The sequence below is a fragment of the Psychrobacter sp. CMS30 genome (assembly GCF_904846565.1).
Lineage (GTDB): Bacteria > Pseudomonadota > Gammaproteobacteria > Pseudomonadales > Moraxellaceae > Psychrobacter > Psychrobacter maritimus.
This window is the reverse complement of the sequence record NZ_CAJHBF010000007.1, coordinates 57,672-140,421: the sequence shown is the minus strand read 5'-3', so window position 1 is coordinate 140,421 and position 82,750 is coordinate 57,672. Positions and strand designations below refer to the sequence as shown.

Sequence of the window (82,750 nt, the reverse complement as noted above, 5' to 3'; positions counted from 1 at the left end):
GTTTTTAAAAACGGCTATCAAGACTGTATAAGTCCTTGGGAATATTGATAGAATGCAAGGTAAAGGCGCTCTATAAACTATAGATATTTGAAGCTATCACAAGGATGTATTGGCTATGTTTGGTATTGAGAATTATCTAGGGTTTGTCATGGCGGCCATTTTGCTAAACCTAACCCCTGGCAGTGATAGCATGTATATCATCACTCGTAGCATTTCACAGGGTAGCCAAGCAGGGTTTTATTCTGTGTTAGGTATCATCTCAGGCATTTTAGTCCATACGTTGTTAGCAGCGCTGGGCTTGTCCATCATTTTGGCAAACTCCCCACTGGCATTTATGATCGTCAAATATATCGGTGCTAGCTACTTATGTTATTTGGGCGTAAAAATGCTTATGAGCAAGCAGCAGCCTTTGATAGCCGAGAGTTTACAAGAAAACGAAAAATCTTCGTCCGCTAAGACTCTAGATCATTGGCAAATATATAAACAAGGTGTACTCACCAATACCTTTAATCCAAAAGTCGCATTATTCTTTTTGGCATTCTTCCCTCAATTTATCGATGCCAGTTATGCTTATAGCATGGTGTCGTTTATCATTTTAGGATTGACCTTTGCTGTTACTGGCTTTATATGGTGCTTGTGCTTAGCATTGTTGGCGTCGAAGTTTAGTGAAAACCTGAGAAAAAACCCCTCTATCGAAGTGATTTTAAATAAAATAAGCGGTGTGGTATTTATTGGCTTGGGGATTAAACTGTTGACTGATAAGGGTTGAAGGTAAAAAGCAACGTATAAAAAAGCATTCTGTACAAAAAAGCCCAATCCCTACTTTAACTGGGACTGGGCTTTTTTATTATAAATAGAGCTAGCTATTAAGCAGCATTTTTACTCTCAGCTGCCAGTTGACGTAGCACATAGTGCAATACACCGCCGTGACGCACGTATTCGCGCTCTTTTGGCGTCTGTAGCATGACATTGACATCAAAGCTCTCAGTTGAACCATCGGCACGTGTGGCCGTAACCTTGGCGGTTTTGCTTTCGCCATTATTCAGGCCTGTAATGCTAAGCACCTCAGAACCGTCTAAATTATAGGTCGCAGCATTTTCACCGTCTTTAAAGGTTAATGGCAACACACCCATACCGACTAGGTTTGAGCGGTGAATACGCTCAAATGAGCTGGTCAATACCGCTTTTACGCCAAGCAAAATCGTACCCTTCGCGGCCCAGTCACGACTAGAGCCAGAGCCATATTCTGCCCCGCCAAGTACCACGAGCGGACGCTTGTCTTCTTTATACTTCATCGCCGCATCATAGATGGCCATCTCTTGACCGTCTTGTAGCGTCGCGCTATCGCCATTGAAGTAATAAGTGTAGCCGCCCTCTTTACCGCCCATCATAGTGTTTTTGATGCGGATATTGGCAAAAGTACCGCGCGTCATGACCGCATCATTACCACGGCGTGAGCCATAGCTGTTGAAGTCGGCTTCCATTACACCGCGCTCTTGCAAGTACTTACCCGCAGGAGAATTGGCATCGATATTACCGGCTGGTGAGATATGGTCAGTGGTGATTGAATCACCGAATAGACCCAAGATACGCGCGCCTTCGATATCGAGGATACCTTCCGGCTCCATGGTCATACCATCAAAGAACGGTGGGTTCTTAATGTAAGTAGACTCTTCACTCCATGGGTACAGCTGGCTATCAGCTGAGCTAATGGCGTTCCATGCGGCACTACCGTCAAACACTTCGCCATAGTTTTTACGGAACATATCGGCGTCGATATTATTGGCAATCAGCTCATTAATTTCTTCTGACGTTGGCCAGATGTCTTTTAGGAATACATCATTACCGTCGTTATCCTGACCTAGTGGATGCGTGGTTAAGTCAATATCGACAGTACCTGCCAGCGCATACGCAACAACGAGCGGTGGTGACGCCAAATAACTGGCTTTGACGTGTGAGTGAATACGACCTTCAAAGTTACGGTTACCTGAGAGTACAGCTGCGGCAACCAAATCGCCTTCTTCGATAGCCTCTTCAATCGCCCCTAATAGCGGACCTGAGTTACCGATACAAGTGGTACAGCCATAACCAACTAGGTAGAAGCCAATTTTCTCCAGCTCATCCATTAGCTGAGACTTTTCAAGATAATCAGTTACCACTTTTGAGCCGGGAGCCAGTGAAGTCTTAACCCATGGCTTAGCCGTTAGACCTTTTGCAGCGGCTTTCTTCGCAACCAGACCTGCACCTATCATCACTGCTGGGTTTGAGGTATTGGTACAAGAAGTAATCGCCGCGATAACGACAGAGCCATCACGCAATCTATACTCTTCATCTTCGATTTTGACCGTGCAATAAGTACTGCCTTCCGCGCAGAAAGGATTGGGTTTTGCCGCCAGAGTTTTTGCTTGATCTTGCTTACCGCCTTCTTCATCAAAGCGTACCTTAGCTTCAACTTCTTTTTTACGGTCTTTGGTCATCGCCGTTAAGGTTTCACCAAATTTTTCATGCATATCAGATAGATTGATACGCTGCTGCGGCAAGTTCGGACCGGCAAGTGCTGGCTGTACGGATGATAAATCCAACTCTAACTTACTTGAGTAAGTCGCTGCTGGCGTATCGGCATCGTGCCATAAGCCTTGCGCTTTGGCATATTTTTCAACCAGCTCAATCTGGCTTTCTTCACGACCTGACAGACGTAGATAATCAATCGCCATTTGGTCAATCGGGAAAATACCACAAGTCGCGCCATACTCTGGTGCCATGTTGGCAATGGTTGCACGATCAGCAAGTGGCATACTGTGTAGACCTTCGCCGTAAAATTCGACGAACTTACCAACCACGCCATGCGCACGCAGCATTTCAACCACACGTAATACCAAATCCGTCGCGGTGACGCCTTCGGTTAATTTACCCGTCAGCTCAAAGCCAACGACTTGTGGAATCAGCATCGATGATGGTTGACCAAGCATTGCGGCTTCCGCTTCAATACCGCCAACACCCCAACCAAGGACGCCAATACCATTAATCATCGTGGTGTGACTGTCCGTACCAAACACCGTATCAGGATACGCAGTCAACTCACCGTCGACATCAGCAGCCATGACCACGCGGGCTAGATATTCAAGGTTAACCTGATGCACAATACCCGTTGCTGGTGGTACAACGACAAAGTTTTTAAAGGCATTTTTGCCCCAATGTAAAAACTCATAACGCTCATTATTACGTTTAAATTCAATCTTTTCGTTTAAATCCAGTGCATCTTCGCGGCCATAGGCATCGACCTGTACAGAGTGGTCAACGACCAATTCACTTGGGATAAACGGGTTAATTTGCTCAGCGTTACCGCCAAGCTCAACGACTGCATCACGCATCGCTGCCAAATCGACCACCGATGGTACACCGGTAAAATCTTGCAGGACAACACGCGCTGGCATAAAGGCAATTTCTTTTGACGCTTCTGCACCTGCGTCCCAATTGGCAACCGCTTCGATGTGATTTTTACCGACAGATTGGCCATCATCTTCATTACGTAATAGGTTTTCTAAGACGATTTTCATACAAAATGGCAGCTTACTGATGTTCTCGTAAGTGTTGGTCAGCTTTGGCAGGCTGTAATAAGCATGCTCCTTGCCATCGACCGAAATGGTGTCTTTTACATTAAAAATATCACTCATGGTAGCTTCCTTATCGTTGTTATAGATCCTGAACATAAATGACTCTTGAACTAATATGACTATCAATCAATAAGCATTTATGCTGATAACTGGTGGCTAAATAGATGGTAGTTTAGTTGTTCTTAAATTAAATGAATTTGTTAAGTTGAATGGCTATTTTAGTTACTAACAATAGGTAAATGTTTAACAATAGCCAACTGTGCTTTTTCTTTAACAAATCCTGTGTTAATAACGGTTTTATTAATACAGCGACGTTAACAAAAGCTATAAGCATCTGTTTAGCGTTTAACAGTAACGCCCTTTTACCATAACAAATAACCCGCCCTTTGTTAACGTCTAGATGGTGTTGAATCGTGGCACAATCGTAAACGCGGCAATGCTTTAGCGGATAAGCTTTAACGATTAACTGGCGGGGTGCTTCATTGTATTCTACGTTTGACGGCGACGACCGCTCCGAAAGACTTGGCTGTCATCATAAAAGCTCGAATGGGCATTTTCTGCCCAATAGTGCGGCACCCCCAAAATGGGTAATGGAGACAGTTTGCGCGGTGTCACATCCAGCTGTGATAATAACGCCTCCATATAATCAGCTACTCTTTTATCCAAGTGACTAATGCGCTCAGATAGCGATAAGGCAAAAAAATCTGGCGTGACATTTATCACGATACTATGGGCGCATATTGCCTTGCGTGGCTGAAGTAGCTTCTCTAATAATGCATGACCAAAGATATAAACTGCCGCCTGAGAGTCGCTATTTAGCGCTTGTGGCTTATCCCACTTGTCACGCGATGCAACCAAACTTGCCTGCCAATCAAAATCAATCAATGCCTTACCGATACTTGCATTAGCGGTGACTAATATTGCGCCATTTTCATCAAATACGGTAATGATATCGCGGACACGCCCGCGACTGGCACCGATACCTTGTTGATTGATTTCGAGCATATGATAATAATTCAGCAATGCTTTGGTCTTGGGAAAGGTTAGCCAAATACTACCGTTAAATAAATCATGCAAGTTATCGCGGGTTGGAATATTACCGGTCGTGCCGATAAAACTCTCGTACGCCTCGCCTGCTGGCAAGGCATTTTGCGAGACAAATTGTAAGGTTTGGGCTTGATTGTTTAGTGCAGGTTTGGTTTGCGGTAATGGCTGTTGTAAATCATCAGCCTGCTGCTGCAACGCTGTATTTAAAACTTTAGCAATAATATCAGGTGTATTTTCGAGTTTATCTGTCTGAGCAGGCTCATTTTTTAAGCCACTTAGCTTTGTGATGGCTTTACTTATATAGCCTAACTGATTTAAGTGACAGAGCCATGGCGCTTGCCAGTCAATAGCAGCAAAGCTGTCATCAAGCGTGCTGGCGCATACAGACGGGTTATTAATAGAAGCGTCAGAAGAAGCAGTTGGATAAGGCTTAGCAGGTAAATCAGTAGCGATCATGTTCACTATCTCTATTAGACGACTGGCTTTGCTATGGTATCATGGAGCGCTTTTTTACGGCTAGACAAGCCGCTCGAAATAACGTTTTCGCGCGCTATTTATTGATGAGTTTTTATGGCAAATTTTAACACCCACTTAAATGTTGCATTCATGGTCAGTGGTACGATGAGTCTAACGGTTTATAAAGCCGGATTGATTGATGATTCAGGGTTCTTGATGTGCGTGGCACTCGGTACCATCGGGGGATTGTTACCTGATTTGGATTCCGATAATTCAACGCCGATTAAGCTTGGTTTTAATATTACCTCGTTTATTTTTGCCTTTGGTCTGGTGATGCATTGGCGCAGTGAGCTGAGTTTACTGGCGCTGATAGCGTTATGGCTGGCCGGCTACGGCTTTATGCGTTATGTGGTATTTTCGATTTTTACCAATATGACCGTGCATCGTGGTGTCATTCATTCGGTGCCCTATATGGCGATAATGGGGCTTGGAATGACCTATGTCAGCTATGATATTTTAAACTTATCGTTAACGGTTAGCTGGTTTTACGGCTTGTTTTTATTTGGCGGCGCGATGGTACATTTGGCATTGGATGAGCTATATAGTGTGAATTTGTCCAATATGAAAATGAAGCGCTCATCGGGTACAGCGATGAAGTTCTATCAGCATAAAGATAAATGGTGGTATCTGCTACTGTACGTTATCCTTGCGCTCTTGGTATATTTTGCGCCGCCATTTGATGAGTTTTGGCAGCAGCTACGTGACCCCACGCCTTGGGCAAAGCTTAAACTCGGCCTATGGCCAGAATTGATAAAAAACTGGCTCAATTGAAACTTATAAATCGCTAATAATATAAATAACAACTTGAGTAAATAATGTCAATTTCCCTACCAATCTGCCCTTGCCAAATTAATCCGTCATCGGATGACATTCACGCGCCGCTACTTTATCAAGATTGCTGCCAGCCTTATCATGACGGACTTTTAAATAACGAAGCTGATAAAGATAATGGCGTAAAGCCAGACTCTGCTGAACGTCTTATGCGGTCGCGTTATAGCGCCTTTGTCTTGATTAAACCAGAATACATCGTCAAGACGACGCTACCCGGGCAGCAAAAATTGCTAGATATTCAGGCAATTGAGAATTGGGCAAAAGAGACGGACTGGGCAGGATTGGAAATCATTACGCATACGCCAAAGCTAGGTAAACGCCATGCGCAGGTTGAGTTTAAGGCTTACTTTAAGACGTCTAATGAGTTACAGGCGCATCATGAGTTGTCTGCCTTTGTAAAAGTAACAGACAAAGCGAACAATGATGCGCGTTGGTACTTCCTCGACCCAACAGTAGAAATGACTGTCACCCAAAAACAGCCATGTATTTGTGGCTCAGGTGAGAAGTTTAAGCGTTGTTGTGGCGCTTATATCTAACTGACATTTAACCAATATTAATTATTGCTCGACCCTAAACACTCGCTCCAACCGCGCGTGCTACCGCAATTCCTTCCTCAACGGTCAAAAATTTGCGCTGACTTGGGCTGTCTTTATAAATGACATCACCATCTTGGAATATTAAGCATTCATTGACCGCCAACTGTTGCCATTTTTCATTTTCAGTCAATGGCACCGTCACTAGAATCGTCACTTTATCGGTGTCTGTGGTCACATCGCTAAAGTTAATGGCCAAATCATCATCAGCAAGCTTTGCTTCACCAAATGGCGCTTTACGCGTGAGATAAAACAATAAGCTACCAGCATAAGCCAGCTGCCACCGACCGTTTGAGATTAGGCAATTAAACAAACCGTTTGCGGATAGATAACGACATTGGGTGGTTAAAAAATTAAACAGCGTCTGATCATCTGGGCGGGTTTTAAAGCTGCTTTTTAAGCGATTAACAAGGTAACAAAACGCCATTTCAGAATCGGTATTACCGACTGGTTGGCAATGTGAGGCATTACCGTTGTCTTGCAGGCGCTGACAGCGTTTAATAAACTCGCTATTCATCTGCCCGTTATGGGCAAACACCCACTGCTCGCCCCACACTTCGCGGACAAAGGGATGGGTATTCGCCAAGCAATTCTGCCCTTGGGTCGCCTTACGGATATGGGCAATCACGTTCATCGCTTTAATTGGATAATTATTAACCAAATCAGCAACGGGCGACAAATGGCTTGGTCGATTGTCATGAAATAGACGCAGACCAGTCGAGGCATTGTCTGTTTTATCATTATTAGCGCATTCGCTGCGCTCGAAAAACGCAATACCAAAGCCATCTTCATGACTGTCAGTCATGCCGCCGCGACGCCGGAACCCTGCAAAGCTAAAACCTATATCGGTTGGGGTATTACAGTTCATTCCTAAGAGTTGACACATTTATACTTCACCGCCGTTGTTGTCGTCTTGTGCAGGATTTAAAGTAGGGTTTAGAGTAGCTTCTGACACTTCATCAAACATCTCATAAGGCGTGGCCCCATCGGTGTCAATATTCGCCAAGATACGCTGCGCATGCGCCAAATCAGTATCCTGTATCCACAGCACAATCCCAGAATTCATACCGGGCATGGCACTCAGCGGTTGCAGAGACACCGTAATACCGTTATTACGCAGCAAATTGGCATGCAGCTCGCCTTGCATATTGGTATCGTAGCGTGCCAGTTTGTGCCAGTTATCAACTTGATCGGTCATGGAATCCGCCTTTATGGTTTTGATACAGGAATGGTCGAACAATAACAATCTATGCTAATTGGTCGAGCGTATATTCTTTGATTGCAAAATCACTGCTATTACTTAATTTATCACGTGCTTGCTCAGCTTGGGTGATATTGCTAAAAATACCGATTATCTGAGTGTTTTTTTGCGCCGCTGATTCATTATCTAACAATACAAAGACCGTATTTTGCGCTTTTTCAACATGTGACCAATGATAAGCAGCTAAGCGTTTCATCAGGTCAGGGTTTTTGACCATGATATTATCGCCAGTCCGACCTTCGGTACGGTTATAGTGGATAACGTTTAAACGCAATAGCCAAAAAATCACCGCCGCTTTGGCGAGCATTACTGGTAAGGCGCGTTTTTCATCTTCGCCAAGCGCACGTTTGGATTCATAGCCTTGCAAAAAAGCCGCCATTTTACTGCGGTCAAAATTGACGGTTTCGCCCTGCTCGGCATCGCCCCAGGTGGTACAAAAATCATTAATGGTAATGGCAATATCCATCACATAATGCTCAACGCTGACTTCGGTAAAGTCCAGCAATCCCGTTAAGCGCTCTGCGCCTTTTTGGCTATTATTTAACGATAAGTCCCATAAGGTATTATCAGCGAACATGTCTAAATGACATAAGCCTTTTGGCAAAGTCGCAAGCGGCAAATCTGAGTAAGCGCGCCAAATATCGCTCATGAGCTTGGCTTCGTCACCGGGCATAAACTGCATTTCACGGTCGCGCACATCCGCCCATGGATATAAAGGTACGCCATATTCTTCCGCAGGCTGTAATGCTTGTAAGGTCTCATGCAGCATGGCTAAAGCGGCACCAATCTCATGGCACATCGCTTGTGTGGTTTGCTGTGGATGCGCGCCTGCCAAACAAGGCACTAGCGTAATCGCTTTATTGTCATAATGAATGACATAGCATTTTTCTGCGCTATCAGCGCCTAAATCAAGCAATGCTAACGGCGCGGCGACCGGTAATTTACCATCCAATTGATTGAGGATAACCGCCATTTTTTCGATGTCTTCTGGTGGACGCTCTTCAAATAAGGTAAATACATAAGAGTGCGCGCCATCTACATCGTCAGTCGTCTGAATAAACCAGTTAGAGTTTTTGATACCTTGGGTAATCGGAATGGCACGCGCGAAAGACACGCCAAAACGCTGGCAAAAAGCGGCAAACTGATCATCGGTTAACTGGGTATAGACGGACATGACATCTCACTTATGGCAATGGAATAAGAAGGTAAATGGCTACGGTAATGACAGTGATTGTACCGCGCATGAGCAAACTTTGGTTAAAAGCATAATAATCTTACGAAAAGCTGCCTGATATGGCGGCGATTTTGCTAGACTAGCGCTTACGGATAAATTGATTATAAGGTGAAAGACCCTATGTTAGCAAAGCGTATCATTCCTTGTTTGGATGTTGATAATGGCCGTGTGGTCAAAGGCGTGCAGTTTGTCGATATCAAAGACGCAGGTGACCCCGTTGAAGTCGCTAAGCGCTACAACGAGCAAGGCGCGGACGAGATTACTTTTTTAGACATTACGGCGACCAATGATGAGCGCGATACCACTTATCATACCGTTGAGCGTATGGCTGAAACCGTGTTTGTACCGCTCACAGTTGGCGGCGGTGTGCGTAAAATCGCTGATATTCGTAACTTGCTCAATGCAGGCGCGGATAAAGTGGCGATTAATTCTGCGGCGGTATTTACCCCTGAATTTGTTGGGGAAGCGGCGCAGAAATTTGGCAATCAATGTATCGTTGTGGCTATCGATGCCAAACGCGTTGCAGATATCACGGTTGATGGTGTTATTGTGCCGCGTTGGGAAATCTTTACCCACGGTGGTCGTAAGCCAACCGGTATCGATGCCGTCGCTTGGGCCATCAAAATGGCGGAGCTTGGCGCTGGTGAATTATTGGTCACCTCAATGGATGGTGACGGCACCAAAAAAGGCTATGATTTAGCTTTAATGAAGCAGATTACCAGCCGCGTTAATGTACCGGTTATTGCTTCAGGTGGCGTTGGCAATTTAGAACATTTAGCAGAAGGCGTATTAGAAGGCGGCGTTGATGCGGTACTTGCGGCCAGTATTTTCCACTTTGGTGAATATACGGTGCAAGAAGCCAAAGAATATATGGCAGCACAAGGCATAGCAATGCGCTTATAACGCCTTGGTAAAATACAAATACAGCGGTAAAAAATGTTATCATAGCGCTAACTACTTCTTATCATTTGATTTTCGTTCATTTAATGGCTTATTTAACGGATAATTAACCGCTTAAATAAACGATTTGAACCCAGCGTTATATTTAGATTCCTATATTTTATTAAAAGCCCATTCAGCAAAGGATATTTTTATGTCGAATTTACAACAGCAGCGCAATGATGTGACCCATATCGATGGTAATTTACATCAAAATGAAGATGCGCGTATCGGTATCGTCGTTGGTCGTTTTAACGGTTTTGTCGTTGAATCATTGGTAGATGGCGCAATCGATGCGCTACTACGTCATGGCGTTTTGGGTAGCAATATTACCGTGATTCGCGTACCGGGTGCCTTTGAGTTGCCATTGGTTGCCCAGCGCGCTGCTGAATCTGACCGCTTTGACGCTATCATTGCGTTAGGCGCGATTATCCGTGGTAGCACGCCGCATTTTGATTTTGTCGCCAGCGAATCTGCCAAAGGTTTAAGCAGTGTTGCTATCGATTATAATATCCCTGTTGCCAATGGCGTATTGACCACTGACAGCATCGAGCAAGCGATTGAGCGCTCTGGCACCAAAGCCGGTAATAAAGGCTCAGAAGCGGCGATGGTGGTGTTAGAGATGATTGCGGTACTATCACAGTTAGATATTGATGATGATTATGATAGTAGCGACAATGCTTAGATAATAGCGACGATGCTTAAGGGTGACGCTTAATTAAACCGTCATTTTATTGAGTGTTTTTGCTTATTTAAGCAGCTTAATGGGCACTGTGGTTTTTATAAGCTATTGTTTGTTATAAATAGCCACAGTGTCACTGCCATAAAGAATAATGCTACAAAGAACAGTGCTCTAAAAAACATTGTAAACGGCGCTAACAAGCGCCGCTGCAACACTCGACTGTCATAGCTGTCAGCCGATTACTATTTAACATATTTTATGCTATTGCTTATCCCATAATTGCTTATCACATATTTGTTTAAAACCTAGGTACAAACCCCTTATGACTGACCAACTCAAGCGCGCTATTAGCGCTGCGCAAACCGCACAACTCACTGATGGACAAGCTGAAGCGACGCGTATCGCAAGCAGTAGTGCGGGCGATCAAACCTTCGATATGAGTGAAACCACTTATAAGACCAGCCACACCGCGGTGCGCAAGGCTCGTCGCTTTGCCATGCAAGGTCTATACGAATGGCTCGTTACTGACCGCCGTTTTGATATCGATGGCAAGCTTGGCTGGAAAGCCAATGCCCCGCATGATATCGCTGCCCGTACCCGTGCGACCAATGCCATGCATACCGTACATATCGGCTATTACCATGAAATGATGCGCGATATTCCAGAGCAAATTGACGCCCTCGATGCGTTAATCAGTCAACATCTTGATCGTGAAATCGATAAGCTTGATACCGTCGAGCACGCCATTTTATTAATTGGTACCTATGAGCTACAAAACCGCTTAGAGATTCCGTATAAAGTCGTGCTTGATGAGGCGATGAAGCTGAATAATCATTTTGGCGCTACAGATGCGCATAAATTGATTAATGCTGTCCTTGATAAAATGGCGGTTGAATTGCGCGTGCTTGAAGTAGACGCAGATAGCAAAGCCAATCTACGCACGTCACAAAAAGCGACGACTCAATCTAAGACTAAGCAGGCTGAAGCTCAATCTCCTAATATTGAAGAAGCTAGTGAAAGCACTGCTGAATCTGAACTCGACAGCACGTCAACTGCTTCAAACAAACCGCGTATCAGTGCCAATAATGCCAGTGTTAAACGTAATAGCGCGAGTAAAGCATTAGCAAATATCATTGATTATAAGATAAGTAAGCAAAACGAAGCGGCTAAAGATGTCGTTGTTGCCGATCCTATTGTTAATGAACAGCTTGTCGAAGAAAATCCTGTCGCAGAAAGCACGTCGGCTGATAATGTCAATGTCAGTGACGAGGGCAGTAATGCAGATAGTAGCGCAGATGGCAATGACACCAGCAACGAGAACAGTAGTGCCGCCGATATTGCCCTACACGACTCTAATATCGTTAGCGCTGACTCAGATTCAGATAGCAGCTCGTTAGACAATACTGAGTTAAACGATACTGAGTTAAACGATACTGAGCTAGATAATACTACGTCAGACAACTTAGATAACATTGCGTCAGATGATGCTGATACAAAAAGTAAAGACTAGTCATGAATGAGTTTGAGCTGATTGAGCGCATATTTTCCCAAATGCAAGCGGCGCCGTCATCGTCTAGCACTGTCGATAAAGTCAATGTTGATAAAGGCGGTGTCGAAAAGGGCATTGGTGATGATGCTGCGGTAATGAGCTTGCCTGCAGGCGCGCGCTTGGTCAGCTGTATTGATACGCTCGTTCAAGGGCGTCACTTTAGTGCTGATTGGGAGCAAGTGAATAAGCTCGCTTTTGCCATCGGTTATAAAGCTGTCGCAGTCAACGTCTCCGATATTGCCGCGATGGGCGCAACCCCGCATAGTATTTTATTGGCATTAGCCTTACCTGAGCGTTTGGCGAATGAGCAATGGCTGACTGAATTTGCCAAAGGCTTATTTCACGCCTGCCAGCTATTTGGTGTGACGCTTATTGGCGGTGATACCACGCGCAGTGATAACTTGATACTCAGTGTCAGCGCGCAAGGATTACTTGCTGCAAGCACGCCAGCTGTGTACCGATCAGGCGCGCAAGTCGGCGATAAAATCTATGTCTCAGGTACGCTTGGCGACGCCGCTTATGCGCTACAGCATCCTGATAATGCTCAGGGCGTAGAGCTTGCCCATCGTCTACATATGCCAACGCCGCGTATTCAACTAGGTTCAACACTAGCAAAACTTGGTGCAACTTCAATGATAGATATCTCTGACGGTCTATATCAAGACCTTGGTCATATCTGCCAGCAAAGTAACGTTGGTATGCGCATACATCTTGAGCAGCTGCCTACCAGTAAAGCGTTGGCAAGCAGCGAGTTAACTGAGCGCTTATTATGTCAGCTGGCGGGCGGCGATGATTATGAGCTGGCTTTTACCTTGCCTGCCCATATCGCGCCACCGATTGATAATAGTAGCAACACGCCTGTCACCTGTATCGGTGAAGTGATAGCCGCAGCAAGCACAACAGATGCTGCTAAAAATGTACAACCAGAGATTTTTTATCAAGGACAGCCAGTCACAGCGGCTCATCCTGCCCCCTTTTCTACTTGGCCCAATCTGACGGGTTATCAACATTTTGCAGGTTAGCCCATGATTGATCACAACCTATCTAAGCCTGATATCCGTAAAGCCAATGATTGCCCGCCGCTACCCGCCAATGCGAGTCTGCCTGACCGTTTGGTTTATTGGCTTGGTATTGGCTTAGGAAGTGGTCTGCCGCGCCGTGCACCCGGCACTTGGGGCACGGTTGGCGGTTTAATCGTCGCCATCCCACTGATGAGCTTAGGCTTTGTGCCATTTCTGATTATTACCATTTTAGCTTGTTTGCTTGGTAATTCGATATGCGGTCGTACCTCAGAGCTGATGGGCGGTCATGATAACCCGCACATTGTTTGGGATGAATGGGCCGGTATGTGGCTTACCCTACTGCCGCTGTCTTATATGGGTATCGCCAACGGAAATTTCTGGCAAAATATCGCCCAACCCTCTTCTATTGTTGCCATTATTATCGCCTTTATATTATTCCGCTTTTTTGACATTATTAAACCACCACCGATTGGCTGGGCAGATAAAAAAGTCGCAGGCGGTCTAGGTATTATGCTCGATGATATTATCGCTGGCATCATGGCGGCAGCCGTTTGGGTGATTATTTATACCACTATTCTTCAATTAGCCAATTAGCCACGCTGTTATATTTTATAACCTATTGTCTTTGATAATCCATCGTTGTTTATGGCTCATGGTCTTTTGTTACTTGCCCGCTTTTTTAGTGCGGCATTTTTGACGCTAGCCAATTGCTAAGTACTTTATAAGCCAATCACAAGCAATCGAGGTTACAAAGATGTCACGACATAGCATTTTGGTTAAATGACGATTTACGCTATAATTCACTCTTATATTTTGTTACATTTGTAGGCTATTATGACATCTCCTCTTTCGGTAATTATCCTCGCGGCGGGCAAAGGCACGCGTATGCAGTCGGCCAAGCCAAAAGTGCTGCAGACACTGGCTGGCAAGTCGTTACTGGGTCATGTCCTTGATACCTGTCATCAATTAACCGTTGATGACACCATCATCGTTCATGGTTTTGGTGGCGAGCAAGTCCAAGCAGATATTAATGAGCAATATGCGCACCTGCCTATTACTTGGGTCGCCCAAACTGAACAATTAGGAACAGGACATGCGGTAAAAGTGACGCTGTCTGATTTACCAAAAGAAGGCCAAAGTCTGATTCTCTATGGCGATGTGCCATTGGTCAGCTGCCAGACGTTAACGGCCTTAAAATCTGCCAATACTGACGGTATGTCGATGTTGACGCTGACAGTAGACAATCCTTTTGGCCTCGGTCGTATCAAACGTGATAAAGACGGCAATATCGCAGCCATCGTCGAGCAAAAAGATGCCAGCGCCGATGAGCAAAAAATTCAAGAGATTAATAGCGGTATTTACTGCGTTGATAACGCGTTATTGCATAAATATCTGCCAAAGCTGTCTAATGACAATGCGCAGCAAGAATACTATCTGACGGATATCGTTAAAATGGCGGTCGCTGAAGGCATTAATATCGTTGCGATTGAGCCTGAGCATACCTTTGAGATTGAAGGCGTCAATAACCGCCAACAGCTTGCCAGCTTAGAGCGCACGTGGCAGGGTAAACTGGTTGCAGACTTGCAAGAAGCCGGTGTGCAATTTGCTGACCCGAGTCGCGTTGATATTCGTGGCACCTTAACTGCCGGTCAAGATGTGTTTGTTGATGTTGGCGTGGTGTTTGAGGGCGATTGTGTCTTAGGCGATAACGTTTATATCGAAGCAGGCTGTGTGATTAAAAACTCCCGTATTGGCAACGCCTGTCATATCAAACCTTACTGCGTGATTGATCGCGCTGAGATTGGTGCTGGCGTTGATATTGGTCCTTTTGCCCATCTGCGTCCTGAAACGGTATTGGCTGACAATAGTAAAGTTGGTAATTTTGTCGAAATTAAAAAATCGACTATCGGTCATGGCAGTAAGGTTAATCACTTAAGCTACGTTGGTGATGCAACGGTCGGCACCGATGTCAATATCGGCGCGGGTGTCATTACCTGTAATTACGACGGCGTAAATAAATCACAAACCATTATCGAAGACAATGCGTTTATCGGCTCTAATGCCAGTTTGGTTGCGCCCGTAACCATTGGTGATACCGCTACGGTTGCCGCAGGCTCCGTGATTACTAAAAATGTCGATAGTAAAGCGTTAGCCTTTGGGCGAGCACGCCAAACCCAGAAAGATGACTTTCAGCGTCCGACTAAAAAATCAAAATAGTAATGGTCAGTCAAAAGCACGTTGAAAACTGTTCATTTAAACACTATTTAATTTAGACACCATTTAATTTAAACAATAATAAGCAGCATGACAATCTTTGTGATGCTGCTTCCTTATATTTATAGCGTCAGGATTGTTAGCGCAAAAGTCGCGCACTGACCTAATATAAAGTTCTATTATTTAATAACTGAATATAATCGTAAAACATCTAAGCATTGAAAAACCAAAACATGAAATATCGAATTTAAGGAATAGTTATGTGTGGAATCGTTGGAGCAGTGGCTGAGCGTAATATCGCCAATATCTTACTTGAGGGTCTCAAACGCCTAGAATACCGTGGTTATGATTCCGCTGGCTTGGTTGTCATTCGTAATAGCGAGCTCCATCGCGAGCGTCAAGTGGGTAAAGTGCAAGAGCTGGTCGATGCTGTCGCAGTCAACCCTGAATTTTTCGATGGTCATATCGGTATTGCTCATACCCGCTGGGCGACTCACGGCGAACCTGCACAACGTAACGCCCACCCGCACGTATCAGGTAAAATCGCTGTCGTCCACAACGGTATCGTTGAAAACTATGCCGAGCTAAAAGAAGAGCTGGTTGCCAAAGGCTACGAGTTTACCTCGCAAACGGATACCGAAGTTGTCGCCCATTTAATCAATGACATCTACAAAACAACGCCTGATTTACTAGAAGCGGTGCGCGCCGTTATTCCTTTATTACATGGCGCTTTTGCCCTTGGTATTGTACATATCGACTGCCCAGAAGAGCTGATTACCGTCCGTCTAGGCTCGCCTTTGGTCATCGGTGTGGGTATCGGCGAGAACTTTATCGCCTCTGACCAATTAGCCCTATTACCGGTCACCAATCGCTTTATGTATCTAGAAGAAGGCGATATCGCCAAATTGACGCGTAGTAGCATTCAGGTTTACGCCGATGGTGTCGAAGTAAAGCGTGAGATACATGAAATTGATGCCGCGCAGCATAATGCCGATAAAGGCGAGTTTAAGCATTACATGCTCAAAGAAATCTACGAGCAGCCAGATGCTGTCAGAAGAACCGTGGAGATGGCAGTTGATAACGGTACAACCGCTAAATTACGCGATGATTTTTTACAGCGTCATGAAGCGCAATTAAAAGGCATTAAACACGTCCAAGTCATCGCTTGTGGTACCAGTTATCACTCAGGTTTGGTGGCTAAATATTGGTTTGAGAGCCTGATTCGTGTGCCGTGTTCGGTTGAGGTTGCTAGTGAATTCCGCTACCGCAATCCGGTTGTCGTCGATAACACACTAGTGATTTGTATTTCGCAATCTGGTGAAACCGCAGACACCTTATCGGCGCTACGTGATATTCAAAAGCACACACCAACAGGCCTAGTCAGTTTAGCCTTATGTAATGTACCAACATCGTCTTTGGTACGTGAGACGGATATCTTTTTACCCACGCTTGCAGGCCCCGAGATTGGCGTTGCTTCTACCAAAGCCTTTACGACTCAGCTTGCCGCTTTGATGTTACTCGTCTTAAAAGTGGGTGTCGTACAAGAGCGTATGACTGGCGAAAACCTGACGACCTTACTTGGTCAATTGCAACAGTTACCCGGTCAACTACATGCCAGCTTGAACCTTGATGCGCCTATCAAAGTCATGAGTGAGCATTTTGAATATAAGAAAAGCTGCTTGTTTTTAGGTCGTGGCTTACAGTTCCCAATCGCCTTAGAAGGGGCGCTAAAGCTCAAAGAAATCTCGTACATTCACGCCGAAGGCTACGCAGCAGGCGAGCTAAAACACGGTCCATTGGCATTGGTCGATAAAGACATGCCTATCGTGGTGTTGGCACCCAAAGACAGTATGTTTGATAAGCTAAAAGCCAACATGCAAGAGGTACACGCGCGCCACGGTGAGCTGTTTGTATTTGCCAGTGAAGAAAGCAAGATGGTTGCAGAAGATAGAATGCACGTGGTCTATGTGCCTGATGTGTGCGAGACGCTTGCCCCTATCGTCTATAGCGTGCCGGTGCAGCTGTTGTCATACCATGTAGCCGTGATGCGCGGTACAGATGTCGATCAGCCACGCAACCTTGCAAAATCAGTAACAGTCGAATAATGTTTACTAATTAGCTGGTATCTATTGTGAGCGAGTAATAAAGTATCATACTAAGTAATAAAGTATCATACTGAGTAATAAAGTATCATACTGAGTAATAAAGTATCATACTGAGTAATTACCTATCATACTATTGACTCAACTATTAGCCCTTGCTGCTGTTTAACACCGCAGTGAGGGCTTTTTTTATGCTCAAACTAATCCTTTAAAAAGGAAATAACATCCCACCACGGTTAATAATACAGCAAAGCATTTCTTTAAAAGCTCTGGTGATAGTATATGGGCGACTTTCGCGCCTAGCTTCGCAGTGAAAAAGCTCATGATACTAATCCCTAAAAAGGCATAAATGTGCACAAAGCCAATGGTATTGGGCACATCAACTTGTTGCTGCATCCCAAAGAACATAAAGCCTAACGCTCCAGCAATGGCAATGGGCAAGCCACACGCTGCTGACGTGCCAACGGCTTTTTGCATGACCACACCGTAACGCGTTAAATAAGGTACGGTTAAGCTACCGCCGCCAATACCAAAAATGGCAGAAGCAATACCAATCACCCCGCCTGCTGCTAGTTGCTTAGGTTTTGAAGGCAGTTCTGTATTAACGCCAGCGACATCATTAGCATGACTAACGACCTGTTTTTGACCACCGAAAAACATCTTATAAGCGACCCACAGCAAAAACACGCCAACGATAAGCTGAAGATATAGCCCAGATATCTGTCCTGCAATGCCTGCCCCTAAAAAACAGCCAATCGCTAAACCGGGTGCTAGGTTTTTAAAGACCGGCCACATGACCGCGCCCTTTTTATTGTGCGCCATAAGCGAGCTGATAGAGGTAACAATGATGGTCGCCAGCGACGTACCTAAGGCCAAATGCATGATACTGTCAGGACTGTAATCCATTTGGGTAAAGACGATAAATAACAGTGGTACGATAATCGTGCCGCCGCCCACACCAAAAAGCCCCGCAGCAAATCCCGCTAGAGCGCCTATTATTAAGAAAATGATTAGTTCCACAGGATAGTTACTTCTCGGTTAAATGATAGTTTTATAGTCGATACAAAATAAAATGAATACGTTATCTGACAAGGTGAAACTGGTACAAATTTTTCTAGCTTGCTGTGCCTACGCCGACAGAGGCTACAAAAAATTCATTCCAGTTTCACTGTATCTTCTTGATATTGAGCTGACTATAGTTAAATGACCATTAGATAATCAATGTCAGAAAGTCAGCTTAAATGATTTCTACCTGACCTACTTGATGGTAAGCACGGTTAAAATACACCAAACTTTCATCGCTCTCACCTTGTTTGATGGCGACAACTCTGCACATAAAGACACTATGCGTGCCAACTTGCTGAATGTCCTCAATCTCACAGTCAAAACTGACCAATGCATCTGCTAAAATAGGCGCACCTGTAGCTAATGTCGTCCAAGCACCGTGCCCAAAGCGCTCTTCTGAGCATAATTTAGAAGTAAAAGCATTGGATATAGATTCATGCTGTGCGCCCAACACATTAACACTCAAGGTTTTGTTTTCAAGAAAATGGGCATGTGAGCGAGCCGTTTGATTCATACAGACCAGCAAGGTTGGCGGTGTATCGGTGACGCTGCATACCGCCGAGGCGGTAAACCCATGAGCACCTGAGCTGCCTTTGGTGGTGATCACATTGACGGCTGTCGTCAACAAAGACATGGCATCTCTAAAGTCGGTTGCTTCAATCACATCTTTACTCATTGCTGCAATCCTAAATGTTAAGTCAGTATGTACATTGATAACTGAGGTCACTCATGAGTTTAAACAAGCTTTTATAGGCGGAGTTAAAGACCCAACCTATAAAAGCTAAATTTTGCATCAGTTTAGTTAATAAATCCTAAGCCGTTAGCTCTTGACGCACGATTGCCGCGCCTGTGCTTAACGCGTTCAATTTACCGCGTGCCACTTGGCGCGATAACGGTGCCATGCCGCAGTTGGTCGAAGGATAGAGCTTGTCCGCATCAACAAATTGCAGCGCTTTGCGTAGTGTATCGGCCACTTCTTCAGGGGTTTCAATGGTATTGCTTGCAACGTCAATGGCACCAATCATCACTTTTTTACCGCGAATGAGTTCTATCAAATCCATCGGTACATGTGAGTTTTGACACTCTAACGAGACAATATCGATATTCGACTGCTGCAACTTAGGAAAGGCTTGCTCATATTGACGCCACTCTGAACCCAGTGTCTTTTTCCAATCGGTATTGGCTTTGATGCCGTAGCCGTAGCATATATGCACTGCTGTTTCACATTTCAGCCCTTCAATCGCACGCTCTAAAGTAGCGATGCCCCAGTCGTTGACGTCGTCGAAGAACACGTTAAACGCAGGTTCATCAAATTGAATGATATCTACACCCGCCGCTTCTAATTCTCGCGCTTCTTGATTGAGGATTTTAGCAAATTCCCAAGCCAATTTTTCACGGCTTTTATAATGACCATCATATAAGGTATCAATCATCGTCATCGGACCGGGCAGCGCCCATTTGATCGGCTGATCAGTTTGCTGACGTAAAAACTTCGCATCATCAACAAATACAGGCTTTTGACGACTTACCGCGCCAACCACTGACGGCACACTGGCCTCATAACGATCACGAATTTTAACGGTTTTACGATTCTCAAAATCGATGCCATCAAGATGTTCAATAAAGGTGGTGACAAAATGCTGACGCGTCTGCTCGCCATCACTGACAATATCAATCCCTGCATGTCGCTGTTCTTGCAATGTTAAACGTAGCGCATCTTGTTTGGCTTCAAGCAATTGCTCGCCTTCTAATGCCCAAGGTGACCAGATTTTCTCAGGTTCGGCAAGCCAAGAAGGTTTTGGCAAGCTGCCCGCTGTTGATGTCGGTAATAATATTGTCATGGGATTCATCTTCTTATTCATTCGTATTTTATATTTTGGCTAGAATTAGATTGCTTAGGCTGCCTGTTTTTTAGCCGCATATTTTTCTACAGTATGCTCATTCACATCATAGTTTGCTGCCCATTCCTCAAGAATGTCTTGGTAGGGCTTAATAAATTGCGCTTCTGTGAACTTACCTTGCGTCACCGCCATTTGACTGCGTTCTGCGCGGTCATAGACAATTTGCGTCAGTGAATAATCTTGGTAGTTTAAACTCGGCTGATAGACTTGACCTGCGCTTGAGTTGGCATTGTAAATTTCAGGGCGATAGATTTTCTGGAAAGTCTCCATGGTACTGATCGCACTAATCAGCTCAAAATTGCTGTAATCCGTCAGTAAGTCACCGGCAAAATAAAATGCCAAAGGCGCCACACTACCTGCAGGCATAAAGTAGCGTACGGTTAAGCCCATTTTGGAAAAGTACTCATCGGTCAATGACCCCTTGTTCAAAGAGCAGCCATCTAATCTGTACTCAACCCCTAATACCGGATGCTGATTGGTCGTACGCTGATAGGTCTTACTGGTAGACACACTGAGACAAATGACCGGTTTTTTAGTAAAGTTGGCTTGGTAAGCCTCTGAGTTCAATAAATATTGAAACAATTTGCCATGTAAATCGCCAAAATCTTCTGGCGGTTGCGATGCAGGATGTTTATCGAAATGCTCTGGCAGCACCACACTAAAGTCATAATCGCGCACGTAAGAGGAGAAGCTGTTGCCAATCATCCCGTCAATACGGCTGTTGTCTTTATGGTCAATAATCGTTGTTTTTAGCGTTTCGATGACAGGAAATGCATCACCATTACCTGCGACATCCATATCGACAGAAATGATATCAACCTCAACAGAATAACGGTCTGCGGTCGGGTTATCCCAATGCGCCAAGGCGTTAAAACGATTGTTAATCATGGTTAATGTTTTGCGTAAATTCTCTTGGCGATGCTCACCGCGCGCCAAATTTGCAAAGTTAGTGGTCAGACGCGTGCTGTCGGCAGGATGATAGTTTTCATCAAAACGAATGCGCTTAATTGAACAGGTAAATTGTTTACTCATGATAATCCGCTACCCTAATCTATTCTCATTGTCGAGATAAAACCAAATTTGTGTATGAGATGAATCATACCTGAACCCAATCATGAATAAAAATGATACTATTTAAATTAAAGATGAGTAAAATTCATGTTGGTAAAATAGGTTATGAGAAAAGGACTGGAAAGTGGGGATTTTGAAGGATTGCTTTGAGAGGAATCATCTTTACGACGAGCGAAGATACTCTTAGAGAGTTAGGGAGTAACTCAGAAATTGATGAAAATTTAAATATATATATAAGGTAAAATTTAAAGTGTAATAATTTAAGAAACCATCCCAGATTCTGTGTAACTGCCATTTAGATTAAATGCTTACTAATACGGTCATCAAACATAATCATAAAGCGATTCAAAGCAGACGTCCAGTTACGAATCGGCATCGACCATTTTTTGGATGCCTGCTGGGTGGCTAAGTACACCACCTTGAAAGCTGCCTGATCAGATGGGAACACCTTACGCTTATTCACCGCTGTCCGAATCACACTGTTTAGCGACTCTATCGCATTGGTGGTATAAACCGCTTTTCTGATGTCTTTAGGATACTCAAAGAACACCGTTAAGCCCTCCCAGTTATTGCGCCAAGACTTGATGACATGCGGATACTTATCACCCCACACCTCATCAAAGTGCTCGAGATTGGCCTCTGCTATCTCAAGCGTATCAGCGCCGTAGATGGCTTTTAAATCAGCTGCTACGGCCTTCTTATCCGTCCATGGCACAAACTTCATTGAATAGCGCAGCATATGCACGATACACAGCTGAACCTGAGCGTTGGGATAAACGGTGTTGATGGCATCAGGGAAGCCCTTTAAACCATCGACACAGGCAATGAGGATATCTTGTACCCCGCGGTTTTGTAGTTCAGTGAGAACGCCTAGCCAGAACTTAGCGCCTTCATTCTCTGATAACCACATACCAAGCAGCTCTTTTTTACCATCAAGTCCCACGCCTAAGGCCAGATAGATCGCCTTGTTGATGATCTGCTTGTCTTGACGTACCTTGACCACAATGCAGTCCAGATAGACGATAGGATAAACACTGCTTAACGGCCGGTTCTGCCAAGCGGTGATGTCCTCTAATATGTTATCGGTGACTCTTGAGACAAGAGAGCTTGAGATGTCGACATCGTAGAGCTCTTTAATGCTCTCTACGATCTCGGTGGTGGTTTGACCCTTGGCGTAAAGGAATATGATCTTGTCATCAAGGCCACTAATACGGGTTTGATGCTTGCGCACGAGTGTAGGTTCAAAGTCACCATGACGGTCTCTTGGGGTGGATATCTCAAGCTCGCCTGTGTCACTGCGGACGGTCTTTTTAGTGTGACCGTTGCGTTTGTTTGGCTTGTCTGATTTCTCATGCTTAGGATAGCCGAGATGGTCTTCCATCTCAGCTTCTAGTGCAGTGTCGATAAACGACTGCATGAGCTGCTTTTGAAAGTCTTTGATGTCATCAAAGCTGTTCATGCTACCAGCCATTTGCTCGGCCAGTTTCTTAATGTCAGATTGGGTAGTCATTGCTTATTCTCCGGTTAGTGGATTATATAGTAAGTTCTTTTTAAATAAGATACAATTGTTTTAAAACAAACGAAATGGCAGAATAACAAATGACCTATTCAGCAGATTTTCGAGCACAAGTGATTAAAAGTGTCAAAAGCAAAGATATGAGTATCCGTCAGGCTTGTACTTTTTATAATATTAGCAAAACCGCATTACAGCGCTGGCTCAAAGATTCAAGTATCAAACAAACCCGGAATAAACCACCGACTAAAATACCGAATGAAGCACTCTTAAAAGACGTTGAACAACATCCAGATGACTATTTGTATGAGCGAGCTAGGCGATTCAACTGTAGTAAGAGCGGCATGCACAACGCTTTAAAACGCCTAGGTATCAGTCAAAAAAGACCTTAGAGCATCCAAAAGCCTGCCTGATAAAAAGAGCGTCGTATCAGAGTAAGCTTGATAGCTTTACACAGCAAGGCTATCCCATTGTGTATATGGATGAGAGCGGCTTTGAGGCTGAAACTATAAGACCTTACGGATACTCACCGATAGGCAAACCCTGTATCGACAGCTTCAACTGGCAAGCAAAAAGCGCACTAATGTCATCGGTGCTTTGTATAAAAGATGCTGTTTGCGCTTGATTACTTTGAACAAAACATCAACAGCCATATATTTTATGACTGGTGCAAATATACGCTTATTCCAAGTCTCAAGACTAAATGCGTGATCGTTATGGATAATGCCCGCTTTCATAAGAGCAAGCGTATTAAAAAATTACTGAACAGGCACGGCCATCGTATTCTATGGCTGCCACCCTACAGTCCTGATCTAAACCCCATTGAAAAGAAATGGGCTCAAGCTAAGTTTCTACGCCAAGGGTGGATGGAGAATAATCTGCCTAAGCTATTTCAGGATATGGGCTGTATTTATTTTATTGTGAACTGACTATAAGCAGTTACACAGTTTTTAGGAAACTCCCTAATTTAAACCTCAATGAATATTACATTAAATCCTTCGCCTTCTTATTATTAATATGAGCGAATTTTTTTAAAACTTAAAACCAATGTTTAATCACCAATCAACGGAAAATTTAATTAAAATAAGTAGCTATTAAGTTCAGAATATTACTGAATTAAGTTTATATCAACGGGTTTTATATTCTTAATTAGCTATCCTTAAAGTATAAGACAATAAGTAACATCACGCTCCCTACCAACAATTCTCATCATATACTTATTACGTAGTCACCTTAGCGCCCCGCTTAGAATTACACTACTTACCATTTTTCTGAAACATATTCCCTATAAAAAACTACTTATCTTCGCCCCTCAAAACTTTACGAAATACTCCCTATTCTAAAGCTATTCAAGATACTTAATAGCTTACATAGCCTATTAACATATAGACCCAGTAAGTTACAAATATTAAATGGATAAATAAAATAAATATTCTTTTGCAATCTTATATAACAATAGAGTAATATATTATAAAGTAAACATATTTTCAGAAATAAGAATCAATCTCATTTTTCTAAAAATTATAAGAACCTTATATCTTTTAGTTTTAAGAAAACTGAGATTGTAAAATCAAAATGACCTTAGGTTAAACGGAGCAACAATAAAGTGTCCTTAATTCATTTCTCAAAAGTAAGCGTTCTTACTATTCTAGCAGTAACTATTGTCGCATGTAGCAGTGGCGGCAATCACACAAAACTATCTCCAAACACCCCACCATTATCAGAGCAGGATGCTGCCGAGAAAGCTGCTGCTGAGAAAGCTGCTGCTGAGAAAGCCGCCGCTGCAAAAGCCGCCGCTGCAAAAGCCGCCGCTGAGAAAGCTGCTGCTGAGAAAGCTGCTGCTGATAAAGCTGCTGCTGAAAAAGCCGCCGCTGAAAAAGCCGCCGCTGAAAAAGCCGCCGCTGAAAAAGCTGCTGCCGAGAAAGCTGCTGCCGAGAAAGCCGCCGCTGAGAAAGCTGCTGCTGAGAAAGCCGCCGCTGCAAAAGCCGCCGCTGCAAAAGCTGCTGCCGAGAAAGCCGCCGCTGAGAAAGCTGCTGCTGATAAAGCTGCTGCTGATAAAGCTGCTGCTGAAAAAGCCGCCGCTGAAAAAGCCGCCGCTGAAAAAGCCGCCGCTGAAAAAGCCGCCGCTGAAAAAGCTGCTGCTGAGAAAGCTGCTGCTGAAAAAGCGGCTGCTGAGAAAGCCGCTGCTGAGAAAGCCGCTGCTGAGAAAGCTGCTGCTGAGAAAGCTGCTGCTGAGAAAGCTGCTGCTGAGAAAGCCGCTGCTGAGAAAGCCGCTGCCGATAAAGCTGAGAAAGAACGCTTACAAAAAATCGAAGCCAATCGTCTAGTCTTACTCGATAAAGCTAAGAAAGCAGGCTTAAGTGCTGCACAAGCAGCTGCTTATGCAGAAGCCAATAAGCAAGCTACTGATAAAGTGGCGCAAACTGCATTAGAAACTTTAGTTGCCGATAAAGCCGCTGCCGATAAAGCTGCTGCTGACAAAGCCGCTGCTGATAAAGCCGCTGCCGAGAAAGCCGCTGCCGAGAAAGCCGCTGCTGATAAAGCCGCTGCCGAGAAAGCCGCTGCTGATAAAGCTGCTGCCGAGAAAGCCGCTGCCGAGAAAGCTGCCGCTGAGAAAGAACGCTTACAAAAGATCGAAGCCAATCGTCTAGCATTAAATAAAAAAGCTAAAGATGCAGGATTAAGTGATGAGGATGCAGCCATTTATGCTGAGGCTATGAAAGAATCTAATGCAGCACAGGCACAAAATGTATTAGATTCTATCGTTGCTCATTACGCACAAACAAAACTAGAACAGGAGATAGCTCAAGCTAAGGGTATCTCAGATAATATATATCCAGTTGGTGCTATTACTGCCAATACAAGAGCGTCTAGTAGTAGTACAAGAAACGCATTTACACAAGAATCGAGAATTCAAACTGTAGTTTATAATCAACCATATTCTGTTGTTTTAGGTAATTATTCGGGAGACCTATCTTATAACAATCAGACAGGCGCTATTTTCACTGATGAAAGAGACTCAAATATTGCTATTAGAGGCTTGAAAACTACGACTGATGCCATTCCAATGCTAGGCAATGCGACTTATAAAGGTAAAGCATTCAATGGAACCTATAATACTAGCTTTTATGGAGGTGGTTTAATTGAAGGCGTATTATCTTATGACGTGAATTTTACTGACCGTACTGGTTCTGGTTCAATTACTGGCTTAGGCGATACTGTTAATTTACAACAAGGTACCATATCAGGAACGGGTATCAGCTCAACCGCTCAACAAGGCTTTAGAAACGGAAATTACTTGTTAGACTTCTATGGCAAAAAGGCTGAAGAGATTGCTGGTAAGGTTATATTCGATGGTAAAGATACGATTGGCTTTGGCGGTACTCGTGGTGAAATTTCTAAATAAGAGAAACCTCATCCTTAAATAACTCTATAAATTAAACCGTTTGAAGTATTTACTCTATATTTCAAACGGTTTTTTCGTCATATTGGTAAAAGTTAATGAAAATAAAGCTCTATACAGCCTGTTGTATTGCATTATCTGCCCCAGCCATCGCTCAAGAAACACCCCCTACTCAAACCGTATTTTTTGAAAAGACGCCGCAAATACAACCAGACCTATTACTCAACCAGCCTAGCCTTAATACGCCAAGTGTTGCACCACTAGCAGAAGGTAGCGGTCTAGAAGAAAGCATCAGTTTCGCGATTGTTAATAAGGACTGGCAAAAGCTAGAAGGACTATTGGCTCAATATCGTACGACTGCGAACTTTGATCCAATTTTATATGATTATGGACTAGGGGCACTATATCGACATCAGGGTCGCCAAAAAGAAGCTATTGTGTTATATCAGCAACTCTTAGAGCGTCAACCAAATCTACATTATCCAAGATTTGATTTGGCAATGATGTTATATGAAGACAAGCGTTATACCGAAGCAAAAGTGCAACTTGAGACAGCTGAGCCCTATCTTGCACCAGCATTACAAGTTTTGGTTGGCCAGCTTTTAGGCACCATCAAAAAATCTCAAGAATGGCAGCCTACACTAAACTTTAGTTATGAATCCACTGATAACGTCAATCAGGCATCTGATTTAAAAGAGTTAGTGCTTGGTGAAGCCACGTTTATTCGTAGTGATGATTCATTACCGCAAGATGCACACGGCATACGTTATAACGTCGGTGCTACCCAAGAAAAAAATCTCAAAGGCAATCATTATATTTATAAAAGTGTAGACTTAGGGGGCGTAAATTATTGGGATAATAGTGATTATAGTGAATTAACACTGCAAGCAAATTTAGGCTACCGTTATAAAGACATCAAGCAATCATGGGGTGTCATAACGATGGTTGAGCAAAACTTGCTAGGTGGAAGTCGATATAATCAGAACTATGCAGCGACGTTAGAATACAACCGACAAGTATCAGATCAATGGCAAGTTTCTGGGAGTGTCTCACATTTACAGAAGCGTTATGAGGACGATGACTTAGCTAATTACTACGATGGTCATGCCAACAGTACTGCGTGGATTTTACTTTACCAACCAAAGCCTAAATGGCTGGTTTATGCCGGTGCTGATTTTATGCGTGATGACTTAGCGGATCAGGCTGAATCATCAGATCGTCAAGGCATTCGCGGCGGAATGGTATTCTCTGGAAATAAAATTAGTTTAAGAAGCAGTGTTCGTTACGCTCAGCGAGATTTTAAAGCAGACAATTTCTTTTATGGCGAAAAGCGTAAAGACGATGAATATCAATTTAGTACCACTCTAGGACATAAAAAACTGAGTTGGCACGGTTTTACACCTAAGTTAAACTACGAGTATCAGAAAATTGACAGTAACTTGCCACTTTATGAGCGTAGCAACAGCACATTTTTCGTAAAAGTAGATAAATATTTTTAACGTTTACTGCTGAATATGAAATACTATTTTTTGAAACTCATAAAAAAATATTGAATAAATAAAGCGTAATTAATATGAAATAAACAATATTTATGGAGCTATCCTAGATTATTTTACTTATCTAAGATAGCTCCATATTCATAGCTAGACTACCGTATAATTTACCCTGTGAGAATAAATTGGCACTTCACAACAAACTAACCTTTAGCCAACATTTAACGTAAGAATCAACCACTTTACCAGCACTGACTACTTTTCGATAACTGTGCTTTCCTTATCTTTACCATGCGGTATCAACCATTTACCAAACCATCCTGATAAGTCATCCATCAAGGTATAAACCACGGGAATGACGACGAGACTTAATAAGGTTGAAGTCACCAAACCACCCAATACTGCGGCGGCCATCGGACGACGGAAGGTGGGATCGGCATCGCCCCAACCAAAAACTAAAGGCAGCATGCCAGCGCCCATCGCAATGGTGGTCATAATAATTGGCCGCGCACGCTTACGACAAGAATCGATAATGGCATCAAAACGCGCCAAACCTCGGCGCTGGGCAATCAGGGCATAATCGACCAATAAGATAGAGTTTTTGGTGGCGATACCCATTAGCATAATAAAACCAATCATCGATGGCATCGACAGACTGCTATTGGTAATCACCAAGCCGACAAAAGCGCCACCAATAGATAACGGTAACGCCATCAAAATGGTAAAGGGCTGCAAGATACGACCAAATAATAAAATCAGCACGCCTAAAATACAGACCACACCGACCGACATTGCAATTACAAAGCCACTAAATAGCTCAGCCATGTTTTCGGCTTGCCCTTGGTCAATAATGGTAATAGAGGCTGGCATCTGTTGCATACTGGGTATGCTTTTAACCGCTTGTACCAAGTCGCCAAGCTCGCCATTGGCAGGCTGGACGGTGATACTAATCGCCCGCTCACGATCGAGGCGGCTGATTTGCGCAGGTCCAGTACCAAAGTCTAACGACGCCACTTCACCCACTCGTACGCCTTGTCCCGCAGGTAAGGCACTCGGCACATATAAGCCCTCTAATTGACTGACATTTTGCTTGGCAATATCTGGCAAACGCACCACTATCGGTATCTGCCGCGTATCGAGATTGAGCTTAGATAAACGCTGCTCATAATCGCCCACGGTCGCCACCCGTAAGGTCGTAGCAATATCTTGCGTGGTCACGCCTTTATCAGCCATCGCCAGTCTGTTTGGTGTCACTGTCAGCTCTTGGCGCGGCAGACTGCGATCACTGGTGACAGCACCAGCACTTGGTAACGCCCGAATCTCTGCCATCATTTGCTGCGCTGTTTGCTCAAGCAGGCGCGGATCGGTACTGGTTAAAGAAAAATTATAACCAGTTTCACCGCCACTCGATAAACCAACGGAAAAGCGCGCGCCCGGCACTTCTGCCAACATGGTGCTTATTTGGCGCTCAATTTCTTGCTTAGAGCCGCGCTCTGCTCTTGGAGCAAGCACAATATCCAAGCCTGCGATATTTTCAGCTTTGCCGCCTGAGCTGGCTTCCATTGCTGCTTGCGCTTCTCCTACTGAGGTAAAAATATTGGTCACTTCAGGCATCGCCAATATACGTTCACTGGCCATCGCGGCAACACGCTCAGTATCTTCAAGCGCCACATCTGGGGTCAGCTCAATCTCGACCCGCGTCTGGTCAATATCATTATCAGGGATAAAGGACGTCGGTAGTAATTTCACCAAAGCCAACGACGCCACAAATAATATTAACGTCGCCCCCATCGTAATCCAGCGATGATGCAGCGTCCATGAGACCACTTTTAAATACCAATCCATCAGCGCGCTTTGTTTTTCGACATGCTTTTTTTCTGGGCGCAATATATAAGCGGCCATCATCGGGGTGATTAGGCGCGCGACCATTAACGATGCAAATATGGATAAGGCCGCTGTCCAACCAAATTGCCGGAAAAACTGCCCGACAATACCGCCCATAAATGCCGTCGGTAAAAACACCGCAATTAGGGTAAAGGTGGTCGCGACGACTGCCAAGCCAATCTCGTCAGCCGCTTCCATCGCGGCTTCATAAGGGGTTTTGCCCATACGCAAATGGCGGATGATGTTTTCGACTTCTACAATCGCATCATCGACCAGTACACCGATGACCAATGACAGTGCTAATAACGAGATAATATTAAGACTAAAGCCAAATAAGTACATGCCCAAAAACGTCGGGATAACGGACAATGGCAACGCCACTGCAGCCACAAAGGTCGCGCGGATATTGCGTAAAAATAAGAACACCACGACTACGGCAAGCAAACCGCCTTCTATCAGCATGCGTAAAGATGCTTGATAATCCTCGGCAATTGGCGTGGCTCTATCGTAGACTTTTTCAATATCGATATTGCCGACATCGGCTGACAGCTTGGCAAGCTCGGCATCAACCAGCTCCATCACCTCGACTTCACTAGCACCACGCGAGCGGGTAATATTAAAGGCGACTACCGTTTGTCCGTCAAGCTTGGCAATCGAGCTTGGGTCAGCCGCGCCATCAGTGATGGTTGCCATACGACCAAGCGCTTGCGTGCCACCTGTCGGTACCGCCACTTGCAAGTCTTTTAGCTCACTGGCGCGCTCGACGGCACCTAGTACCCGAATGGTCTGCGTGGTTTTACCGACTTCTGCTTCACCGCCCGAGCTGTCTTGTTGGATTCCTGCGATTTGATTGGATAATTGCGAGATAGAGAGTTTTAAGCCACTGAGGGCGATAGGATCAGCGGCAACGGTAATCTCACGTTGTAGACCACCGATACGGCTAACGCTACTGACGCCTGGTATGTCAGATAGGCGTTTGGTCACCGTGTCATCAACGAACCAAGACAAATCCTCTACATTCATATTTTCAGAGGCAACAGAGTAGGTAACGACGGGGAAACCTGACGTTGAAACCTTGGTAATAATAGGATCATTGGCAGCGGCTGGTAAATCGCCCCGTACCTCACCGACTGCCGAACGCACATCGTCGACCGCTTCTTGAATGTCTTTTTCTAAGACAAACTCGGTGGCGATGGTCGCTACGCCCGTCTGTAATGTGGTGCGAATATGTTTGACACCCTCAATACTGGTAAGCTTATTTTCCACCTTTTTTGCAATATCGTTTTCGAGCTGCGATGGCGCAGCACCCGGTAAAGTGACCGTAACCACCACCGCTGGCAGGTCAATATCAGGAAACTGCTGCACCTTCATTTGCATAAAGCCGTAGATGCCACCCAAGGTCAGCAGCACAAATAGCAAAATGGCAACTAAGGGATTTCTAATCGAGTAAGCGGAAACATTTAAACTCATGAGCGCGCCTGCGTGGCTGTGCCAGTGCTTGCGGCGGTTGCCGTTTTACCAGCTTGGCTACCCGATTTATCATTGGCTGTATTTAAACCATCAACAACTCGCACCAAGTCGCCATCGTTTAAGAAGCTACCGCCTTGCTTTACCAGTCGGCTTTCTGCAGGTAATGGCTCTGTCAGCGCCACACTATCACCAAAGCGCTCACCTAAGGTCACGCGTTGTTGTTTGATACGGCCAATGTTTTGACCGTTTTGACTATTAACATTAGTCACTAGCATCACATAATCATAACCATCATTACTGACAATGGCGCTATTTGGCACGGTTTGGGCGCTGGTGCTACCTAATAAAAACTCGCCCGTTTGGTACATGCCTGCTCGTACTTTTGAGTTCGCAGCAAGGCTAGCATAAATAGTAATTTGGCGGTTATCATCAGCAGTTGGTGCAATACGGCTGACTTGCCCCATGACTGAATCGCCGGCTGGCAAGCTGACGCGTACTGGCGTGCCGACACTGACTTCACCAAGGAGTTTAGGATCGATATCCGCGCGCCACTCCAAAACACCGCCTTTAATAATGGTAAATAATGGCTCACCGCCAGCGACCATGCCAACCTCAGCCATTTTTTCACTGATGACACCGCTGACCGGTGCGACCACATTGGCATTATTGACACTTAAACGCTGGGTACTTAGGCGCGCTTTAGACGCTTGTAATGCCGCCTGTGCTTGCAGTTTAGAGGTGCGATAGCGATCCGCTTCTTGTCTACTGATGGCATCAATCTCAATCAGCGGCAGGACGCGGGCGGCATCGGCAGTCGCATTGGCAAGCGTTGCTTCGGCTTCAGCAACATCGGCTTCAGCTTGCAAGACTTGCTGCTCCATGGCATCGGTATCAAATATCGCCAGGACTTGCCCCGCTTTGACCCGATCGCCTTCTTCAACCAACACCTGCTCGATAGCCACACCATTTACTTTAGGGCTGACATTAGCGACATCTTTAGCGTTGATGGTGCCATCGGCACTGAGTGTGTTACCAATACTGTCTTGGCTTGGCGACACCGTTTCGACCGACAACACCGCTTGCGCGCTGCTAGCACCGTCTGGGTTTGCGCTAGCGTTTTGCACACTGTTAGCAGCTGGCGACTCATTGCTCACCGCTTTATCACCGCCCCAGTACTTGCCGACCAATACCCCAATGACAAGCACGATAGCCAATACCGGCAACAACCATAAGGGAAATTTCGATGATGATTTGGGCGCTCGCCCATCCGCTTGGCGGTAAGGTGGTAGCTCAGATTCAACTGGCAGCTTGTGGTCTTCAACATCGCTCATGATAACTCTCTGTCAATACAGGCAATTAGAAATGATATAAGAAATATAATGTTAGAAACATAATAGGAAAAAAAACAGACTAGCGTCAATCAAAGCCGCCTAATAAAGCAATACAATAAACAATAGGGTTATGCGTTTTAAGCTTAAAAAATAGCAGCTTATAAATACTCTACCCATGCTCACCGTCAACCTTTAACCCGCGCAGCAATATTTGTGATTACATTAGTCTATGAACTACCCACTACCTTAGAGGTAGGGGTTTCTTAGGTAATACCCATACTTGATACGGTATTCTGTATCAGCGGTTAGGCAAATTGACTAAGCTAACTCCGTCGAACCGACGGTTTTGAGTGTGGCCAGTTTCAAACCCTCATTGAGAATGTTGATACTGGCGTTAATGTCCCGATCATTGGTTTGCAAACAACTAGGGCAATCCCATGATCGCAATGACAAGGGTAATTCAGCCTTGGTCAGTAAGTGGTTGCAGCCTGAGCAGGTTTTAGAGGATGGATACCATCGGTCTATTTTAACAAGCGTTTTGCCATACCATTGCGCTTTATAAGCAAGCATGGTGGTGAATGTTGACCATGAACTGTCTGATATGGCTTTGGCGAGTTTATGGTTCTTAACCATACCCTTGACGTTTAAATCCTCTATGGCAATCACATCGTGGTTTTTGATGAGATTAAATGAGAGTTTGTGTAGAAAGTCAGTGCGGCTATTGGTTATTTGCTCATAAACTTTAGCGACTTTAAATTTTTGCTTTTGATAATTGCGACTGTCACTAAGTTTGCGATTAGCAAGTTCGGCAACTGCTCTACGTTTGGCTAAAATCTTTTGTGCGCGAGCTAACTTGTCTTGCAACTTCGATAAAAACTTAGGATTAGCTACTTTAGTGCCGTCCGATAAGACGATGAAGTCAGTTAATCCTAAATCAATACCGATGTTAGAGTGTGTTTTTGGTAGTGGTGTGGCAATGGTTTTAACCAATAAGCTGACATAGTATTTGCCTGATGGGGTTCTACTGATGGTAGCGCTCTTAATCAAACCGTTTATTTTATTCGGGAATTTAGCGGGGATATGGCCAATCTTAGGCAGTTTAACGGTGCTCTCTGTGATCGCCACTGTGCCCTTTTGGTTGTTGGTGGTGTAGCTATCGCGTTGCCCTTTTTTCTTGAACTTGGGGAAGCCTGTGCCGTTTTTAAAGAACGACTGATAGGCTTTTTGCAAATGACGTTCAACTTTAGACAATGCCAGACTATCGACCTCTTGTAGCCACTCAAACTCTTTTTTATACTGAGCAGGGTAGTTTTTGAGGGTTGTTTTAGTTTCTTTATAGTGCTCAATCTTATCGCTAAGCATCTTATTCCAAATAAAGCGCACACAGCCGAATGACTTGGCAAAGAATACTTGCTGGACAATGGTCGGATATAGTCTGACTTTATAGGCTTTTAGGATTTGCTTTGGCATCGCTGCTTGTTGTTAATAAGTGGTATGATTATTAATTATAATACCACAGGTAGTAAGGACTGCTACCAATAACGCCTTCATCCCGATACTTTAGAAGTAGGGGCTTTCTGCGCGGTTTTTGGTAAATTTATTGAGGATAGCATATATCAAGTCATCATCTTATTTTTATATATAGTGTCTTAGGTTCGTAAGTTTAGCGTCTACTAAGAATAGGCTAATGTAAAAACTCTCAAAGCGAATACGATAAAAGTAATAAACCAGCAGAAATACGCGTCCATGAAATTGAATAGATAGAGATTCTCTTTATAACTTATAACCAAAAAAACACAACGCACACCCCTAAGAATGTGCGCTATGTTTATTAAGTCCTGAATTTTTTATAAAGTGTTTATTAGAAACGATAGCCGACACCAAGGAAGGTAATATAAGGGTCAATATCGAGGTTAGACTTTGCTCGAATCAACTCTTCATTCTTATCGTTTTTGACTGTAATCGTCGTATCACTGTCCAGCTTTGCATAGGACACAGAGCCTACCCCAAACCATTTGTCATTAAAGTCATAGGTAGCACCAAGCGTAACGATAGGCGCAAAGGCACTGTCAGCCTCAACATCCACGCTCATCCCTTGACTGGATTTCACATTTTCTAACGCAGCGCCCGCTTTGCCATCTTTAATATTTTGAATTTGGTGTCCCGCCCTTTCTAAATCTTTACGAATACCATCATTTAGCTCAATGTCATCAAAATAGGCATACATAACCCCAGCACCGACATAAGGGCGAAATTTATTGACCCCAGATTTGCCAAATTGATATTGCACCCCTGCGGCCGGTAGCCATGCACGAGCACTAGAGGCCACGCCATTACCTTGTTCTAAATCAGTAATCGGCATATCCTTTGAAATTTCAAAATCACCCAATAAAGTACCTGCGATACCGTCCGGACTGACCGTGCCCTTTAATGGTGCATATACCTGCCCTTGACCTAGGATATCTACTTTGGGCGGTATGCCAGCTTTGACCTCAACTGACCAATGATCATTCAGATAATAATTAAACAACAAGCCAAACGTATCGACGTCATCGGACTCAAGCCCTGTACCAGCACTGGTCCAGCTTTCTAAGCCGTTAATTTTGCTCGTACCAGAGACGTCGCCTAATACAGGAACTTTGGATAAATCCGTTTTAGCACCTAAACCCTTTAATGTGCCATCTATAAATCCAAAACGATCTTGATCTTTAACCAAAACCTCTCTGACCGTTTCGACCTTTACGCTGCCATTATTAGCAACTGTGCCGTCTTTGATGGCAGTGGTGTTTTCTAGGGGGTTGGCTTTGCCTTGCGGAGAGGCATGTAACCAGCCAGCAGAGACAGAAAAGCGTTTGAAGCTACCATCGGTTTTAAAATAATCAAACTCAGCAACAGCGGATTGGCTAAATAATAATGGCGTTGCAATGGCGCAAGCGAGGGTTAACATCTTTTTCATGAAACATCCTTGTTAATAAATTCAGGCCGTGAATTAGAAGCATGAATGGCACAGCAATCACTAAACAGATTAGATAATGTTGGCAGTATTAAGCCGTCACGCTCTCATTCTAACGTCCTGTTAGAATCGGTAAAACAACTAGAAATGCGCGAATTTTAAAGACTTATCGTGATAAAAATCGCCACATTCTAGTAAACGCATGGAAGACACTTTGGCAATCCACTGCCGTAAACTGCCACACTCTAATTGTCATATCAAGGATGATTCCAGAACAACCAAGTCAATATTCGTTGACAAAAATTAAACACAGCATTCGTTTTTTTCAAAAGACTACTTATAAAAACCATAAAGAAAAGCCATTATTCCTAGAAGGATAATGGCTTTTCTTATGTCAATCAGTAATAGAAGACTTCTTGCGTCAATCAGTATTAAGCATTGGTATAGCGACTGGCCTCTGGCATCCAGCGGTGTATCAATTGGCTTACGTCGGCTTTACGTGTCGGATCGCTAATAAGATGTTTTGCTAAGCGCTGCGCAATGGCAAATAATTGCTCATCACGAATAAGGTCGGCCAAATAATAACCGACGTTACCGGTTTGACGTTTGCCTAACAGCTCACCAGGACCACGTAGTTCTAAGTCTTTTTGCGCAATAACAAAACCGTCGGTACTTTCTCGCAGGACGTTTAAGCGCTCCGTGCCCGTCTCTGATAACGGCTTTTGGTATAATAGTACGCAGAAGCTTTTGGTCGAGCCGCGCCCAACGCGTCCACGTAATTGATGTAATTGCGATAAACCCAGCCGTTCGGCATTTTCGATGACCATTAACGACGCATTAGGAACATCAACACCCACTTCGATAACGGTAGTGGCAATCAATAAATCAAGATTGCCCGCTTTAAACTCTTGCATAATGGCTTGCTTGTCAGCAGACTTCATTTTGCCGTGTACCAAGCCAATGCGAATATCCAAGCGCTCATTTAAGTCTTCATAAGTCGCTTCTGCTGCTTGCGCATCAAGCACGCTAGATTCTTCTACCAATGAGCAGACCCAATACGCCTGCCTGCCTGCTTCACAATTGACCGCAATACGCTCAATGACTTCATCGCGGCGGTTACGGTCAATCGTCACTGTGGTAATTGGCGTACGCCCCGGAGGTAGCTCATCGATGATGGAAGTATCCATATCACCATAAACGCTCATCGCGAGCGTACGCGGAATCGGGGTTGCTGTCATAATTAGCTGATGCGGCGTGCTATTCGCCACGCCTTTATTGGTCAAGGCCATACGCTGCTCAACGCCAAAGCGGTGCTGCTCATCAATAATAACCAAGCCCAATTTGGCAAACTGTACCTGCTCTTGAAATAATGCATGGGTGCCAACGACCACTTGTACCGTATTTTCCGCCACTGCCGCTAAGGCTTCGCGGCGCTGCTTTGCCGTTTGTTTACCAGCGAGCCAGCCAACGCCGACCCCTAACGGCTCAAACCAGTTTTTAAAATTCACCAGATGCTGCTCTGCTAAAATTTCTGTTGGTGCCATGACCGCCACCTGCCAGCCACTATCGAGTGCATAACCTGCTGCGCCTGCCGCAACCAAGGTTTTACCTGCACCCACATCGCCTTGTACCAGTCGTAGCATCGGAATAGAAGTCGCCATATCTGCCGTGATATCTTTCATGACTCTTTTTTGTGCGCCGGTTAAGTCAAACGGCAATGCCGCAAACAGCTTATCCGTCAGTGGGCTATTCATAGTACATTTAGGCGCTTTATACTGATGTAATTGCTGACGGCGATACAATAAGCTAAGCTGATGGGCGGTCAACTCTTCAATGATTAGACGCTGACAAGCCGCATGGGTACGGGCACTTAATTGCGTCAGCAGCTGATATTGTCGCTCGGCATCGGTATAAGTCGGCGGCGTATGCAGCAATACTAAGGCTTCAAATATGGTTAAGTTATAGACGTTATTATTAGCAATATCATTAGCAGTGGCTGTATTAGAGTCATTATTTACGTTATAAATAGAGGACTCAGCTCTATTTACACTATTGTTAATAGAATTGTCAGGCACACTACGCGCGAGGGTTGAAAATATATCGTCTGGAAAATCATGTTCCGCAATTGCTAATTTAGCAGGCTCAAAAGGTACTAACGGTAAATCAGCGACCACTGCAAAGTCAGCCGGCGTAAACAAGGTCATCGGTAAACCTTGAGTACGAACCGTTTGCAGCGCAAGCTTAATTAGCGTGCGCAGCTTATTTTGATGTAAGCCTTTCACACTAGGATAAATCGGCTGTAAGCCTGTATTAATGACGGCTTCATTGCTACTAATAACCTGATACTCAGGATGATGTATCTGCTTACCGTAACGACTGACCTTTACTTCACCAAATAATTGCAGCTGCGTACCAAGACTCATCGTTTGCGCAAGACCTTGATATACCTTAAAAAAACGCAGCGATATGGTGCCAGTCTCATCATCGACCACCACCGTCATACCACTGCGCTTGGTATCAACATGCACCACTCGCCCTGTAATCAAGGCAGCTTGCCCATGCGCCACATCGGCTATCGATACCAGTCGGCTACGGTCTTCGTAATCACGTGGCAGATGCAGCAGTAAATCAAAAATGCGCTCAATGCCTAATTGGGCTAGTTGCTCGGCAACTTTTGGTCCCACACCCGCCAGCGCCGTCACCGGCATATCAAGCGCCGAAACGGGCATATCAGACCTAATATGGTCTGATGGATTCACTGTCGCGTGCTTAACCGATATGGGCATCAATAATCCTAATGATGTTAAGGTAAATATTATTTAATCAACTGTACTTTTTAACGTCTATTTTTTAAAGTCTGAGCCGTCTTATAAAAGCTATAATCATCAACCTGCTATAAAATACTCAGTCATTATGATTATAACTGACAAGCGACTTGCTTATGCTAAGCTATTTAGCGATACGGCGTCTAGCTGATTTCTGAGTAAGCTATTGATGAATGGCTTATCGTATAACCATTTATTCCTCTATGACGATTTTTGCTAAGGTTTTTTATGTTTTTACTTACTACCTATTATTCATATCGTCATTTATCACGATTACTGCGATTCAGTATGCTTGGCATATTGGGATTGTCTATGAGTGCTTGTCAGAGCCTGACGCCAGCTAGTGAGACAGTCACGCCTATAAACAATCAACCAAAAGTCGCCTTAGTATTAGGCGGCGGCGGTGCCAAAGGTTTTGCTCATATTGGGGTGATTAAGGCGTTAGAAGAAAACGGTATCACGCCAACGCTAGTGGTCGGTACCAGTGTCGGTAGCTTGGTTGGCAGCTTATATGCCAGTGGTTATAACGCCAAACAGCTCGAGCGCTTAGCGTTAAATACTTCTGATAGTGAATTGACAGATTTCACTTTATCCAATCAAGGTTTTATTGAAGGTATTAAGCTTAAAAACTTTATCAATACAAAAGTAAGCGGACGCGCTATAGAGGACTTTCCTATCAGCTTTGCCGCGGTTGCTGCCGAAAAGCACACGCTAAAAAAGGCAGTTTTTAGCAGTGGCAATGCTGGACTTGCGGTACAAGCATCCTGTAGTGTGCCCAATATCTTTATTGCCCCGCGCATTCCCGAACAAGTCGGTAAAAAATATATCGATGGCGGTGTGGTCAGCTTAGTACCGGTTGATACCGCACGTGACTTGGGTGCCGATATTATCATCGCTATTGATGTGACTGCTGCTAATGTTAATACTTCTGCCAGCAATAAAAAACCGACCATCAACTCATTAACCAGTTTCTGGGGCTTTCTTGAGAGCAGCGTTATCGCAAATGCCGCCGCAACTGGCACTGATTCCAGTCAAGCAAGTAGCAGTCGTACTACATCGATGCGCCGTGAGCGCGATCGCGCTGATATTATCATCATGCCAAATGTTGCTCATATCAGCTCAATCGATACCAGCCAGCGCAGCACTTTGATGACAGCTGGCGCGCAAGCAACTACCCCACAAATCAATGCAATTAAACAACTCATTAAAGACAAAGCACAGAGTAAATATGCAACGCTTTAGCAGCTCCTTAATCGATAAATGAACAGCAAATATGATCAGAACAACTTAAAGGCTACAGTACTGACGAAGCTCAAAAAACGACAATAAAAAAGCACCGCAGTATTCACTGTGGTGCTTTTTCGATTCGGCAAGTATTAAATAAATATTAAAAAAGGAATTTATTTAACACGCGCACGATATTTAACCACGACGGTGTCATTAAGACCAACGCCTTCTAAGTCCCAACGTACCGCTTTATAGAATTTTAATGGGATTTCTTGCAATTGATTATCAACCTTGCCACGTAACGGCATACGAGCAAAATTACTGCCGTCAGCACTGCCATATGGGAAATCAGGAGATACGGCACGTAGCAATTCTACTTGCTCAGGAATACTCATGGTAACCGTCATTTTACGGACGCGATCGGCATTGGTATTGGTAAAGTAGCCTTGATACTCCAAGACGTTACCTGACTGCAAGCGTGTATTGGCATTCACCGGTACGAGCAGTTCCTGACCATTGGTATCGACACTAATGAGTGACGCAGTAATTTTGCTATTAACCGCTTGCGCATTGGAGCTACTACCTTGGTTGGCATTTGCCTGCATTGCTACTGAATTATCAATGGCTTGTTCTGGCGTTGGCAACATCGCTGATGCCTGCGTCACTGCCATCACCCCAACGAGCGTACCGGCGACAACATGAAATAAGCGGTGTCCGCTCCACGCACTGAACGGGTTTGCAAAATGGTTACTTTTCTTCATGACATTCATTATCCCTAGTTAATGTATCGATAAAACAATCTTGTAATAAAAATTCGCTAATACAACAATGTGTAGATAAAACCATATAGTTATAAAACGCGTCAATAAAACACGTAAATACAACACGTCAATAAAATAATACGGCTAAGCAACCATCTGATTGCACACACTACTATTTTATTGCTTAATTTTTTAGCTTAGCCATCATCATATATCGTCATCGTGATGAATGTTAACTTTTTACCATGACTATTTTTAGCGATGGTTATTTTTATCAATTATCTGTGTAAGCTATGACTAAAGCAATAGCGCTTAGCATAACAAAAAGCGTTTGGCGGTACACTAATCCCGTGTTGAGGTTGTGTATATCATCTATTTACTACCAAGACTTCTTAATACCACTGAAATAAAAGATAGCTCATAACGGCGTTTTTTGCTATGGTAATTCATTAGCGACAGGCTTTTGCTGTCACGCTCCTTTTCTTATTCTAACGACTATTGCTCCCATTATGACTACTAGCGCCATGCCACAGATTAACCCTGAATACGTTCACTGGTTCCGTAACTCTGCCCCTTACATTAATACCCATCGCGGTAAGACTTTCGTGATTATGTTTGGCGGTGAGGCGGTCAATCATCCAAATTTCAGTACCTTGATTCATGACTTTGCTTTATTGCACAGCTTGGGTATCAAGCTGGTATTGGTACACGGGGCGCGACCGCAAATCGAAAAAAACCTCAAAGACGCAGACATTGCCTCGCCATTGCATCAAGATATTCGCGTGACCCCGCGCGTCGCCATGCCGTCTATTTTACAAGCCGTTGGCGCGATTCGTTTGCAAATCGAAGCCCAGCTATCGATGGGCTTGGCAAACTCACCCATGTACGGCTCGCGTATCGACGCGGTTTCGGGTAATTTTGTCACCGCCCGTCCTTATGGTATCCGTGATGGCGTTGATTATCAGATGACCGGTGAAGTACGCTCTATCGATGTTGAAGCCATTAAAAACAACCTTTTACATGACCATATCGTAATTTTAGGTTCTATGGGTTATTCAGCGACTGGTGAAGTCTTTAACTTATTGGCTGAAGACGTTGCTCTTAGTGCCGCTGTGGCACTCGGTGCCGATAAGCTGATATTCTTAGGCGAAGAAGCGGGTATCAATCACGATAATCGCTTACTACGTGAAATGATTCCAAATGAAGTCGACCGCTTCTTACGTGACCGTGATTTAAATTGTGAGATTAATTATTTCTTAAGCTGCGCCAGTAATGCGTGCCGCCAAGGGGTTCATCGCACCCATATTATCTCTTATGCCAAAAATGGCGCGCTCCTCGAAGAGCTATTTACCCGTGATGGTTCTGGCACCTTGATTAGCCATGACCCTTATGAAGAGATTCGCCGTGCCAATATTGACGATGTGGTCGGACTGATTGAGCTATTATCACCGCTAGAAGAACAAGGCATCTTGGTCAGCCGCTCACGCGAGCGCTTAGAACAAGAGATTGATAACTATAGCGTCATTGAACGTGACGGCATGATTTTAGGCTGTGCCGCGCTTTATCCGTTGGATGCAGATTCAGCAGAAGTCGCTTGTGTGGCGGTACATCCTGAATACCGTAGCGGCAGCCGCGGTGCTGACTTGCTGGCATTTTTAGAGCAGCAAGCACGCAGCCATGGTCTGCATAAGCTATTTGTGCTGACCACTCGTACCGCCCATTGGTTTGTCGAGCAAGGGTTTGCGGAAGTTGAAGCAAGCGCCCTACCGGAAGCGCGCCGTGAGAAATATAATAACGGTCGTAACTCTAAAGTGTTCCAAAAGACTTTATAATTAAAAAACTCTATAAGCCGCGAGTTAATTGGTTAGTTAGCCCTTCATTCATTAATCAATTGATAATTAACCTTTAACTGCCGCGCACGAAAAAGCCCTCATAATGTATGAGGGCTTTTTATTTTTTATAAGCGCTTTCTTATAACCATTTTTTTTATAACCACTTTGGGTTAAAACAGTTAAAAGTCTAATAACGCCTTATTTTACTTTTAATAGCTCAACGGTAAAGATAAGCGTGCTGTTTGGCTCGATACCGGCGTTACCCGCTTCGCCATAAGCGATATCAGATGGGATATAGAACTCGTATTTGCCGCCCTCTTTCATCAACTGTAAACCTTCCGTCCAGCCAGCGATGACTTGATTTAGTGGGAATTCGATTGGCTCACCGCGCTCATAAGAGCTATCAAATACCGTACCGTCAATCAATTTACCTTCGTAGTTTACTTCAACCACGTCAGTCGCTTTTGGTGATTTACCAGTACCAGCGGTCAATACTTTATATTGTAAGCCAGAAGCGGTGGTTTTCACGCCAGCTTTCTTGCCGTTCTCTGCTAAGAATGCCGCACCTTTGGTTTTATTTTCGCCTGCTTTGGTTTCCATATCTTTAACAAACTTTTCTTCTTGTTCTTTTTGATAGGTCATCAATACTTCTTGCATTTGCTCTTGCGTCAATGCTGACTCTTTACCTTCATAGCCGTCACGGAAGCCTTTTTCAAAAGTATCAAGATTAAGATCGCCGACCGCTTCTTTATTACCTTCTGCCATCATATAACCCAAACTGTAACCCACTTTTTCATTGGCTGGGCTTTTTTCAGTTACTGAAACGCTTTTGCTGGCGGTTTCTTGATTACCATTGCTGGCGTTACAGCCGGTGATTAATAACATCGCACTAGCAAGGGCGCTAATGCTTAAGGTAGTAATTTTTTTCATAGAATACTCTCAAATTATAAGGATAGTGGCGAGATGTCACATTCTTCTATCATAACAAATCTTAGTTTTAGGAGCTATGATTCCCGTGAAATTATCGGTCAAATGTACAGTCTATGTTAATATTTGCCGCAAAAATAACAACTTATCACACAACTATAGTAAGCAGTTAAGCTTTCTGTCTTTAAATCCTTCATTACATCAGCTAAGCTAAATTAGTTAAGGTATGAAGTAACAGAACGTAGTTTTTGTTAACAATTGACATAAAGTGTTGATTGTTCTCTGTTTAGAACCGCTTTTTAAATAATTTAAATCAAAAATACTAATAATTAGGTATGTGTTTCCTGCAAATAATCCTGTTTCTATTCGATAGCATATATTTAATAGCGTGGATTATTTGACGGCTGATACATGAACATTCAAGGAGGACAGGATGAATCCAATGTATACATCGTTCAACGGTTATCTGGGTGGCCCTATTGGCTCCATCATCGGCGCTATTTTAATTTTTATCATTGGCTGGCTTGTGGCACTGGGTATCGCCGCCCTTGTACGCGGTGTATTATCGAAGATAAATCTCAACCAGCGTATGAATTCTTCTACGGGTAAAAGCTACGATTTAGAGGGTATTATCTCCAAAATCGTTTTCTGGTTTATTTTCATCATCGCCATCGCTGGCGCGTTAAGTCAATTAAATCTAAATTCTATCTCAACCCCATTTGCTAATATGGTCAACCAAGTCTTGACCTTTATACCGAATATCATTGCGGCGGTTGCCGTTGGTGTGGTTGGTTGGGTTATTGCCACCGTTGCTCGTACAGCGATTAACGCAGCGTTAGCAAAAACCTCGATGGATGAGCGTTTAAGTGCCAAGGCTGGCGTAAAGCCAATGAGCAGCACCATTGCTGATATGGTTTACTGGTTTATCCTGTTGATTGTATTGACCATGGTACTTGGTCAGTTAGAGCTTGATGGTTTATTTGCACCATTGACCAATATGGTTGATAAAATCTTCAGCTTTATTCCTAATATCCTTATCGCTGGTGTGGTCTTTGTGGTGGGTTATATCATCGCCAAAGTCGTACGCGGCATTGTAACCAACTTAGTTTCTACTTTTGATGTACAGAAGCTTGCAACTAAAGCAGGATTAAGCGAACAAAACAGCTTGCCTAATATCGCAGGTTCATTAGCATTTTTAGTGGTTATCATTCCAACGATTATTGCAGCTTTAAATGCCTTAAAAATCGATGTGATTGCTCGCCCTGCGACCAATATGCTTAATAAAATTATGGAAGCATTGCCAAATATCTTTATGGCAGCGGCGATTTTAATCGTCACCTTCTATGTGGTACGTATGGTTGCCAACATCATCAAAGGTTTACTTGAAAACACCCAAATTAATCAGTTGCCTGCGAAAGTTGGTTTAGAGCAGACGATGGGCGATAAGAAAATCTCTGACCTAGTGGGTTATGCGATTATCTTCTTTGCGATGTTGTTTGCTGCTATCGCTGCCGCTGATTTACTAGGTTTTGAGCCTATCTCGGCCATCATCACCATGTTTATCGCGTTTGGTGCCAACATCATCCTCGGCGCGGTCATTCTGTTTATTGGCTTTTGGCTTGCCAACATCATCGCTGGTGTCGTTGAGCGCTCTGAGCAAGGTTCACAGTTCTTAGCAAACATCGTACGTGTATTAATCATGGGCTTAGTATTGGCCATGGGTCTAAAAGCGATGGGTATTGCTGACTCTATTGTTAACCTCGCATTTGGTCTAACCTTAGGTGCAGTTGCAGTAGCGTTTGCTCTATCATTTGGTCTTGGCGGTCAAGAAGCGGCAGCTCGCTTCTTACGCAAGATGCAGGATAAGATGGATAGAGAGCGTGATGAAGCAAAAGCGAAATCTGCTTTGACACCGAACTCGTCAACTCAAGATAAGTTTGCCGCGTCAGTTCGTGAGAATACGCCAAATGCAGCGAGCAACATGACGCCTGCATCAACCGTATCTACGACGCCTGCTGCTGCCAGTACGCCAAATAACTTAAGCTCAAATACTGGTACGCCTAGCAACTTAGGCACAAGTAATGACTTAGATTCAAGAAGCGATTTGGGTTCTGAACCGGTTGATATTAACCACATTGAAACCGATGACAGTAATATCAACAATAATGGTTTCCCTACTGGCAACGACAATGATAATTTGAAATAACTTATCATTTAGTAATGGATAGTCGTTAACTTAAATAAAAAAGACAGCTTAGGCTGTCTTTTTTTATGCTTGCTAGTTAAGTTTTTTATTCAAGCTTCCTTTATTTAAACTCGTCATTGTATGCTGAAATAATAGTCTTTAAGCCTATTTCTATTTCTACTTCTACTATAGTAGAATTATTTTGAAATCGATACCAGTCGCACACAGCTATAACGTATCGTTTTTATTTTTGGCTTTGCTGCTGTAAGCGCTGAAGTTGCTTGCTCAATTGACGCTCACGCTGACTCATGGCGTCGACCGGCTGTATCCATAAGTCAATATCCATAAAGCTACCTTCCGCCTCTATGATAAAATCTATCCCAAGCACAATAACGTGATGCAGCTCAGCTATCGGTAAACGTGTGGCAACGTCTAAAGCAATTTTCGCCAAGTTCGGTTGAATAGCCTTTTTACTATGCTGTCCTTCTGCATCCTGTCCATAAAATATCAGCACATAATGCCGACCTAAACACTCATAGGAATGTTGATGAACGACATAACCTTGTTGTTGCAGACTTTGCTGCTGCTTTGGATGCCGATATAAAGTACGAACCAGCTCATGGCGCGAAAACAATGATTCATCTAGTATTTGCTGCTGCCAATGAGAAAGCTCTACTTGCTGCTCCCTGCCTTTTCTAGCAATAAACTTTTCACTAACCATCGTTATCATTTGGCTGCTAAGCTGTGACCATAAAATAGCCGCTTGCTGCATGTGCTGCTGATACATCTGGCTAGTAGGACTATGATTTTTTTGTGCAAGCGCCATAGCAATCAGGGCGGCATTGGGCTCATCCTGCATACCATATTTAATCAGCGCATTGTCTATGGCGATAGCTTGGGTAAATAACGTTGAACTGTTTACGAAGTTATTAATCAACGCCTCTTCAGACTCAAAGCTTGGCACATGACTAATAGCGCTCTGTTGCAACTGCTCTAAGCGATATCTTAAAAATCGCCACAATTCGCATGGGGTATGAAGCGCAGTGAGTATCGATTGCCAGTCGTGCCAGCCAAATATTTGTAACAACTGCCCGTTATCACTCATATCTATAATTAAATCTTCCATAAAATAGCGGGCAGTAAAATCATGTTTTAAACGTTTAGATTTGCCATGCTGACTATCTTTGTCTGCAACATGGCTTGATTCCTCAATATCACTTTTAAATTGAATATCAAAGACCAACACTTCTATCGCGTGCACCATATCGGCTTTTTGCCCAGATAAATAACCTTTATGCCATGCTAAGACTGATTTAATAGCGGTCTTACGCACACTTTCGATATCAGCGGCAAGCATACCCTCAGGCAAATAAACCACCAGTTCTGACAACTGCAATTCACCTAATGGTAAGTGGTAAGCCAGTTTTTGAGCCTTATATTGGATTTTATGTGTCGCTTCAAGTGCTTGTATAGCAGGCAATAGCATCTCTAACTTATCAGTCTGCACATAGCAGGCTAGCTCATTACCAAGATGAGGATTATCAGCAATCGCAGTAGTCGAATTTGACACAATTCCAACCTTTTAATATTAAATGTATATGGTGGCGTATGACTTGCAACGGATACAAAGCATGTTAGCCTAATAATCTTTGCCATTACTTTTAGCAAAAGATTAAACAACATAAGCACAATTATACACAGTCGCTTTCGTAGCAGTGAGTTGTTATGATGGCATAAAGGCAATCAAAGTTGCGCGAGCTAATCAAGCACCCTAGCGCAGGCTCAACGACTTTCTCTATATAATCACCATCATATAATAACAAGGACTGAACATCATGAAACGCTTTAAAGAAAAAACCGTTATCGTCACCGGTGCGGGCTCAGGTATTGGTCGTGCGACCGCCATTCGCTTTGCAAATGAAGGCGCAAACGTTGTTTTAGTTGGACGTACCGCTGAAACCTTGCAGGAAACCGCTGAAGCGTTTCCACAGGACCGGACTTGGATTCATACCGACAATTTTTTGACCGTCATCTGTGACATCAGCGTAGAAGCTCAAGTACAAGAAATGATGAAAAGAGTCATCGACAAGTTTGAGAGAATTGACGTTTTGGTGAATAATGCCGGTAAAGCCATACAAGGCAAAATCACCGAGCTGTCTTCTGAAGACTGGGAGTCGGCCATCGATGTGAATTTAAATGGCACGTTTTATGTTTGTCAGGCAGCGATGCCACATCTGATTGCCACCAAAGGCAATATTATCAATGTCTCGTCGCTGTCTGGCATCGGTGGTGACTGGAATATGGCCGCTTATAATGCCGCCAAAGCCGGTATCAGTAATTTAACGCGCACCCTAGCTTTAGATCACGGTGCAGATGGCGTGCGCGTCAATGCCGTCAATCCAAGCGTCACTAAAACCGATATGACCAGCGCCATTCAAGATGATAGCAGCAAAACCGATAAGTTTTTAGACCGCTGCCCACTTGGCCGTCTTGCCGCCCCAGAGGAAGTTGCCGCTGCCATTACTTTTTTGGCGAGCGATGATGCGTCTATGATTACTGGGGTGAACTTGCCCGTTGATGGCGGTGTCAGCGCATCTAATGGTCAGCCGCATTTCTAAGCAGCCATTTAATATATTCCAAATCTTATCACTTTAAGGTTAAAAAGAAGCCCCTGATATTTTGCTATCAGGGGCTTCTTTACTATAGATAATTAGTAATAAGACGATACTTAGTAATAAGAAAGGTAGATTTTAATCAATCTGCTTATTAATATCCTGTAAAGGCTGCGATAAACGCTCGGGATGTCTGGGTATTACACCCTGATACTGGGCATAGATTTTTGGTAAATCAGCGTCGATATCACCGCTAGGATAAACCAGCGACATAAAACGTATCTCTTTGGTCTTATAATCCATCGCCACGGGCAAAATAGGCACACCCGCACCTACTGCCAAATAATAAAAGCCCGATTTCCAGCTTTCGGTATATTGCCGCGTACCTTCTGGCGCTAAACCCAAAAATAGCGGCTTACCGGTTTTGAATTTATCGATTCTCGCTTGCAATACCGAGCCTTTATTACCGCGATCGATAGGAATAACCCCTATCCAATTTAATAGCTGCGCAAATAATGGCACTTTAAACAGCGTATGCTTGCCCATAATACTGATTTTTAAATCTAGGGCAAATAAGCTTGGTATCGCATAAATACCATCGACGTTAGAGGTATGCGGTAGCGCTAAAACCACGGCCTGCGGAATGTTTGGAATCTCACCAACCGTACGCCAACCAGCGGCCTTTAATAACGCTGATGCGATAATTGGCGCAGCTTTATTACCACGTCTTGGGACCAAATTACCCAAATGTTTTTTGCTTAATGTCGGTAATACTTTTGAGCGCGTAGGCTTAGAAGCAGTTGATTTAGAACGGTTAAATAGCTTTGATGTCATAACGGCACCATGTAATAAAAGATAGCTACATAATAACATTAAGCTTGTGCTGCTTAGCTGAATTTTGCAGGCTTTTATTACCTGATAGCTTACTCAATTATTTATATATATGAACATATATAAATAAAGCCTATGAAATCGACGCCTATTCCTGCTCTCTCATCACTCTTTAGGAAATATCGGCTAAGTTACCTTTGTTCTCAAGCCAAGACTTACGATCTGCCGCGCGCTTTTTAGCCAATAGCATATCCATCACACTATTGGTCAATACCATATCATCCATATCTAACTGCACTAAACGGCGGGTATCACGGTTCATGGTGGTCTCTCGTAGCTGCTCTGCGCTCATTTCACCCAAACCCTTAAAGCGCGTAATTTGCGCTTTCTTATTGCCAGGTACATTGGCCAAAATATGCGCAAGCTCAGGCTCATCGAGCGCATAATGCACCTCTTTACCGACATCGACACGATATAAAGGCGGCATCGCTACAAATAAATGACCGGCATCTACCAAGGCAGGGAAATGTTTGACGAACAATGCACAGATTAACGTAGCAATATGCAGACCATCAGAGTCTGCATCCGCTAAGATACATACTTTGTCATAACGCAGCTCAGATAAGTCATCTGACGCTGGATCGACGCCGATAGCAATCGCAATATCATGAATCTCTTGACTTGATAAAACCGTATCTGATGATACTTCCCACGTATTTAAAATCTTACCGCGCAGTGGCAATATAGCCTGATAATGACGATCGCGCGCTTGCTTGGCACTACCACCCGCAGAATCCCCTTCTACTAGAAACAGCTCTGCGCCATCACGCAAATCCCCACGACAATCCGCCAACTTACCCGGCAATGCTGGACCTTGCGTGATTTTCTTACGCGCGACTTTTTTCGCAGATTTTAAACGACGACCTGCTTTATTAATCGCCAACTCGGCAATTTGGGTACCCATATCAGCATGCTGGTTTAGCCACAAGCTAAAAGCATCCTTTGCCAACGTCTGCACCGCACCAGCCGCTTCACGACTTGATAAGCGCTCTTTGGTTTGACCCGAAAATTGTGGCTCAGAAAACTTAAGCGATAGGATATAGTTCACCCCATCCCAGATATCTTCTGCCGTCAGCTTGACACTACGAGGCAGTAAATTATGGATATCACAAAACTCGCGTAACGCTTCCAAGATACCGGTGCGTAGACCATTAACGTGCGTACCGCCTTGCGCAGTCGGGATAAGGTTTACATAGCTTTCTTGCACAGGCGTACCGCCATCAGGCAGCCAAGACAATGCAAAAGTAATACCCGCTCGTTCGCCTGCTTTGGCATCGTGATTATAATAAAACGGTGCTTCAGGTAAAGTCTCTAAACCATCTAGCTGCTCGTTTAAATACTCAACAACCCCATCAGTAAACTGCCAAACGACTTTTTCATTATTAATATCATCGACGAATTCAATCGTTAGACCAGCTGCTAGCACGGCTTTGGCTTTTAGATTGTGCTTAAGTTGTTTAACATTAAATTTAGGCGTATCAAAGAAGCTGCCATCGGCCCAAAAATGTACTTTGGTACCGCGCTTACGTTTATTTGAGCTGATGGTTTCGGTTAAAGGTGTGACTGCTGCGCCATTCTCGAACGCCATCTCAAACTGCGTACTATCACGCCATACCGTCACTTCTACTCGCGTCGATAGCGCATTGACGACAGAGATACCAACCCCGTGTAAGCCACCCGAAACTTCATAGTTAGATGTCGAGAATTTACCACCAGCATGCAGACGGGTTAAAATCAGCTCAATACCCGTTTGATTAAATTCGGGATGAATATCGGTTGGCATGCCGCGGCCATCATCTTCGACTGATAAAGAACCATCACTATGCAACTGCACTTTGATAACCTTCGCATAACCCGCCAATGCTTCATCGACTGAGTTATCGATAACTTCTTGCGCCAAATGATTGGGACGGGTGGTATCGGTATACATACCTGGGCGACGACGTACGGGCTCAAGCCCTTCTAAAACTTCTAATGATTGCGCATTATATTGACTCACAAATGCATCCTTAACTATTCATGTGCGATTAATTCTATTCAACCATTATAACGAAAAATAGCGACGGTAACGGTAATAGTCAGTCGCTCACGTCAGATAATGTCGTCTATTTAAGTTGCTTGATATACCAAGTTCTCTATGAGCCTCTATGTCAGTTTTATTTGAACTTAGAACAACTGCCTTAACATATCAATCACCATTGGCAATTGCATCCCAAAATCGCTAAACCTGTGATCACCCCCGGCTTGCATGGTTACTGTTACTCCCTGTTCTTTATAAAATTGTTTAGACAGTTTGGGATTTAACAGCTCATCGCCATCTTTGATTAATACAGAAATTTTATCAGGATAATTAATAGTGAATAGCTGATGCGCTGCAAACCATTGCAAATCTGCATGAGTAATATCCCACCCTCCTGCTGTCGAATGAATTATCTGACTGTCTAAATCCTCTTCTTCAACATTATTTTTTGCAGCCGAATCCTTAGCAAAGCGCTGTAATGTCACATGCGGCTGCGTGCTAGGATTTAATAGTAGTGCTGGGCAGCCGATATGATTGCTGACCAAGGTAGAAAAATAACCACCTAATGAGCTACCGACCAATATTGTATTTGAAGATTTAAACTTCCCATCTTCAGCATGATTACCATTGCTATTCAAATTTTCGATTAATAACAATATCTGATTGAAAACTTGATCAGGCGTCTTATTCAAATCAGGTCGCAATATATTGATATCAGAATGATACTGGCGGCAATAATCCTCTAACAACTTGCCTTTAGTAGAGTTCGCATCACTGTCAAGCCCATGAATATAAATAACGTTCACGTATAATCTCACTTAATAATTTTGTTATGATTGCTATATATGAATAATAAAAACTCAGCATAGCATTACGTTCATAAAAACAGTAACAATAAAACCGCACATTATTATTCACTATTTGCGACATAATAGTGTTTTAGAATGAGATTAGGCACATTAAAGGAATAACGAAAATAGCAATGGAGCCGCCATGAATCAGCAGTTTGAGCTGTTCGAGATTGCCAATCCATGCATTGGTGTCTGTCAAAGCAATAAAAAAGGCTATTGCTTTGGCTGCTTACGTAGTCGACCTGAGCGTCAGTTATGGCATGAGATGACGACTGAGCAGCGCCGTGAGGTGCTACGGCTGGTCTCTGGACGTAAGCTGCGTATAGAACAGATGAGACAGCGTAAAGGAGAGCAGTTAAAATTTGATTTTGAAGAAGTGGTTGAGACAAATGAGTTGTTTTAATACTTTGAAATAATTTTAGTTATTAGAGCAGGTCTACTTAGCTTATATGCATTATTTGCGTCGAAATAAATCATTGAATATTTCTATATGGTACTCAACTAACCATTCATAGAAGTCATCATATAAAAATCGAATAGACTCTATACCTGATGAATAGACCATGCACCCACGATCATCATACATATAAAAGACGATTTTCTTAGATTTATTAATGAAGTATACATTATCACTTATTGCTGGGGATAAACCCATTTCAAGATTAGCAGTACCTCTAAGAATATTGACATAGTTTACTGAGGAAAGATCTACTTTAAATATTTTCTGAATATGATGAGTAGTAATTGTCATTATCTCTGAAATTTCTTTTTCAATATTATAAAATTCGTCGGTTTCTGAAGTTATAACAGTATTCTCATCTTTAATTATTTCGTCAAAATATGAAAATTGTGCTTCTAGATATGCATTAGTTGATTTATAAAACTCTCCACCTCCGTCGTTTTCAAAGGAGTTAGTTAGAATGTAGACTTCATCCTCATCGTTAAATACAGATTCAAAAATCTTAACTGCTTTTTTTACACAATGATCAACTCTTTCGATAGTACCGTTTTCAAAGCCATCGCCTAGTTCAAATCTTAAATGGTTGGTATGAGTAATAAATGACTCTGCAGGATGTAAATTGCTATCAGGAAAATTAGCTTTGATAAAATCTTGAAAAGTATACCAGTTCGAATCTTTACTCATAATATTCCTTAACCGCAAACATTAAACTAAACAGTGTATAAGTTGACTACGAATAATTTGTAAAGCAAACAATACGCTGTTTTATGAAACACTTATGAAAAACCAGTGATTAACACTACTTTATTGATATCAAAATGGAACATTATCAGTAAAATTTTCTGTTGGCTTAGATATTTTAGGTTGAAGAACTTCTTCATTGTTCAAAAGCTCATCTACGCCTAACTCGGTGATTGAATATGCATAGACATCGTAACCGTCTTGGTGATCCGTTTCTATAGATTTACTTATTAGACCCATACGTTCTAGTTTAATAAGTGATATGTGTTGTGAATCTAACACTATTCTTATCTTGTTAGTAGTTATGAAGCATAGAATTATAATATTAAGCGTAATAGATAAACCCACACGCAAAGAAAAGCCCCTCAACAATTAAGTTGAGGGGCGATTCAGGAATAGAGAGCTGACGATGACCTACTCTCACATGGCCGGAGCCACACTACCATTGGCGCGATGATGTTTCACTTCTGAGTTCGGGAAGGGATCAGGTGGTGCCATCATGCTATTGTCGTCAGCAAAGGGGGTTAGATATGAGTCTGATGTTGTTATTTTGACTTTAAGTATTATCTTTTAGTCTCATCAGCATAAACCTAACTGAATCAAGGTTTAAGGTGATATCGAAATATTCTTTCTTTTATTCTAAAGCTTTCGCTTTACAAGATAGATTAATTAGAGCTTTGATACAAACCACTTGGGTGTTGTATGGTCAAGCCAAACGAGCAATTAGTACAGGTTAGCTACACACATCGCTGTGCTTCCACACCCTGCCTATCAACGTCGTAGTCTTCAACGGCTCTTTAGGGAAATCTTATCTTGAGGTGGGCTTCCCGCTTAGATGCTTTCAGCGGTTATCCCATCCGAACGTAGCTACCGGGCAATGCCACTGGCGTGACAACCCGAACACCAGAGGTTCGTCCACTCTGGTCCTCTCGTACTAGGAGCAGATCCTCTCAAATTTCCAACGCCCACGGTAGATAGGGACCGAACTGTCTCACGACGTTCTAAACCCAGCTCGCGTACCTCTTTAAATGGCGAACAGCCATACCCTTAGGACCTGCTTCAGCCCTAGGATGAGATGAGCCGACATCGAGGTGCCAAACACCGCCGTCGATATGAACTCTTGGGCGGTATCAGCCTGTTATCCCCAGAGTACCTTTTATCCGTTGAGCGATGGCCCTTCCATACAGAACCACCGGATCACTAAGACCTACTTTCGTACCTGCTCGACTTGTGGGTCTCGCAGTTAAGCGCGCTTTTGCCTTTATACTCTATGAACGATTTCCGACCGTTCTGAGCGCACCTTCGTACTCCTCCGTTACTCTTTAGGAGGAGACCGCCCCAGTCAAACTACCCACCATACATTGTCCTCGGTATTGTTATACCTGAGTTAGAACCCCGACATGACCAGGGTGGTATTTCAAGATTGGCTCCACAAACACTAGCGTGTCTGCTTCAAAGCCTCCCACCTATCCTGCACAAGTCAGGTCAAAGTTCAATGTAAAGCTGTAGTAAAGGTTCACGGGGTCTTTCCGTCTAGCCGCGGGTACACAGCATCTTCACTGCGATTTCGATTTCACTGAGTCTCTGCTGGAGACAGCGCTGCCATCATTATGCCATTCGTGCAGGTCGGAACTTACCCGACAAGGAATTTCGCTACCTTAGGACCGTTATAGTTACGGCCGCCGTTTACTGGGGCTTCGATCAAGAGCTTCGCTTACGCTAACCCCATCAATTAACCTTCCAGCACCGGGCAGGCATCACACCCTATACGTCCACTTTCGTGTTTGCAGAGTGCTGTGTTTTTAATAAACAGTTGCAGCAGCCTGGTATCTGCGACTGCCAACAGCTCAAGGAGCAAGTCCTATCACCATCGGCAGCGTACCTTCTCCCGAAGTTACGGTACCATTTTGCCTAGTTCCTTCAGCAGAGTTCTCTCAAGCGCCTTGGTATTCTCTACCTGATCACCTGTGTCGGTTTAGGGTACGATTCGTTTATAACTATTGCTTAGAAGCTTTTCCTGGAAGCATGGTATTTGCCACTTCGCTGTACAAGTACAGCTTGCTATCAGATCTCAGTATAATGACAGTCCGGATTTGCCTAAACTGTCTACCTACATCCTTTCACCTGGACAACCAACGCCAGGCTGACATAACCTACTCCGTCCCTCCATCGCATTATAAACAAGTATCGGAATATTAACCGATTTCCCATCGACTACGCCTTTCGGCCTCGCCTTAGGGGTCGACTCACCCAGCCCCGATTAACGTTGGACTGGAACCCTTGATCTTCCGGCGTGCGAGCTTTTCACTCGCATTATCGTTACTCACGTCAGCATTCGCTCTTGTGATACCTCCAGCATGCTTTACAACACACCTTCACAGGCTTACACAACGCTCCCCTACCACTTGAAAACAAATTCAAATCCGCAGCTTCGGCTCCTAGTTTGAGCCCCGTTACATCTTCCGCGCGGGCCGACTCGACTAGTGAGCTATTACGCTTTCTTTAAAGGATGGCTGCTTCTAAGCCAACCTCCTAGCTGTCTATGCCTTCCCACCTCGTTTCCCACTTAACTAGGAATTTGGGGCCTTAGCTGGCGGTCTGGGTTGTTTCCCTCTCCACAATGGACGTTAGCACCCACTGTGTGTCTCCCGGATATCACTCATCGGTATTCGGAGTTTGCATCGGTTTGGTAAGTCGGTATGACCCCCTAGCCGAAACAGTGCTCTACCCCCAATGGTGTTCGTCCGAGGCGCTACCTAAATAGCTTTCGGGGAGAACCAGCTATCACCGAGTTTGATTAGCCTTTCACCCCTATCCACAAGTCATCCCCTGGCTTTTCAACGACAGTGGGTTCGGTCCTCCGGTGCCTGTTACGGCACTTTCAACCTGCTCATGGATAGATCACTCGGTTTCGGGTCTATGCCCTGCAACTAATTCGCCCTATTAAGACTCGGTTTCCCTACGGCTCCCCTAAACGGTTAACCTTGCTACAGAACATAAGTCGCTGACCCATTATACAAAAGGTACGCGGTCACCCTAATAAATTAAGGCTCCCACTGCTTGTACGCACACGGTTTCAGGTTCTATTTCACTCCCCTCACAGGGGTTCTTTTCGCCTTTCCCTCACGGTACTGGTTCACTATCGGTCAGTCAGGAGTATTTAGCCTTGGAGGATGGTCCCCCCATCTTCAAACAGGATTTCTCGTGCCCCGCTCTACTTAATATGTTAACTCTAATGTTTCGAATACAGGACTATCACCTACTACGGTCAGCTTTCCCACGCTGTTCTTCTACATTAGAATTAATCGGCTTCTCCCCGTTCGCTCGCCGCTACTAGGGGAATCTCATTTGATGTCTATTCCTAAGGGTACTGAGATGTTTCACTTCCCCTCGTTCGCTTCTTGTACAAGTACAAGATACCTACCTTATGGTAAGTGGGTTTCCCCATTCAGAAATCTCCGGATCACAGGATATTGCCGCCTCCCCGAAGCTTATCGCAGGCTGTCACGTCTTTCATCGCCTCTGACTGCCAAGGCATCCACCATGTGCGCTTCATTACTTGACCATACAACCCCAAGTAGTCTCGACTTTAAATAAGTCTTAACTTCAAAGTGTTATAAAATCTAATTATGATAACGATATCACCTATGTTTATACGCTTGATTCAGTTCTCTTTACTTTTTTAATAACTCACTACTGGGATAACAACTGATGTCGTTAAGTAGTGAGTTATTAAGGTTAGGAACAACGCGTGAACACGTGTTCCTAACCCAGACTCATATCTATGTTTTTAAATAGTTCTTACGCTCTCGTCGAGTCATAAGTTCTGTATAAAACAGAAAGAAGTAATCTTAGACAAATCACTTGTTTCTGTTGAATACCTATTGTATTTATTGGCATCTAAAGCTTACTTGGCGTTTATAGTGGTGGAGCCAAACGGAGTCGAACCGTTGACCTCCTGCGTGCAAGGCAGGCGCTCTACCAACTGAGCTATGGCCCCATGTAAAATGGTGGGTCTAAGTGGACTTGAACCACTGACCCCCGCGTTATCAACACGGTGCTCTAACCAGCTGAGCTACAGACCCAATTACGCTTGTTATAAACGTAAGCTTAAACTAAAGAACAACTTGTTGTGAATTCTTGCTGACCGAATGCCATCTATAAGGAGGTGATCCAGCCGCAGGTTCCCCTACGGCTACCTTGTTACGACTTCACCCCAGTCATCAACCACACCGTGGTGAACGCCTTCCTTACGGTTAGGCTATCCACTTCTGGTGCAATCAACTCCCATGGTGTGACGGGCGGTGTGTACAAGGCCCGGGAACGTATTCACCGCGGCATTCTGATCCGCGATTACTAGCGATTCCTACTTCATGGAGTCGAGTTGCAGACTCCAATCTGGACTACGATAGGCTTTTTGAGATTCGCATCACATCGCTGTGTAGCTGCCCTCTGTACCTACCATTGTAGCACGTGTGTAGCCCTGGTCGTAAGGGCCATGATGACTTGACGTCGTCCCCGCCTTCCTCCAGTTTGTCACTGGCAGTATCCTTAGAGTTCCCGGCTTAACCCGCTGGTAACTAAGGACAAGGGTTGCGCTCGTTGCGGGACTTAACCCAACATCTCACGACACGAGCTGACGACAGCCATGCAGCACCTGTATTCTAATTCCCGAAGGCACTCCCGCATCTCTGCAGGATTCTAGATATGTCAAGACCAGGTAAGGTTCTTCGCGTTGCATCGAATTAAACCACATGCTCCACCGCTTGTGCGGGCCCCCGTCAATTCATTTGAGTTTTAACCTTGCGGCCGTACTCCCCAGGCGGTCTACTTATTGCGTTAGCTGCGTCACTAAGTCCTCAAGGGACCCAACGACTAGTAGACATCGTTTACGGCGTGGACTACCAGGGTATCTAATCCTGTTTGCTACCCACGCTTTCGAACCTCAGTGTCAATATGATGCCAGAAGGCTGCCTTCGCCATCGGTATTCCTCCAGATCTCTACGCATTTCACCGCTACACCTGGAATTCTACCTTCCTCTCACCTATTCTAGCCTAACAGTATCAGATGCAGTTCCCAGGTTAAGCCCGGGGATTTCACATCTGACTTATCAAGCCACCTACGCTCGCTTTACGCCCAGTAATTCCGATTAACGCTTGCACCCTCTGTATTACCGCGGCTGCTGGCACAGAGTTAGCCGGTGCTTATTCTGCAGCTAATGTCATCGTCCATGGGTATTAACCATGGAGTCTTCTTCACTGCTTAAAGTGCTTTACAACCAAAAGGCCTTCTTCACACACGCGGCATGGCTGGATCAGGGTTGCCCCCATTGTCCAATATTCCCCACTGCTGCCTCCCGTAGGAGTCCGGGCCGTGTCTCAGTCCCGGTGTGGCTGATCATCCTCTCAGACCAGCTACAGATCGTCGCCATGGTAGGCCTTTACCCCACCATCTAGCTAATCCGACTTAGGCTCATCTAATAGCGAGAGCAACAAGTTGCCCCCTTTCTCCCGTAGGTCGTATGCGGTATTAATTCGAGTTTCCCCGAGCTATCCCCCACTACTAGGTAGATTCCTAAGTATTACTCACCCGTCCGCCGCTCGACGCCTGATAGCAAGCTATCATCGTTTCCGCTCGACTTGCATGTGTTAAGCCTGCCGCCAGCGTTCAATCTGAGCCATGATCAAACTCTTCAGTTTAATCTTGCTATGAAGCTCTTTAAAGAAGCTTCTAAACTTGGCTCATCTAATCTGGCAAAATCGCTAAAAATTATGTTCGTAATGAATTAACTTTGAGTTTTTCTGCTGTCTTAAATGATAATTTTTATAGTTAATAATCTCTCCGAAAAGAAAAGATAGTCAACTTTATTTTTTAGCATTCTGAATCAGCAAAAATCCACACAAGTTGTTCTTTAGTTATGCTTTTAAATAGTGTCACGCTACTGTCGTCCAGTAGATGATATATAGGGTATTTCTCTTTGCTATCCAGTCTAAGTTAATAACTTATCCTATCTAGCGAGCCGACTATCATATCATAATGATTTGGTTTGTCAAGCTTTTTTATAAATTGTTTCAATAAGTTATCTGGGTTTGTTATATGTAATTCACATATAAGTCATTCCAGTTCGTCTTAATGAGGTGCGTATTATAGACGGTTAATTTGTTAAGTCAAGAGGTAAATTATTTTTATTTTAAACTAAATTAATCTAAAATGAATTTTCTGGACTGGATGATTAAGTAGTAGCTTGGTTAAAACCCGCTATTGTTAATCAGTGGTAATCCTCTCCAATCCGCCTTCCCTTCCGACTGGGTGGCATTATACGCGCTTTGATGTGGGGGTCAAGCTAATATCAGCCTTTATTTTATATATATTACAACTCATTGAAATACTTCGTTTTAAATGAGCAGAACAAAGCACTTCTATTTTAGGAATATACCATAAAGATATTATTTGATTAGGATGCAAAGCCATCAAGCTCGGTATATATGGAATAATGATAGCTACAACCAAGCCATCTTAAGGAAAAGACCCTTAATTGCCGGCTTAACACTTACTCAGTACTGAAATAGAAGGCGCTTCGTCTAGTAGCTTTCAAACCTAAAGAGACCTCGCCTACACATCCTTCTAACCCCAACCCTTGGACAAAGAAAAGCCCCTCAACAATTAAGTTGAGGGGCGATTCAGGAATAGAGAGCTGACGATGACCTACTCTCACATGGCCGGAGCCACACTACCATTGGCGCGATGATGTTTCACTTCTGAGTTCGGGAAGGGATCAGGTGGTGCCATCATGCTATTGTCGTCAGCAAAGGGGGTTAGATATGAGTCTGATGTTGTTATTTTGACTTTAAGTATTATCTTTTAGTCTCATCAACATAAACCTAACTGAATCAAGGTTTAAGGTGATATCGAAATATTCTTTCTTTTATTCTAAAGCTTTCGCTTTACAAGATAGATTAATTAGAGCTTTGATACAAACCACTTGGGTGTTGTATGGTCAAGCCAAACGAGCAATTAGTACAGGTTAGCTACACACATCGCTGTGCTTCCACACCCTGCCTATCAACGTCGTAGTCTTCAACGGCTCTTTAGGGAAATCTTATCTTGAGGTGGGCTTCCCGCTTAGATGCTTTCAGCGGTTATCCCATCCGAACGTAGCTACCGGGCAATGCCACTGGCGTGACAACCCGAACACCAGAGGTTCGTCCACTCTGGTCCTCTCGTACTAGGAGCAGATCCTCTCAAATTTCCAACGCCCACGGTAGATAGGGACCGAACTGTCTCACGACGTTCTAAACCCAGCTCGCGTACCTCTTTAAATGGCGAACAGCCATACCCTTAGGACCTGCTTCAGCCCTAGGATGAGATGAGCCGACATCGAGGTGCCAAACACCGCCGTCGATATGAACTCTTGGGCGGTATCAGCCTGTTATCCCCAGAGTACCTTTTATCCGTTGAGCGATGGCCCTTCCATACAGAACCACCGGATCACTAAGACCTACTTTCGTACCTGCTCGACTTGTGGGTCTCGCAGTTAAGCGCGCTTTTGCCTTTATACTCTATGAACGATTTCCGACCGTTCTGAGCGCACCTTCGTACTCCTCCGTTACTCTTTAGGAGGAGACCGCCCCAGTCAAACTACCCACCATACATTGTCCTCGGTATTGTTATACCTGAGTTAGAACCCCGACATGACCAGGGTGGTATTTCAAGATTGGCTCCACAAACACTAGCGTGTCTGCTTCAAAGCCTCCCACCTATCCTGCACAAGTCAGGTCAAAGTTCAATGTAAAGCTGTAGTAAAGGTTCACGGGGTCTTTCCGTCTAGCCGCGGGTACACAGCATCTTCACTGCGATTTCGATTTCACTGAGTCTCTGCTGGAGACAGCGCTGCCATCATTATGCCATTCGTGCAGGTCGGAACTTACCCGACAAGGAATTTCGCTACCTTAGGACCGTTATAGTTACGGCCGCCGTTTACTGGGGCTTCGATCAAGAGCTTCGCTTACGCTAACCCCATCAATTAACCTTCCAGCACCGGGCAGGCATCACACCCTATACGTCCACTTTCGTGTTTGCAGAGTGCTGTGTTTTTAATAAACAGTTGCAGCAGCCTGGTATCTGCGACTGCCAACAGCTCAAGGAGCAAGTCCTATCACCATCGGCAGCGTACCTTCTCCCGAAGTTACGGTACCATTTTGCCTAGTTCCTTCAGCAGAGTTCTCTCAAGCGCCTTGGTATTCTCTACCTGATCACCTGTGTCGGTTTAGGGTACGATTCGTTTATAACTATTGCTTAGAAGCTTTTCCTGGAAGCATGGTATTTGCCACTTCGCTGTACAAGTACAGCTTGCTATCAGATCTCAGTATAATGACAGTCCGGATTTGCCTAAACTGTCTACCTACATCCTTTCACCTGGACAACCAACGCCAGGCTGACATAACCTACTCCGTCCCTCCATCGCATTATAAACAAGTATCGGAATATTAACCGATTTCCCATCGACTACGCCTTTCGGCCTCGCCTTAGGGGTCGACTCACCCAGCCCCGATTAACGTTGGACTGGAACCCTTGATCTTCCGGCGTGCGAGCTTTTCACTCGCATTATCGTTACTCACGTCAGCATTCGCTCTTGTGATACCTCCAGCATGCTTTACAACACACCTTCACAGGCTTACACAACGCTCCCCTACCACTTGAAAACAAATTCAAATCCGCAGCTTCGGCTCCTAGTTTGAGCCCCGTTACATCTTCCGCGCGGGCCGACTCGACTAGTGAGCTATTACGCTTTCTTTAAAGGATGGCTGCTTCTAAGCCAACCTCCTAGCTGTCTATGCCTTCCCACCTCGTTTCCCACTTAACTAGGAATTTGGGGCCTTAGCTGGCGGTCTGGGTTGTTTCCCTCTCCACAATGGACGTTAGCACCCACTGTGTGTCTCCCGGATATCACTCATCGGTATTCGGAGTTTGCATCGGTTTGGTAAGTCGGTATGACCCCCTAGCCGAAACAGTGCTCTACCCCCAATGGTGTTCGTCCGAGGCGCTACCTAAATAGCTTTCGGGGAGAACCAGCTATCACCGAGTTTGATTAGCCTTTCACCCCTATCCACAAGTCATCCCCTGGCTTTTCAACGACAGTGGGTTCGGTCCTCCGGTGCCTGTTACGGCACTTTCAACCTGCTCATGGATAGATCACTCGGTTTCGGGTCTATGCCCTGCAACTAATTCGCCCTATTAAGACTCGGTTTCCCTACGGCTCCCCTAAACGGTTAACCTTGCTACAGAACATAAGTCGCTGACCCATTATACAAAAGGTACGCGGTCACCCTAATAAATTAAGGCTCCCACTGCTTGTACGCACACGGTTTCAGGTTCTATTTCACTCCCCTCACAGGGGTTCTTTTCGCCTTTCCCTCACGGTACTGGTTCACTATCGGTCAGTCAGGAGTATTTAGCCTTGGAGGATGGTCCCCCCATCTTCAAACAGGATTTCTCGTGCCCCGCTCTACTTAATATGTTAACTCTAATGTTTCGAATACAGGACTATCACCTACTACGGTCAGCTTTCCCACGCTGTTCTTCTACATTAGAATTAATCGGCTTCTCCCCGTTCGCTCGCCGCTACTAGGGGAATCTCATTTGATGTCTATTCCTAAGGGTACTGAGATGTTTCACTTCCCCTCGTTCGCTTCTTGTACAAGTACAAGATACCTACCTTATGGTAAGTGGGTTTCCCCATTCAGAAATCTCCGGATCACAGGATATTGCCGCCTCCCCGAAGCTTATCGCAGGCTGTCACGTCTTTCATCGCCTCTGACTGCCAAGGCATCCACCATGTGCGCTTCATTACTTGACCATACAACCCCAAGTAGTCTCGACTTTAAATAAGTCTTAACTTCAAAGTGTTATAAAATCTAATTATGATAACGATATCACCTATGTTTATACGCTTGATTCAGTTCTCTTTACTTTTTTAATAACTCACTACTGGGATAACAACTGATGTCGTTAAGTAGTGAGTTATTAAGGTTAGGAACAACGCGTGAACACGTGTTCCTAACCCAGACTCATATCTATGTTTTTAAATAGTTCTTACGCTCTCGTCGAGTCATAAGTTCTGTATAAAACAGAAAGAAGTAATCTTAGACAAATCACTTGTTTCTGTTGAATACCTATTGTATTTATTGGCATCTAAAGCTTACTTGGCGTTTATAGTGGTGGAGCCAAACGGAGTCGAACCGTTGACCTCCTGCGTGCAAGGCAGGCGCTCTACCAACTGAGCTATGGCCCCATGTAAAATGGTGGGTCTAAGTGGACTTGAACCACTGACCCCCGCGTTATCAACACGGTGCTCTAACCAGCTGAGCTACAGACCCAATTACGCTTGTTATAAACGTAAGCTTAAACTAAAGAACAACTTGTTGTGAATTCTTGCTGACCGAATGCCATCTATAAGGAGGTGATCCAGCCGCAGGTTCCCCTACGGCTACCTTGTTACGACTTCACCCCAGTCATCAACCACACCGTGGTGAACGCCTTCCTTACGGTTAGGCTATCCACTTCTGGTGCAATCAACTCCCATGGTGTGACGGGCGGTGTGTACAAGGCCCGGGAACGTATTCACCGCGGCATTCTGATCCGCGATTACTAGCGATTCCTACTTCATGGAGTCGAGTTGCAGACTCCAATCTGGACTACGATAGGCTTTTTGAGATTCGCATCACATCGCTGTGTAGCTGCCCTCTGTACCTACCATTGTAGCACGTGTGTAGCCCTGGTCGTAAGGGCCATGATGACTTGACGTCGTCCCCGCCTTCCTCCAGTTTGTCACTGGCAGTATCCTTAGAGTTCCCGGCTTAACCCGCTGGTAACTAAGGACAAGGGTTGCGCTCGTTGCGGGACTTAACCCAACATCTCACGACACGAGCTGACGACAGCCATGCAGCACCTGTATTCTAATTCCCGAAGGCACTCCCGCATCTCTGCAGGATTCTAGATATGTCAAGACCAGGTAAGGTTCTTCGCGTTGCATCGAATTAAACCACATGCTCCACCGCTTGTGCGGGCCCCCGTCAATTCATTTGAGTTTTAACCTTGCGGCCGTACTCCCCAGGCGGTCTACTTATTGCGTTAGCTGCGTCACTAAGTCCTCAAGGGACCCAACGACTAGTAGACATCGTTTACGGCGTGGACTACCAGGGTATCTAATCCTGTTTGCTACCCACGCTTTCGAACCTCAGTGTCAATATGATGCCAGAAGGCTGCCTTCGCCATCGGTATTCCTCCAGATCTCTACGCATTTCACCGCTACACCTGGAATTCTACCTTCCTCTCACCTATTCTAGCCTAACAGTATCAGATGCAGTTCCCAGGTTAAGCCCGGGGATTTCACATCTGACTTATCAAGCCACCTACGCTCGCTTTACGCCCAGTAATTCCGATTAACGCTTGCACCCTCTGTATTACCGCGGCTGCTGGCACAGAGTTAGCCGGTGCTTATTCTGCAGCTAATGTCATCGTCCATGGGTATTAACCATGGAGTCTTCTTCACTGCTTAAAGTGCTTTACAACCAAAAGGCCTTCTTCACACACGCGGCATGGCTGGATCAGGGTTGCCCCCATTGTCCAATATTCCCCACTGCTGCCTCCCGTAGGAGTCCGGGCCGTGTCTCAGTCCCGGTGTGGCTGATCATCCTCTCAGACCAGCTACAGATCGTCGCCATGGTAGGCCTTTACCCCACCATCTAGCTAATCCGACTTAGGCTCATCTAATAGCGAGAGCAACAAGTTGCCCCCTTTCTCCCGTAGGTCGTATGCGGTATTAATTCGAGTTTCCCCGAGCTATCCCCCACTACTAGGTAGATTCCTAAGTATTACTCACCCGTCCGCCGCTCGACGCCTGATAGCAAGCTATCATCGTTTCCGCTCGACTTGCATGTGTTAAGCCTGCCGCCAGCGTTCAATCTGAGCCATGATCAAACTCTTCAGTTTAATCTTGCTATGAAGCTCTTTAAAGAAGCTTCTAAACTTGGCTCATCTAATCTGGCAAAATCGCTAAAAATTATGTTCGTAATGAATTAACTTTGAGTTTTTCTGCTGTCTTAAATGATAATTTTTATAGTTAATAATCTCTCCGAAAAGAAAAGATAGTCAACTTTATTTTTTAGCATTCTGAATCAGCAAAAATCCACACAAGTTGTTCTTTAGTTATGCTTTTAAATAGTGTCACGCTACTGTCGTCCAGTAGATGATATATAGGGTATTTCTCTTTGCTATCCAGTCTAAGTTAATAACTTATCCTATCTAGCGAGCCGACTATCATATCATAATGATTTGGTTTGTCAAGCTTTTTTATAAATTGTTTCAATAAGTTATCTGGGTTTGTTATATGTAATTCACATATAAGTCATTCCAGTTCGTCTTAATGAGGTGCGTATTATAGACGGTTTGAGCTGGGTGTCAACCGCTTTTCGATAGATTTCTTAATTAATTTTGGAAGATAAATAACAAACCATATTTTTCAATAACTTAGAGTAAAACCATTTATCAAAACATTAGGATTTTATGCTATAAACCGTCCTTGGCGTCTGCTTTTTACTGCTTTTTCAATTCAATCTGCCATTTAAAAACTGCATATCAACTTATTATGCCTATAAATATAGGATTTAGTGCGATTATTAATCGATATTAATGATGTTTATATTCATCTCTATTGATATTAGTCCTAAGTGCACTTATATAACTCACTTATATGCATTTATATATAGCAACTGGATATAGAAGCTGAGCTAACCCCTACTATCTAGTGTTGATAGACAGTTTTTGCTATAATAGCTGCTTTTATGACATTACTGCATAGCATGTCTGCTTACCTTTATTAGAAGGGTGCTTATTTGACATCATAGTAAGTTAATTATCAGTTATCAGATGACTTAATAATTATCACACTATATATGATGCTATATAAGTCTAAGCACAGTGCTTGTAGTTAATGCCCATTTCTTACAACATATCCAGCGCTCTTACAACAGATCATAGCGGTTAGATATAATTGACGCAGTCTTGCGGTTATATGATTGATGGTTGCAATCATCACTGCCAACGGACGCAAAAAGGTGAATAGATTATGGTAGCGATTACTTTACCCGATGGTAGCGTAAAAAACTTCGAAGGCAATACCACCGTCATGGAAGTGGCGCAAAGTATTGGGGCAGGATTGGCGAAAGCGACGGTCGCTGGGCGCGTAGATGGTCAGTTAGTCGATGCGCACGACCCTATCGCCCATGATGCCAAAGTTGAAATCGTGACGCCAAAAGATGCTGATGGTGTCGATATCATTCGCCACTCGGCTGCCCACTTATTAGGTCATGCGGTTAAGCAGCTATATCCTGACGTAAAAATGGTGATTGGCCCTGTGATCGAAGATGGCTTTTATTATGACATCTATAGTGAGACGCCATTTACCCCTGAGCACATGGAAAAAATTGAAAAACGCATGATGGAGCTGATTAAGCAAGATTATGACGTTATCAAAAAAATCACGCCACGTGATGAAGTAATCAAGATATTCGAAGAGCGCGGCGAAGACTATAAGCTTAAGCTGATTAATGATATGCCGGGCGAAGAAGCCTTTGGTCTATATCATCATCAAGAGTATGTTGATATGTGCCGTGGCCCACACGTGCCAAACACCCGCTTCTTAAAAGTATTTAAACTGACCAAAATGTCAGGCGCTTATTGGCGCGGTGATGCTAAGAACGAACAGCTACAACGTATTTATGGTACAGCGTGGGCGGATAAAAAAGATTTAAAAGCCTATATTCAACGTATTGAAGAAGCCGAAAAGCGTGACCATCGTAAAATTGGTAAAGCGTTAAATCTGTTCCATATGCAAGAGCAAGCGCCGGGTATGGTGTTTTGGCATGCTAATGGTTGGACGATTTATCAGGTACTTGAGCAATATATGCGTAAAGTACAAAATGATAATGGCTATGAAGAGATTAAAACGCCGCAAATCGTCGATCGCAGCTTGTGGGAACGCTCAGGCCATTGGGGTAACTATGCGACCAATATGTTTACCACCTCGAGTGAAAACCGTGATTATGCGGTAAAACCGATGAACTGCCCGTGTCACGTGCAAGTCTTTAACCAAGGTTTAAAATCTTACCGTGAATTGCCGCTACGTATGGCAGAGTTTGGCTCATGCCATCGCAATGAGCCATCAGGCTCATTGCATGGTTTGATGCGCGTGCGCGGATTTACCCAAGATGATGCGCATATCTTTTGTACCCAAGCGCAAATTCAGCAAGAAGTGGCGGACTTTATTAAACTGACCCTTGCTGTTTATGAAGATTTTGGTTTTGATAATATTATTATGAAGCTCTCGACCCGTCCTGAAAAACGTGTTGGTAGCGATGAGTCTTGGGACTTTGCCGAAAAAGCCTTGGCAGATGCACTAGATAGTTCGGGTCTTGATTGGGAATATCTACCCGGTGAAGGCGCGTTCTATGGTCCGAAGATTGAATTTAGTCTGAAAGACAGTTTAGGTCGCGTCTGGCAGTGCGGTACGATTCAGGTTGATCCAAATATGCCTGAGCGCCTTGATGCTGAATTCGTCAACGAGCAAAATGAGCGCGAAACCCCTATTATGTTGCACCGTGCAATTCTAGGTTCGTTTGAGCGCTTTATCGGTATCTTGATCGAAAACTACGCCGGTTGGATGCCAGTATGGTTAGCACCGCAGCAAGTAGCGGTGATGAATATCACTGATAAACAGGCGGATGCTTGTGAAAATGTGGTCAGTCAGCTGAAAAATGCGGGTTTACGAGCCACTAGCGACTTGCGTAACGAAAAGATTGGATTTAAGATACGAGAGAAAACATTAGAACGCGTTCCCTATATGCTAGTATTAGGGGATAAAGAAGTCGAATCGGGCAGTGTCAATGTCCGTACTCGCGAAGGTGAAAACCTTGGCGTGATGAGCGTTGCAGAATTTATTACATTAGTACAGACTGCTGTTGGTAAAAAAGGCCGACAGACCCCAAAAACAGATGAGGAGTAATACCTATTAAACAGTCAAACCGTTTGAACATCAACGAAGATATCACAGCTAAAGAAGTCCGTCTCGTTAAAGAAGACGGCGAACAGATGGGCGTGGTAGATATCGAAACCGCGATGAAAGCGGCACGTGAGGACAGTCTAGATTTGGTCGAATTGGTTCCTGAAGCCAAACCGCCCGTATGCAAAATCATGGATTATAAGCATTTCCTCTATGATCAAAAGCAAAAGGCGAAAGAAGCTAAAAAGAACCAAAAGCAAACTCAGCTGAAAGAGATGAAGTTGCGTCCTAGTACTGAAGAAGCCGATTATCAGGTAAAACTGAAAAAAATCGTCAGCTTCTTAGAAGACCAAGACAAAGTTAAAATCAGTATCCGTTTCCGTGGTCGTGAAATGGCGCACCAAGAGATTGGTCGTAAACAGCTAGATCGCATCATCGAAGACACCGCTGAGATTGCAAACGTCGAGCAATATCCAAAGATGGAAGGTCGTCAAATGGGTATGCTGCTTGGGCCTACTAAGAAAAAGTAATCTGCTTACAGATTGCTGCTAGTGGTGGCTGTAAATCGATGTGCCTGTTAGTTAATATAAATAATTAACTGATATAGACAGATCGTTGATAGAGATAGTTATAATCTTAACCATCAATATGCTACGGGATATTGGTGGTTTTTTAATATTTAGACCCCTAAATGCTTATTCTTGCATATAATAAGTTGACTATAATCAGTGACGATTATTTATAAACCTTTTATAAACCTTTTATAAACCGCAGTTTACAAAATCCATCTTCTCAACCTTTTCATTACCAGTTAATCTAAAGGTCAGCGCTATCACTCTTAAATATAATTCGAATAAAACCATTAAGGGCATAAAAACAATCGATACCACGACTAACTATGAGTGTTATTAAAACCTAATGTCGTTGGTAACCAACAACGCCCTTTTCAGCTATTATAGGAAATTCCATGCAAGAATTAACCCCACCCGAAAATACCTCGACGCCAAGTATCACTTTGACCGCGCCTGAACCGGTGAAAGAAATACAAAAAAGCGAAGCCGATCAAATGGTGAAGTTGGATGAAAGCCAGATTCCAGAACTTGATGCCAAGGTCGACGCCTTTGTTGATCATGTGATTAATAACTCAGTACACAGCTCTGAGTTTCAGCAAAACGTACAATCTATCCATAATTTAGGTAATAAAGAGATTCGCGAATCGGCGCAAGTGTCTAATCGTATGCTCGATTTACCGGCGAAAAGTCTCAATAACAGCTTGTTTGATAACTCCCCTATTGCCAAGTCATTGACTGAGCTGCGCGGGATTGTCGAAGATTTAGATCCGAGCAAAAAAGAGCTGACCAGCTCACGTAAGTTGTTTGGTCTCATCCCATTTGGCAACAAAGTCCAAGATTATTTCCGTCAGTACGAGTCAGCGCAATCGCATATCAACGCGGTGGTGACGAGCCTTTATAATGGCAAAGACGAGCTGCTCAAAGACAATGCCATGATTGAGCAAGAAAAGGTCAATATGTGGGAGTTGATGCAATCGATTCGCCAATATATCTATGTCGGTAAAAAAATCGATGAGCAGCTTGAACAAAAAGTTTATGCCGTTGAAGCGACTGACCCTGAAAAAGCGCGTATCATTAAGGAAGAGATGCTGTTTTATGTGCGTCAAAAAAATACCGACTTCTTGACCCAATTGGCGGTAAATATCCAAGGCTACTTAGCCCTTGATACCATCCGTAAAAACAACTTAGAGTTGATTAAAGGCGTAGACCGCGCGACCACGACGACCATCTCGGCGCTACGTACGGCGGTTGTCGTTGCCCAAGCGATGACCAATCAAAAACTGGTACTCGACCAAATCACGGCGTTGAATAAAACGACTAGCAGCTTGATTGAATCAACCTCGGCGATGCTTAAGCGTCAGTCCTTGGAAATTCACGAGCAAGCAACTAGCAGCACAATTGAGCTTGATAAACTGCAAAATGCCTTTAATAATGTCTATGATACGATGGATATGATTAGCAATTATAAAATCGAAGCCTTAGAAAATATGAAGCAGACGGTCAACACCTTGACGACTGAAGTGGATAAAGCCCAGAAATATCTCGATAAGTCGAATCAAACGACGGTACTTGAGGTATCCAAAGAGTTAGACAGTAAAAAAATAACCAATCAATCAAATACCGTTGATATTGATATTTGATGTTTGATATTTGGTTTATCTCGAATGGCGAATGCTGCTAGCTATTAAAAGCTGACAGCTACTTGCTATCTGATACAGATAAGACAATTGACCTAAGATATTGCGACGTTGTTCGTGTTAAGATAGCTCTTATTAATAATTTTAAAAATAGATACGGTAATTTATGAGTTGGAACGATCCAAACGCCTCAACTGAGGCACAAAAATATGACAACCCTATTCCTAGTCGCGAACTGATACTCAGTACGATTAACGAACATGGCGAAGTCACCCATCAACAATTGGCAAAAGCCTTTAATATTGATGATCCTGACCAATTTGACGCTTTAGGCAATCGCCTAAAAGCAATGGCGCGCGATGGCCAAGTAAACCGTGATGGGCGTCCTTATCGCTATCGTACGGTGACCAAGCACGATATCGTCACAGGTACGGTGACTGCGCATCCAAAAGGTTTTGGCTTTGTATTACTAAGTGATATGCCTGACCTATTCTTGCATGAAAAGCAAATGCGCTGGGTCTTTAACGGCGATACGGTAGAAGCCGTTGGCACGTCAACAGATAACCGTGGGCGTACCGAAGGGCGTATTGTCGATGTCGTTGAACGCCGCCAAAGCAACTTTATTGGGACATTGGCGCATGATGAAGATGGTTATTGTGTTGAACTTGGTAGCCCAAACAACCATCAGCCGATTACCGTTACTGAAGAAAACGTGCAAGCGTTTAATGCAAAACAAGGTGCGCCGGTTAAAGTCGATATTATCGATTGGCCGAACCAGCATGAATTTGCCACCGGTAAAATCACTGAAGTGCTATCCGATGATAATGACCGTGAGTTGATTATTGAGACTACTTTACTCAACTATGATATCCCATCAGACTTTAGTGAAGCGGCACTTGAACAAGCCAATGCTTATCAAGAACCAACCGAAAAAGACTTAAAAGGTCGTAGAGACTTACGTGATTTACCGCTAATTACCATTGATGGTGAAGATGCGCGCGACTTTGATGATGCAGTATTCGCAGAAAAACGCTCGGGCGGTAACTATCGTGTGTTAGTGGCGATTGCTGATGTCAGTTATTATGTCACACCAAACTCGCCACTCGATAAAGATGCTTATGAGCGCGGCACGTCAGTCTACTTCCCGCATCGCGTGATTCCGATGTTGCCAGAAGTATTGTCTAACGGTCTTTGCTCATTGAACCCTGATCTCGACCGTCTCTGTATGGTTGCCGATATTAAGATATCGCGTGCAGGCAAGGTTACAGGCTATGAGTTCTATCCTGGGGTCATGCATTCACAAGCGCGTCTGACTTACAATCAAGTGAACGCTTATCTTGCTGATCCAAACGATAACAGCGTGCCTGAATCATTAACTGGTAATAAAGACGTCAAAAAATCGGTCGATACCTTACATCAATTATATGAGCTGCTGCTGAAAAAGCGTGAAGAGCGCCATGCAATGGAGTTTGAGACGGTTGAAACTTATATTAAGTTTAATGAAAAAGGTGGTATCGAAGCCATCTTACCGCGTACACGCGGTGATGCGCAAAAGCTTATCGAAGAGTGCATGCTGCTTGCCAATACTTGTGCGGCAAACTTTGCACTGAAAAATGAGCTGCCTGTTTTATATCGTAACCATGATAAGCCTGATGGCGAAAAGTCGATGCGTATCCATGAATATGCAAAAAACTTTGGTCTAAGCTTCCCAGAAGAAAGCCCAACGCAAGCGGATTACCAGCGGATTATTGAAGCCACTAAAGACCGTCCTGACGCGATTAGCATCCATAGCATGCTGCTACGCTCGATGATGCAAGCGAACTATGCGCCTGACAATATCGGGCACTTTGGTCTCGCTTATGACGAATATAGCCACTTTACCTCGCCGATTCGCCGCTATCCTGACTTAATGCTGCATCGCGCGATTAAAGCAAAAGTGACGAATAGTCAGCAGCCAGTAATGGACTTCTCGCTTGACGGTGCTGGCACGCAAACCTCAGATACTGAGCGCCGCGCCGAAAAAGCATCGCGCTATGTAGAATCTTGGCTCAAATGTCATTATATGAAAGATCATGTCGGCGAAGAGTTCGATGGCGTTGTGACTACCGTGACAAGCTTCGGTCTATTTGTAACCTTGACCGACTTATATATCGATGGTCTAGTGCATATCTCAAACGTTGGTGACGATTTCTTTGTCTATGATGAGCAGCAACAACAGCTTATCGGTAAAGACAGAGGCACAGTATTTGGTCTCGGTGATTCGGTCAAGGTAAAAGTAGCGGGCGTCAATATGGACCTGCTACAAATCGACTTTGACCTCAAAGCCAAGCTACAAGCGAGCCAAATGAATCAAACCAAAAGAGATCAGCCGAAGAAGAGCACTGCTAGCAAAACTCCGGCTAACAAAACGTCTGCTAAGAAAAGCAGCAGCCGTGGTAAAGGCGCTAGCAAGAAGAGCTAAGGCTTTCTAAAACTTAAGATTAAAAAAAGACTAACGTTATCGTTAGTCTTTTTTTATGTATATCAATTAATTGGCGCTTAATTGGCGCTTAATTAAACCGCTATATTGAAATGCAGCTTATTTAAACCCTAAAAAAATTAATCACTAAGAACTTTAGGCACTAAAAAAACTACTGTGTATCTGTCATTTGCTCGGCACGTTGTTGGCTCGTCTGCTCTGCTTGCGCTATCTGAGTGGTTGCCTTATCGATAATGGCTTTTGGCTGCTGTCCTAAGGGCTGGCTTGCGATATCTGCTGTATTGCTATTCACATTGCTAACCTGTTCTACTTCATTACTAGCAGTTATAGCTTCTCTATTTTTTTCACGTTGGCTGCCGTTAATCATATTAAACCCTAATAAAATAACAATACCTGCCAAAGCGAAAATAATCAGATGTTTGATTTGCATAAAAAATGTCTCGTCTATTTCAATAAAATGTAGATAGACGTTTCACTGCATTTTTTATGCCGACTTTTATAGTTAGTATTCACCTTTTAATAGGTAATCTTCAACGCTACTCTTGTGGGTTATTCTTGCGGGCTATTGTTACTTAATAAATCCGTCTCATCTGAATTTTCAGCAATTTCTTGCTCGACCTTTTCCATCAATTTTTCATCAGGACGCGCATCAAGTACTTCGTCGGCATTTCGACCTTTCAAGATATGCTTTGCCCGCGCTTTGGCTTGTTTTTTATCCTTATCTTCCATTGTGGTTTCAGGAGCTTGCGCTTCATTAGATATTTTAGAAGCGCTAGAAGTCTCAGAAGCTTTAGCAATATTTGGCGGTACTATTACTTGCGTTTGCGCCTTATCGCTCGTTTGACTGCTTTGGAACTGTTCAAACGCTTTTTCTAGCTTATGGTTAAAGCGCAGCTGATAAATAGGCTCGGGTAAGCTAAAGCCTTCATCTTCCAACGCATGCTTGGTTTCGCGAATGGCGATACTGCGGGCTTTGGAAAAATCAGCTTCCAATTGATTGACCCATACTTGAAACTGCAAAATAATATTTGAGTCACCCACTTCTTTAATGACCGCTGTGACCTTTGGTTTATCTAGAGCAAAACCTAACTGACATATGGCATCGATACCTACTTTGATGGCAGCAAGCGGATCATCATTGGCATCTACGCCTAATTCAAAAGTAAAACGGCGCTCGGGGTTTTTGGTGTAATTTAAAATCGTTGCTTTAAAGACTTCGGCATTGGGAATCCGTAACTGGTTACCATCTAAAGTCATCAAAATCGTCGCACGTGAGGTCAGGCGTACCACAATGCCTTCTTGATTATTAATCAAAATATGATCGCGGGCGCGAAACGGTTGACGAATACTAAGCATGAGCGAGGCAATATAGTTCTCAATCGTATCCTTGACCGCAAAACCAACAGCAATACCAATAACGCCTGCGCCGCCAAGTAGCGTGCCCAAGATAGTCTCAGCACCTATCAAACTTAACGCTAAAATAAGACCGAAAACGATAAATATGACTTTAACGGTCTGGGCAAGCAGCTCTGCAACAAAAGGATTGGGCGTAAGGCGTTGCCACATATTCTTGCGATTGGATAACCAGCTGCCAAACCACGTGACCAAGGCAAATAAAACAATCCCTACTAGCAACAGTGGCAAAGCTTTGACTAGGTTTTTGGTTTGTGCCTTGAGGCTTTGATAAACGGTCGAGACATTATCTTGCACATCAAGCGTGCGATTGATTCTATCTTCGACCGTCACCACGTCCGTTAAGCGATTGGTTAAATTAATGGCTTGCTGGGCTTTTTTCTCATTAGGAGTCTCACCGGTTAAGGTAACAACGCCTTGGTTGACGCTAACATTCACTGCTTGTAAGCCGTCAATTTCGGAAAAAATGCCACTAATACGTTGACGAATGTCATTGTCTTTTAATGGTGTTGGGGTGGTTTCGATTTGAGCATTGTTGGTACTTTCACCGCTGATAACAGGTGGTAGCTGGACGGGCGTCGGCGGTGCAGTGTCAGAAGTATTTGGAATCTCAGGCGTGATAGCTATAGTACTATTTAGCCCGTTATTTAAATCACTGGTAGCTGGATTGTTGATAGCTGGGTCATTAACAGTTGGTGCGGTAGTCGGCTGAGCGCTTGGTTCATTATTAACGGCATTATTATCAGCAACCTCATCAGTGAGTGCCACACTCTCACTTGTACTGCTTTTTTCAGCCGCATAAGTGGACAGGTTTAAAACGATGCTTAATAGCAACAGTAGCTGAGCGCACGCCTTTGTCGTTATGCGTGACTTGCCTAGCCAGCTTGACCTAGGTAATTCAGGCTGGTCAAAATACGCTGCCATAAGCATCCCTTTTGTATTCTAACTCTATGCTACATTTGCAATCATGCTATGCAAATATAGCTATTTAAAAACTACTTACCATCCAGATAAAGCTGCGCTTCACCCAAATCTAAGGTGCCTTCATAGATAGCACGACCGGTGATGATACCTTCGATGCAATCACCATAAGGTTTTAGCAATTCGATATCTTTCATATCGGTGACGCCGCCTGATGCAATCACAGGTAAGCCGCCTTCACGCGCTAAGTTGACGGTCTGCTCGACGTTGACGCCTTGCATCATGCCATCGCGGTTGATATCGGTATAAACGATTGACGATACGCCGACATCAGCAAAGCGCTTGGCAAGCTCAGTCGCTTTAGTATCGGTCACGTTTGCCCAACCGTGTGTCGCAACCATGCCGTCTTTGGCATCGATACCGACGATAATATGTCCAGCAAATTCGCGGCAAGCTTCGGCCACAAAATCAGGCTCTTCAACGGCTTTGGTACCAATAATAATGTAAGTGAGACCCGCGCTAATATACTGCTCGATGGTTTTCATATTGCGCACACCGCCGCCCAATTGAATCGGCAGCTTAGGGAAAGCTTTAGCAATGTCATTGACCACTTGCTTATGTACAGGAATCCCGTCAAATGCGCCATTCAAATCGACCAAATGCAAGCGCCGTGCGCCTTCATTGACCCAACGCGCCGCCATGGCGACCGGATCATCAGAAAATACCGTATCGTCTTCCATACGACCTTGTTTTAAGCGCACACATTTACCATCTTTTAAATCAATAGCAGGGATAATGACAGGGACAGCACACATATAGCATTCCTTATAAAAACGATATGGACAATAAAAAAACCATTAAAAAGTGAAACAAGCGTCAATAGCCACTTAATCAATAGCCACTTAACCAATGGCTACTTAAAAGCGACTGCTTATAAAGTCATTTAGCATAGCAAATTAAAAGCGGCTGTTAGGAGAAATTCGTTAAATATTAAAATGACGGTAGAAAATATAAAAATTGCTTAAAATTCGGCTAGATAATGGCAAAAAAACGACAATCATAACCATAAGTTTTAGCACGTGGATTCACTAGCAACATTAGGTAAATTCAATTACCAACTGGCAATTTTAGGTCAGTTTAGCGTATAATCCTAGGTAAATTTGTATTTGTGCGATAAAACCTAATCGTCTGCTACCTATCGACGATTTCAATCAGCACAAGGTAAATATGAGCTAAGTGTTAACAACCAGATTAATGCTTACGCTTACAAATTGCGCTTATCAAGCAATTGAGTTTACCCTGTAACCATAGTTCGTTAAACAGCGCTTGGATAGTTTTCTAAAAGATGGCTTGGACAAAACATAAACAAGTCACTTATTCCTCATTTATATTCACTCGAATGAATAACGCTGCTTAAAACACACAGATATTGTGATTTAAAGATACTGTGATTTAAAGATTCTATGGTTTACAGATGTTCTGATTTATCGTTATTAGGATTTATAGCTATTAGGATTTTGAATACGACAAATTTTAAGATTTTAATAAATCGTATGGTAAAACTGTCTTTTATCTAACGTCATCCTAGTTGAGGATGGCATGAGATTTAAAGGTTTTAGTGTACACCTTGGTAGCCAGTCGTCACTTTGGTCATTCGAATAAGACATTAACGTGTTGTTAAGGAGTCTAAGGTCAGCGTTAATACTCTTACTTGTAGTTATGATGATGTGTTATGTCTAGAGCGCTTTTTCACGCCCTTTTTGGGGCTTGATTAAGGACTTTATTGATGACGCTGTTATTCATGCTGCCGATATACCAAACAGGACGTCTGGTATCGTTTTAGACTATGGACTAAGTTTTCGCTTATGATTACCATCAAAAAAGGTTTGGATTTACCCATCACTGGTGAACCCTCCCGCGAGATATCTGAGCACAGACCCGCCCATGTGGCACTTGTTGGCTATGATTATGTGGGCATGAAGCCCACGATGAATGTCAAAGAAGGCGACATCGTAGCTAAAGGTCAGCCCGTTTTTGAAGATAAAAAACGTGTCGGCGTTATCTACACCGCCCCTGCTGCTGGTAAGGTCATCGCCGTTAATCGCGGTGAGCGTCGTGTGTTCGAAAGTCTTGTGATTGCGGTCGACCCAAACGGTGAAGAAGTAGAATTTCAGCGCTACGACTCCCAGCAACTTGCTGACCTAGATTCTGAAGTCGTTGAAACCCAACTGCTTGCCTCTGGTGAATGGACCGCGTTCCGTACGCGTCCCTATAGCCGTTCTCCTGAAATCGGTGCCCGTCCGCACGCCATCTTTGTCACTGCCATGGATACCAATCCATTAGCGTTTGACCCGATGTTGCTGATTAATGAGCAACTGCAGGCGTTTAATGACGGACTTGCCGTATTATCAACGCTCAGCCCCAAGACCTTTGTCTGCCATCATGGCGATGCCCAGTTGACGCCAGTTGCCAAAACGGCGGCTAATAATGTCACTGAGTATCATAGCTTTGCCGGTAAACATCCCGCTGGTCTGGCTGGCACGCACATTCACTTTTTGCACCCTATCATGCGCGGTGTGACCGTTTGGACGATTGGCTATCAAGACGTGATTGCCATTGGTAAGCTATTTACCACCGGTCGCTTATACACGCGCCGTATGCTTAGCCTTGCCGGTCCTGCGGTTAAAAACCCGCATTTAATCGTCACCGAACGCGGTGCTGATATCACAGCATTGACTAAAGGTGAGCTTGAAGCAAGTGAGAACCGTGTGATTTCAGGTTCTGTGCTATCGGGTCGCAAAGTGTTTGGTAATACTGCCTATCTTGGTCGCTTCCATAATCAAGTCAGTGTGCTAACCGAAGGCCGTGAGCGCCCAGCGTTCCATTTCTTAAGTATCGGTAGCAACCGTTTCTCAAAACTACCTATCTATATTTCTAAGTTCTTTGGTAGTAAGAAATATGACTTTACCACTTCGAGCAACGGCTCGCCGCGCGCGATGGTGCCAATCGGTGTCTATGAAGAAGTCATGCCACAAGACTATCTGCCAACGCAGCTATTACGTGCTTTGATTGTCGAAGACATCATCAGCGCCGTCGATTTGGGCGTACTTGAATTGGACGAAGAAGATTTGGCATTATGCACCTTCGTATCTCCTGGCAAATATGAATTCGGCGATATTTTGCGTGATAACTTAACGCGCATTGAGCTGGAGGGCTAACCACGATGAAATTTTTACACAATATGTTCGATCGTATGGAGCCGTCTTTCACCAAGGGTGGCAAACACGAAAAATATTATGCCATCTTTGAGATGTTTGATACGTTTTTACGTCAACCAGGCTCAACGACATACGCATCATCACACGTACGCGACGGCATTGACCTTAAGCGTATTATGATTACCGTTTGGTTATGTACCTTCCCTGCGATGTTTTGGGGTATGTACAATATCGGTCATCAAGCATTAACGGCGATTGCAACGCTTGGCTTGCAGCCTGAAGGCTGGCGTACCGTTATCACCAGTATGGCCGGCTACAACCCAGACAGTATCTGGGCAAGCTTTGTCTACGGGGCGATGCAATTCTTACCGATTTATCTGGTCACCTTTGGGGTCGGTATTCTCTGTGAGATTATCTTTGCCGTGGTGCGCGGGCATGAAGTCAACGAAGGTTTCTTTGTAACTTCTGTCCTATTTGCGCTCTGTCTACCACCAGATATTCCTTTATGGCAAGTTGCCTTAGGTATTATCTTTGGTGTGGTCGTGGCAAAAGAAGTCTTTGGCGGTACGGGTAAAAACTTCCTTAACCCTGCCCTATCGGGTCGTGCGTTCTTATACTTTGCCTATCCAGCTTATATGTCTGGCGACTCAGTATGGACCGCGGTTGATGGTTTTTCGGGTGCAACACCACTTGGTTTGGCTGCACTTGGCGTCGTCCCACAAGACTTCGTTGATGTCTATGGCAATGCCATTACGTGGACTGATGCCTTCTTAGGTAATATGCAAGGCAGTATCGGTGAAGTATCGACGCTGGCTATCTTATTAGGTGCAGTCGTTCTACTTTGGACGCGCATTGCCTCATGGCGCATCATGGCAGGTTGTGTGGTCGGTCTAATTGCCACATCGCTAGTCTTTAACATGATTGGCTCTGAAGACAATATGATGATGAAACTGCCGTTTTATTGGCACTTAGTTATCGGTGGCTTCGCCTTTGGTGCGGTGTTTATGGCAACCGATCCTGTATCAGCTGCCCATACCAATAAAGGCCGCTGGGCTTATGGTATCTTGATTGGTTTTATGACCGTATTGATTCGCGTCGTCAACCCAGCCTTCCCAGAAGGCATCATGCTTGCCATTTTATTCGCCAACTTATTTGCGCCACTATTTGACTATTTTGTGACGCAAGCAAATATCAAGCGCCAAACAGCACGGAGGGTTCGCTATGTCCAAGCCCAAAAGTAATAATGCAAAAACCATCAGCGTGGCGTTGACGCTATGCTTGGTGTGTTCTGTATTGGTCTCAGCCGCTGCTGTTGGTTTAAAACCAGCGCAAGTTGAAAACGCGCGCTTAGACCGTAACAAAAACATTTTAGTTGCCGCCGGTATGTTTGACCCGGCGTCCGATACCAATGAAGATGTGGCTGAGCGTTTTAAAGATTTTGAGGTAAAAATCGTTGACCTAAGTAAAGGTAACTACCTCGATGACGACGCGTTAAAAGCCGCTGGCATCCCTGATCGTAATGCTTACGATGCCAGTCAAGCAACCAAGAACAAAGCCTTAAGTGAAGACTTGGGCAGCAACGACCCTGCCGGTATCGGTCGTGTTCCTAAATACGCCAAGGTCTATGTTAAAAGTGATGACGCCGGAAAGCCTGAAATGGTGGTCCTGCCGATTCAAGGTTATGGACTATGGGGTACGATTTATGGTTTCTTAACGCTTGAAAGTGACATGAATACCATTAAAGGTATCAGTTTCTATGAGCATAAAGAAACCCCAGGTCTAGGCGCTCGTATCGAGGAGCCTGAGTGGCGCGCCATGTGGAGCGGCATTCACTCTTATGACGAAAACGGCGCTGTTGCCACTGGTGTGACCAAAGCTGGTAATCCAAAAGATAACTGGGTTGATGGTATCAGTGGTGCAACCTTAACCGGTCGCGGCGTAAGTAACATGATTCAGTTTTGGCTCGGTGAGCAAGGCTATAAGCCATACTTAGACCAGCTGCGTGAAGAAAGCGGTAAAACATTGACGGGCGCAGAAGTCAAAGCCAGTCAAAGCCCGTATAAAAAGCTGGGTCAGCACTTACATCAACAGCAGACGCATCCCGTAACCGAACTGGTCGCAGTAGTACCAGCAGCACACGGCAAGGAGGCATAACATGGCTGATACAAAAGGTATTTTAACCTCGCCTATTTTTGATAATAACCCGATTGCGCTACAAATCTTAGGTATTTGTTCGGCATTGGCAGTTACTACGAGTGTGGCGAATGCGTTGGTAATGAGTGTGGCGTTGACCTTGGTCACGGCATTTTCAAGCTTCTTTATCTCTATTATCCGTAAGCAAATCCCATCAAGCATTCGTATTATCGTGCAGATGACGATTATTGCGTCATTGGTTATTGTGGTTGACCAAATCTTAAAAGCGGTCGCTTATGACGTCAGTAAAGGTCTGTCGGTATTCGTTGGTTTGATTATCACCAACTGTATCGTAATGGGCCGTGCTGAAGCATTTGCGATGAGCAATCCGCCAGTACCAAGCTTTTTAGATGGTATTGGTAACGGTCTTGGTTACTCGGCAGTATTGCTATTTGTCGCCAGTATTCGTGAGATTTTGGGCGCAGGCAGCTGGTTTGGCATGACTATTTTGCAAACCGCTACCGATGGTGGCTGGTATGTACCAAACGGTCTATTACTATTGCCACCGTCAGCGTTCTTTATTATTGCCCTGTTTATCGTGATTATCCGTATCTGGAAACCAGAACAGGTCGAAGAAGCTGAATTTGTAATGAAGCCGCAATCTAAAGGCATGGCACAAGGGGGCGGTCACTAATGGGACATTATGTCAGTTTATTTATAACCTCAGTCTTTATCGAGAATATGGCGCTGGCCTACTTCTTAGGCATGTGTACCTTTTTAGCGGTATCAAAAAAGGTTTCAACCGCTATCGGTCTTGGGGTAGCCGTCGTCGTCGTGATGGCGATTACTGTACCGCTAAACAATCTGCTGTTTCAGTTCATCCTAAAAGATGGTGCGCTGGCATGGGCAGGTTTCCCTGATATCGATTTAAGCTTCTTAGGCCTACTCAGTTATATCGGTTTGATTGCTGCCACGGTACAGATTCTAGAGATGTTCTTGGATAAGTTCGTCCCAAGTCTGTATAACGCCCTAGGGGTATTCTTACCCCTGATTACCGTCAACTGTGCCATCTTAGGTGGCGTACTGTTTATGGTTGAGCGTGATTATAATTTTGGCGAATCAGTCGTCTATGGCGTCGGCGCAGGCTTCGGTTGGGCATTGGCAATTACCGCATTGGCGGGTATCCGTGAAAAGCTAAAATACTCAGACATTCCAGCACCGCTGCGTGGTCTTGGTATTACCTTTATCACGGTTGGTCTGATGTCACTTGGCTTTATGTCTTTCGGCGGTATGTCAATTTAAACCGCTACGCTTAAAAGCCTATTTAGCGATTTGACCTATTTAATTCATTTATTCGGTAGGGGTTCAGGAAACACGCAATGACGTCTTTTCGCACCCCTACTCCATAGATTAAGGATACCTACCATGGATTACGCTACGGCGATTGGTGGCGTTGCTATGTTTACCTTGATCATCATGGGACTCGTTGCCATTATTTTGGCGGCGCGCTCAAGACTGGTCAGTTCAGGCGATGTTACTATCCATGTTAATGATAATCCCGATAATGACGTCGTGACACCCGCAGGCGGTAAACTGCTACAAACACTGGCGAGCGAAGGTATTTTCTTATCTTCAGCCTGTGGTGGTGGTGGTACGTGTGCGCAGTGTCGTTGCCGCGTTATTGAAGGGGGCGGATCTATCCTGCCCACCGAAGAAGGGTACTTTACCCAAGGTGAAATCCGTAACCACATGCGTCTTGCCTGTCAGGTTGCGGTAAAGCAAGACATGAAAATCGAGATTGACCCTGAATTCTTTGATGTACAAAAGTGGGAATGTGAGGTTATCTCTAATGATAACGTTGCCACCTTTATTAAAGAGTTGGTGCTTAAAATTCCAGATGGCGAAGAAGTTAACTTCCGTGCCGGTGGTTATGTACAGTTAGAGGCGCCACCGCATGAAGTGCATTATAAAGACTTTGTGATTGACGAAGAGTATCGCGAAGACTGGGAAAAATTTGGTATCTTCAACTATGTGTCAAAAGTTGATGAGCCGGTGATTCGTGCTTATTCGATGGCCAACTACCCTGAAGAAAAAGGCCTTATTAAGTTTAATATTCGTATCGCCAGTCCACCGCCACGTGGTCCTGACGGTATTCCACCTGGCAAAATGTCCTCTTGGGTATTTAGCCTCGTACCTGGCGATAAAGTGACAGTTTCTGGTCCTTATGGTGAATTCTTTGCCAAAAAGACTGACGCTGAAATGATTTTCGTCGGTGGTGGTGCAGGTATGGCACCGATG

55 protein-coding genes, 4 tRNA genes, 6 rRNA genes and 2 pseudogenes (1 of these 67 running past the window's edge) are annotated in these 82,750 nt (G+C 44.2%); 30 read left to right on the top strand and 37 right to left on the bottom strand.

The annotated features are described in order from the left end of the window. Positions 1-115 precede the first annotated feature (115 nt). Positions 116-769: a LysE family translocator gene (locus JMX94_RS05660; RefSeq protein WP_201563997.1), complete on the top strand. Its 654-nt coding sequence runs from the start codon at positions 116-118 to the stop codon at positions 767-769. A gap of 97 nt (positions 770-866) precedes the next feature. Here the strand turns inward: JMX94_RS05660 and acnA are convergent, their stop codons facing one another. Together acnA and JMX94_RS05650 are read right to left on the bottom strand one after the other, a co-directional pair. After that, positions 867-3,674: an aconitate hydratase AcnA gene (acnA, locus tag JMX94_RS05655; RefSeq protein WP_201563995.1), complete on the bottom strand. Its 2,808-nt coding sequence runs from the start codon at positions 3,672-3,674 to the stop codon at positions 867-869. Positions 3,675-4,103: 429 nt separating this feature from the next. Beyond that, the gene (locus JMX94_RS05650; RefSeq protein ID WP_201563993.1) at positions 4,104-5,117 is read right to left on the bottom strand and encodes a DUF3025 domain-containing protein; all 1,014 of its coding nucleotides are present in this window, start codon (positions 5,115-5,117) and stop codon (positions 4,104-4,106) included. 114 nt (positions 5,118-5,231) lie between these two features. Here JMX94_RS05650 and JMX94_RS05645 point away from each other — a divergent pair, with 114 nt between their 5' ends. Continuing rightward, positions 5,232-5,948, top strand: a complete 717-nt coding sequence (locus JMX94_RS05645) for a metal-dependent hydrolase (protein ID WP_201563991.1) — start codon at positions 5,232-5,234, stop codon at positions 5,946-5,948. Between the two features lie 44 nt (positions 5,949-5,992). Next, on the top strand, positions 5,993-6,544 hold the full coding sequence (locus JMX94_RS05640) for a YchJ family protein (protein WP_201563989.1): 552 nt from the start codon (positions 5,993-5,995) through the stop codon (positions 6,542-6,544). 34 nt (positions 6,545-6,578) lie between these two features. Here JMX94_RS05640 and JMX94_RS05635 read toward each other — a convergent pair whose 3' ends face one another. From JMX94_RS05635 to JMX94_RS05625, 3 genes are read right to left on the bottom strand one after another with little or no spacing between them, the layout of a single operon-like run. Then, positions 6,579-7,487, bottom strand: a complete 909-nt coding sequence (locus tag JMX94_RS05635) for a class II glutamine amidotransferase (RefSeq protein WP_201563987.1) — start codon at positions 7,485-7,487, stop codon at positions 6,579-6,581. Next, a complete protein-coding gene (locus JMX94_RS05630) occupies positions 7,488-7,799 on the bottom strand; it encodes a hypothetical protein (protein WP_227673527.1) in 312 nt (103 codons plus the stop codon). 49 nt (positions 7,800-7,848) lie between these two features. After that, positions 7,849-9,036 (bottom strand): homoserine kinase, encoded by a 1,188-nt coding sequence (locus JMX94_RS05625; protein ID WP_201563985.1) that lies wholly within the window; start codon positions 9,034-9,036, stop codon positions 7,849-7,851. Between the two features lie 180 nt (positions 9,037-9,216). Between JMX94_RS05625 and hisF the strand changes: the two genes are divergently transcribed. From hisF to glmS, 7 genes are all read left to right on the top strand, one after another. Continuing rightward, positions 9,217-9,999 carry an imidazole glycerol phosphate synthase subunit HisF gene (gene hisF, locus JMX94_RS05620; RefSeq protein WP_201563983.1) on the top strand — a complete coding sequence of 261 codons (783 nt, stop codon included), beginning with the start codon at positions 9,217-9,219 and terminating at the stop codon, positions 9,997-9,999. A gap of 190 nt (positions 10,000-10,189) precedes the next feature. Then, entirely contained in the window at positions 10,190-10,720 is a 531-nt protein-coding gene (gene ribE, locus JMX94_RS05615) for a 6,7-dimethyl-8-ribityllumazine synthase (RefSeq protein WP_183621061.1), read from the top strand. Between the two features lie 319 nt (positions 10,721-11,039). Continuing rightward, positions 11,040-12,227, top strand: coding sequence for a transcription antitermination factor NusB (nusB, locus tag JMX94_RS05610; protein WP_201563981.1), 1,188 nt, complete (start codon positions 11,040-11,042; stop codon positions 12,225-12,227). A gap of 2 nt (positions 12,228-12,229) precedes the next feature. Continuing rightward, positions 12,230-13,288: a thiamine-phosphate kinase gene (gene thiL, locus JMX94_RS05605; RefSeq protein WP_201563979.1), complete on the top strand. Its 1,059-nt coding sequence runs from the start codon at positions 12,230-12,232 to the stop codon at positions 13,286-13,288. Positions 13,289-13,291: 3 nt separating this feature from the next. Then, positions 13,292-13,882: a phosphatidylglycerophosphatase A gene (locus JMX94_RS05600; protein WP_201563977.1), complete on the top strand. Its 591-nt coding sequence runs from the start codon at positions 13,292-13,294 to the stop codon at positions 13,880-13,882. A 240-nt stretch (positions 13,883-14,122) separates the two neighbouring features. Next, positions 14,123-15,505 carry a bifunctional UDP-N-acetylglucosamine diphosphorylase/glucosamine-1-phosphate N-acetyltransferase GlmU gene (glmU, locus tag JMX94_RS05595; protein WP_201563975.1) on the top strand — a complete coding sequence of 461 codons (1,383 nt, stop codon included), beginning with the start codon at positions 14,123-14,125 and terminating at the stop codon, positions 15,503-15,505. A gap of 257 nt (positions 15,506-15,762) precedes the next feature. Continuing rightward, positions 15,763-17,607 carry a glutamine--fructose-6-phosphate transaminase (isomerizing) gene (glmS, locus tag JMX94_RS05590; protein WP_201563973.1) on the top strand — a complete coding sequence of 615 codons (1,845 nt, stop codon included), beginning with the start codon at positions 15,763-15,765 and terminating at the stop codon, positions 17,605-17,607. Between the two features lie 192 nt (positions 17,608-17,799). Here glmS and JMX94_RS05585 read toward each other — a convergent pair whose 3' ends face one another. The 5 genes from JMX94_RS05585 to JMX94_RS05565 all read right to left on the bottom strand — a co-directional run bounded on the left by JMX94_RS05585 (position 17,800) and on the right by JMX94_RS05565 (position 23,151). Then, entirely contained in the window at positions 17,800-18,624 is an 825-nt protein-coding gene (locus JMX94_RS05585) for a sulfite exporter TauE/SafE family protein (RefSeq protein WP_201563971.1), read from the bottom strand. Positions 18,625-18,841: 217 nt separating this feature from the next. Next, positions 18,842-19,333: a flavin reductase gene (locus JMX94_RS05580; RefSeq protein WP_201564009.1), complete on the bottom strand. Its 492-nt coding sequence runs from the start codon at positions 19,331-19,333 to the stop codon at positions 18,842-18,844. Between the two features lie 148 nt (positions 19,334-19,481). Continuing rightward, on the bottom strand, positions 19,482-20,510 hold the full coding sequence (locus tag JMX94_RS05575; RefSeq protein WP_201563969.1) for a methionine synthase: 1,029 nt from the start codon (positions 20,508-20,510) through the stop codon (positions 19,482-19,484). A 54-nt stretch (positions 20,511-20,564) separates the two neighbouring features. After that, positions 20,565-21,602, bottom strand: coding sequence for a DUF1852 domain-containing protein (locus JMX94_RS05570; protein ID WP_201563967.1), 1,038 nt, complete (start codon positions 21,600-21,602; stop codon positions 20,565-20,567). Positions 21,603-21,936: 334 nt separating this feature from the next. Further along, positions 21,937-23,151: an IS256 family transposase gene (locus JMX94_RS05565; RefSeq protein ID WP_201563965.1), complete on the bottom strand. Its 1,215-nt coding sequence runs from the start codon at positions 23,149-23,151 to the stop codon at positions 21,937-21,939. Positions 23,152-23,240: 89 nt separating this feature from the next. Between JMX94_RS05565 and JMX94_RS13270 the strand changes: the two genes are divergently transcribed. Both JMX94_RS13270 and JMX94_RS13265 read left to right on the top strand, forming a co-directional pair. Then, positions 23,241-23,546 (top strand): IS630 transposase-related protein, encoded by a 306-nt coding sequence (locus JMX94_RS13270; RefSeq protein WP_227673526.1) that lies wholly within the window; start codon positions 23,241-23,243, stop codon positions 23,544-23,546. Between the two features lie 216 nt (positions 23,547-23,762). Further along, on the top strand, positions 23,763-24,083 hold the full coding sequence (locus JMX94_RS13265) for a transposase (RefSeq protein ID WP_374220402.1): 321 nt from the start codon (positions 23,763-23,765) through the stop codon (positions 24,081-24,083). Between the two features lie 757 nt (positions 24,084-24,840). On the opposite strand, the pseudogene JMX94_RS13565 reads toward JMX94_RS13265, so the two are convergent. Further along, a pseudogene (locus tag JMX94_RS13565) lies at positions 24,841-25,035 on the bottom strand (hypothetical protein); the annotation flags it as partial. Positions 25,036-25,042: 7 nt separating this feature from the next. Here JMX94_RS13565 and JMX94_RS13560 point away from each other — a divergent pair. Further along, a pseudogene (locus JMX94_RS13560) lies at positions 25,043-25,429 on the top strand (histone H1-like repetitive region-containing protein); the annotation flags it as partial. A 104-nt stretch (positions 25,430-25,533) separates the two neighbouring features. Here JMX94_RS13560 and JMX94_RS13555 read toward each other — a convergent pair. Next, complete coding sequence (locus JMX94_RS13555) at positions 25,534-25,857, bottom strand: pentapeptide repeat-containing protein (protein ID WP_374220404.1); 324 nt, start codon at positions 25,855-25,857, stop codon at positions 25,534-25,536. A gap of 13 nt (positions 25,858-25,870) precedes the next feature. Here JMX94_RS13555 and JMX94_RS13550 point away from each other — a divergent pair, with 13 nt between their 5' ends. Next, on the top strand, positions 25,871-26,560 hold the full coding sequence (locus JMX94_RS13550) for a Slam-dependent surface lipoprotein (protein WP_374220403.1): 690 nt from the start codon (positions 25,871-25,873) through the stop codon (positions 26,558-26,560). A 95-nt stretch (positions 26,561-26,655) separates the two neighbouring features. Further along, positions 26,656-28,056, top strand: coding sequence for a surface lipoprotein assembly modifier (locus JMX94_RS05550; RefSeq protein WP_201563961.1), 1,401 nt, complete (start codon positions 26,656-26,658; stop codon positions 28,054-28,056). Between the two features lie 249 nt (positions 28,057-28,305). On the opposite strand, the gene JMX94_RS05545 is transcribed toward JMX94_RS05550, so the two are convergent. The 5 genes from JMX94_RS05545 to recG all read right to left on the bottom strand — a co-directional run bounded on the left by JMX94_RS05545 (position 28,306) and on the right by recG (position 38,474). Beyond that, positions 28,306-31,404 carry an efflux RND transporter permease subunit gene (locus tag JMX94_RS05545; protein ID WP_201563959.1) on the bottom strand — a complete coding sequence of 1,033 codons (3,099 nt, stop codon included), beginning with the start codon at positions 31,402-31,404 and terminating at the stop codon, positions 28,306-28,308. After that, positions 31,401-32,735, bottom strand: a complete 1,335-nt coding sequence (locus tag JMX94_RS05540) for an efflux RND transporter periplasmic adaptor subunit (protein WP_201563957.1) — start codon at positions 32,733-32,735, stop codon at positions 31,401-31,403. The genes JMX94_RS05545 and JMX94_RS05540 overlap by 4 nt, the downstream gene beginning before the upstream one ends. Positions 32,736-33,053: 318 nt before the next feature. Next, positions 33,054-34,205 (bottom strand): IS200/IS605 family element RNA-guided endonuclease TnpB, encoded by a 1,152-nt coding sequence (tnpB, locus tag JMX94_RS05535; RefSeq protein WP_201563955.1) that lies wholly within the window; start codon positions 34,203-34,205, stop codon positions 33,054-33,056. Between the two features lie 391 nt (positions 34,206-34,596). After that, positions 34,597-35,691, bottom strand: coding sequence for an OmpW family protein (locus tag JMX94_RS05530; RefSeq protein WP_201563953.1), 1,095 nt, complete (start codon positions 35,689-35,691; stop codon positions 34,597-34,599). Positions 35,692-36,119: 428 nt separating this feature from the next. Next, positions 36,120-38,474 carry an ATP-dependent DNA helicase RecG gene (recG, locus tag JMX94_RS05525; RefSeq protein ID WP_201563951.1) on the bottom strand — a complete coding sequence of 785 codons (2,355 nt, stop codon included), beginning with the start codon at positions 38,472-38,474 and terminating at the stop codon, positions 36,120-36,122. A gap of 351 nt (positions 38,475-38,825) precedes the next feature. Between recG and JMX94_RS05520 the strand changes: the two genes are divergently transcribed. Continuing rightward, entirely contained in the window at positions 38,826-39,755 is a 930-nt protein-coding gene (locus JMX94_RS05520; protein ID WP_201563949.1) for a patatin-like phospholipase family protein, read from the top strand. 158 nt (positions 39,756-39,913) lie between these two features. Here JMX94_RS05520 and JMX94_RS05515 read toward each other — a convergent pair whose 3' ends face one another. After that, complete coding sequence (locus JMX94_RS05515; RefSeq protein WP_201563947.1) at positions 39,914-40,501, bottom strand: hypothetical protein; 588 nt, start codon at positions 40,499-40,501, stop codon at positions 39,914-39,916. A 509-nt stretch (positions 40,502-41,010) separates the two neighbouring features. Here JMX94_RS05515 and argA point away from each other — a divergent pair. Then, positions 41,011-42,333, top strand: coding sequence for an amino-acid N-acetyltransferase (argA, locus tag JMX94_RS05510; RefSeq protein ID WP_201563945.1), 1,323 nt, complete (start codon positions 41,011-41,013; stop codon positions 42,331-42,333). Positions 42,334-42,531: 198 nt separating this feature from the next. Here the strand turns inward: argA and JMX94_RS05505 are convergent, their stop codons facing one another. Beyond that, the gene (locus tag JMX94_RS05505) at positions 42,532-43,263 is read right to left on the bottom strand and encodes an FKBP-type peptidyl-prolyl cis-trans isomerase (protein ID WP_201563943.1); all 732 of its coding nucleotides are present in this window, start codon (positions 43,261-43,263) and stop codon (positions 42,532-42,534) included. A gap of 430 nt (positions 43,264-43,693) precedes the next feature. Between JMX94_RS05505 and JMX94_RS05500 the strand changes: the two genes are divergently transcribed. Further along, positions 43,694-45,466 carry a mechanosensitive ion channel gene (locus JMX94_RS05500; protein WP_201563941.1) on the top strand — a complete coding sequence of 591 codons (1,773 nt, stop codon included), beginning with the start codon at positions 43,694-43,696 and terminating at the stop codon, positions 45,464-45,466. A gap of 223 nt (positions 45,467-45,689) precedes the next feature. Here JMX94_RS05500 and JMX94_RS05495 read toward each other — a convergent pair whose 3' ends face one another. Beyond that, the gene (locus JMX94_RS05495) at positions 45,690-47,015 is read right to left on the bottom strand and encodes a hypothetical protein (RefSeq protein WP_227673525.1); all 1,326 of its coding nucleotides are present in this window, start codon (positions 47,013-47,015) and stop codon (positions 45,690-45,692) included. 265 nt (positions 47,016-47,280) lie between these two features. Here JMX94_RS05495 and JMX94_RS05490 point away from each other — a divergent pair, with 265 nt between their 5' ends. Further along, positions 47,281-48,063 (top strand): SDR family NAD(P)-dependent oxidoreductase, encoded by a 783-nt coding sequence (locus JMX94_RS05490; RefSeq protein WP_201563939.1) that lies wholly within the window; start codon positions 47,281-47,283, stop codon positions 48,061-48,063. A 132-nt stretch (positions 48,064-48,195) separates the two neighbouring features. Here JMX94_RS05490 and JMX94_RS05485 read toward each other — a convergent pair whose 3' ends face one another. The 3 genes from JMX94_RS05485 to JMX94_RS05475 form a co-directional block, all read right to left on the bottom strand. Next, positions 48,196-48,891 (bottom strand): lysophospholipid acyltransferase family protein, encoded by a 696-nt coding sequence (locus tag JMX94_RS05485; protein WP_227673524.1) that lies wholly within the window; start codon positions 48,889-48,891, stop codon positions 48,196-48,198. A 169-nt stretch (positions 48,892-49,060) separates the two neighbouring features. After that, positions 49,061-50,947: a DNA topoisomerase IV subunit B gene (parE, locus tag JMX94_RS05480; protein ID WP_201563935.1), complete on the bottom strand. Its 1,887-nt coding sequence runs from the start codon at positions 50,945-50,947 to the stop codon at positions 49,061-49,063. 167 nt (positions 50,948-51,114) lie between these two features. After that, the gene (locus tag JMX94_RS05475; RefSeq protein WP_201563933.1) at positions 51,115-51,774 is read right to left on the bottom strand and encodes a YqiA/YcfP family alpha/beta fold hydrolase; all 660 of its coding nucleotides are present in this window, start codon (positions 51,772-51,774) and stop codon (positions 51,115-51,117) included. Positions 51,775-51,961: 187 nt separating this feature from the next. Between JMX94_RS05475 and JMX94_RS05470 the strand changes: the two genes are divergently transcribed. Further along, positions 51,962-52,222 carry a DUF1289 domain-containing protein gene (locus JMX94_RS05470; protein ID WP_201563931.1) on the top strand — a complete coding sequence of 87 codons (261 nt, stop codon included), beginning with the start codon at positions 51,962-51,964 and terminating at the stop codon, positions 52,220-52,222. A gap of 51 nt (positions 52,223-52,273) precedes the next feature. On the opposite strand, the gene JMX94_RS05465 is transcribed toward JMX94_RS05470, so the two are convergent. From JMX94_RS05465 to JMX94_RS05415, 11 genes are all read right to left on the bottom strand, one after another. After that, on the bottom strand, positions 52,274-52,963 hold the full coding sequence (locus JMX94_RS05465; protein ID WP_201563929.1) for a DUF3885 domain-containing protein: 690 nt from the start codon (positions 52,961-52,963) through the stop codon (positions 52,274-52,276). 458 nt (positions 52,964-53,421) lie between these two features. Then, positions 53,422-53,536 (bottom strand): 5S ribosomal RNA (rrf, locus tag JMX94_RS05460). A gap of 186 nt (positions 53,537-53,722) precedes the next feature. Further along, positions 53,723-56,585 (bottom strand): 23S ribosomal RNA (locus tag JMX94_RS05455). A gap of 359 nt (positions 56,586-56,944) precedes the next feature. Further along, a tRNA-Ala gene (locus tag JMX94_RS05450) sits at positions 56,945-57,020 on the bottom strand. 8 nt (positions 57,021-57,028) lie between these two features. Continuing rightward, positions 57,029-57,105: transfer RNA gene (locus JMX94_RS05445), tRNA-Ile, on the bottom strand. 76 nt (positions 57,106-57,181) lie between these two features. Continuing rightward, positions 57,182-58,720: ribosomal RNA gene (locus tag JMX94_RS05440) — 16S ribosomal RNA — on the bottom strand. 993 nt (positions 58,721-59,713) lie between these two features. Then, a 5S ribosomal RNA gene (gene rrf / locus JMX94_RS05435) occupies positions 59,714-59,828 on the bottom strand. Between the two features lie 186 nt (positions 59,829-60,014). Beyond that, a 23S ribosomal RNA gene (locus JMX94_RS05430) occupies positions 60,015-62,877 on the bottom strand. A 359-nt stretch (positions 62,878-63,236) separates the two neighbouring features. Continuing rightward, a tRNA-Ala gene (locus tag JMX94_RS05425) sits at positions 63,237-63,312 on the bottom strand. An 8-nt stretch (positions 63,313-63,320) separates the two neighbouring features. Beyond that, positions 63,321-63,397: transfer RNA gene (locus JMX94_RS05420), tRNA-Ile, on the bottom strand. Between the two features lie 76 nt (positions 63,398-63,473). Then, a 16S ribosomal RNA gene (locus JMX94_RS05415) occupies positions 63,474-65,012 on the bottom strand. Together the 16S, 23S and 5S rRNA genes with 4 tRNA genes alongside form the textbook arrangement of a ribosomal RNA operon. A 1,135-nt stretch (positions 65,013-66,147) precedes the next feature. Between JMX94_RS05415 and thrS the strand changes: the two genes are divergently transcribed. The 4 genes from thrS to rnr all read left to right on the top strand — a co-directional run bounded on the left by thrS (position 66,148) and on the right by rnr (position 72,749). Continuing rightward, positions 66,148-68,082 carry a threonine--tRNA ligase gene (thrS, locus tag JMX94_RS05410; protein WP_201563927.1) on the top strand — a complete coding sequence of 645 codons (1,935 nt, stop codon included), beginning with the start codon at positions 66,148-66,150 and terminating at the stop codon, positions 68,080-68,082. 23 nt (positions 68,083-68,105) lie between these two features. After that, the gene (gene infC, locus JMX94_RS05405; RefSeq protein WP_045447656.1) at positions 68,106-68,609 is read left to right on the top strand and encodes a translation initiation factor IF-3; all 504 of its coding nucleotides are present in this window, start codon (positions 68,106-68,108) and stop codon (positions 68,607-68,609) included. Between the two features lie 437 nt (positions 68,610-69,046). Continuing rightward, on the top strand, positions 69,047-70,291 hold the full coding sequence (locus tag JMX94_RS05400) for a toxic anion resistance protein (protein ID WP_201563925.1): 1,245 nt from the start codon (positions 69,047-69,049) through the stop codon (positions 70,289-70,291). Between the two features lie 163 nt (positions 70,292-70,454). Further along, the gene (gene rnr / locus JMX94_RS05395) at positions 70,455-72,749 is read left to right on the top strand and encodes a ribonuclease R (RefSeq protein ID WP_201563923.1); all 2,295 of its coding nucleotides are present in this window, start codon (positions 70,455-70,457) and stop codon (positions 72,747-72,749) included. A 169-nt stretch (positions 72,750-72,918) separates the two neighbouring features. Here rnr and JMX94_RS05390 read toward each other — a convergent pair whose 3' ends face one another. From JMX94_RS05390 to hisA, 3 genes are all read right to left on the bottom strand, one after another. Next, on the bottom strand, positions 72,919-73,197 hold the full coding sequence (locus JMX94_RS05390; protein WP_201563921.1) for a hypothetical protein: 279 nt from the start codon (positions 73,195-73,197) through the stop codon (positions 72,919-72,921). A 119-nt stretch (positions 73,198-73,316) separates the two neighbouring features. Next, positions 73,317-75,104, bottom strand: coding sequence for a mechanosensitive ion channel family protein (locus JMX94_RS05385; protein ID WP_227673523.1), 1,788 nt, complete (start codon positions 75,102-75,104; stop codon positions 73,317-73,319). Positions 75,105-75,175: 71 nt separating this feature from the next. Continuing rightward, a complete protein-coding gene (gene hisA / locus JMX94_RS05380; RefSeq protein WP_183619188.1) occupies positions 75,176-75,916 on the bottom strand; it encodes a 1-(5-phosphoribosyl)-5-[(5-phosphoribosylamino)methylideneamino]imidazole-4-carboxamide isomerase in 741 nt (246 codons plus the stop codon). Positions 75,917-76,966: 1,050 nt separating this feature from the next. Between hisA and JMX94_RS05375 the strand changes: the two genes are divergently transcribed. The 6 genes from JMX94_RS05375 to nqrF all read left to right on the top strand — a co-directional run. Then, positions 76,967-78,319, top strand: coding sequence for a Na(+)-translocating NADH-quinone reductase subunit A (locus JMX94_RS05375; protein ID WP_201563919.1), 1,353 nt, complete (start codon positions 76,967-76,969; stop codon positions 78,317-78,319). Between the two features lie 5 nt (positions 78,320-78,324). Continuing rightward, complete coding sequence (locus JMX94_RS05370; protein ID WP_201563917.1) at positions 78,325-79,560, top strand: NADH:ubiquinone reductase (Na(+)-transporting) subunit B; 1,236 nt, start codon at positions 78,325-78,327, stop codon at positions 79,558-79,560. Then, complete coding sequence (locus JMX94_RS05365; protein WP_201563915.1) at positions 79,541-80,473, top strand: Na(+)-translocating NADH-quinone reductase subunit C; 933 nt, start codon at positions 79,541-79,543, stop codon at positions 80,471-80,473. The genes JMX94_RS05370 and JMX94_RS05365 overlap by 20 nt, the downstream gene beginning before the upstream one ends. Before the next feature lies 1 nt (position 80,474). Next, entirely contained in the window at positions 80,475-81,146 is a 672-nt protein-coding gene (locus JMX94_RS05360; protein WP_201563913.1) for an NADH:ubiquinone reductase (Na(+)-transporting) subunit D, read from the top strand. Then, entirely contained in the window at positions 81,146-81,754 is a 609-nt protein-coding gene (gene nqrE, locus JMX94_RS05355) for an NADH:ubiquinone reductase (Na(+)-transporting) subunit E (RefSeq protein WP_011281361.1), read from the top strand. Before JMX94_RS05360 ends, nqrE begins: the two co-directional genes overlap by 1 nt. A gap of 123 nt (positions 81,755-81,877) precedes the next feature. Next, on the top strand, positions 81,878-82,750 hold the 5' portion of the coding sequence (gene nqrF / locus JMX94_RS05350) for an NADH:ubiquinone reductase (Na(+)-transporting) subunit F (RefSeq protein ID WP_201563911.1). Its footprint extends 363 nt past the window's final position; 873 of the gene's 1,236 nt are visible here — the first part of the coding sequence; it begins with the start codon at positions 81,878-81,880; its stop codon lies off the right edge, out of view.

What these genes read in the sequence shown, in the direction of transcription:
- JMX94_RS05660 (WP_201563997.1), top strand. Translation starts at nt 116, where the DNA reads ATGTTTGGTATTGAGAATTATCTAGGGTTTGTCATGGCGGCCATTTTG.
- acnA (WP_201563995.1), bottom strand. Translation starts at nt 3,674, where the DNA reads ATGAGTGATATTTTTAATGTAAAAGACACCATTTCGGTCGATGGCAAG.
- JMX94_RS05650 (WP_201563993.1), bottom strand. Translation starts at nt 5,117, where the DNA reads ATGATCGCTACTGATTTACCTGCTAAGCCTTATCCAACTGCTTCTTCT.
- JMX94_RS05645 (WP_201563991.1), top strand. Translation starts at nt 5,232, where the DNA reads ATGGCAAATTTTAACACCCACTTAAATGTTGCATTCATGGTCAGTGGT.
- JMX94_RS05640 (WP_201563989.1), top strand. Translation starts at nt 5,993, where the DNA reads ATGTCAATTTCCCTACCAATCTGCCCTTGCCAAATTAATCCGTCATCG.
- JMX94_RS05635 (WP_201563987.1), bottom strand. Translation starts at nt 7,487, where the DNA reads ATGTGTCAACTCTTAGGAATGAACTGTAATACCCCAACCGATATAGGT.
- JMX94_RS05630 (WP_227673527.1), bottom strand. Translation starts at nt 7,799, where the DNA reads ATGACCGATCAAGTTGATAACTGGCACAAACTGGCACGCTACGATACC.
- JMX94_RS05625 (WP_201563985.1), bottom strand. Translation starts at nt 9,036, where the DNA reads ATGTCCGTCTATACCCAGTTAACCGATGATCAGTTTGCCGCTTTTTGC.
- hisF (WP_201563983.1), top strand. Translation starts at nt 9,217, where the DNA reads ATGTTAGCAAAGCGTATCATTCCTTGTTTGGATGTTGATAATGGCCGT.
- ribE (WP_183621061.1), top strand. Translation starts at nt 10,190, where the DNA reads ATGTCGAATTTACAACAGCAGCGCAATGATGTGACCCATATCGATGGT.
- nusB (WP_201563981.1), top strand. Translation starts at nt 11,040, where the DNA reads ATGACTGACCAACTCAAGCGCGCTATTAGCGCTGCGCAAACCGCACAA.
- thiL (WP_201563979.1), top strand. Translation starts at nt 12,230, where the DNA reads ATGAATGAGTTTGAGCTGATTGAGCGCATATTTTCCCAAATGCAAGCG.
- JMX94_RS05600 (WP_201563977.1), top strand. Translation starts at nt 13,292, where the DNA reads ATGATTGATCACAACCTATCTAAGCCTGATATCCGTAAAGCCAATGAT.
- glmU (WP_201563975.1), top strand. Translation starts at nt 14,123, where the DNA reads ATGACATCTCCTCTTTCGGTAATTATCCTCGCGGCGGGCAAAGGCACG.
- glmS (WP_201563973.1), top strand. Translation starts at nt 15,763, where the DNA reads ATGTGTGGAATCGTTGGAGCAGTGGCTGAGCGTAATATCGCCAATATC.
- JMX94_RS05575 (WP_201563969.1), bottom strand. Translation starts at nt 20,510, where the DNA reads ATGACAATATTATTACCGACATCAACAGCGGGCAGCTTGCCAAAACCT.
- JMX94_RS05570 (WP_201563967.1), bottom strand. Translation starts at nt 21,602, where the DNA reads ATGAGTAAACAATTTACCTGTTCAATTAAGCGCATTCGTTTTGATGAA.
- JMX94_RS05565 (WP_201563965.1), bottom strand. Translation starts at nt 23,151, where the DNA reads ATGACTACCCAATCTGACATTAAGAAACTGGCCGAGCAAATGGCTGGT.
- JMX94_RS13270 (WP_227673526.1), top strand. Translation starts at nt 23,241, where the DNA reads ATGACCTATTCAGCAGATTTTCGAGCACAAGTGATTAAAAGTGTCAAA.
- JMX94_RS13265 (WP_374220402.1), top strand. Translation starts at nt 23,763, where the DNA reads ATGCTGTTTGCGCTTGATTACTTTGAACAAAACATCAACAGCCATATA.
- JMX94_RS13555 (WP_374220404.1), bottom strand. Translation starts at nt 25,857, where the DNA reads ATGGCTGCATCCTCATCACTTAATCCTGCATCTTTAGCTTTTTTATTT.
- JMX94_RS13550 (WP_374220403.1), top strand. Translation starts at nt 25,871, where the DNA reads ATGAAAGAATCTAATGCAGCACAGGCACAAAATGTATTAGATTCTATC.
- JMX94_RS05550 (WP_201563961.1), top strand. Translation starts at nt 26,656, where the DNA reads ATGAAAATAAAGCTCTATACAGCCTGTTGTATTGCATTATCTGCCCCA.
- JMX94_RS05545 (WP_201563959.1), bottom strand. Translation starts at nt 31,404, where the DNA reads ATGAGTTTAAATGTTTCCGCTTACTCGATTAGAAATCCCTTAGTTGCC.
- JMX94_RS05540 (WP_201563957.1), bottom strand. Translation starts at nt 32,735, where the DNA reads ATGAGCGATGTTGAAGACCACAAGCTGCCAGTTGAATCTGAGCTACCA.
- tnpB (WP_201563955.1), bottom strand. Translation starts at nt 34,205, where the DNA reads ATGCCAAAGCAAATCCTAAAAGCCTATAAAGTCAGACTATATCCGACC.
- JMX94_RS05530 (WP_201563953.1), bottom strand. Translation starts at nt 35,691, where the DNA reads ATGAAAAAGATGTTAACCCTCGCTTGCGCCATTGCAACGCCATTATTA.
- recG (WP_201563951.1), bottom strand. Translation starts at nt 38,474, where the DNA reads ATGCCCATATCGGTTAAGCACGCGACAGTGAATCCATCAGACCATATT.
- JMX94_RS05520 (WP_201563949.1), top strand. Translation starts at nt 38,826, where the DNA reads ATGAGTGCTTGTCAGAGCCTGACGCCAGCTAGTGAGACAGTCACGCCT.
- JMX94_RS05515 (WP_201563947.1), bottom strand. Translation starts at nt 40,501, where the DNA reads ATGAAGAAAAGTAACCATTTTGCAAACCCGTTCAGTGCGTGGAGCGGA.
- argA (WP_201563945.1), top strand. Translation starts at nt 41,011, where the DNA reads ATGACTACTAGCGCCATGCCACAGATTAACCCTGAATACGTTCACTGG.
- JMX94_RS05505 (WP_201563943.1), bottom strand. Translation starts at nt 43,263, where the DNA reads ATGAAAAAAATTACTACCTTAAGCATTAGCGCCCTTGCTAGTGCGATG.
- JMX94_RS05500 (WP_201563941.1), top strand. Translation starts at nt 43,694, where the DNA reads ATGAATCCAATGTATACATCGTTCAACGGTTATCTGGGTGGCCCTATT.
- JMX94_RS05490 (WP_201563939.1), top strand. Translation starts at nt 47,281, where the DNA reads ATGAAACGCTTTAAAGAAAAAACCGTTATCGTCACCGGTGCGGGCTCA.
- JMX94_RS05485 (WP_227673524.1), bottom strand. Translation starts at nt 48,891, where the DNA reads ATGACATCAAAGCTATTTAACCGTTCTAAATCAACTGCTTCTAAGCCT.
- JMX94_RS05470 (WP_201563931.1), top strand. Translation starts at nt 51,962, where the DNA reads ATGAATCAGCAGTTTGAGCTGTTCGAGATTGCCAATCCATGCATTGGT.
- JMX94_RS05465 (WP_201563929.1), bottom strand. Translation starts at nt 52,963, where the DNA reads ATGAGTAAAGATTCGAACTGGTATACTTTTCAAGATTTTATCAAAGCT.
- thrS (WP_201563927.1), top strand. Translation starts at nt 66,148, where the DNA reads ATGGTAGCGATTACTTTACCCGATGGTAGCGTAAAAAACTTCGAAGGC.
- JMX94_RS05400 (WP_201563925.1), top strand. Translation starts at nt 69,047, where the DNA reads ATGCAAGAATTAACCCCACCCGAAAATACCTCGACGCCAAGTATCACT.
- rnr (WP_201563923.1), top strand. Translation starts at nt 70,455, where the DNA reads ATGAGTTGGAACGATCCAAACGCCTCAACTGAGGCACAAAAATATGAC.
- JMX94_RS05390 (WP_201563921.1), bottom strand. Translation starts at nt 73,197, where the DNA reads ATGCAAATCAAACATCTGATTATTTTCGCTTTGGCAGGTATTGTTATT.
- JMX94_RS05385 (WP_227673523.1), bottom strand. Translation starts at nt 75,104, where the DNA reads ATGGCAGCGTATTTTGACCAGCCTGAATTACCTAGGTCAAGCTGGCTA.
- hisA (WP_183619188.1), bottom strand. Translation starts at nt 75,916, where the DNA reads ATGTGTGCTGTCCCTGTCATTATCCCTGCTATTGATTTAAAAGATGGT.
- JMX94_RS05375 (WP_201563919.1), top strand. Translation starts at nt 76,967, where the DNA reads ATGATTACCATCAAAAAAGGTTTGGATTTACCCATCACTGGTGAACCC.
- JMX94_RS05370 (WP_201563917.1), top strand. Translation starts at nt 78,325, where the DNA reads ATGAAATTTTTACACAATATGTTCGATCGTATGGAGCCGTCTTTCACC.
- JMX94_RS05365 (WP_201563915.1), top strand. Translation starts at nt 79,541, where the DNA reads ATGTCCAAGCCCAAAAGTAATAATGCAAAAACCATCAGCGTGGCGTTG.
- JMX94_RS05360 (WP_201563913.1), top strand. Translation starts at nt 80,475, where the DNA reads ATGGCTGATACAAAAGGTATTTTAACCTCGCCTATTTTTGATAATAAC.
- nqrE (WP_011281361.1), top strand. Translation starts at nt 81,146, where the DNA reads ATGGGACATTATGTCAGTTTATTTATAACCTCAGTCTTTATCGAGAAT.